Annotated in this window: 96 protein-coding genes and 1 pseudogene (1 of these 97 running past the window's edge); 51 read left to right on the top strand and 46 right to left on the bottom strand. The window is 69.7% G+C overall.

Going from position 1 to position 115343, the window contains the following annotated elements; translation table 11 throughout:
* The 3 genes in view from OG199_RS35465 to OG199_RS35455 are tightly spaced (each overlapping or abutting the next) and all read left to right on the top strand, a layout consistent with a single transcriptional unit that may run on beyond the window.
* Window positions 1–1807 carry the 3' portion of a hypothetical protein gene (locus OG199_RS35465; RefSeq protein WP_405832914.1) on the top strand. The gene continues 3689 nt to the left of window position 1, outside the view, so only the last 1807 of its 5496 coding nucleotides appear in the window; its start codon lies off the left edge, out of view; it ends in the stop codon at window positions 1805–1807.
* On the top strand, window positions 1771–8556 hold the full coding sequence (locus tag OG199_RS35460) for a DEAD/DEAH box helicase (protein ID WP_405832913.1): 6786 nt from the start codon (window positions 1771–1773) through the stop codon (window positions 8554–8556). The genes OG199_RS35465 and OG199_RS35460 overlap by 37 nt, the downstream gene beginning before the upstream one ends.
* Window positions 8553–10865 (top strand): UvrD-helicase domain-containing protein, encoded by a 2313-nt coding sequence (locus tag OG199_RS35455; protein ID WP_207314481.1) that lies wholly within the window; start codon window positions 8553–8555, stop codon window positions 10863–10865. Before OG199_RS35460 ends, OG199_RS35455 begins: the two co-directional genes overlap by 4 nt.
* 59 nt (window positions 10866–10924) lie before the next feature.
* Here the strand turns inward: OG199_RS35455 and OG199_RS35450 are convergent, their stop codons facing one another.
* Entirely contained in the window at window positions 10925–11980 is a 1056-nt protein-coding gene (locus OG199_RS35450; protein WP_207314482.1) for a hypothetical protein, read from the bottom strand.
* Between the two features lie 205 nt (window positions 11981–12185).
* Between OG199_RS35450 and OG199_RS35445 the strand changes: the two genes are divergently transcribed.
* From OG199_RS35445 to OG199_RS35425, 5 genes are all read left to right on the top strand, one after another.
* Window positions 12186–12890 carry a nucleotidyltransferase domain-containing protein gene (locus OG199_RS35445; protein ID WP_207314483.1) on the top strand — a complete coding sequence of 235 codons (705 nt, stop codon included), beginning with the start codon at window positions 12186–12188 and terminating at the stop codon, window positions 12888–12890.
* A 547-nt stretch (window positions 12891–13437) separates the two neighbouring features.
* Window positions 13438–14646, top strand: a complete 1209-nt coding sequence (locus OG199_RS35440; RefSeq protein WP_405827786.1) for an IS701 family transposase — start codon at window positions 13438–13440, stop codon at window positions 14644–14646.
* Window positions 14647–14974: 328 nt separating this feature from the next.
* Window positions 14975–18229, top strand: coding sequence for an N-6 DNA methylase (locus tag OG199_RS35435; protein ID WP_405832910.1), 3255 nt, complete (start codon window positions 14975–14977; stop codon window positions 18227–18229).
* A 785-nt stretch (window positions 18230–19014) separates the two neighbouring features.
* Window positions 19015–20121, top strand: a complete 1107-nt coding sequence (locus OG199_RS35430; protein ID WP_207314485.1) for a hypothetical protein — start codon at window positions 19015–19017, stop codon at window positions 20119–20121.
* Window positions 20122–20548: 427 nt separating this feature from the next.
* Window positions 20549–20767 (top strand): hypothetical protein, encoded by a 219-nt coding sequence (locus OG199_RS35425; RefSeq protein ID WP_207314486.1) that lies wholly within the window; start codon window positions 20549–20551, stop codon window positions 20765–20767.
* A 50-nt stretch (window positions 20768–20817) separates the two neighbouring features.
* Here the strand turns inward: OG199_RS35425 and OG199_RS35420 are convergent, their stop codons facing one another.
* On the bottom strand, window positions 20818–21042 hold the full coding sequence (locus tag OG199_RS35420; protein ID WP_207314487.1) for a hypothetical protein: 225 nt from the start codon (window positions 21040–21042) through the stop codon (window positions 20818–20820).
* Window positions 21043–21976: 934 nt separating this feature from the next.
* On the opposite strand from OG199_RS35420, the gene OG199_RS35415 reads away from it, so the two are divergent.
* The gene (locus OG199_RS35415; RefSeq protein ID WP_372446631.1) at window positions 21977–22303 is read left to right on the top strand and encodes a PASTA domain-containing protein; all 327 of its coding nucleotides are present in this window, start codon (window positions 21977–21979) and stop codon (window positions 22301–22303) included.
* Between the two features lie 69 nt (window positions 22304–22372).
* Window positions 22373–22624: pseudogene (locus OG199_RS35410) on the top strand (DNA polymerase III); the annotation flags it as partial.
* Window positions 22625–22759: 135 nt separating this feature from the next.
* Here the strand turns inward: OG199_RS35410 and OG199_RS35405 are convergent.
* Both OG199_RS35405 and OG199_RS35400 read right to left on the bottom strand, forming a co-directional pair.
* Window positions 22760–24574 (bottom strand): UvrD-helicase domain-containing protein, encoded by a 1815-nt coding sequence (locus tag OG199_RS35405; RefSeq protein WP_207314488.1) that lies wholly within the window; start codon window positions 24572–24574, stop codon window positions 22760–22762.
* Entirely contained in the window at window positions 24571–26733 is a 2163-nt protein-coding gene (locus tag OG199_RS35400) for an ATP-dependent nuclease (protein ID WP_405832907.1), read from the bottom strand. The genes OG199_RS35405 and OG199_RS35400 overlap by 4 nt, the downstream gene beginning before the upstream one ends.
* A 490-nt stretch (window positions 26734–27223) precedes the next feature.
* On the opposite strand from OG199_RS35400, the gene istA reads away from it, so the two are divergent.
* A complete protein-coding gene (gene istA / locus OG199_RS35395) occupies window positions 27224–28819 on the top strand; it encodes an IS21 family transposase (RefSeq protein WP_393101037.1) in 1596 nt (531 codons plus the stop codon).
* Complete coding sequence (gene istB / locus OG199_RS35390) at window positions 28819–29592, top strand: IS21-like element helper ATPase IstB (RefSeq protein WP_285530201.1); 774 nt, start codon at window positions 28819–28821, stop codon at window positions 29590–29592. Before istA ends, istB begins: the two co-directional genes overlap by 1 nt.
* Here the strand turns inward: istB and OG199_RS35385 are convergent.
* A complete protein-coding gene (locus tag OG199_RS35385; RefSeq protein WP_393101401.1) occupies window positions 29589–30101 on the bottom strand; it encodes an SUKH-4 family immunity protein in 513 nt (170 codons plus the stop codon). The genes istB and OG199_RS35385 overlap by 4 nt on opposite strands.
* A 266-nt stretch (window positions 30102–30367) precedes the next feature.
* Between OG199_RS35385 and OG199_RS35380 the strand changes: the two genes are divergently transcribed.
* Window positions 30368–30901 (top strand): hypothetical protein, encoded by a 534-nt coding sequence (locus tag OG199_RS35380; protein WP_405832905.1) that lies wholly within the window; start codon window positions 30368–30370, stop codon window positions 30899–30901.
* On the opposite strand, the gene OG199_RS35375 is transcribed toward OG199_RS35380, so the two are convergent.
* From OG199_RS35375 to OG199_RS35355, 5 genes are all read right to left on the bottom strand, one after another.
* Complete coding sequence (locus OG199_RS35375; protein ID WP_207314493.1) at window positions 30868–32262, bottom strand: phospholipase D-like domain-containing protein; 1395 nt, start codon at window positions 32260–32262, stop codon at window positions 30868–30870. The two genes, OG199_RS35380 and OG199_RS35375, sit on opposite strands and share 34 nt — an antisense overlap.
* The gene (locus tag OG199_RS35370; RefSeq protein WP_242643502.1) at window positions 32246–35683 is read right to left on the bottom strand and encodes a serine/threonine-protein kinase; all 3438 of its coding nucleotides are present in this window, start codon (window positions 35681–35683) and stop codon (window positions 32246–32248) included. Before OG199_RS35370 ends, OG199_RS35375 begins: the two co-directional genes overlap by 17 nt.
* 612 nt (window positions 35684–36295) lie before the next feature.
* Window positions 36296–36541, bottom strand: coding sequence for a hypothetical protein (locus tag OG199_RS35365; protein ID WP_401806219.1), 246 nt, complete (start codon window positions 36539–36541; stop codon window positions 36296–36298).
* A gap of 548 nt (window positions 36542–37089) precedes the next feature.
* On the bottom strand, window positions 37090–38301 hold the full coding sequence (locus tag OG199_RS35360) for a low temperature requirement protein A (protein WP_405832903.1): 1212 nt from the start codon (window positions 38299–38301) through the stop codon (window positions 37090–37092).
* A gap of 84 nt (window positions 38302–38385) precedes the next feature.
* Window positions 38386–38985 carry a helix-turn-helix domain-containing protein gene (locus tag OG199_RS35355; protein WP_356799227.1) on the bottom strand — a complete coding sequence of 200 codons (600 nt, stop codon included), beginning with the start codon at window positions 38983–38985 and terminating at the stop codon, window positions 38386–38388.
* Window positions 38986–39147: 162 nt separating this feature from the next.
* On the opposite strand from OG199_RS35355, the gene OG199_RS35350 reads away from it, so the two are divergent.
* The 3 genes from OG199_RS35350 to OG199_RS35340 all read left to right on the top strand — a co-directional run bounded on the left by OG199_RS35350 (window position 39148) and on the right by OG199_RS35340 (window position 42217).
* Window positions 39148–39966, top strand: a complete 819-nt coding sequence (locus tag OG199_RS35350; protein ID WP_356799229.1) for an SDR family NAD(P)-dependent oxidoreductase — start codon at window positions 39148–39150, stop codon at window positions 39964–39966.
* A 65-nt stretch (window positions 39967–40031) separates the two neighbouring features.
* Window positions 40032–40988 carry an SDR family NAD(P)-dependent oxidoreductase gene (locus OG199_RS35345; RefSeq protein WP_405832900.1) on the top strand — a complete coding sequence of 319 codons (957 nt, stop codon included), beginning with the start codon at window positions 40032–40034 and terminating at the stop codon, window positions 40986–40988.
* Window positions 40989–41440: 452 nt separating this feature from the next.
* Complete coding sequence (locus tag OG199_RS35340) at window positions 41441–42217, top strand: SDR family oxidoreductase (RefSeq protein WP_401806227.1); 777 nt, start codon at window positions 41441–41443, stop codon at window positions 42215–42217.
* 105 nt (window positions 42218–42322) lie between these two features.
* Here the strand turns inward: OG199_RS35340 and OG199_RS35335 are convergent, their stop codons facing one another.
* From OG199_RS35335 to OG199_RS35315, 5 genes are all read right to left on the bottom strand, one after another.
* Window positions 42323–43603 (bottom strand): MFS transporter, encoded by a 1281-nt coding sequence (locus OG199_RS35335; RefSeq protein ID WP_405832897.1) that lies wholly within the window; start codon window positions 43601–43603, stop codon window positions 42323–42325.
* Between the two features lie 441 nt (window positions 43604–44044).
* Window positions 44045–44680 (bottom strand): GPR1/FUN34/YaaH family transporter, encoded by a 636-nt coding sequence (locus tag OG199_RS35330; RefSeq protein WP_401806231.1) that lies wholly within the window; start codon window positions 44678–44680, stop codon window positions 44045–44047.
* Between the two features lie 112 nt (window positions 44681–44792).
* A complete protein-coding gene (locus tag OG199_RS35325; RefSeq protein WP_405832893.1) occupies window positions 44793–44918 on the bottom strand; it encodes a hypothetical protein in 126 nt (41 codons plus the stop codon).
* A complete protein-coding gene (locus tag OG199_RS35320) occupies window positions 44915–45319 on the bottom strand; it encodes an actin-binding ADF family protein (protein ID WP_405832892.1) in 405 nt (134 codons plus the stop codon). Before OG199_RS35320 ends, OG199_RS35325 begins: the two co-directional genes overlap by 4 nt.
* A 253-nt stretch (window positions 45320–45572) precedes the next feature.
* Window positions 45573–46946, bottom strand: coding sequence for an FAD-dependent oxidoreductase (locus tag OG199_RS35315; RefSeq protein ID WP_405832890.1), 1374 nt, complete (start codon window positions 46944–46946; stop codon window positions 45573–45575).
* Between the two features lie 275 nt (window positions 46947–47221).
* Here OG199_RS35315 and OG199_RS35310 point away from each other — a divergent pair, with 275 nt between their 5' ends.
* Complete coding sequence (locus OG199_RS35310) at window positions 47222–47587, top strand: ArsR/SmtB family transcription factor (RefSeq protein WP_405832888.1); 366 nt, start codon at window positions 47222–47224, stop codon at window positions 47585–47587.
* Between the two features lie 173 nt (window positions 47588–47760).
* Here OG199_RS35310 and OG199_RS35305 read toward each other — a convergent pair whose 3' ends face one another.
* Complete coding sequence (locus tag OG199_RS35305; protein WP_405832886.1) at window positions 47761–48381, bottom strand: TetR/AcrR family transcriptional regulator; 621 nt, start codon at window positions 48379–48381, stop codon at window positions 47761–47763.
* A 445-nt stretch (window positions 48382–48826) separates the two neighbouring features.
* Here OG199_RS35305 and OG199_RS35300 point away from each other — a divergent pair, with 445 nt between their 5' ends.
* Together OG199_RS35300 and OG199_RS35295 are read left to right on the top strand one after the other, a co-directional pair.
* A complete protein-coding gene (locus tag OG199_RS35300) occupies window positions 48827–49591 on the top strand; it encodes an SDR family NAD(P)-dependent oxidoreductase (protein ID WP_401806244.1) in 765 nt (254 codons plus the stop codon).
* Window positions 49592–49853: 262 nt separating this feature from the next.
* The gene (locus tag OG199_RS35295) at window positions 49854–50675 is read left to right on the top strand and encodes a sugar nucleotide-binding protein (protein ID WP_356799250.1); all 822 of its coding nucleotides are present in this window, start codon (window positions 49854–49856) and stop codon (window positions 50673–50675) included.
* A gap of 83 nt (window positions 50676–50758) precedes the next feature.
* Here OG199_RS35295 and OG199_RS35290 read toward each other — a convergent pair whose 3' ends face one another.
* The 3 genes from OG199_RS35290 to OG199_RS35280 form a co-directional block, all read right to left on the bottom strand.
* A complete protein-coding gene (locus OG199_RS35290) occupies window positions 50759–50992 on the bottom strand; it encodes a hypothetical protein (RefSeq protein ID WP_356799252.1) in 234 nt (77 codons plus the stop codon).
* 144 nt (window positions 50993–51136) lie between these two features.
* Window positions 51137–52090, bottom strand: coding sequence for a PDR/VanB family oxidoreductase (locus OG199_RS35285; RefSeq protein ID WP_401806246.1), 954 nt, complete (start codon window positions 52088–52090; stop codon window positions 51137–51139).
* Window positions 52087–53328, bottom strand: a complete 1242-nt coding sequence (locus OG199_RS35280; protein WP_405834768.1) for a Rieske 2Fe-2S domain-containing protein — start codon at window positions 53326–53328, stop codon at window positions 52087–52089. The genes OG199_RS35285 and OG199_RS35280 overlap by 4 nt, the downstream gene beginning before the upstream one ends.
* 291 nt (window positions 53329–53619) lie before the next feature.
* Here OG199_RS35280 and OG199_RS35275 point away from each other — a divergent pair, with 291 nt between their 5' ends.
* Window positions 53620–55185 (top strand): carboxylesterase/lipase family protein, encoded by a 1566-nt coding sequence (locus tag OG199_RS35275; RefSeq protein ID WP_405832883.1) that lies wholly within the window; start codon window positions 53620–53622, stop codon window positions 55183–55185.
* A 24-nt stretch (window positions 55186–55209) separates the two neighbouring features.
* Here the strand turns inward: OG199_RS35275 and OG199_RS35270 are convergent, their stop codons facing one another.
* The 4 genes from OG199_RS35270 to OG199_RS35255 all read right to left on the bottom strand — a co-directional run bounded on the left by OG199_RS35270 (window position 55210) and on the right by OG199_RS35255 (window position 58904).
* Window positions 55210–55926 carry an IclR family transcriptional regulator gene (locus OG199_RS35270; RefSeq protein WP_405832882.1) on the bottom strand — a complete coding sequence of 239 codons (717 nt, stop codon included), beginning with the start codon at window positions 55924–55926 and terminating at the stop codon, window positions 55210–55212.
* 58 nt (window positions 55927–55984) lie between these two features.
* Window positions 55985–56878 (bottom strand): sugar phosphate isomerase/epimerase family protein, encoded by an 894-nt coding sequence (locus OG199_RS35265; protein WP_405832880.1) that lies wholly within the window; start codon window positions 56876–56878, stop codon window positions 55985–55987.
* 158 nt (window positions 56879–57036) lie between these two features.
* Window positions 57037–57576, bottom strand: a complete 540-nt coding sequence (locus OG199_RS35260) for a MarR family winged helix-turn-helix transcriptional regulator (RefSeq protein ID WP_405832879.1) — start codon at window positions 57574–57576, stop codon at window positions 57037–57039.
* Between the two features lie 320 nt (window positions 57577–57896).
* On the bottom strand, window positions 57897–58904 hold the full coding sequence (locus OG199_RS35255; protein ID WP_405832877.1) for a zinc-binding alcohol dehydrogenase family protein: 1008 nt from the start codon (window positions 58902–58904) through the stop codon (window positions 57897–57899).
* 420 nt (window positions 58905–59324) lie between these two features.
* Here OG199_RS35255 and OG199_RS35250 point away from each other — a divergent pair, with 420 nt between their 5' ends.
* The 4 genes from OG199_RS35250 (at window position 59325) to OG199_RS35235 (ending at window position 64119) form a co-directional block, all read left to right on the top strand.
* Window positions 59325–59852 carry a MarR family winged helix-turn-helix transcriptional regulator gene (locus OG199_RS35250; RefSeq protein WP_405832875.1) on the top strand — a complete coding sequence of 176 codons (528 nt, stop codon included), beginning with the start codon at window positions 59325–59327 and terminating at the stop codon, window positions 59850–59852.
* Between the two features lie 585 nt (window positions 59853–60437).
* Window positions 60438–60863, top strand: a complete 426-nt coding sequence (locus tag OG199_RS35245; protein WP_405834766.1) for a spore-associated protein A — start codon at window positions 60438–60440, stop codon at window positions 60861–60863.
* A gap of 297 nt (window positions 60864–61160) precedes the next feature.
* Complete coding sequence (locus OG199_RS35240; RefSeq protein WP_356799272.1) at window positions 61161–61829, top strand: FMN-binding negative transcriptional regulator; 669 nt, start codon at window positions 61161–61163, stop codon at window positions 61827–61829.
* A 517-nt stretch (window positions 61830–62346) separates the two neighbouring features.
* Window positions 62347–64119 (top strand): protein kinase domain-containing protein, encoded by a 1773-nt coding sequence (locus OG199_RS35235; protein WP_405832872.1) that lies wholly within the window; start codon window positions 62347–62349, stop codon window positions 64117–64119.
* A gap of 20 nt (window positions 64120–64139) precedes the next feature.
* On the opposite strand, the gene OG199_RS35230 is transcribed toward OG199_RS35235, so the two are convergent.
* The gene (locus OG199_RS35230) at window positions 64140–64424 is read right to left on the bottom strand and encodes a hypothetical protein (protein WP_356799276.1); all 285 of its coding nucleotides are present in this window, start codon (window positions 64422–64424) and stop codon (window positions 64140–64142) included.
* Window positions 64425–65224: 800 nt separating this feature from the next.
* Between OG199_RS35230 and OG199_RS35225 the strand changes: the two genes are divergently transcribed.
* The 8 genes from OG199_RS35225 (at window position 65225) to OG199_RS35190 (ending at window position 75824) form a co-directional block, all read left to right on the top strand.
* Window positions 65225–65413 (top strand): bleomycin resistance protein, encoded by a 189-nt coding sequence (locus OG199_RS35225; RefSeq protein WP_356799279.1) that lies wholly within the window; start codon window positions 65225–65227, stop codon window positions 65411–65413.
* Between the two features lie 239 nt (window positions 65414–65652).
* The gene (locus OG199_RS35220; RefSeq protein ID WP_405832870.1) at window positions 65653–67962 is read left to right on the top strand and encodes a SpoIIE family protein phosphatase; all 2310 of its coding nucleotides are present in this window, start codon (window positions 65653–65655) and stop codon (window positions 67960–67962) included.
* A gap of 125 nt (window positions 67963–68087) precedes the next feature.
* Window positions 68088–69443, top strand: a complete 1356-nt coding sequence (locus tag OG199_RS35215; protein ID WP_356799283.1) for a mycothione reductase — start codon at window positions 68088–68090, stop codon at window positions 69441–69443.
* 130 nt (window positions 69444–69573) lie between these two features.
* Window positions 69574–70578, top strand: a complete 1005-nt coding sequence (locus tag OG199_RS35210) for a D-cysteine desulfhydrase family protein (protein WP_405832868.1) — start codon at window positions 69574–69576, stop codon at window positions 70576–70578.
* A 515-nt stretch (window positions 70579–71093) separates the two neighbouring features.
* Window positions 71094–72113: an alcohol dehydrogenase catalytic domain-containing protein gene (locus tag OG199_RS35205; RefSeq protein ID WP_401806270.1), complete on the top strand. Its 1020-nt coding sequence runs from the start codon at window positions 71094–71096 to the stop codon at window positions 72111–72113.
* A gap of 325 nt (window positions 72114–72438) precedes the next feature.
* Window positions 72439–73497, top strand: coding sequence for an alpha/beta fold hydrolase (locus OG199_RS35200; RefSeq protein WP_405832866.1), 1059 nt, complete (start codon window positions 72439–72441; stop codon window positions 73495–73497).
* Between the two features lie 368 nt (window positions 73498–73865).
* The gene (locus OG199_RS35195) at window positions 73866–74309 is read left to right on the top strand and encodes a VOC family protein (RefSeq protein WP_401806273.1); all 444 of its coding nucleotides are present in this window, start codon (window positions 73866–73868) and stop codon (window positions 74307–74309) included.
* A 315-nt stretch (window positions 74310–74624) separates the two neighbouring features.
* Window positions 74625–75824: an acyltransferase family protein gene (locus tag OG199_RS35190; protein WP_405832864.1), complete on the top strand. Its 1200-nt coding sequence runs from the start codon at window positions 74625–74627 to the stop codon at window positions 75822–75824.
* A gap of 31 nt (window positions 75825–75855) precedes the next feature.
* Here OG199_RS35190 and OG199_RS35185 read toward each other — a convergent pair whose 3' ends face one another.
* The 3 genes from OG199_RS35185 to OG199_RS35175 all read right to left on the bottom strand — a co-directional run bounded on the left by OG199_RS35185 (window position 75856) and on the right by OG199_RS35175 (window position 78385).
* Window positions 75856–77100, bottom strand: coding sequence for a YbfB/YjiJ family MFS transporter (locus tag OG199_RS35185; protein ID WP_405832862.1), 1245 nt, complete (start codon window positions 77098–77100; stop codon window positions 75856–75858).
* 51 nt (window positions 77101–77151) lie between these two features.
* Window positions 77152–77454 (bottom strand): muconolactone Delta-isomerase family protein, encoded by a 303-nt coding sequence (locus OG199_RS35180; RefSeq protein ID WP_356799293.1) that lies wholly within the window; start codon window positions 77452–77454, stop codon window positions 77152–77154.
* 85 nt (window positions 77455–77539) lie between these two features.
* The gene (locus OG199_RS35175) at window positions 77540–78385 is read right to left on the bottom strand and encodes an MBL fold metallo-hydrolase (RefSeq protein WP_356799295.1); all 846 of its coding nucleotides are present in this window, start codon (window positions 78383–78385) and stop codon (window positions 77540–77542) included.
* 255 nt (window positions 78386–78640) lie between these two features.
* On the opposite strand from OG199_RS35175, the gene OG199_RS35170 reads away from it, so the two are divergent.
* Complete coding sequence (locus tag OG199_RS35170; RefSeq protein WP_405832860.1) at window positions 78641–79672, top strand: NAD(P)H-dependent flavin oxidoreductase; 1032 nt, start codon at window positions 78641–78643, stop codon at window positions 79670–79672.
* A gap of 132 nt (window positions 79673–79804) precedes the next feature.
* Window positions 79805–80443 (top strand): disulfide bond formation protein DsbA, encoded by a 639-nt coding sequence (locus OG199_RS35165; protein WP_356799299.1) that lies wholly within the window; start codon window positions 79805–79807, stop codon window positions 80441–80443.
* Between the two features lie 149 nt (window positions 80444–80592).
* Here OG199_RS35165 and OG199_RS35160 read toward each other — a convergent pair whose 3' ends face one another.
* Window positions 80593–81165, bottom strand: coding sequence for a TetR family transcriptional regulator C-terminal domain-containing protein (locus OG199_RS35160; RefSeq protein WP_356799300.1), 573 nt, complete (start codon window positions 81163–81165; stop codon window positions 80593–80595).
* Between the two features lie 391 nt (window positions 81166–81556).
* Between OG199_RS35160 and OG199_RS35155 the strand changes: the two genes are divergently transcribed.
* On the top strand, window positions 81557–82489 hold the full coding sequence (locus tag OG199_RS35155) for a Bax inhibitor-1/YccA family protein (protein ID WP_405832858.1): 933 nt from the start codon (window positions 81557–81559) through the stop codon (window positions 82487–82489).
* A 257-nt stretch (window positions 82490–82746) separates the two neighbouring features.
* The gene (locus OG199_RS35150; protein ID WP_405832856.1) at window positions 82747–83310 is read left to right on the top strand and encodes a hypothetical protein; all 564 of its coding nucleotides are present in this window, start codon (window positions 82747–82749) and stop codon (window positions 83308–83310) included.
* 185 nt (window positions 83311–83495) lie between these two features.
* Here OG199_RS35150 and OG199_RS35145 read toward each other — a convergent pair whose 3' ends face one another.
* Window positions 83496–83870, bottom strand: coding sequence for an HGxxPAAW family protein (locus OG199_RS35145; protein ID WP_405832854.1), 375 nt, complete (start codon window positions 83868–83870; stop codon window positions 83496–83498).
* A 104-nt stretch (window positions 83871–83974) separates the two neighbouring features.
* Between OG199_RS35145 and OG199_RS35140 the strand changes: the two genes are divergently transcribed.
* Window positions 83975–84481, top strand: coding sequence for a MarR family winged helix-turn-helix transcriptional regulator (locus OG199_RS35140; RefSeq protein WP_405832852.1), 507 nt, complete (start codon window positions 83975–83977; stop codon window positions 84479–84481).
* A 192-nt stretch (window positions 84482–84673) separates the two neighbouring features.
* On the opposite strand, the gene OG199_RS35135 is transcribed toward OG199_RS35140, so the two are convergent.
* The 6 genes from OG199_RS35135 to OG199_RS35110 all read right to left on the bottom strand — a co-directional run bounded on the left by OG199_RS35135 (window position 84674) and on the right by OG199_RS35110 (window position 89226).
* Window positions 84674–85372 carry an alpha/beta hydrolase gene (locus OG199_RS35135; RefSeq protein ID WP_405832850.1) on the bottom strand — a complete coding sequence of 233 codons (699 nt, stop codon included), beginning with the start codon at window positions 85370–85372 and terminating at the stop codon, window positions 84674–84676.
* Between the two features lie 307 nt (window positions 85373–85679).
* Entirely contained in the window at window positions 85680–86729 is a 1050-nt protein-coding gene (locus OG199_RS35130; RefSeq protein ID WP_405832849.1) for a hypothetical protein, read from the bottom strand.
* Window positions 86730–86889: 160 nt separating this feature from the next.
* On the bottom strand, window positions 86890–87330 hold the full coding sequence (locus tag OG199_RS35125; protein ID WP_266697145.1) for an OsmC family protein: 441 nt from the start codon (window positions 87328–87330) through the stop codon (window positions 86890–86892).
* A gap of 107 nt (window positions 87331–87437) precedes the next feature.
* Window positions 87438–87875, bottom strand: coding sequence for a hypothetical protein (locus tag OG199_RS35120; RefSeq protein WP_356799314.1), 438 nt, complete (start codon window positions 87873–87875; stop codon window positions 87438–87440).
* A gap of 79 nt (window positions 87876–87954) precedes the next feature.
* A complete protein-coding gene (locus tag OG199_RS35115; RefSeq protein ID WP_356799316.1) occupies window positions 87955–88392 on the bottom strand; it encodes an SHOCT domain-containing protein in 438 nt (145 codons plus the stop codon).
* Between the two features lie 171 nt (window positions 88393–88563).
* Window positions 88564–89226, bottom strand: a complete 663-nt coding sequence (locus OG199_RS35110) for an HdeD family acid-resistance protein (RefSeq protein ID WP_405832847.1) — start codon at window positions 89224–89226, stop codon at window positions 88564–88566.
* A 199-nt stretch (window positions 89227–89425) separates the two neighbouring features.
* On the opposite strand from OG199_RS35110, the gene OG199_RS35105 reads away from it, so the two are divergent.
* Window positions 89426–90115, top strand: coding sequence for a potassium channel family protein (locus OG199_RS35105; RefSeq protein WP_405832845.1), 690 nt, complete (start codon window positions 89426–89428; stop codon window positions 90113–90115).
* A 117-nt stretch (window positions 90116–90232) separates the two neighbouring features.
* Here the strand turns inward: OG199_RS35105 and OG199_RS35100 are convergent, their stop codons facing one another.
* Window positions 90233–90430, bottom strand: coding sequence for a hypothetical protein (locus OG199_RS35100; RefSeq protein WP_356799322.1), 198 nt, complete (start codon window positions 90428–90430; stop codon window positions 90233–90235).
* Window positions 90431–90602: 172 nt separating this feature from the next.
* The gene (locus OG199_RS35095; protein WP_405832843.1) at window positions 90603–93326 is read right to left on the bottom strand and encodes a LuxR C-terminal-related transcriptional regulator; all 2724 of its coding nucleotides are present in this window, start codon (window positions 93324–93326) and stop codon (window positions 90603–90605) included.
* Between the two features lie 407 nt (window positions 93327–93733).
* On the opposite strand from OG199_RS35095, the gene OG199_RS35090 reads away from it, so the two are divergent.
* A complete protein-coding gene (locus tag OG199_RS35090; protein WP_266697152.1) occupies window positions 93734–94087 on the top strand; it encodes a DUF779 domain-containing protein in 354 nt (117 codons plus the stop codon).
* 163 nt (window positions 94088–94250) lie between these two features.
* On the opposite strand, the gene OG199_RS35085 is transcribed toward OG199_RS35090, so the two are convergent.
* From OG199_RS35085 to OG199_RS35060, 6 genes are all read right to left on the bottom strand, one after another.
* A complete protein-coding gene (locus OG199_RS35085; RefSeq protein WP_148008049.1) occupies window positions 94251–94445 on the bottom strand; it encodes a hypothetical protein in 195 nt (64 codons plus the stop codon).
* A gap of 103 nt (window positions 94446–94548) precedes the next feature.
* The gene (locus OG199_RS35080; protein ID WP_356799327.1) at window positions 94549–95436 is read right to left on the bottom strand and encodes a phosphatidylinositol-specific phospholipase C/glycerophosphodiester phosphodiesterase family protein; all 888 of its coding nucleotides are present in this window, start codon (window positions 95434–95436) and stop codon (window positions 94549–94551) included.
* 175 nt (window positions 95437–95611) lie between these two features.
* Entirely contained in the window at window positions 95612–96715 is a 1104-nt protein-coding gene (locus tag OG199_RS35075; RefSeq protein WP_405832840.1) for an acyl-CoA dehydrogenase family protein, read from the bottom strand.
* Window positions 96712–97920, bottom strand: a complete 1209-nt coding sequence (locus tag OG199_RS35070; RefSeq protein ID WP_356799331.1) for an acyl-CoA dehydrogenase family protein — start codon at window positions 97918–97920, stop codon at window positions 96712–96714. Before OG199_RS35070 ends, OG199_RS35075 begins: the two co-directional genes overlap by 4 nt.
* Entirely contained in the window at window positions 97917–98894 is a 978-nt protein-coding gene (locus OG199_RS35065) for an NADPH:quinone oxidoreductase family protein (RefSeq protein WP_405832838.1), read from the bottom strand. The genes OG199_RS35070 and OG199_RS35065 overlap by 4 nt, the downstream gene beginning before the upstream one ends.
* 109 nt (window positions 98895–99003) lie before the next feature.
* Window positions 99004–99576: a helix-turn-helix domain-containing protein gene (locus tag OG199_RS35060; RefSeq protein ID WP_405832835.1), complete on the bottom strand. Its 573-nt coding sequence runs from the start codon at window positions 99574–99576 to the stop codon at window positions 99004–99006.
* A 77-nt stretch (window positions 99577–99653) separates the two neighbouring features.
* On the opposite strand from OG199_RS35060, the gene OG199_RS35055 reads away from it, so the two are divergent.
* The 5 genes from OG199_RS35055 (at window position 99654) to OG199_RS35035 (ending at window position 104366) form a co-directional block, all read left to right on the top strand.
* Window positions 99654–100589 carry an NAD(P)/FAD-dependent oxidoreductase gene (locus OG199_RS35055; RefSeq protein ID WP_405832834.1) on the top strand — a complete coding sequence of 312 codons (936 nt, stop codon included), beginning with the start codon at window positions 99654–99656 and terminating at the stop codon, window positions 100587–100589.
* A 43-nt stretch (window positions 100590–100632) separates the two neighbouring features.
* Window positions 100633–102171 (top strand): ATP-dependent DNA ligase, encoded by a 1539-nt coding sequence (locus OG199_RS35050; protein ID WP_405832832.1) that lies wholly within the window; start codon window positions 100633–100635, stop codon window positions 102169–102171.
* Window positions 102168–102632, top strand: a complete 465-nt coding sequence (locus OG199_RS35045) for an NUDIX domain-containing protein (RefSeq protein WP_405832830.1) — start codon at window positions 102168–102170, stop codon at window positions 102630–102632. The genes OG199_RS35050 and OG199_RS35045 overlap by 4 nt, the downstream gene beginning before the upstream one ends.
* A 74-nt stretch (window positions 102633–102706) precedes the next feature.
* A complete protein-coding gene (locus tag OG199_RS35040; protein ID WP_405832829.1) occupies window positions 102707–104101 on the top strand; it encodes an NADP-dependent succinic semialdehyde dehydrogenase in 1395 nt (464 codons plus the stop codon).
* A gap of 25 nt (window positions 104102–104126) precedes the next feature.
* Window positions 104127–104366, top strand: coding sequence for a DUF6213 family protein (locus tag OG199_RS35035; RefSeq protein ID WP_356806629.1), 240 nt, complete (start codon window positions 104127–104129; stop codon window positions 104364–104366).
* Between the two features lie 989 nt (window positions 104367–105355).
* Here the strand turns inward: OG199_RS35035 and OG199_RS35030 are convergent.
* The gene (locus OG199_RS35030; protein WP_405832827.1) at window positions 105356–106030 is read right to left on the bottom strand and encodes a transcriptional regulator; all 675 of its coding nucleotides are present in this window, start codon (window positions 106028–106030) and stop codon (window positions 105356–105358) included.
* A gap of 114 nt (window positions 106031–106144) precedes the next feature.
* Here OG199_RS35030 and OG199_RS35025 point away from each other — a divergent pair, with 114 nt between their 5' ends.
* Genes OG199_RS35025 through OG199_RS35015 form a run of 3 tightly spaced genes read left to right on the top strand, consistent with a single transcriptional unit; the run spans window position 106145 to window position 109045 of the window.
* On the top strand, window positions 106145–107296 hold the full coding sequence (locus tag OG199_RS35025; RefSeq protein ID WP_356806625.1) for a type III polyketide synthase: 1152 nt from the start codon (window positions 106145–106147) through the stop codon (window positions 107294–107296).
* On the top strand, window positions 107293–108516 hold the full coding sequence (locus OG199_RS35020) for a cytochrome P450 (protein ID WP_356806622.1): 1224 nt from the start codon (window positions 107293–107295) through the stop codon (window positions 108514–108516). The genes OG199_RS35025 and OG199_RS35020 overlap by 4 nt, the downstream gene beginning before the upstream one ends.
* 7 nt (window positions 108517–108523) lie before the next feature.
* The gene (locus OG199_RS35015; protein ID WP_266697163.1) at window positions 108524–109045 is read left to right on the top strand and encodes a cupin domain-containing protein; all 522 of its coding nucleotides are present in this window, start codon (window positions 108524–108526) and stop codon (window positions 109043–109045) included.
* Window positions 109046–109061: 16 nt separating this feature from the next.
* On the opposite strand, the gene OG199_RS35010 is transcribed toward OG199_RS35015, so the two are convergent.
* Window positions 109062–110291, bottom strand: coding sequence for an acyl-CoA dehydrogenase family protein (locus OG199_RS35010; protein WP_266697164.1), 1230 nt, complete (start codon window positions 110289–110291; stop codon window positions 109062–109064).
* Window positions 110292–110460: 169 nt separating this feature from the next.
* On the opposite strand from OG199_RS35010, the gene OG199_RS35005 reads away from it, so the two are divergent.
* Window positions 110461–111105 (top strand): TetR family transcriptional regulator, encoded by a 645-nt coding sequence (locus OG199_RS35005; RefSeq protein WP_266697165.1) that lies wholly within the window; start codon window positions 110461–110463, stop codon window positions 111103–111105.
* Window positions 111106–111271: 166 nt separating this feature from the next.
* Here the strand turns inward: OG199_RS35005 and def are convergent, their stop codons facing one another.
* Window positions 111272–111811, bottom strand: coding sequence for a peptide deformylase (gene def, locus OG199_RS35000; RefSeq protein WP_401806317.1), 540 nt, complete (start codon window positions 111809–111811; stop codon window positions 111272–111274).
* A gap of 154 nt (window positions 111812–111965) precedes the next feature.
* Between def and OG199_RS34995 the strand changes: the two genes are divergently transcribed.
* The 3 genes from OG199_RS34995 (at window position 111966) to OG199_RS34985 (ending at window position 115271) form a co-directional block, all read left to right on the top strand.
* A complete protein-coding gene (locus OG199_RS34995) occupies window positions 111966–113204 on the top strand; it encodes a MurT ligase domain-containing protein (protein WP_266697167.1) in 1239 nt (412 codons plus the stop codon).
* Window positions 113205–113223: 19 nt separating this feature from the next.
* Window positions 113224–113952 carry a type 1 glutamine amidotransferase gene (locus OG199_RS34990; RefSeq protein WP_148008030.1) on the top strand — a complete coding sequence of 243 codons (729 nt, stop codon included), beginning with the start codon at window positions 113224–113226 and terminating at the stop codon, window positions 113950–113952.
* A 293-nt stretch (window positions 113953–114245) separates the two neighbouring features.
* Complete coding sequence (locus OG199_RS34985) at window positions 114246–115271, top strand: 6-phosphofructokinase (protein WP_405832823.1); 1026 nt, start codon at window positions 114246–114248, stop codon at window positions 115269–115271.
* Window positions 115272–115343: the final 72 nt, after the last annotated feature.

The raw sequence follows: 115343 nt of genomic DNA, 5'->3' as shown, positions 1-115343 counted from the left end.
ATTCATGCTTCAGGTCTGGTCTCATCAGTCTCCGTCAGGTATGGCTGGGCTCGTGCATCCCGATACCCACTTCACCGGCGACAAGGAAGGGGCACTTCGCGAGGCCGCATACCACCGCTTGTGCGTCCACGGAGACTTCGTGAATGCCGGACAGCGCTTCTTCCCTCCGCCCGTCGGACATGCAGCACACTTTGGCGTGCATATTTACGGCAGCCCTTCGGAAATCAATTTTGACCACATGTCATGGTTGGTGTCAGCGGACGCTCTCCGCGATTCAGCCGCACATGATGGCTCCGGGGAAGTTCCGGGCGTGAGATGGCAAAATGGCGAATTCGATGAACGCCCTCACCGGTCACGCGTCATTCACGTGAACCGAGATCTCCTCGCCGAATGGCAGCGCCTACTGGATGAATCACACCTTCCAGTTGAACAATCCCGCCTTCTGTTCCCTGTCAGCACAGCCGAGGCGTCTGCCATCACAGCTCTTTCTCAATACCCATTGCGGCTTGGTAGGTTCAACCCGCCGATCACGCGCGGGCTAATGGAAAGTGACGCAAAGGCTGCTGGGTTGATCGATTACAACCGCCCGAGCAGCCCCACCGGTCATCCCTACCAGCCCGAGAGGTGGCGTAATGTCATCTTGAAGGGAACTCAACTGGGTATCGCCACGCCAGTATTCAAGTGCCATGACGCTAATAGTAACGACCCTTACGGTCGGGACTTGACTACCCTTGCGTCAGACTTCGTCCCGGACACTGCCTATGTGCGTGCCCCCGGGATGGCGCAGTCGTATCTCGCCAAGCAAGATCGTTGGGTAGACGGCCGAGCCCTGGAGCGACTACGTTCTGACGGTAGGGCGGTATCCAAGGCGCGTTCGCAAATTGCATTGACCGACAACGTTCCAGAAAGCGATGTCGATCCCGCCAAGATTGATGCCCTACTCGAAGAACGAGCGCGTCGCCGATACGTGGTCTTCCCTCGGCTTGCCTGGCGTCGCCAGATCGCCCCGGACACTGAGCGTGCACTTTATGCCGCATTGGTGCCGCCAGGTGTAGCGCACGTTCACTTGGTACACAGCCTGGCCATGCCGAATCTTCGGCTAACCGCATTGGTAGCCGGTTTCTGGGCCTCGCTCCCGCTCGACTACTTCCTCCGCGCTACTGGTCGTGGCGACTTGCAAGTGAAGGGTGCTAAAGCGATGCCCTCACCCGCCGGCGATCACCCCCTCGCTTCCTCGCTACTCCTGCGAACATTGCGGTTGAATTTCCTTACCAGTGCTTACTCGGGGCTGTGGTCAGAACTGTACGACCCAACTTGGACCACACGTGAGTCATGGGCGTGCGACTGGACTGGCCTACCGGCGTTGCACGAGGTGTCGCCAGTCTGGCGTCCGGAAACACCGCTACGCACCGAGCGGGCACGACGTTCCGCTCTGGTGGAAATTGATGCTCTAGTCGCAGTGTGGCTCGGAATGGAAGCCGACGCTCTTGTCGCGGCATACAAGGGCCGCTTCCCTGTACTGCAGAAGTACGAGGCAGTGACTTGGTTTGATGCCGAGGGATCGAAGATCGCAGGCAACGCACGCACCTTCGGTCAGCGCCAGACCAAGGAAAGCTGGGGCCAATTTGAGGCGTATCAAGCCGACCCGAAAAACTTGCCCGTGCCTGAGGGCTATGTCGCTCCCTTCTCCAAGGCGGATCGCGAAACGGAGATGCGAGAGGCGCACGCCGTCTTTCAGAAACGACTAGATGCCGCAGTCGCTCGCGGCGAGTGGGACCTGGAGAAGCAGGAGGTGCCGAAGCCGTGAGGCCGACGCTGGAGGCACGGGGGCTCAAGGAGAGCCTGTTGCAGTATCTGTCGACGACGTACGCGTTGACGGATGAGGGTGCACGTGAGGCGCTGCATCGGTTCCTGGGTGATGAGACGTCGGGGATGTTCCGGGGCCCGTATCTGCGGATCCGAACACCGTTCACAGTGGCCGGCGAGGAGTGGCGGCAGCATCTGGAGTGGCAGCGCGAGGGGTACACCCCATACGCACACCAGGCCGTAGCCTTCGAGCGGCTGACGTCCGCGAACGGGCATGTGCCGCAGCCGACTCTGGTGACGACGGGGACGGGCTCGGGTAAGACGGAGGCGTTCCTGTACCCGGTGCTGGATCACTGTCTCCGCGAGCGGGAGGCGGGGAAGACCGGCATCAAGGCGGTGTTCCTGTACCCGATGAACGCGCTGGCGACTGATCAGGCGCAGCGCATCAACGAGCTGCTCTCGGAGAACGATGCGCTGAACAAGTTGTCGGCCGGGCTGTACATCGGTGACAAGGCGGCCATGAAGTACGACAACGTTCGTACGCGCCGCTCAGACATGCAGCTCTCGCCGCCGGACATCTTGATCACGAACTACAAGATGATGGATCTGCTGCTGCAGCGTGCGGATGACGCGCCGCTGTGGCGTGGGTCGGACATCAGGTACGTGGTGGTGGATGAGTTCCACACCTACGACGGTGCGCAGGGCACCGACGTGGCAATGCTGCTGCGGCGGCTCGCGGCTGCCGTGGGGGCGTCCGAGGAGGGGCGTCCGCTGGGTTCGATCTGTCCGGTGGCGACGTCGGCGACGCTCGCGTCTGGGACGGATGCAGACGGAGTGGCCCAGCTGCTCGAGGTAGCGACGCAGGTCTTCGGTACAGAGTTCACGGCGGAGTCCATCGTCGGGGAGAACCGGCTGTCGGTGGAGGAGTTCATCCCACTGGCGGACGTACGGATGCAGGGGCTACCGACGCCGGACGAGCTGCTGGCCCTGCCCGATCCCGCGACGAGCGATGAGGCGATGCTGGACCTCATCGAGTCGGTGACCGGGGTCCGCAACGACCACCCCCTCGTATTGGGCGAGAACCTGAAGCGGCACCTGTTCACCCGGGCGGTGATGCAGGCTCTGGACGGTGAGGTGAAGACCGGCGCCGAAGTGCTGGACATCATGTGGCGTGCAGGCGCGGCCGGTTGGGCGGAGGCGGTGGCCCGCCAGCCGGAGAAGGCCGCCGAGGCGCTCGCCCGATTCGTGGCCCTGTTGTCGTACGCACGTGACCCGAAGTCGCCGGCGGGAGAGCCGCCGCGACCGTTCGTGCATGTCGAGGTGCACCAGTGGGCCCGGTCGGTCTCGCGGCTCCTGCGCGGCGTACTGCCATGGCCCAAGGCGGAGTTCCGCTGGGATGTGGCCGGTGCGGCCGATGCCAGTGCGGGAAGCGGAAACCGTTCGGCACCGGTGACCACGGCCACATCGGGGCAGAGCGCGAACCTGTTTCTGCCAGCGGTCTACTGCCGGGACTGCGGGCGGTCAGGCTGGGCGGTGTTCTCACCGGAGAGCGACGACCACGAGGTCCAGTTCGACACATACAAGATCCGTCGTGCCTCCTTGGGTCAGGACAAGGCCCGGGTACGGAACCTGGTCTCGGCGACCGAGCGCGAAGCGCGCGAGGGTTCTGGGGCTGCGGTGCTGCCGGCCAGCGGTCGGGGCGGCAAGGGGACCACCGCCCTGCAGAGTGCGGGCGGTCTGCTTATGGTGCTGGACGGGGCGCGCAAGCGGCTGCGGCTGCCCGATCCGCTCAACGATTACGACAAGGAGTCCAAGGAGCCGCGGCTGACGGCCCGCGATTCGGCGTTCGTCCTGGTCAACTTCGGGGATACGGCGAATACCGCGGCCAAGGAGGACTGGTGCCCGGCGTGCGGTGAGCGCAACGCGATCCGCTATCTGGGTACTGGAGCGGCTGCGATGACTGCGGCGTCGATCACCCAGTTGTTCACGGGCGGGGAGCTCGACAAAGATCGGCACGAAGACAAGACGCTGATGTTCAACGACTCGGTGCAGGATGCCGCGCACCGGGCCGGGTTCGTCGCGAACCGTTCGTACACCTTCTCGTTGCGCGCCCTGCTTGCGAAGCACCTGCGCAGCGACGTGCCCACCGCGCTGAACGATCTGATCGCGAACGTGGTCGAGGCCACGACCGACAAGGAAACCCTGGCCGCGGTGGTGCCGCCGGATCTGCATGGTTTCAGGGGCGTGGACCGGTTGCTGTCCGGGCAGGGTCGCGGCGGGGATCTGCCGACCTGGCGGCTGATCGGTCAGCGCCTGGCCTTCGAAGCGCTGATGGAGTTCGGGTTCCGCTCCCGCAACGGGCGCACCCTGGAGCTGACCCGGACCGCAGCCGCGCAGGTACGCATCTCGGATCCGGACGGTGTGGTGGCGCTGGTCAAGCGGATCCACGAGGAGTTCGAGCGCGCCGATCTGCCGCTTCAGCCGCAGGACGACGCACGCTATCTGGCGTTCGTGCGGGTGTTCTTGGAGCGCCTTCGCACACGGGGTGCCATCGCGCACCAGTGGCTGGACAAGTACGTCGATGAGGCGGGCACCAGCCGGTACTTCATCTGGGGCAAGCGCGCACCCGGCATGCGCGCTTTCCCCAAGCGGGTCGCGGCTCCGGTGTTCTTGCTCAGCTCGCCCAAGAACGGCAGCGAATTCGACTTCGCGACGGGCCGGCTGTCCTGGTACGAGCGGTGGGCCGGGCGCTGCCTGGGGCTTTCGCGTGAGGCGGCGCCGGAGTTCTGGAGCCGCCTGCTGCCGGAGCTCGCCGCGATCGGACTGCTGTCGTCCCGTACGCCGAACGACACCTCAGTACGGGTCTACGGGCTCAAGCCGGGCAACGTCGAAGCGCTGCTCCTGGACGACGAACAGGTCCGGCACGCGTATGTGCGCTGCCCGGTGTGCTTCTGGGAACAGACGGTCCACCCCTCCCTTCTTGATCAGTGGCACGACCAGCCCTGCCCCTCCTACCGCTGCCGCAGAGGCCGTCTGGTGGCCGGGGACCGGCCCGAGCGGCTTGGTGTGCACCACCGCGACCGTGACTACACCCTCGACTACTACCGGCACCTGTACCGCAAGGCCGGGACGTACCAGGTGGTCACCGCCGAGCACACCGGCATGCTCACGCGCCCGCAGCGCGAGAAGGTGGAGGAGGCGTTCAAGCGCCGCACGGGCTTCAAGGACCCCAATGTCCTCTCCTGCACGCCGACGCTGGAGATGGGCATCGACATCGGTGACCTGTCCGCGGTGGTGCTGGCAGCGCTGCCGCGCCGGCCGGCCAGTTACGCCCAGCAGGTCGGGCGGGCCGGACGCCGGACGGGCAATGCGTTCTTGCTGACGATTCCCGATCGTCGACGGCGCGACCTGTATTTCCTGGAGCGCCCCAAGGATCTGATCGCCGGCACGATCGTGCCCCCGGGATGCCATCTTTCAGCGGTGGAGATCCTGCGCCGCCAGTACCTGGCGCACCTGCTGGACCTCGCTGCTGCCGGCCGCCTCGTCCGCGCTGACGGCATCGTGCTACGCGCCCTGCCGACCAAGGCACCCGCCCTGTTCGGTCCATCCGGCTACCTGATCGATTTGGTGGAAGTGGCCATCGCCCAGGGGGAAGAACTCGCCAAGGGCTTCCTGGAGATGTTCCCCACCGGCGTCAACGACCGGGCCAAGGACGACCTGCGCAAGTACGCGATGCACGAGCTGCGCGGCGCGGTAGAAGAGGCCGAGCGGGAGTGGCGCCGCGGCGATCAGGCGCTGCGCGCCCGGCTGGCTCAGATCGACGAGGCCCACGACGAGCTGCACGACTCCGACCCGGACCAGGCGCGGCAGAAAGCCGAACTGGACGCCGAGCGGCGCGGAGTGGGCCGACGCCTGCTCAATCTGGGCGATACAGCCGCCCAGAGCGCACTGTGCGACCTGGGGCTACTGCCGAACTACGCACTGATCGACTCGGTCACCACGCTGTCCGCGACGCTGTACGGCGAGGACGGCATCGACCCGAAGACGGGGAAGGCGAAGTTCACCTCCACCACCGACTCCTACGACCGGCCGCGCCGCTACGCGCTCTCGGAGCTGGCCCCGGGCAACTCCTTCTACGTCAACGGCTACCGGCACGAGATCACCGGCCTGGAGATCTCCACCGGCGGCCGGCAGGAATGGCGCACCTGGCGGGTGTGCCCGGGCTGCGGATTTGTGCGTACCGAGGACGCTACCGAGGACCGCTCGCCGTGCCCGCGCTGCAAGAGCGCCCATATCGCCGACGACGGTTCCTGCCTTTTTCAGATCGTGGAGCCCGCGACCGTGACCTCGCGGGACAAGCGCGAGGACGCCCGCATCCGCGACGACAAGGACGACCGCGACCGCCGCAACTACTCCGTCGTAGACGCGGTGGACATCCCGGTAGGCGACATCGAGCCCGGCTCGTGGCGTCACACGAAGCAAACGTTCGGCGTCGACTACTGCCGCAGTGCCATGATCCGCCGGATCAATGTAGGGCCGGTCCGTTACGACGCCCCGGCCCGCGACGACTTCGCCGGGCATCTGGTGCGGCTCAACCCGTTCCATGTGTGCACCGCCTGTGGGGCGGCCAGCGCGGACGGCAAGCCGGTCTTCGACCACGACACCGACGCTCTCGACTCCGCAGCCGCCCGCAGCCCGCAGCTCAAGCACCACCGCCCTTGGTGTCCACTGCGCCGCGGCAAGCGAGACGGGGCCACCCAGGAGCCGGTGCTGCTGGCCCATACGTTGAAGACCGAGGCTCTGCGGGTGCTGATCCCGGCCGCAACAGCGGACGTGGACGCCAAGGTTCACTCCTTCCGTGCCGCGCTGCGGCTCGGTGTGGACCTGCACTTCGGCGGCGACCCGCAGCACCTGGACACCACCGTGGCTTCTATGCCGGATGCCGAGAGCGGAGAGCGCCGTTGGTTCCTGGTGCTCTTCGATTCCCTGCCCGGCGGCACCGGCTATCTGGACCGGCTCACCGATCGCGTCGCCTTCCGCGAAACCCTCGCGGCGGCGTACGAGATGCTGAAGGAGTGTCCGTGCGCCGAGGAACAGCGCCGGGCCTGCCACCGGTGTCTGCACCGTTATACGCCCGAGCGCTTCCAGGACATCGTCTCGCGCCAGTCAGCGCTGAACATGCTGGAGTCGCTGCTGTTCACGGCAGAGGGTGCGGACGGTTGGGATATCGCTGACGTTGATCACACCGGGCTGGTCGGTCTGGACGCCCAAGTCGAATCGGACCTGGAGGCGCGCTTCCTGGCCACCCTGCGCGACTGGGTGAAGGTCACCGACGACGCCGCCCTGGACGAGGACGGCCACGCCAGCGGACATCTGCGCTTCACCGCCGGTTCCGACGTCACCCATTGGCGACTGACAGCCCAGCAGCAACTCCAGGGCACCCGGACTGATTTCACCTTCACCCGGGTCGACGGTCCGGCCCAGAGCGTCAAGGTCTATCTCGAAGGATTCCGTTTCCACGCCAGCCGTGAACACAACCGCATCGCCCACGACGCGGCTCAGCGCACCAAGCTGCGTGCCGAGGGAGAGATCGTCTTCCAGGTGACCTGGGCGGACATCGACCTGTTCGAGAAGCGCCCCACGCGGACCAAACCCGTCTGGCCGCCCTATCGAGGCACGGCCCAAGAACAGGCCAAGGCCGCCTACGAGCAGTACGGCGGACAGCGCGCCCACTTCGCGAACGCCGTCTTCGCCAACCCGATCGACACGTTGATCGCCTACCTGCGTGATCCTGACGCCGACCGCTGGGCCCGCCGCTCCCGCGCACTGGTCACCGGCCTGTTGAGTACCGCGGGAACCACTCCCGTCGCCGCGACCGGGCGCCGCAGCGAGCTGGTGGCGGCGCTGCGCAGTGAGCTGGCCACCTTCAGCAGCAGTGCGCGCCACGACAAGCCGGTTGTACCGGATGCCGCCGGGATCGGGCCCGTTCACGTGTTCCGGACCCAGGACGAGAACGGACTACCGATCCTCGTCACCCTGGATGCTGCCGACCCCGAAGCCCCACGGTGGAGCGCACTCACCATCCTGGATGACACCGATTCCGTCCTGGAGAGTGATGAGCACAAGCTGCGCTGGCGGTCGTGGTTGTACTGGAGCAACCTCACCCAGTTCCTGTCCCTGGCCGGAGGCGACGGCGTCCAGCTCGCCGCCAGCCGCGCCGCCGCTTTTGAAGTCGAAGTGCTCGCGGTATGCGGAGGGCTCGGCGAACTCGACTCCCTCATGGGCGCCCCTGTACCGGCGCCCGCCAAACCCGAGGCGCCCGTGCCAGCAGAAAGCGTCAAACCGGTCGATCCGAACCCGGGCCATGACTCGGCCGCCGAAGCTGTCATCGTCCAGATGCTTCGGGACGCCGTCTGGGACGAGGACATCCTGGAAATACTGCGCGAGGAACCCGACGAGGCACCTGACCTCCTACGTCTTGCCGAAACCCTCGCCGACCGAGGCAAGCAGGCTCCCGTCTTCGGCTTCGAACTCGGTGCAAGCCGCTGGCAAGCCGAATTCGCCTGGCAGTCCCCCGGACTCAAGATCGCCGTCATGACCGCCCACCAGGGCGAGGACGACGCCGAGGCCCAGCGCCGCGACGCCGCCTACACCGACGACGGCTGGCAGGTCCACACAGCCGGCGAATGGCTGACCCATCTGGACGAGTTGCTCGACCAGCTCCCCGACACGGAAGGCACCACCCGATGACCGCCCGGCTCAGCCTGTACCGCAAGGCCGAACAGGAGCTGTACAAGCTCGACCGCTCGGTCAAGGCCCAGTTCTACGACTTCTGCCACATCTTCCGGACCAACCCCGACCAGCCGGGGCTAAAGAAGCAGAAGCTCAAGGGCGACTCCCGTATCTGGTCCGCCCGGGTCAACCAGTCCTACCGCGCTCTGCTCACCCCCACCGGGGTCGACGCGGACGGTACGGAAAACTGGCTGGTCATCGCCGTACGCCACCGCAGAGACGTCTACGAAGAACTCCAAGTCGCCGTCAACCGGGTCACCGGCGAGATCGAGTTCGTCGACCTCGCCGTCGTCGGCGACAGTGCACTGCGCCGCGCCGGTATCACCCTCACCCCCTCGGAGCCCGAATCTCCGGCCGAGGCACCCGAGCCCGCCCCGGAACCGGTTCGGCACGTCGCCGGACCCGAGGCCGCGCCTGCGCTGCTCGCCGCCTACGACGCCGGACAGCTGCGCGACCTCGGTGTCGCCGACCAACTCATCGACCTTGCCCTTGCTGTCACCGAGAGCACCGAGCTCGACCAACTCCTCAAGGGCGCCCCGCTGCTGTCCAAGGACGTTCTGTACGGCCTTGCGGCCGGGATGGACATCGACGAGGTCCGTAAGGAGATCACCAAGCCGGTCGAGCTCGGCCAGCAGCCCGACCTTGACGACTTCGCCGCCGCTGTGACCCGCACCAAGGTCACCGCTGTCGACGACGACGTCCAGGCTGTCATCGACGAGGGCGACTTCCGCGCTTGGAAGGTCTTCCTGCACCGCACCCAGGAACGCATCGTCCAGCGCCAGTACAAGGGCCCCGCACGCGTGTCCGGCGGTCCCGGCACCGGCAAGACCATCGTTGCGCTCCACCGGGTCAAGCACCTCGCCGAGCAGCTGCCCCCGGGTCACAACAAGCCGATCCTGCTGACCACGTTCACCAAGAACCTCACCACTGATCTCCGCCTGCGACTGGCCTCCCTCGTCGAACCGGAACTCCTCGCCCGCGTCGAGATCGCCCACATCGACCAGCTCGCCGCCCGCGTCCTGGGCGAGAACACCGCCCCCGGCCGCGGCAAGCAGCGCGTCTACGACCACGTGGCGCTGAACGAGATGCGACAGCTTCTGGCAGAACTCGACGACCGCCGCTGGGAGCCGGAGTTCTTGTTGGAGGAGTGGGAGCAGGTCGTCCTCGGCCAGTCCGTCCCCACCCGATCTGCCTATTTCCAAGCCCGTCGGGCAGGCCGAGGGCGGGCACTGACCCGCCCCGAGCGCAACCACATCTGGAAGCTCATCGAGCAGTTCACCGCCCGCCTCGACAAGCTCGGCGTGGAAACCTGGGGTCAAGCCTCCGAGCGTGCCGCCCGCTTCGAGATCGAACGCGCCGCGAAGATCAAGTCCCGTCGCGCGTACAAGGAAGAGATCGGCGGCAAGGACCTTATCCATCGCGATAACAGCTCCGGCATGCGCTACCTGGGCTACCGCTACCAGCACATCGTGGTCGACGAGGCCCAGGACCTTCGCCCCGCGCACTGGAAGATGCTGCGCGCCATGGCCGACCCTGACCTCGCCAACGACATGTTCATCGCAGGCGATACCCACCAGCGCATCTACGACCACCAGGTCACCCTCGGCGCCCTCGGCATCAACATCCGCGGTCGCTCCTCCCGCCTGACCCTGAGCTACCGCACCACCAAGGAAATCCTCGTCCAGGCCATGCGCGTCGTCGACGACAAGAAGGCCACCTACGACGACCTCGACGACGGCACCGACAACCTCGCCGGTTACCGCTCCGTCCTCCACGGCCCCGCACCTACGTTCGTCCCGTACCGCACCTGGGACGACGAACTCGCCGGCCTCGCCACCACCCTGACCACGTGGCGCGACGAACTGTCCACAAACGAGAACGGTGCCCCCAGCGACCCCAGTGGCCGCATCGCCGTCTGCGTCGCCGACCGCGACATGGTCAGCCAGGCCATGTACTACCTGGTCACCAAGGCCGGCATCACCTGCGCCGAGCTCACCAAGGACGGCCCCAAGGGCGATGGGGAAGTCCATGTCGGCACCATGCACCGCTTCAAGGGACTTGAGTACCAGCGCCTCGCCATCGTCGGCGCCAGTGACGGCATCATTCCCCAGACCAGCAGAATCGAGCGCTACCGCACCGAAGACCCGCCGCGATACGAGCGCGAGCAACGTAAGGCCCGCTCGCTGCTCTTCGTCGCCACCACCCGCGCCCGTGACGCCCTGAGCATCAGCTGGCACAGCAAGCCCAGCCCATACCTGCCGGTCTGAAGTCGTCTCCGGACCCTGGCCAACGCACCAACGCTGGGGTCCGGAACGTCACACCGGAATCAGAAGCGCGACAAGGAACTCGCCTCGTAGCGCAGTTGGTAGGTACGCAGACCCTCGCCGTTCATCCGGTAGATGGTGATCACGGACAGAAACTGCTCCTTGATCTCCATGGTGCGCCGCCGCTCCTTCCCGTCAATGTCGCTGATCCACTGTTCGATGTGCTTCGGGAGCTTGAACGCCAACTCGTAGGAGCCGGGCGCCTCTACCGGAGCCAGTGTCCACTCCGCCACCGTCCCGCTGCCGCGCCTCTTGATGCGCACCGCATGGTCCGGTCGGGCGTCCGCGTACTGCAGGAACCGACTGTGGTCATCCGCAGCCAGCGGAAGGATGAAGGGCGCGGAGGGAAATCCGAGCAGCAGCTCCGTCTCACTGCGCTGGCGGAGAGCCGCAACCAGCTGGTCGAGCGCGGCGCGGGCGGCGTCCTTGAACTTCCCCTCAGCAATGTCAGCCGAGGGCAGGAAGTGCACCGGGGATGTCTCCAACGCTGTCCGCAGCTGTCGTCGCATCCACGTCACGGGGAACCCTGGGGGCTTGGGCAGGTACTTCTCCTGTGCCTGGAACAGGCTCCACGCGGTGCTGCCGATGGCGCCGAGCAGCCAGGTGAACGAGGCGCCGGAGAGATCCACCAATGAGATCTGGTGAGCCAGCGCATATCTCTGCGCATCCGCCGTGAAGCCGCCCGCGGAGAACAACGCGTACGAATACTGATAGCGCTGTCGGGGGCGTGTGCCCGCATGCGTCATGAAGTTCTCGTTGACGTCGTGGACCACACCATGGGCGTTGCGGACAATCTCCAGCCCACAGGGCTTCTGGTAGAACTTGGCCTCCAGAAACATCCGCACCGGCATGGAGAACGCGGGTGTGAAAGCGAACTCGCCGAGCACGTCTACCTGATGCAGGGCACCACGGCCGCGTACACGAAGCGCCCCCTCTTGATCAACCAGTTCCTCGGGGTCCTGGTCCTCGTGAACCAACAGCCGATACCCACTGAACCGCAGCAGCCAAGCTAGCGATTCCTCCAGCAAGTACCCCCGCAAGACGGCGTCCGTGGCCACCGCTCCCCCTCCCACCGATGCGACACCATGACCCTGCCTGTGATCATCTCATCCAGAGACCGAAGCGGGCAGGAAAGCAGCCCTCCACACCCTGAGGGCAGTTCTGGCGGCGACCCGTGCGCACATCGGGCATGGCGCACACCGCTCACCCGAGCGATTGAACAAACCACATGCGTGACGCGCCCTGGATACCGATAGTGGCTGCATGGATCCGGTTGTCGTCGCCCGCGCCGTAGTAGAGGAACGTCATCCTGTCGCTCGCGCGGCTTTTCTGGGGGGCAGCGTGCTGACGGAGCGCCGCACGGCCTTGTCCGACCTGGACATCGTGGTGCTGTTGCATGGTCCGCCGGCTCCATACAGAGAGAGCCTTCAGTACGGCGACTGGCCCGTGGAGCTCTTCGTGCACACCGAAGAATCCTGGCACGCATTCGTGGACCGGGAAATTCGCAAGCGCCGGTCCCCGCTCCTGTGGATGTGTGCGGATGGCGAACTGCTCTTCGACGTGGATGGGCTCGGCGTGAGTGTGGCTGCCGAAGCCAGGAAGCTGGCCCTCGCAGGTCCGCCAGCGGCAACAGTGGAAGAGATCGAGGACTTCCGATATTCGATCACGGATCTCCTGGACGATCTTGCTGGGTGCACCGATGAAGGTGAGCGGCTGTTCATCGCCTCAGAGCTGGCGAGACGGGCAGGCGAACTGGCGCTGGCGCTCGGCGGGGCGTGGGGTGGCGGCGGGAAGTGGCTGGCACGTCGCCTCGACGACGCAGCGCCCGGCCTCAATGTGCGCCTGCACCATTCTGTTCGTGGGGCGTTGAACGGGCAGACCGAAGCCCTTGTTGGCGTCGTTGACGACGTCCTGGCGCGGGCTGGCGGGCGACTGTGGGCCGGGTATCGGCGCAGTGGGACACCGTGACCGATGGGACGGGCTGCGATGACGCCGATCGACACCGTAAGCGGCTCATCGGCTCCACCGTGGAGCGATGGCTGAAGGTCTGGAGGGTCGTGCTCCGTTCCAGGTGTTGGTGCTGCCGTACCGGCGGACTGAGGGAGGACTGTTCTACGCCGTGTTCCGTCGCTTGGACTGCGCCTACTGGCAGGGTCTGGCTGGTGGTGAGGTGAGAGAAGCGCCGCCCCAGGCCGCCAGGCAACCGAAGAGGCTGGCCTGGCTGGCGACTTAGAGTTCATCGAACTGGATGCCCAGTCGGCGATTCCAGTGGTGAGTGTCACTGGCGAGTTCACGTGGGGCCGGAGGTCTTGGTGATTCTTGAGCATGCATTCGGTGTCCGAGCCGACACATCGGCGTTGGTGCTGTCCAGCGAGCACACCGAGTACAGCTAGTAGGGCTTGGTCATGTGCGGTCCGTGACGGCGTGTCTTCTTGATCGGTCGTGTCGTTGATCGGGTGTGCTGAGTGGGGAGCTGGCTGCGGTCCGGTGTGATCTGGAGGACTTCGCGGCGGAGATGTTCGAGCCGTTCGCGCGGGCGGATCAGCGACGGTGGGGCGGGGTCTATCTACGGGGGCTGCTGCTGGACGGCGGGCGCAAGTCGGTGGAGCCGATGGCTGCCCGCTTGGGCGAGGACGGTAACCGGCAGGCCCTGGCCCACTTCGTCACCTCCAGCCCGTGGGATGCGGCGCATGTGCGGGCCCGGTTGGCCTGGCGTATGCAGCCGGTCATCAAGCCCACCGCGCTGGTCATCGATGACACCGGGTTCCTCAAGGACGGGGATGCGTCGGCGTGCGTGACCCGGCAGTACACCGGCACCGCGGGCAAGGTCACCAACTGCCAGGCCGGGGTCTCGCTGCACCTTGCTTCCAACGGAGCCTCGGTGGCGGTGAACTGGCGTCTGTTCCTGCCCGGGAGCTGGGATCCCGCCTCGCCGAAGGCCGATCCGGCCAAGGTGGCCCGCCGTGACAAGTGCGCCATCCCCGCCCAGATCGGCCATGTCGAGAAGTGGCAGCTGGCCCTCGACATGATCGACGAGACGCGGTCCTGGGGCATCGAGGTGCCCCAGGTCATCGCCGACGGCGGCTATGGCGACACCGCCGCCTTCCGGCTCGGCCTGGAAGAACGCGGTCTCGACTACGTGGTGGGCATCTCGACCACGACCACCGCGCAACCCGAGGACGCACAGCCCTGCACCCCGGCCCACACAGGCCGGGGCAGACCGCCGGTTCCTGCCTACCCCGAGCCTGCCCAGAGGGTGAAGAGCCTGGTCATCGCGGCCGGTAAATCATCCGCACGGCCGGTGCAGTGGAGGGAGGGATCACGGCCGGGCAGTGGCCGCAGTGGGCACAAGCGCATGTACTCGCGCTTCGTGGCCCTGCGGATCCGGCCCGCCGGGCGTGAGATCCGCAAGGCCACGGCCGGCACCGGGCTTCCGGTCCGCTGGCTGCTGGCCGAATGGCCCGCCGACCAGGACGAGCCCGTGCAGTTCTGGCTCTCCAACCTGCCCGAGACCACCCCGTTGCCCGTCCTCGTGCGCACCGCGAAGCTCCGCTGGCGCATCGAGAACGACTACCGCGAGATGAAACAGGCCCTGGGCCTGGCCCACTTCGAAGGCCGGACCTGGCCAGGCTGGCACCACCACGTCACCCTCGTCTCGGTCGCCCACGCCTTCTGCACCCTGCAACGACTGAACCGATCCCCAAAAGAGACGGCGCCGGCCTGACCCTCTACCGAGTCGTCCGCGAGCTGCAGATACTCCTCGTGATCTGGACCGGCGCCTGCCCCACCTGTCACCGTGACATGCCAGACCCCGCACCAACATGACCAAGCACTACTAGTGCTCTGACCGGAAATGATCGCTGAAAGAGAACGACGGCTGACGTCCGGTCGGCTGATCGACGGTTGACGAGGGACGACCGACGACGGTGGCGACGCCCAGGTCCCCAGGTACCGTCACCGGCATGTCGGCGTCCCATGTTCCTCGTGGGCCGGCCCGGCCACCGCCATGGGATGATCAGTCCCATGGAGGGCACCGGCCTGCGGAGGACAGCATGAGTGACGGCACCGGGCATCTGTCCAAGCTCGTCTGGTCGGTGGCCGACCTGCTGCGCGGCGACTTCAAGTCTTCCGAGTACGGGCGGGTGATCCTGCCGTTCACGGTGCTGCGCCGGCTGGACTGCCTGCTGGCCCCGAGCCGACAGGCGGTGCTCGACGAGGCCGAGCGGACCGACGGCGAGCAGGAGCGGGAGCAGCGCCTGACGGCCGCCTCGGGTTGGCCCTTCTACAACTCCAGCCGGTTCTCCATGGAGAGCGTGCTCAGCGATCCGGAGAACGCCGACCGGTTACTCCTGGCCCATGTCGACGGGTACTCCCGGAACGTCAGGGAACTGCTGGACGGCTTCGAGTTCGAGCGGACCGTCACCCGCCTGCACCAGGCCCGACTCCTCTACCGCGTCGTCGCGCAGTTCGTCTCGATCGACCTGGGGCAGATGATCACCGACGACCACATGGAGAGCCTCTTCGAGGAGCTCGTCCGGCGGTTCGCGGAGAGCGGCAACGAGTCGAGCGGGGAGCACTACACCCCCCGGGACGTCGCCCACCTGATGGCCGGCTTCCTCGTATCCGCCGACTCGGACCTCCTGACGTCGCCGCATGCCGTCCGCACCATCCTGGATCCGGCCTGCGGGACGGCCGGCCTGCTGACCGAGGCTGCCTCGTACATCGCGTTGATGAACCCCCAGGCGAACGTCACGCTGTACGGCCAGGAGATCAACCGGGAGTCATGGGCGATCTCCCGTGCCACCATGATGACCAGTGGCCGCCGGGCCTCGACGATCGCCTTCGGGAACGTCTTCGCCGAGGATGGGCACCAGGGAACCGCCTTCGACTACCTCCTCGCCAATCCGCCGTTCGGCGTCAACTGGAAGAAGAGCGAGTACGCGGTCCGGTCGGAGCACGAGCAGCTCGGTTTCGCGGGCCGCTTCGGGGCCGGTCTTCCCCGGATTAACGACGGCTCACTGCTCTTCCTGCAGCACATGCTGGCGAAGATGAAGCCGGTGAGCGCCTCGGGCGAGGGCGGCAGCCGAATAGCGGTCATCTTCAACGGCTCCCCGATGTACTTCGGGGGTGCGGGGTCCGGCGAATCGGACATCCGGCGGTGGATCGTGGAGAACGACTGGCTCGAGGCCGTGGTCGCGCTGCCCGACCTCCTCTTCCCCAATACCGGCATCAGCACCTACCTGTGGGTCCTCAGCAACCGCAAGCTGGTACAGCGCAGGGGTCAGGTGCTGCTGCTGAACGCTCAGGACCAGTGGCAGCGGATGCGTCGCTCCATCGGCTCTAAGCGCAAATACATCACGTCGGACCAGATCGCCGAGATCACCGGGCTCTACCTGGACACCTTGTCCGCCGACCCCGCCCAGCAGCCGGACGACCGGGTCCGCGTGGTCTCCACCCACGAACTGATGTACCAGCGCGTCACGATCGATCAACCGCTGCGACTCCGGTACGAGCTATCCGAGGAGGTCCTGACTCGGCTCGCCGAATCGCGCGTGATCCAGAAGACCCGTGATCCCGCTGCCCTGGTGGCCGCCCTGCGTCCTCTGGTCGGCTCGACGTGGACGAGGGGCCAGGAGGCCGTCACGGCGCTGCGCCGGGCGGTCGCCTCGGCCGGCGTGAGCTGGCCGCGCGGGAAGGTTTTCGAGGCGGCGGTCCGCAAGGCCGTCGGTGTGCGCGATGGCGACGGAGAGCCGCAGCGGATCGGCGAGGCGCACGAGCCGGATCCCGAGCTGCGCGAGTTCGTCCACCTGCCGCTGCAGGTGGATCCGAGCGACCACCTCCGACGTGAAGTGCACCCGACCGCTCCGGACGCCTGGATCGACGACAGCAGGACGCGGGTGGGTTGCGAGATCCCATCAGCGCTCTTCTACCGACCGGAACTCGACGGCCAATTCGAACTGCTGCGCAGCATTGTTCGGTTGGAGACCACCCGGGTTCACCCGCCGCAGCGCGGCGAGGAGCAGGAGGACGGCGCAGACCGGCCCAAGCACCTGCGCGCCCAGGACCTCCACGAGGCGGACTCGGCCGTTGAGCTCCCCGACGCGCCGGAGGATGGGGGGGCGCTGACGCTGTGCTCGGGCGGCATGCTCGTCGGACGGCCGGGGAACTGGCGCCTGCTGCCGCAGGGCTTCGGCGAGGCGGCGACCTCGCTCTTCGTACTGCAGCCGCTCCGCGGCAGTGGCCAGGCGCTCTGCGAGTGGTTGAACTCTCGCAAGGACAAAGGTCAGTACCCCAGCGCTCGCGATCTGCTGGACACGCACGTCCCCGTCGACCTGGTGACCGACAGCGAGGTGGAGAGCCTCCTGGAGACCGTGCAGGAGGGACGGCGCGCACTGCGGACCACGATGTCGGGAATCCTGCCCAACGTCTTCGGCAGCGGCGAACGGGACGTCCAGGGGGTTCGCAACGAGATTAGGTTCGCCGCCCACGAGGCCGGCCTGATCGGCGAACTCGTGCGCCCGCTGGACGACCCGATCTCGCGCGCCGAGTGGAGCTTTCCGCACCACGCCGCCGCGCTGTCCCGTCGGTACCGGGTCAGCACGCACCCAGCGGAGCGGAAGGACGGACTGCTCAAGCTGGGCGAGGGCCTGGCCAGGGTGCTGGGCGTGCTGGCGCTCACCGAGCTGGCCGCGTCGAACGGCTTCTCCCGGAACCTGCGCAAGCAGTTCCGGACCGGCGCCACCTTCGGCACCTGGCTCTGGATCCTCGATCGGCTGGAGGCCGAGGGAATCGAGCCCCGCATCCAACAGCTCGCCACCGTGCGCGACCGGGGAAACGCACGCGCCCTACTGGGCCACATCAAGGACTTCAGGAACACCTCGCACCACGCGCACGGCGTCCGCGCCAGCCACCAACTGGCGGAAGACGTCGAGCGGCTGGAACCGCACATCGTGCGGGCGATCAGTGCGGTCAGCTGGCTCTCTGGGACGCACTGGGACTGGGTGGAGCGGTGCGAGTACCTCGACGAGGGCTCGTACCGGATAGTTGGGCTCCGGCTGAGGGGCAGCCATCCGAGCTGGGAGCCGTTCGAGCGGTCGAGTACCCAGCCGCTTCGTCCCGACCGCATCTACGTGGACAGTGCCCCGTACGGGGCTCCGGTCGACCTCTGGCCGTTCGCTGTCGTCAGCCTGTGCGAGGAGTGTCGGACCCGGGAGCTCTTCCTGCTCAATGAGGCCCGGGACGACCAACTGACGCTCCGCAGCCTGGAGGAGCATTCGCTGGAGATGACGTACGGTCCGCCCGAGTAGCAGCGGAGCGAGGCCGAGCGACCTGGCGCGGCTGCGCCAGGTGCGGGACCGGATCGACCGGGAGTACGCGGAGCCGCTTAAACACCTCAAGGATCACAGGAGACGGCGTGTTTCACGTATCGGGGAAGGTCAGCACACCCACACATGCGGCAGGAGAGCCGTAAAGCGAAGGGCAGACATCCACTTCAGTCTTTGGGCATGACCTTGGGCGATGAGCCTGGCCGCTGCTCATGCGCCAAGCACACAACCGCTGGTGTCGGCGTCCCGCACCTGCACTGATTAGGCAGTTTAGGTAGCCCGATCGACCTGACACCCCATCAGGAACACAGATCGCGGATGTAGTCGCGAAGCGTGCGGGTGTCGTTCTCGTCGTCCTAGTCAGAGGAGTCGGAGAAGCTCATGTCCAAGGACGAGCGTAAGGGCAACAGCCCGGACCCGGAACCCCACCCGACGCCGGATGGCGGATCGTCGAGGACTCGGTGGACCAAGCACGCCCGGCGGCCCCGCAACGAGGCCGGCCTGCATCTGCTCCGAGGGGCCGCAACCGCGGTTGGCGGCGCCGTCGTCGCGTACGGCGGCCTATGGATCCAGTCGCGCTGACCGCAGAAAGTGGGAAACGGAGCGTGGCCGACGGTAGCCGGGCGGCTTGTCCCGCCCGGCATCGCGCGAGCAACACCAGCCGCCTTGGTGAGGCGACAGCCCTGGCAACCCTCCAGGAGGCACACACCGGGACCGGGTGCGTGAGAAGATCCTCCGCCAAGGTTCACTTGCCCTGAAGGATTCCCATGGATGAGCAATTTCTCGACGCTGCGTCGAGTCATGAACTCGAGGAGATACCGCAGTCAGTGGATCAGCGCTTGGTCGAACATAACGGGTCCTACTACCAGGTGCGCCAAGCGGAGCTCGCAGGAGATGTGCACTTCCCACCCGTCAGGAATGGTCTGGACTACTTGGTCAGCGTGGCAGAGCACCTAGAGGGTGGAAGGGAACCAAGTGCAAGAGCCATGAAGTACGCCGTGCTGCACCTGGCTGCGGGCGCCGAAGTGCTTCTGAAGGCGCGTCTGCAGATGGTGCACTGGTCTCTGGTGTTCGCCAACCCCGGGGACGCTACGCGAGAAGCGCTCGAGAACGGAACGCTGAACAGTTGCTCTCCGGAAGAGACGCGTAAGCGCCTGACCAATATGGCGGGTATCAAGTTCAGCCAGAGTGAAAAGGATGCCCTCTCCAACCTGGCGAAACGCCGCAACGCTCTGCAGCACTATGGCTTGGTCGGTGAGAACGCCAAAGCTGGCAAGGTGGAGAGCACCACTGCCCAAGTGCTGAACTTCCTCATCAGTTTCGTCGGTGAGCACATTTTGGAGCACATCACGGATGAGGAGGAACGACGCCACGCGGAGATAGACATGGACCGGATCCGCGGAGGGGTCCGTACGATCCAGGGCTATGTAGCAGAGCGCATGAAGGACCTCGCTCCGGTGCTGGGCCCCGTCAGAGCGCGTACCCTCCAGTGCCCGCAGTGCCGTCAGTTCGCCCTCACTCCGACAATGATCAAAGGCGTGCCCGAGTGGTGCCAGTCGGACGCCAGCCTCTCCCCCTTGTACTGCCACCTCTGCGTGGAGGGCTATGGCGCTCTGGGCCTGGCGCTGGGCTACGCCGTCCACGTTCTCGACCGTGCCGCTCCTGATGCCTCGTACGACGGCGACGCCCCGAACCGGTGTCCCGTCTGCGCGATGAGCAGCCTGGTACGAGGGGCCCGAACCGCTGCCGCTCCAGAGACGCCTATCGACTTCTGCTTCCATTGCGCAGACGTGGTCGATGGGCTGCAAGAGTGCCAGCGCTGTGGCTTCATTTACACCACTGAGCAGGGTCATAGGTGCCGACTCGGTAACTGAATGCCTCGCGCATGAGGACGTCGTCCGCCGGGACGAGCAGCGGGGCCAGGCAGGGCAATCCTGTTCGGGCCCCGCTGTCGTCGGGCCAGCCGATAGTGGCTTTCGACCCGCTACACGGTTTCCGACAGAGCAAGGCCCGGACCAGACGTCCGGGCCTTCGTCCTGTCACTGTCCCGCCCGCCATGTCGAACTCACGCCGAAGGCCGTACCGATGACCCCACCCACCAGGCGGCAGGGGCACCGAACATACCGACCACCGCTACGCTGGACACGACACCAACGCCACCCTTGGGCCAGGCTGAAGCCTCACAGGGACGCTCTCACGCAGAGCCGCAGCAGGACCGCCGACCGCGCGGCGCATTCCCCCGCGGACGACACCACGCAGGTGTCCGCTGTCCTCGATCCCTCTGCTCAAGGGAGCAGCACCATGACCCGGGACAACGATCCCGCGCGCGTCCAGCCGCCCAACCTCGCACCCGTCCCGCAGCAGCCCGCTATCGGTGCCGGCCTGCCCGCCGCGATAGCCCAGGGCGCCGCCCAAGGGGCCGCCCGGGCCATCACGGCCCGGCTAGTGGACAAGTTCCTCACCAACCCGCCCGACTGGCTCAGAACCCTGTGGCACGCGCTACCGAGACCCTGGGAGTAGCCACCGCGGCCGGGCAGGACCACCTGCCCGGCCGTTGGGCCGCTCGGACATCAGAAGGCGCTGATCTCGTGGGCGGGTCCGCCGCGCCACTCCACCCACCGCGGGTCGTCCAGGATGGCATCGGAATCGGCGAAGCCGGTGCCCTCGAGGAACACGACCAGGTCGTGGTCGCTGTAGGCGGTCCCGAGGATCTCGTCCCGCCCGCTGCTGTGCACGGTGACTCCCCGGCCGCCCGTACGGGAGGGCCGGTGCACTGCGATCGGTGCCCTGGTCACGCCTCCCAGCGTGCCCCGGCCCGGTTCGGTGAGCGAGTCGGCCCGTAGCCCTGAGCACCGTACGCCAGGAAGGGCACGCGGGTATGTATAGCACCCGGAAGTACGCGTCGGGGACACCGCAAGCGCCTTCAGAACCTCGCCCCCGACTACCTCCGGGAAGACCCCGACGCCTGAGCGCCGCACCGAGATCGTCACCTGCCCGACCCGGGTTGGGGGACGACGTCGGTGCACTTCCTCACGGGATACCCGGTGCCGCACAGTAGTTCCATCCCTGTCCATCCGCGAGCCCCCCACGGAACCGGCCGATGGAACGGGCCGATCTCCTTCCACGACGACGGCACCGTCATGGCCCTCAGCGTCCTCCCCATCCGCAGAAGGCAACCTCACTGAACGCACCGCAGCGTCGCCACCGCCCGCCCCGAGCAGAAGGGACATAGACGCCCCGACCCGACAGGCCACATCGTTCGCCCCCCCAGAGAGACCCGCCGCGACACGCCCGTACCCCCGTCGGCACCTGCCGACGGGGGTACGCATCTCTCACATCGCTCTCACCAACACCGCGGACGCTCCTGGATCACAGCGGCGTGACCTGCACTTACGTGCCTTCCCTAGACCACCCTGGACCGCACAAGACACGATCTACAACCTGTGCCATGTCGTACCACAGGACTCGCACGCCAACACCACAGATCACGGACCAAGATCCGGACCAGGTGCGGACCAACTCGGCGAAGCCGCCAAGACGGCCAGCGACGACAAGCCGACTGCCGACGCGCCCAAGAAGGCGACCGTCCCCGACTTCGTCGGCATGGGCCTGCAGTCAGTCGAGGACAAAGCGCAGGGAGCCGGTCTCCATGGGCTCACATCCCACGACGCACTTGGCCGGGAACGTATACAGGCGTTCGACCGGAACTGGAACGTACGCAGTCAGACCATGGAGGCTGGCGCCTTCAAGCCGACCGACACCGACCTCGACTTCGGGGCGTTGAAGCTCAGGGAGGACTGCCCGGCGAAGAACGAGAAGCCGCCGACCGCTGAAGGCGGCAAGGTGCCGAACTTCGCCGGCGAGTCGGTCAAGGCCGCCCGCTCCGCCCTGGACTCCGGTGTCTCCCTCACGGTGAAGGATGCCCTGCCGGACGACCGCTGGGTACTGGTCGAATCGAATTGGAAGGTGTGCACGCAGGAGCCGGCCGCGGGCACATCGCTCAACGGGCAGCCGGTCACTCTCAAGGCGGTCAAGTTCGAGGAGTCCTGTCCCTGACCGTCAGTCGGGCTGCAGTAGGGCACACGACGCCACGTAAGTCACCGAGTTGATTGGGCAACCCACGCGATGAGTCTCGTCTCTGCTGGCTTGGATATACCCACCGCAAGTGACTACGCCTGCGACTGGGCGCTGATCGATGTAGAAACCTGAGTACTCGTACCCCGACGGGACCGAATGCTGTCCGTCGCTGTGGTGACGATCAGCCCGGAAGGCGAACAGTCCGGAGAGTTCTCGACCCTGCTCAACCCTGGATGCGACCCGGGGCCGGTCGAGGTACACGGGCTCATGGCTGAGCGACTGCGGGGCGCTCCGACCTTCGCCCACCTCCTCCGTGATCTTTGGCGGCCGGGAGCTGCCCGAGGTCGTCATGAGGCGATCGCATCCGGGCGACCAGCAACCCAGGGCATCCCTTGTCGGGGTTGGCCCGGGGATCCGTCCGGCCTGCCTCGTCCCTCATTCGCCACCCACCACCGTATCCCCGTCGAACCGCAGCGACATGATCCGCGACTCGCCGACCCACTCCCGGAGGGTGTCCAGTGCAGCGGGCTCAAGTTTCGTGGTGAAGAGGATGGCCAGATGCTCTCTGGCCCGTGAGCATGCCACGTAGAAGAGGTTGCGTGCCCTGATAAACGCCTCCAGTTCCTTGTCCATCAGTTCGTCGCGCCGGGAGAAGTTAGCCAGCATCTCGGGGATCTGGAAGCGGGAGTGTCCCTTGCTGACCACGGCGAGGACCCGGTTGAACTCCAGTCCTTTGACGCCGTGTTGTGTGGCGAAGGGCGTGCCGCCGCCGAGGTGCTCGTTCAACGCCAGCAACTCCGCGTACGGCACCTGGCGCAGTTGTTGGTACTCCTTCGACCACGCCGCCGCCCGGGCTTCGGCCTTGTCGTCACTCACAGCCTGCGGGTCGGTGCCGGATGGTGACACGGCCTTCCGGTGACGCTCGCGCACCTTCCCCAGGCCGTCGAAGAGCTGCTGCTCAAGACAGAGGTCGAGGACGTCGCCGACCGTGCCCGTCTTGCGGGCCTCCCCCAGTTTCGTCAGGAACGCCATCCATTCCTGCTTGTCGGCCGACGAGTTGATGGGTGGGCGGCCACGGGGGTCGAGTGCGTCGAACATCGCGCCGTAGCGCTTGTTCCGGTGGTGGAGCAGGGCCGGTTCCAGCGTGTCCATGAAGAAGGCCATGGCGTGGTCCTCCTTCCTCACGTAGGAATCGTTGCGCCGAAAGGCCCCGTGGAGCTTCTGATATCCCAGTTCGCCGGCGATCGTCTCGTGCGTGAGCATGAGGATCTTCGTGCTGGGCTCCTCCGCCCGCGCCTGGGCATCGTGACCGGATGCCCCGATGCTCCATAACCGGTCGCGGACGTCGTCCAGTACCCATTTCCGGGCCGCGTGGGCCGCCTCCCAGCCGAGCTGACCCTTCCGGTGGTGGGTGAGCCTCGTCCCGGCCCATTCGTTCGTGTAATAGACGGCGACGGTGCCCTCGCCAACTCCTGACGCCGTCGTCTGCGTCAGTTCGGGACGCATCGTGTTCAGGAGGTTCACGACGGCGCGCTGCGAGCGCCGATTGCGCCGTCTGAAGACCGGTGTCGGGCGGGCGTCCTCGAGTGCCCCGCACGCGTTGTCGTAGATCTGCTGCCAATGGTCCCCGAAGAAGCCGCAGAGGGGGCCGCGCGAGGTGGCCTCATCGCCCGGCGTGCCCAGCATGGCCTCCGCCAGACCGGCGGGGGTGTCCTGGTACTCGTCCACGAAGACGATCGGGAACCGGTCGGCAGCCAGGGCCCGGAACTTGGGAAGGGCGAAAAACGCCCTCGCGAGGACGGGCAAATCGTTGTGACCCAGCTGCACGCGACGGCTGTCGTGGTCCACTTTCTGGAAGCCGGTGCTGTAGTCGACGGTGTAGCCGTCCAGTGAGGTGTGGCCCTCCATCTTCGACAGCATGAGGTCCAGCTCGACGATGTGGCGCAACAGGTGCTTGGGGAAAGGGGAGAGCAGCTGCCACAGGAAACCATGGATGGTTTCGGCGAACACGTACGGGCTGCGGTCGGTACGGCTGATGATCTCGTCGCGGGCCACATTGGTGTAGGTGACGCAGGCGATGCGCTGGTGGGGCCGCGGGAGGTAGCGGGGGCGGTCAGCCAGGATGCTCTGGAGCACCTCGATCAGTGAGCTGGTCTTGCCCGCACCGGCACCGGCCTCCACCTTGAAGTGACGGCCCGCCTGGAGAGCCGTCAGGATCGTGTGCGTGACGTCTTCCGCCTCGGTCGTCACTGGACGTCCGCCTTCGTCGCCGTCCCGTCCTGTGCCATGAGCCACTCGAGGCCGCGCCTGATGTACTTCGGGACCTGCCAGTCGTGGTCTCCGAGGACGTGGTCGAGAGCGAAGTCGACCTTGCTGCACCTGGTCTCCACGCTGCTACGGGCCTGTTGTTCCAGTTCCTCGGCGGGAGCGGCACCCGTGGGGATACCGAACAGGGCCCGGTTGGCCAACGCGAAGGCGTCCTCGAAAGTGCGGCCGCACGGACCGCCGGGCTCCTCCGGCACCTGGTAGGCGAGGCACATGCTGCCGCCGACGATCGGCGGGTCCGTCTCGGCCCGCTGCAGCAGCTCGGCCACCGTGATGTCGGCCATCTCGGGGGACCACGCCCTGATGGACTGGTTGGACGTGCGTCCGGATTCGGACACCAGGCATTTGCGGATCTTGGGCTCCCTGTCGTCGACGGGATCAAGATCCGTGATGATCAGGGCTGGGATCCCGAGAACCTTCAGCAGCGGATAGAACCTGTGGGCATGCGCCCCGCCGACCTCCATCAAGGTCACGTACTGGTGCTGGGGCGTCTCTCCGGGCCTCCTCGCCGCCAGCTTCTCCTCCGCAGCCGGGACGAAGATACGCTCGCTGGCGCCCTCGACGAGGATGGCCTTGTCCGCGAAGTAGAGGTCGGCCCGGGTGAGGGTCAGGTACTTGCGGAGGAACCTCTCGTCGCCGGTCACCTGGGACAGGTCCTTGATGACAGTGCGGGCCGGCCCCGGCTCGCTTCCGCTCTCCACGGTGTCCTCCTCCTTCCGGAAGTACCGGATGTCGGAGAAGTGTCCTCGGTTGGCCACGTGTGCCGAGTGGGTGGTCACCACGAACTGAGCGTTCCACCGGGGGCTGCTGTCGATTGCGGTGCTGCTCTCCTCGACCGCTCCCTTTTGCCCGGGCATCGTCGCTCTCATCTGCGCGTCGATCCGGGGGAACAGATTGACGGAGTACGTGAGTCGCTGGATGAAAGCCTCCTGCATCTGCGGATGCAGATGGGCCTCCGGTTCCTCCAGGAAGACGAGATGGATCCCCGACTCCGGAGAGGTCGCCGTGTGGTCGCGGTAGCAGGTGAAGAGCCTGAGCAGAATCATCACCAAGTTCCGCGTACCGAGGCCGTTGTACGACTCCGGGAACCGCACACCGGCCACTCCCGGATAGTGAATGCGCGCGAAGTTCCTGAGCAGCCTCTTGGAGTCCAGCCGGGCGGCCGTGACGAACTCCTGGTTTGCCAGACCCGGATAGCCGAATGCCTTCAATGTCGGCGCCACCCGTTCGCGGACCTTCTGGAGGCTACTGTCGAGACTGCCGGAGGTGTCCACGAGTGTCCTGTCGATGTTCGCGGCGAGCTCCTCCAGCCACGTCGCGTTCTGGCTCTTCTCCGCCGCGGTCAGCAGTTGCTCGAAGACCGCTCCAATTGGTGCGGCATGCCCGTCGCTCTCGTCGTCCAGCCCTCGCTGCGCCTCGACGAAGTCCACCCTCACCAGGGTGCGCACGTCCGCGAGGTCGACCGGTCGGACGTTCGCCTCATCGGTCGGGTCGACCGCCATCACCGACATCTCGAAGTGCTTCGGGATGCCTCTGCCCAGCTGCTCAAGCGTGGCCGTGGCATCCGGCCCCACCGGCACGCCGCCGAAGAACTCCTTCAGGGCACCATCCCCCAACGCGAAGGCGAACCTGATCACCACCTCGGAGCAGTCGGGGTCGAGATCCACCACGAAGGGGGCCAGGGGTCCGTACTGGCCGCAGTCCTTGTCGTAGGAGATGTGGAGGGTGAGGGTGACTGCCGGAACCGTGTCGCGCGCCTGCTCCGCCTCACCCGAGGCGAAGAGGCGATGGGCGGCGAGGAACTCCTCGTAGCAGTCGGCGGAGAAGTCTTCGATGCGCAGCGCGGCCTTCTTCCTCGCCACGAAGAATTCGAACAGTTTCGCCAGCGAGGTCTTTCCCGTGTTGTTGCGGCCGACGCACAGTGTCACCTTGTCCGTGAAGGAAAGCTCGGTTCTGCGGAGCAGCCGGAAGTTACGGATGACCGCCTTGGTGAGCCGGGGCGGCACCGGGACTACGGTCCCGTGTGGTTCGGCGGAGCCGTCTCGCGGGCCTGGGATGGCACGCGGATCACTGGGCTGGGTCATCGCGGCTCCTTGCTGCGCTCGTACACACCCTGGGACGTCCGGCGGGAACACACAGCAAAGGGAGCCACAAGCCCCATGAGATGCCGTCGCCCCCTCAGGATCTGGGGCCGCATCTTGTCACCATAATTCTCTAAATGCACAGCGGTCGCATTTGATTCAGTTTCGGTCGCCCATCGATCTGAATCAACTCCCAAATGTTCGAGATACGGCGCCCATGCGGCCACCACCTCATAGGCCGACGGACCGTGTGAGGGATGGCCACGTACGAGGCGCACAGCGTGACCGGTGCTCAGTGTGAGCGTTCACGTTTTTCCCCATCTCGGGTGGTTTGAGCTTCATGTAATTCCTCATCCCGACTTCTCCTAATTGGCCATGGGTACGACGGAGTTCAGGAACGAGGGACCTGGTCACCGCGGAGGCGTGTGGGCGGCCCTGGGCCTGTGGTTCGGAAGGCCGATGGTCAGCCCGGATGGCAAGGAGAACGTTCGTCGTGGTCGACATCACCGAGATCTATGTCCACTGGTACGCGGGCCGCTCGAAGAGCGAGCTGGCAGCGTCGCTGGGGGTGGACCGCAAGACGATCAGGAAGTACCTGGAGCCGGCGGAGGCGTCCGGGATCACGCCGGGCGGGCCGCCGATGCGGGAGGCCGACTGGGCCAAGCTGATCAAGAGCTGGTTCCCCGAACTCGTCGACCGGCGGCTGAGGCAGATCACCTGGCCGGACATCGACCAGCACCGTGACTACATCAAGAACCTGCTGGGGACGGTGACGGTCTCCACGATCCACCAGCGCCTCCGGGATGAGCACAAGCTGGACGTGTCGATCTCGTCGTTCCGCCGGTGGGTGCACGCCACGCTCCCCGACGAGACGGCAAGGTCCCAGGTCACGGTCTTGCGCGATGACGTCGAGCCGGGCTCGGAGGCTCAGATCGACTACGGCCACCTGGGTCAGTGGACGAATCCGAAGACCGGTAAGCGACACCGGATCTGGGCCTTCGTGATGGTGCTGCCCTGCTCGCGGCACATGTTCGTCCGCCCGGTCCTCTATCTCCACCAACACGCCTGGACCGAAGCCCACGTCGCCGCCTTCCGCTACTTCGGAGGCGTCCCGCGCCGGCTGGTGCCGGACAACCTGCGGACCGGCGTCGACAAGCCCGATCTCTACGATCCGAAGATCAACAAGGCGTATGCCGAGCTCGCCACCCACTACGGCGCCTTGGTGGATCCGGCCCGCGCCGCCAAGCCCAAGGACAAGCCGCGGGTCGAACGCCCGATGCCCTACATCCGGGACTCGTTCTGGCGGGGGCGGGAGTTCACCTCGATCGACCACATGCAGGCCGAAGCCGTGACCTGGAGCCAGAAGGTGGCCGGCCGGCGGCAGTGCCGGCCGTTGCAGGGAGCCGCCCCGATGGCGGTGTTCGAGGCCGTCGAAGCCGAGACCCTGCTGCCGCTGCCGCCCACTCCGTTCGTGTTGGCCCGCTGGTCGACGGCGCTGGTCGGCCCGGACATCCACATCAAGGTCGGCCGCACCCTCTACTCGGTGCCCTGGAAACTGATCGGCCGCCGGGTTGACGTCCGCTCGACCGCCACGATGGTGCAGGTCTTCCTCGACGGCGACCTGGTCAAGACCCACGTGGCACTTGAGCAGGGAAAACGCACCGACAGGACCGACTACCCGCCGGAGAAGATCGCCTTCCAGATGCGCACGCCGATCTGGTGCCGGACCCAGGCATCCGAGGTCGGGGACGCCTGCCGGACCGTGGTCGACCAGCTGCTGGAGGTCAACGCGCTCTACCGGCTCCGCGCCGCCCAGGGAATCCTCGGCTTGAAGAAGAAGTACGGCGACGCGAGGCTGGAGGCCGCCTGCGCGAGGGCCATCACGGTCGGAGATCCGTCCTACCGGACCATCAAGGGCATCCTGATCGCCGGCACCGAGACCGATCCGGAGCCCGAATCGAGCGGGGACGCGGGAGCCGCGGCCTTCCTCCACGGGCCCAAGCGGCTGTTCGCCTCCGTCGCCCCGTCCGAGACGGCGGATGAACTCCACGACGACCAGGTCCACGGCGAAGCTGAGGGAAGCATCTGATGAGCGTGATGGACTCTGCCCTGCGTGAGTCGCTGAAGTCGCTGCGGCTCTCGGGGATGCTGGAAACCCTCGATGCCCGCCTGGCCCAGGCCCACGGCGGCGAACTCGGGCACCTCGACTTCCTGCAGGTCCTCTGCCAGGACGAGATCACCCGCCGCGAGACCGTCGCCTTCCAACGGCGCCTGACCCGGGCGAAGTTCGAGCAGCAGGTCACCCTGGAGGAGTTCGACTTCACCGCCTCCTCGAAGCTGCCGGCCGCCCAGATCCGCGACCTCGGAGCCCTGCGCTGGCTCCATTCGGGCGAGTCGGTCATCCTCTTCGGGCCGGTCGGGGTCGGAAAGACACACGTCGCCCAGGCCCTCGGCCACCTCGCCGTCCGCCAGGGCGCCCACGTCCGCTTCGCCAAGACCAGCCGGATCCTCGCGGACCTCGCCGGCGGCCACGCGGACCGCACCTGGGACAAGCGGATCCGTGAACTGGTACGGCCCGACGTGCTCATCCTCGACGACTTCGCCATGCGCCAGCTCGGAGCGGCCCAGGCCGACGACCTCTACGAACTGGTCAGCGAACGGCAGGGCCGGTCCCTGATCATCACCAGCAACAGGGCGCCCAGCGACTGGTATCCCCTCTTCCCGAACCCGGTAGTCGCCGAGTCGCTCCTGGACCGACTGATCAACACCAGCCACCAGGTCATCATGAACGGCCCCAGCTACCGCCCGAACAAGCGCCCCAAGAACCCCACCGACAAGCCCGACAAGCCCCCGGTCCGCTAGGACGTGGCCGACGTCTCCTCGGGGCCAAGCGCCCCGAGCTCGACTTCCTCAAAGACGCGTGACCACCAGGAGTCTTCGTCCTCGAACACATCCGGGTCACTCTGACGGGCCTGCCCGATCACGTCTTCAACGAAATCCTCGTAGTCGTCTTCGGCTTCGTTCCTGCCCGAGAAGACGAAACCCTCCCATACATCCAGGATGCGTTGCAGACCCACTACCGAGGAGTTGACCAACCCGTACTGATGGTCCACGTCACCTTCATAGCCGCGGACCATCCAGACTTCACCGCTGTCGATCAGCAGCCAGTAGGTATTGACGCCGTCCTCGAACGCGCCTAGGAACACGGCCCGGCCTTGGGGAAGATCCCGTACCGACAGCTCTCGACCGGAGTCCCTCACGAACATGCGATTGCAGTCGGCTGGCAGCCCGCGCCCGCTCAGGGCACGCGCCACTTCCTCGCCCACACCCAGGCTTGCGAGAGCAATCGAGTCATACGGAAACCACCCCATGCTCGCCAACCTGCAGCCTCCATCCGGCGCGTCTACCCAGCCCGATCCTCTCAGACCGGTAGATCGTCCACCGGGCAGGGCCTGGGGAATTGCGTGAACTTACCCCTGGGGAATAACGCGAACGTTCACACGCCTCCGCCTACAATCTCACCTTCGCCCCCGGCCGGAGCCGGGCGGACTTCTTCGGAGAGTGGACCGTCGGCGGTTATGTCGTCGCGGAAGCCAAGGGCCGCTCAGGCCCGCTGACGAAGGAGCTGCGCGAAGCGATGGAGGAACAGAAGAGGACAGTCAGGACCATCAAGGGCGAAGTGCCGAAGATCGCATACGCGAGCGCGGTGCACTTCTGCTCCCCCCATAGCCCCATGCGTCTGACGGCGATCGACCCGGACATAGCCCACCCTCGCGCCGTAGACCTTCCCGTCGACCCGGACCTACATGTGCTGGCCTACTACACGCCGTTCCTGGACGCCTTCGCCCATCAGGAACCACTCATTCTGGGCGACTACGTCGTGGCTGGCTTCGCGGCGCTCGGCGTGACGCTCGGGGTCTTGGCGCCGGTGCTGCAGCGTGTGGAACGGGCGGCTCGGCGCAACGAAATCGCGGGCCTTCACGACGACATCCTGGGCCTGCTCGCCCGCCACCGGCCTCGCCAGGAGCGCACGCTCTACATCGACGGCACTCTTTTCGCGGCAGACTGGACGGTTCCTGAGGACCGGCGCCGCCCGGGCCGTCGGGACAGCGAGGTGCAGGACTCCACGGTGCTGGCCTATCGGCGGTTGTCGCCAATGAGTTCGAGGTAGCGGGCATAGTAGACGTCAGATTTCTCCCGATTTCGGATCAGGGTGCCCTCCTCCACCCGGTAGGTGCGGTCCGGATCACCCTTGAAGGAGAGCCAGTTGAAGGAGGTGGTCACCCAGGCATCGTCGAAGAGGAGGATCTTGGCATGGTTGCTCTTGAGGCGCGCCACGTGCAGCTTCTCGGGGTATCGCGCAGCGAGGTTGTTCAGCCTTCTGATGGCATTCGGGTCGGTCCTATTCTCGCTGTCGTCATAGCCGTAGGCGATGTCGACCTTCACGCCACGCTGCAGTCGGCGTTCCAGTTTGCCGACGAACGCCGTGGTGACGATCGCGCCGGTGATCCACGGTGAGATGATCAGGATGCGTTTCCGGGCGCTGGTGAGGGCTTCGTCGAGGAGCTCCGGGTGCTCGAAGACACCGATTGCTCGAATCTCCTCTGCCTGCGACTCTAGGGCCTTCGGCTCTGCAGGGAGGGGTGCCGGGGAGTTGAGCTGGACGGCGGCCTGCTCTGCGCGTTTCTGAGTGACCTCCTGCAGGGGGATCCGGGCCTCTTCGAGGTCGGGTTCCAGCAGGGGGCGCTCAGGCTCGGGCTCTACGTTGATACCGAGGCCCTTGGCGCCGCCGAAGCCGATCAGTTCGATCTCATGGCGGTCGCTCAGTTCGCCATCGATGACGACACCGAGCTCGATGTCAGCGCGTTCAGCGTCCGCATAAACGAGGAGCTTGACCGGCAGGACATGACGGGTTCGGGTCTGGACGATGCTTTTGACCTGCAGGACTTCGCGGGTGGTGGTGCCGTTCTCCTGAAGTAGGGAGGTGATCTCCTCGGCGGTCACCTCGCCGTCCTCGACGGGACCGGAACGCGCGGCAGGCAGCATGATCATTCCGGCTTCGGTGGCCACGTCCCGGGCGATGGTGCTGCGGCGGCTGTAAGGGGAGGCCCGCCACAACATCTGGTCGAAGACGAGGGACTGGCTGACCCGGACCGGGACGATGGCAGCCGCCTTCGTCGCGGTGAAGCGGCCCTTCTCGGTCAAGCGCAGCCGCGGAACGGGCGCTGTGCCGGGCACGGGAGCAGTCCATCGCAGGTCGTCGGAGCCGAAAAGGACCGCCACGGTCTGGTTCACCATGGCGACGTCCAGGCCGAGGAGCCCCGCGATGGATTCCGGTGTTCTCTCCCCTTGCTCGACGAGCCGCAGGACGTACTCCTCCAGCAGGGGGATGTCCTTGCTGTCCTGGGCGAGGACCTCGGTGGTGATGCGGGCGACGGGCAGGGCCGCGTCGACGATGCCGACGAGGTCGAAGCCGGTGCGGGCATTTCCGAAGCGGACGGCCAGCAGGCTGTCCTCACTGAACGTTGACATCGCGGATCTCGCAGTCTTCCGGGTGGCTGCTCATATAGTCGAGGACGTTGCGCAGGGCGCCGGGTTTGCTGCGGCAGAAGCCGGCGTCCCCGACGATGATCAGCCCGAACCGGGCGCGGGAGAGAGCGACGTTGATGCGCCGCCAGTAGGGCTGCCCCAGGAACCCGAACCGGCCGTCGGAGTTGCTGCGGGTCACGCAGAAGACCGCGAGGTCGCACTCGCGACCCTGCACGGCATCCACAGAGAGCACCTCGGGCGTGAAGTGCCTCAGCTTCTTCTTGGCTAGCTGCTTCTTGAGTGTTTCGACCTGACGGCCGTAGGGCGCGATGACCAGAACCTCCAATGGCTTGCCGCCGGGCGGCTGGACCACCCCCTTCCCGATCGCATGGTCGATGACCTCCAGACGTTTCTCTGCGATCTGCGCTTCAAGCCGGTTGGAGACGCTGGTCTCGGTGCCTGATCGCTCCGTCTCACGCCGCCCCGGATGAAAGCTGGTGTCCATCCAGAGCACAGGCCGGTTGATGCCCCTGTACCCCGGTAGCTCGTGCGGATTGGGAGAGAGCAGTCCGTTGTCGTAGAAGCAGCTGCTGATCATGTTGCCGATGGCAGGAGTCATCCGGTACTGCTCGCGCAGCAGGTGCTTGACCGGCAGCTGCGTATTGTCCGCCAGGTGCTGGAACAGCGTCGTCTGCACGATCTCCGGGGTCAGCTGGTGGTCTTCCATGGCCTTGCCATTGCGCAGCAGGTCCTCGTCGATCGGCGGGAGCTGCTTGGTGTCCCCCACCAGCACCCACCGCTTCGCCCGGGCCAGCGGGACCAGCGCCTCGGTCGCGGTCGCCTTCGACGCCTCGTCGAAGATGCACAGGTCGAAGTCCAGGGAACGTGCTGCCGGATGCCCCAAGAAGCCCAGGGCCGTGCCACCCACCACATTCCGGGTCCGCAAGAAACTGGCGATCAGGTGCGGGTCGCTGCCGATCCGCTTGAGCCATTCGCCCTGCAAGCGCAGCAGCCGCATGAGGTTCTGTCCGGGACCATCTGCCGGAAACAGAGCCTCGACGGCGTCCCGGCACTCCCGCGCGGTCATGGTCTCGCGCAGGGTGAGGTCACCGTCCAGGGCACTCTGGATCTCGACGACCAGGGCCGCACGCTGTTCGAGGAGTGTCTCCCGGCGGGCGCCGACGGTGACCGCTTCCTCTCCCAGTTCCCGCGCGGAGGTGGTGCGGTCGGGCAAAGGCTGAGCGGTCAGTTCCACGAGGCGGCCCTCAACGTGCGCGAGGTCGGTGGCGACGGCGGCCGCCTCCTCCAGCAGGAGTGCCGCCTTCAGGTGCCGTGCCTCCAGCTTCTGCCGGATCGCGACCGCTTCCAGGTGCCTCTCCGCCCGGGCCCGAACACTCTGCGTCCATCTCTTGACCTGCCGGTCCAACAGCAGCGCTTGCGCGGCGGGATCGATACGCGGATCGTCCGGGCGCCCCAAACGCACCAGGCCGTCGATACCCGCCTCCTCCAGACGGCGCAACGCGTTGTCGATGGCGATGTGGGTCTGGCTGACGATGAGAATTCGTGCGTCCGGCTTGCGGCTGAGGGTCTGCTCAACGATCTCCGCGATCACCGTGGTCTTACCAGTGCCAGGCGGCCCCTCGACCAGGACCAGGTCCTGCGTCCCCAGCGCGCGCACGACGACATCCCGTTTGCTCTGGTCAAGGTCGGCGCGGACCCAGGAGGTGACCTCGACCGGAGGCAGGACCGGCATCTCCTGCGGATTCTCGATGATCTTGCCCAGGTGAGGGTTACTGCTCTGCTCGGCGGCGACCGTGGACAGCGCGTCGCGCTGCCGGTTGATGGCGCTCTGGCTGGGGCCAAGGAAGGGCAGCAAGTAACCGCGGCGTGGCAGCGCCGTCTTGGCACGAGTCATCCGGAGCTGGACGGTGTCCTCGGTCCGACTGGTGACGACACCACGGTCGATGGGCCGACTGTAGGGGTATTCCACGACCGACCACTCGTCGCCGATCTCCATCACCGTTTCTGTGGCACCCAGACGGAAGGACCGCGTGTACGAGGTGCCCTCCGTCCTGTCGTAGGCGACGGGCTGCCGCCCGTTCGCCGCGATCTCCTCGCGGGCCTCCAGGACGTGCCGCCAGCCATCGAAGAGGTCCCCGAGGTTCTGCCGCCGGTCTTCGCGACCCTTCTCCTCGCGGGCCTCGACATGCGTGTTGAGGCCCGCCAGCAGCACGTTCAGCCCGCGGTTGGCCGGGTCCTCGCCCGGATCGTAGAAGGTCCAGCTCAGAATCGGATCAAGCTTGAGTGCAGACTCCCGGCGCTTCGCCAGCCATTCCTCCGGCCGCTCTTCTGCGGACACGATGACGCACCGGTCGGAGTTGTTGTCGTCGCCGGCCATGCGCAGGAACAGCTTCCGGCCGAAGACCCGCACCGTCCCGGTGTCGACCTCTTTCGTGGCCGGGTTCCAGCCGTAGTCGACATGCACCGTGCCCGAGATGTCGGACATCACCTCCGACTTGGCGCGCGCCATGACCTGGTCGAGGCTCAGTCCCTCGCCCTCCGGCACGGTGACGAGCTTCTCCGCGGCGTTCTTGGTCATCTTCAGCCACACCGAGTTGCGCTGCCGCGCGTCACGGTTGCCGCACCGTCGCTCCACCTCCAGCAGTTGGTGCTCCAGCACGATGGCGTTGGCCGGCCTCTTCTGCGGTTCGAGGTCGATGCAGGACTTCAGAATCGCGCGGACATCGGTGTCCATCTCTAGCTCGTCCAGCGCGGACAGCAGTCCGGGGTAGTCGCGGGCCTTGCTGTTGGACAAGATCTGGATGGCCAGGACGGCGTACGCGTAGACATCCCTGACCCAGCCGACGCTGCTCTTCTCCAATGGCTTGTACAGGCTGGAACCGTAGTCAGCGACCGTGTGATCCGTCACGGACGCCCCCGCCGTCTCCACGACCTTAGCGATCCCGAAGTCGGCGAGCTTGACCGTGCCGTCACTGGTCAAGAGGACGTTTCCAGGCTTAATGTCTCGGTGCTCCACCCGCTGCTCGTGAGCGTAGGCGAGAGCAGATGCCAACGGCCGCCCGATCCGAGCGAAGTAGGCCGGCCAGTCCAGCGGACGGCCCCCGCTCATCTCGTCCTTCAGGCTCCTGTCGACCCACTCCAGGACGATGAAGTACTGCTCCAGCTCTTCGTCCCAGCCCGAATCCAGCATCCGCACGATGTTCGGATGGGTCAGCGCCCGCAACGAGGCGGTCTCACGGTCGAGGAAAATCCGCGTGCTCTCCTCGTCGTCGCGCCGCTTGAGCAGCTTCACCGCCGCGTAGGCGCCCTCCGGGCTCAAGACATCCACTGCCTTGCGCACCTCGGACATACCGCCCTGGCGCTTTTCCGCCTGCGGCAGCAGATGAAACCGCCCGTTGATCATGCCGGTCACACGCGGCTCCTCACCCATCAACTGCCGTGCATTTTCGCGTCCTTGACTATCCTTTCAATAGATCATCGCCTCCGGGTCGACTTCGTCCACAAAGCGGCAAGGAAACGCCCCATCGGGTACGAGCCGACACCCCCCATCCGCCACCGCGTGCGGCACTACACGGCCCCGCCGCCGGCCCTGGCTGACATCCAAGAGCACGCGCGAACAGTGTCCACAGGTTCTCCACGGAGCAGGGACATGTAGGCCGTGCACAGCCGGCGGACCAACTGGCCTCTGCCCAGGGCCACCAAGGCCAATATGCGGACCAGGCCCGGACCAACTCGGTTGCGCATTTGAGCGTTCGACCCATTGCCGCAGGTCAGAGGTGGATAGGCCCGTGTACCACCAAGAGACGAAGAACCTCCTGGTGTCGTACTCGCCGAAGAAGCTGGGCTTCTTCTAGACGCACGAAGAAGGCGCCTGACCTGGGTTTTCACCCGTCAGGCGCCTTTCACTCGGCGCGCTCTCGAGCGAGCCCGGCCTGCGCGCCAACTCCCGGTTCCTCCCGCTGCGGTACCCCTCCTGACCGGCGACTCCGGACCGGTCACGGACCAAACCCCCGGTTCAGCCCTCGGGTGCGTCACCTCGGCTGACGGGCCGCCACTCGTTCATGGACTGGGGACGGCGAAGCCGCGGGTTGCCGGCAGCGGACGGATCTCGGATCGCACGGGTGACCGTGGAGCGGTCTACCCGATGGAGCTCCGCCAGGGCCGCGTGCGGGAGTTGGAAGCGCAGCGCCACCCGGGTGACGACGACGCGGTCGACGAACACCAGGCGCGGCTGGAGTCCGGTGAAGATACGTTTGGACAAAGCCGTGCGTCCCAGGTATTGCGTCACGACAACACCCGAGCCGCACGGCCTACTTCATGCCTCGGCAGTGCCTCGATCGTCATCACGCACCACGTCGTAAGGTACGGCCTATGTCTGACAGATCGATGTCTACGGGCCGCATATGGGCAGTCCTGCTCGGGGTCGACGCTGTGGTTGCTGCGTCGGCCATCGTGGTGTGGAGGCAGAGCGGAACACCGTGGACCGAAACCTTGGTCAGTTCGGGTGTGGTTGCTCTTGCGGCCCTGATAGCCGGCCCATGGACGATAAGGCGGACCAGGGCAAGGGTCGAGGAAGCAATGCGGCAGCAGCGTTGATCCGGTTCGGTCGCCTCTGAGAGTGCGGTACGTGACGTCATGCCCGCTTCGGTCCTGGGGTTGGGTAACGGGCCCTGGTGAACTCCGGCTTCTCCGCCAGGCCGGGCGTCACCGACCGGTCCCGGCGGTGAGGTATCTCGTCGCCGAGACCCTGCTTTTGGAGCCGCTGGTTGTTCTTCGGGTCGGTGTTGGGGCGGAGTCGGCCGCCCTCGGTCACAGTTCGACCGGCTCGTCCCGCGCCAACCGGCGGGCCACGGCCAGGAGCCAGGGGACGCCGAGGAGGAAGACGAGAACGAGCCCGAGAACCAGCGGTGCGGGACGTACGGCCCCCAGGCCCAAGGCCATCAGTGCGGCGATGGCGCAGGTCCCGGCCAGCGGCCGGTAGAGAGCGCGTTCCTCGCGCCACACACGCAGGGAGGTCGCCAGCACCATGGTTGTAGCAAGGACCGTGGCCGCGCCCCCGCAGAGCGTCCAGGCGACGGCGGCGGGCGTGCGACTGTCGTGGGCGTGCTCGACGAGGACCACGCTCGCGGCGCCCATGGCCGCCATGGTGGCCGCGAGCGGCAGCTGGACCAGGAGCCACTGCACGGTGCTCGCACGGGTGGGACGCGGCAGACGGTGTCCGGCGAAGTCGAAGTAGGTCCACCAGGAACCGAAGCTGACGACGACGGCGACGAGTCCGACGGCGATGGTGAGCGAGTTGGTCGGCTCGTGGGACAGGCCCTCGACGACGCCGACCGCGGTCTCGCCGAGCACGATGATGACGAACAGGCCGAACCGTTCGGCGAGCGGGTCGGTCACGCTCAGCGCGACCACCCGCACCGGGGTGGCCCAGCCCATCATGAACACGAAACCCGCCAGGTAGACGAGGACCAGCAGGCCCCAGGCCGTCGTGCGGTCATCCCCCGGCAGGACGGCGCTCGCGGCGAGGACAACCGCGCACACAGCCGTCCCGCCCACGTACAGCCCGCTGGAACGCCGGAACTCGGGGCTGTCACCGCGTGAGGCGAACAACCACAGCAGCGCGAGGACCGCGAACATCACGCCCGCGTTCACGGCGAACGCTGCACCGTGCTCGCCGCCCGCCTCCGGGATGAACGCGCCCAGTGGCACGAGCACGAGGATCTGCAGCAGGAACATGACCCGGCTGCGCGCGTCGTCGTGGCCGTGCAGTTCGTGGTGGAGGCTGCCGTTGAACCAGGCGATCCACACCAGCGCGAACACCACGGTGAACTCGAACAGGCCGTGCCAGGTGAGGTGTTCGGCGAAGTGGTGGGCCGCCTGGCCGACCAGGACGACCACGACCAGGTCGTAGAAGAGTTCGAGTGGTCCGACGGACCGCTCCGGCGGCTGCTCGCCATGGGGCCGAGGAGGCTGCCACAGGTGGCGCCGCAGCCCGGCCCACTGCTCGTGTCGCGAGCTCATGTGCGCACCTCAGATCGCAGGCGGAGGAAGGTCCCGGGTACGGTACAGGCGTCCGCCGCCGGGTCACCGGACGGCTGTCGGCCGTCAGCCCTCGGCCGTGCCGGGGCCCGTCTGGCGCAGGCAGCGCTCCAGGCGCCGCAGGAAACCGTCGAAGGACTCGTCCGCGGGCCAGGTCTCGTACGCCGTGAGCGTGGCGGCCACCGCGATGTTCAGCTGCAGGGTCGCAGTGAACTCGTCGGACCCTGCCGACCCCGCCGATCCGTCAGGCCCGGTGGTGCGAGACGCCACCCAGCTCCTGAGGTCGGAGAAGAACTGCTCGCCGAAGTTCTGCGCCGACTGGGCGAAGGCGGGCGACTGCGCCTTGAGGCGGCGCAGCAGCGGCATGCCGTCGCGCAGGCTCTCGCAGAACCCCGTGAGGATCGCGGTCAGGGAGTCCCAGAGTGGCTCGTCGGCGGGGCGGTCGCGCATCAACTCCTGCCATGAGAGCCGCTCCTCGGGGTCCTGGTCGAGGAGTACGGCCTCCTTGCCGGCGAAGTAGTTGAAGAAGGTGGCCCGCGAGACGTTCGCCGCGGCCGCGATCTGCTCGACAGTCGTGGCCTCGTAACCCTGCTCCTCCACGAGCCGCAGCGCGGCCGCCCGGATGGCGCGCCAGGTCGCCAGCTTCTTGCGCTCCCGCAGGCTCATGCGCTCTCCCCTTGCACGGTCTCTTCCATGAGGGCATCCTACGGCCCGATTCCTGGATGAGTACATTTTTGGACGCGTCTAAGTTTTGGGCTACGGTGGAGTCCGAGCCGGGAGGCACACCCCCGGCGGCCCCCCATCCCCACCCCCTCCGAAGGAGAAGTCATGAGCAAGGTCTGGTTCATCACCGGTACGTCCCGCGGTCTCGGTCGCGGGTTCGCCGAGTCCGCGCTCGAGCGCGGGGACAAGGTCGCCGCGACCGCCCGGAACACGGCCGCACTGGACGACCTGGTCACCAAGTACGGCGAGGCCGCGGTCCTGCCCCTGGCACTCGATGTCACCGACAAGGCCGCCGTCAGCGCCGCGGTGGCCACCGCGCACGAGAAGTTCGGCCGCCTCGACGTCGTCGTCAACAACGCCGGCTACGGCATGTTCGGCATGATCGAGGAGATCACCGAGCAGCAGCTGCGCGACCAGATGGAGACCAACCTGTTCGGCGCCTTCTGGGTCACCCAGGCCGTCCTGCCGATCCTGCGCGCCCAGGGCAGCGGCCACATCGTGCAGATCTCCTCCGTCGGCGGCGTCGCCGCGTTCCCCTCCCTCGGCGCGTACCACGCCTCCAAGTGGGCCCTCGAAGGCTTCAGCGAAGCCCTCGCCCAGGAGGTCAGCGGCGCCGGGATCAAGGTCACCGTCGTCGAGCCCGGCGGCTTCAGCACCGACTGGGCCGGCTCCTCCGCCGGCCAGGCCGAGCCCAACCCCGCCTACGACCAGGTCCGCACGGCCATCACGGCCCGCCTGGGCGACGCCCGGTACGCCGACCCCGCCGATGCCGCCATCGCCCTGCTGCAGATCGTCGACGCCGAGAACCCGCCGCTGCGCGTGCTCTTCGGCACCGAACCCATCGAGATCATCGAACCCCTCTACGCCCAGCGCCTGCAGACCTGGGCCGACTGGCAGCACGTCTCCCGGACCGCGCAGGGCTGACCGGCCCGATCCGCCGGATCGCTCCACGCGTTCCCGTCACACGTCACACGTCAGGAGTCTTTCTCATGTCCGCATTCAAGAAGTCCCCCGCCTTCGGAGCCACCTCGACCGCCGCCGAGGTGCTCGACGGAGTCGATCTACGGGGCCGCCGAGCCGTGGTCACCGGTGCCGGTTCCGGTGTCGGCGTGGAGACGGTCCGCGCCCTCGCCGCGGCGGGCGCCGACGTCACCCTGGCCGTACGCGACACCGATGCGGGCGCCGCCGTGGCGTCCCGCCTGCGGGACGAGCTCCCGTCCTCCGCCGGGACGCTGTCGGTGGGCCGGATCGAGCTGTCCGACCTGGCGTCGGTCGCGGCGTTCACCGCGGCCTGGAACGGCCCGCTGCACATCCTGGTCAACAACGCCGGCGTCATGTCCCCGCCGCGGATCACCCGTACCCCAGAGGGCCGGGAGTGGCAGTTCGGCGTCAACCACCTGGGCCACTTCGCGCTGGCCACCGGCCTCCGCCCCGCGCTCGCCGCCGCCGACGGCGCTCGCGTGGTCGCGGTCAGCTCCATCGGCCACCTCTTCTCCCCGGTCGTCTTCGACGACCTGGATTACCGCTACCGCCCCTACGACCCCTGGACGTCCTACGGCCAGTCCAAGACCGCCACCGCGCTGTTCGCCGTCGGCGCCGCCGAACGCTGGGCCGACGACGGAATCACCGCCAACGCCGTGATGCCCGGCAACGTCGCCGCCACCGGCCTGGCCCGCAACACCGACATGGACGCCGTGGCCGGGATGCTCGCCACCGGCGAACTCGTCCTGCCCCCGGGCAAGACCGTCGAGCAGGGCGCCGCCACCACCGTCCTGATGGCCGCCTCGCCCACCGTGGCCGCCGTCACCGGCCGCTACTACGAGGACTGCGCCGAGGCCCAGCCCGTCATTGAACGCGCCGGCGCCGTCGCCGGGGTCGCCCCCTACGCCCTCGACCGCGACAACGCGGCACGCCTGTGGACCGCATCGGAGGCGTTCCTCCGCTAGTCCGGCGCACGGGAGGACAGGACACCGCCCGGGAGGCGGTCTGATCTTGTGCCCGCGGCCAGGATCCGGGCCCTTCCGGACCAAGGCTCCTGAACGGGTGCTCTACCTGTCAGGCGCCCTCCCCGGCGCACATCTGGGCCAGGGTGGAGTGCTCTCTGCTCCGGTCCATCCCCCGGTGTCGGCGGAACCCGCACGGGGCGCTCGGCGCCGGGCGGCCCGGCAAGTACCTGTCGGCTCGGTCCCCACCGACTCGGTCCCCACCGACTCGGTACCTGCCGACTCGGTACCTGCCGACTCGGTATCTGCCCGACCCGCTCAGAGCTCCCCGCTCAGAACTCCCCGCTCAGCGCCTGCTCGCAACGGTTGCGCGGGGGGTGCGGCGTGGTGTGATGGATGTGGGGCCGCTGAAGATCGGTTCTCCCTGTTCCCCCCCCCCACGGAAGAGGCACATCATGTCTACGGAAACGTCTGCCAAGCCATTGAGTGGCCGGGTCGCCGTGGTCACCGGTGCGTCGAGCGGCATCGGCGAGGCGTCGGCCGAGCACCTGGCGGAGCTGGGTGCCGCGGTGGCGGTGCTGGCACGGCGTGCGGACCGGCTGGATGACGTGGTCGCCCGGATCCAGAAGGCCGGCGGCACCGCGGTGGCGATCACCGCGGACGTCACGGACGAGGCGGCGGTGCGGACCGCTGCCGACCGGGTGGCGGCCGAGCTGGGCGGCGCGGACCTGCTGTTCAACAACGCGGGCGTGATGCTGCCCGCCCCGGTCGAGGAGCTGGCCACCGACCAGTGGAAGCACCAGATCGACCTCAACGTCACCGGCCTGATGAACGCCATCGGCGCGTTCACCCCGCAGCTGGTCGCGGCAGCCGGCGAACGCGGTGTGGCCGACCTGATCAACACCTCGTCGATCGCGGCGCAGAACATCTTCCCGAACTTCGCCGTCTACTCCGCCACCAAGGCGTACGTCACCCATCTCTCGCGTCACCTGCGGGTCGAGCTGGGCCCGAAGAACGTGCGTGTGTCGGCGATCGAGCCGGGCATCGTCGGCACCGAGCTGCAGAGCCACGTCACGGACGACGGAGCCCTGCAGTGGCTGGACGGTTCCAAGGAGACGATGGAATGGCTCACTCCGCAGGACATCGCGGAGACCATCGGTTTCATCGCCTGTCTGCCGCCGCGGGCGAACCTCCAGCAGGTCACGATCATGCCCACCCGTCAGCCCAGCTGACCTCGGCGTGACGGGGTCCGCCCGTTCCGTGGGCGGGTCCGAACGGGTTGCGCGCCGGTTCGGGACTCTGCGCCCCGGGCGCGGTACGGGGGGGCACCTCGGCGGTCAGCTCTCGACTCTCTCGGATCTCCCGGATCTCCCGGATCTCCCGGACGCTGCCGCCGGTCCCTTCGCCACGGCGCTTTTATTGCGGGTGCCGGTCGTCGCGAAGGGCGAGTAGCGCGGTACCCAACGCAGCAGAGCCGCGGCCGCGAGGATCCCCACGCCCCCCATCGTGGCGATGCCGGCCGCCAGACTGCCCAGAGAAGCCGCGGCCGACACGATCAGGGGACCGCCCGCGCTTCCGGAGTCGGCGCACAACCGCCAGACGCCGAGGAACTGGGAGCGGGTTCGGGGCGGCGCCACATCCGCCCCCAGAGTCATCAGGATCCCACTGCCGATGCCGTTGCCGAAGCCCATGAGCATCGCCACCACGGTCAGCGAGACCAGGCCGTGGGTGAGCGGCAGACAGGCCATGGTCAGCCCCAGGACGAGCATCGAGGGCACGGCGATCCACAGTCGTCCGGCTCGGTCCATGACCTTGCCCGACGGATAGAAGGTCAGGGTGTCGACCAGTCCGGCTATCCCGAAGACGACGCTGGTGGACGACGGGCTCTGGCCCAGATGTTCGGCCCAGAGCGGCAGGACGGCCTGCCGGGTGGCGCGGACGGATCCCACCAGCACGACGGCGACGCCGAGGGTCAGGAAGACCTTGCGCTGAGCGCGTACGACCGTGCGCACCGAGACCGGCGCCGAGCCGGAAGGACGCCACGGCGTCGGTTCTGCGACGTCCGGCACGATCAGCAGGACCACGGCGGTCACGGCCGTGCACAACAGGGCCAGCCAGTACACATTGCGGACCGGGCCGACCGCCAGCACGGCCGCACCGATGAACGGGCCGATGAACGCGCCCACGCGCACCATGCCGCCGAGCGTGGAGAGCGCCCTCGCCCTCAGCTCGACGGGGATGACCTCGGTGAGGTAGGCCTGCCGGGCAAGGTTGAACACCGCGTTGGTCGCTCCGGTGGCCGTCGCCGCGAGCCCCAGTTGCCAGGCGCTCCTGGACAGGGCGCCCCCGGTCAGCGTCACCGCGGCGATCCCGGCGGCGATCAGCATGGCCTTGCGGTCGCCGACCCTCGCCGCCAGAGCTCCGGCCGGGACATCGCCGAGGATCTGTCCCACACCGAGCAGTGCCAGCACGAGGCTGGCGGTGCCCACCGAGGCGCCGAGAGCCCGGGCGCTGAGCGCGAGTACCGGCGCGAGTGCGCCCACGCCGATCTCGAAGATGAGCGTCGGCAGGAAGACGGCCGGTATGAGGCTTCGCAGCGAGACGGGAGAGGAACTCATCGCCTTCTGCCCCTGCCGAGGACCGCGGTGGCTGTCGACGAGGCCGCTCTGTCCGCGGCGGCAGGTACGGCGGTCCGAGGCGGGGCGGTGGTCAGGGTCGGTGCAGATGACATGGAAAACGTACTACCAGGTCGTGCGCTGTGGAGCAGGCGGGGTGGCTGCCGCTCCACCGCGGACCTGGGACGGTTCCGGGCCCGCAACTCCGCGTTCGGCGGGAGGATTTGCCGCCGGGCCCGCGGCTGTGGACGGACAGTTGCATCGCATCGTGATCAAACTCACGAGTGGCTCTGAGAAGCCCCTGTTGCCGCGGTCTGCGGTACCGACACCCCGACGGTGCACTTCCGTTCGCCTTGGAGCGTGACTGTCTGCTTCACCGGTTCGGAAGTGCCGCCGGCAACCCGATGGACGAGCGTCGGCACCCGACCGACAGGGCTCTCCGCATCACAGCTGTTCGCGTACGCCGGGTTCGCCGAGAAGTCCGGGTGGGGCGGCGCTGAGCTTGCCGTTCATCGCGCCCACTGCTTCGCCCCGCCGCAAGAGCGGAAGGACGGCGCGGGGCCACGCGTTTTCGATCAGCAGGGCGAAGCCGAGGTAGGCGGCGGCCAGGGCGGCGGCACATGCCACGCACCCGGCCGCGCGTTGAAGGCCGGAGGATCCTGTCAGGTCGTGGAGCCCGTCCAGTACCGCTCGGGCGGAACACAGGACGAGGACTGCGGCGATCAGGGGCTTGGCGCGTGAGGAGACGACCGCCACGCCCGCGACGACCACCCCGAACGAGAGGGAGAACAGTCCGAGCACGGTGGGAGTGGATCCGGGGCGGCTGACGATGTCGAGGAGGCCGAATGCCAGCCAGCTCGTGGTGAACAGGCCGAGCGTGGTGGCCCCTACGGTGTCGCGGCCCAGGAAGGCCATGACGGTGGCGATGAGCTGGAGCGGGAAGGCGTAGCTGGCCAACAGGACGCCGACCAGTAGCTGTTCGTCCTCCACCCAGCCGAGACTGTCGGCAGCCAGGACGATCATGCCCAGGGCGAAGGCCAGGTATCCCAAGGGAAGGCTGGTGGCGATCGGCCTCAGCATCACGCGGGTCCGGGGAGCGCTTGTTCCGTGGGAGAGCTGGTCCGGTGAGGCGTGATCGGATTCAGTTGGCGGCGCGGTCAATGTCTCCTCCGGGCAGGGGTGTTGCGGGTGGTCAGGAGTGTGTTGCGCGGCGTCCTCGACGGTCGATGGCGGTGATGCCGATCTCGTCGAGGGCGACGTCGGTCGGCGACAGCGACGAGTTCTCCCGCGCGACGAGGTGGGAGGAGGGGTGCGTCACGAGGCCCGGGATACGAGTGCCCGGTACTCCACGTCGGACAGGTCTGTGGCCGGTACGTGGACCTGGACGCCCTCGAGCAGGTTCCGGAGTGAGCTGTAGCCCGAGGAGTGCGCGGTCTTCTCCTCGGCCGTCGTCCGTGCCGGGCACCAGGAGATCAGCACGGTCTTCTCCTGTCGGGCCCCGTCCGACGATGCGAAGAGCAGATCGTGGACAGCGTAACGGGGCTCGTCCGCCGGGAGTGCCTTCAGCAGTTCGTCGTGGGTCAGGTTCCCCTTGGCGTCGAAGATGACGGTCGTCAGGTCGTCGCTGAGCCGGTAGATAACTGTGTTGATGTCCCGCCTGCCCTTCAACTCCTGGAAGGCGCTGATACAGCTTTCGTCCACTGGGATATGTCCGCTCACGACGAGTCCTTCTGATCATGGGGAGAACCGGCCGAGCGGCTCAACGAACCGGCTCCCCGGGAGGTTCTGGGCCGCTTGCCCTGAGCACCCGTTCTGCCGGATGTGCCAGGGCGCCGAATTCGACCGCACGCGCCGTCGATCCGGCAGCCGTGGTCGGACCGACGGAGCACCGTGCGGACCTCTTCGCTCACCTGCTGACCGCTGTGGACGCCCGATGGAGTAGGGGCTCGGCCAGGGGTACCGGATTACGTGCTCAGCAGCGCTCCCCGGTCGAGGGCTCCTCGGCGGCGGCGGGGTTGCCGACGCCGATCCGTACGAACTGCGGCGCCGGAGCGCAGCAGCCTCCGCCGTCGTTCTGTGCGGCTGCCGGGCCGTCGGGCAGTCCGGCGCCGCCGCACACTCCGGTCTCCGGGAGGGTGAGTTCGACGCGGTCGGCGGATTCGAGGTCGCCGGCGATGGCGGCGGTGACGGAGCGGACCTGCTCGTAGCCGGTCATGGCGAGGAAGGTGGGGGCACGGCCGTAGGACTTCATGCCGACCAGGTAGATGTCCTTTTCGGGGTGGGACAGTTCGCGGTGGCCGTGCGGGGGGACGGTGCCGCAGGAGTGCTGGTTGGGGTCGATGAGCGGGGCCAGTGCGAGGGGTGCCTGGAGACGTTCGTCCAGGCCGAGGCGGATCTCGGTGAGAAAGGTCAGGTCGGGGCGGAGGCCGGTCAGCACGACAACCTCGTCGACCGGGTCGAGACGCCGGCCGTCCTCACCGACCAGGATCAGGCGGCCGTCGGTGTGGCGCTCGATGGCTTCGGTACGGAAGCCGGTGGCCGCATCCGCGTACCCGTTGTCCACGGCGGCCTTCGCGGCGAGCCCCAGGGCGCCGCGGGCGGGGAGTTCGTCGGCTTCGCCTCCGCCGAACGTCGAGCCGCTGATGCCGCGGCGCAGGATCCACACGGCATGCGTACCGGGCTCGTCCTCGGCGAGGGCGGCGAGGGCGGCCAGCACGGTGAAGGCGGAGGCGCCGGAGCCGACGACGGCGGTGCGCCTGCCGGCGTAACGGGCCCGCACGGCCGGGTCCTTGAGGTCGGGCACACGGTGGGTGATGCGGTCGGCTGCCGCCCGTTCCCCGAGCGCGGGCAGGCCGCCGGCTCCGGCCGGGCCGGGTGTGGTCCAGGTGCCGGAGGCGTCGATGACGGCGCGGGCGAGGACGCGCCGCTCCGCGCCGTCGGCGGTGGTGAGGTGCAGGACGAAGGGCTGCTTGTCCCGGTCGGCGTCGACGATGCGGTCGCGTCCGGTGCGCGTGACGCCGGTGACCTTGGCGTCGTAGCGCACGCGGTCGCCCAGGACATCGGCCAGCGGCTGGAGGTAGAGCGCGGCCCAGTCGGCGCCTGAGGGGTAGGTGTCCGGGTCGGGCCTGGTCCAGCCGGTCGGCGCGAGAAGCCTTTCCGCGGCCGGGTCGGTGACCTCGCCCCAGGTGGAGAAGAGCCGGACATGGCCCCACTCGCGTACCGCGGCCGCCGCGGCCGGCCCGGCTTCCAGGACCAGGGGCTCGATGCCGCGCTCGACGAGGTGGGCCGCGGCGGCGAGTCCGGCCGGTCCGGCTCCGATGACAACGACGGGAAGCAGGTCACTCATGGCGGAAGGTCTCCTCGGAAACGGGGTGTTGGCAGGTGGTGCGGATGTCGGCAGGTGGTGCGGGAGCATCGGTCAGCGGGCCTGCCGGTAGGCGTGAGGCTTGCCGGGCCGCTGTCGGACGGTGGTACGCAGGTGCCGTCGCGGACGTGGCCGCGGCCGTCCTGGCGGCAGGTTGCGGGGCACGGCATGCCCGACAGATCTCTCGTTCGACGTATATCGATGACTGTCGATATGCGGAGCTTGCCACTCGTATCGATGAGTGTCAACATAGACACATGTCGAATTCCCAGGTGACGGAGCTCCCGGTGCTGCCGGCCGAGCCGGCCGTCCCGCGCTGCCCGCCGATCACGTCGGCGGAGCTGTCCCAGGCCGACGCGGAGATGATGGCCGCCATGTTCAAGGCGCTCTCGGACCCGGTGCGGCTGCGCCTGTTCTCCAAAGTCGCCTCGCACGAGGGCGGCGAGGCGTGCGTGTGCGACATCCAGGACGTCGGTGTCTCGCAGCCGACCGTCTCCCACCATCTGAAGAAGCTGCGCGAGGCCGGGCTGCTGACCTCGGAGCGGCGCGGCACCTGGGTCTACTACCAGGTCGCTCCGTCCGCGGTGGCGGCCATGTCCGCCCTGCTCGACCTGCGCACCTGACCGCCGCGCCTCGGGGGCGTGCGGCGGCCTGATTCACGCCGACCGGGCAGAGGTTACGGTCCCGCGGACGCGGCACACCACTGCCGCCAGGAAGGTCAACGCCGCGGCGCGGAACGGGATCGGACGCCGCGATCTCAGCGAGACCGGGCAGGGTTGTCGGTGACGCGGTTTCGCTAGCCGTTGCGATCCGTCGCGTCGCCTCGCGAGAGCGGAAGCAGGCCCTGAAGGACGAGGCTGGAGAGCGCGTCGGCCATGCCGTTCCTGTCCTGTTCCGCCATGGGCGATGCGGCGGGGTTCAGCCGGTCGGCGATCGGGTCCTGCGCCAGGGCCAGCGCGGGACCCGTGACGGCGAAGTACCAGATGTGCGTCGGCGCATCTGGAATACGGCCGGCCGCGATGAGGCTGCTGATGGTCGGCTCGATGCTGTCCCAGAACGGCTTGATGAACCGCTGGTGGAGATAGTCCAAGCGGCTCGAGTCGCGAGTTGACTCGTCCGACATCAATCGGTTCATCGCCGACGCCTTGGCGGAAAGCCGGTAGAGCTGAACGATCACGTTTCTCAGACGTTCACCATCGTCACGACCCACCGCCATCCGATGGTCGAGCTCGGACTGGACGTCCAGTAGCGCGAAATCCACCACGGCGCGCCAGAACTTCTCCTTCGAACCGTAGCGATCATTGATGAAGTTGTGGCTGACTTCGAGCCGCCGGGCCAGCTCCCGCATGGTGGTCGCGGCGTATCCCAGTTCGGCGAAGGCATCGAGACCGCGCCGAAGGATCTCGCTCTCCTCCAATTGCACGGGAGCGTACTTCCCACGCGGCGGTGATTCCATTGCCTTTTGCGTTCCGCCGGTCACTCAGGCGTCACCCCGTTCGCCACCAGTAGATCCGATCTTGACCGTTCACGCTCATCGCCGCTGTCGAGGACATCCCCTCGGATCCGACGGGCCGCCGAGCGAGTCGACGGCCGCACCCGCCGTGCGGGAGTCAAGTCTTTCATGCCGATTGCGGGCTCGAACACAGCCGCTTGACGCTTGTCAGGCCGAGACGCATGCTTGACACGTCAAGCATATTCGGTTTCATCAGCCACCGACCCACCGGTCAGGAGTGCTCTACGACTCCCAAGAAAGCCCGCGAAGGAGGTCCGGCCCGGGCAGGGCCAGGCCGCCGGACGGATACCGGCACACGGCTGCTCCGCATAGACCCAAAGCGCACATGGCACGGACCAGGAGAAATTCCATGGGAACTCTGGACGAGAAGGTAGTACTCATCACCGGCACCGGAGGAGGTATGGGTCGCGTCGCGTCACTGATTTTCGCGCGCGAAGGCGCCAAGATCGTCGGGTGTGACATCCAGACCGATGCCAACGAGGAGACGGTCGAACTCGTACGACGCGCGGGCGGTGAGATGACAGGCATCGCGCCGGTGGACCTCACCGACCCGGACCAGGTGCGGCAACTGGCCGAAGAGGCCGTCGGCGCCTACGGCGGGCTCGATGTGGTGTACAACAACGCGGCCATGCAGCGCTTCGGTCCCATGCCGGACTTTTCCATCGAGGACTGGCGGGCGACGGAGGCCGGCGAACTTGACATTCCCTTCTTCGTGTCGAAGTTCACGTGGCGGCATTTGGTCCAGCGCGGTGGCGGCGTCATCATCAACGTCGCGTCGGAGGCCGGCCTGATCGCAGGCTCGACTCCCCCGATGGTCGCGCATACCGCAGCCAACGCAGGTGTCATCGGAATGACGCGACAACTCGCCCTGGAAGGCGCCCCCCACGGAATCCGTGCGGTGGCGATCAGTCCCGGCCCGGTCCTGACCCCGGCCAGCGACCGCGACCTCGGCGACAACCAGGCGGCCCGGGATGCGATCATCAGCAAGACTCTCCTCAAGCGCTTCGCTCAGCCCGAAGAGGTCGTCGAGTTGGCCGCGTTCCTCGCTTCCGATCGGGCGGCATACATCACCGGCGCCAACTACGCGGTCGACGGCGGAGCCAGCGCCTGGTAATGCCACACACGAAGAAGTCACCGGTCGCTGCATGTGGCGCTCACCAGGACGGCGCAACACATCACGCCATGGAACTTGATCGGGGATGCGGAGGGTGGCGAGGAGGGGTGTGAGGCGGTGCCGGAAGAGCTGCGCGATCTCGTTTCCGGCACCGCCGGGACTGCTCATGTGCACAACGGGTTCTGGGAGACCTTTGTGCGACACGTGGCGGTCGGGGACCGGGAATTCGGAGCGGCGCGGGGATCCTCTACCGTCTCGCGTCATGACGGTTCTGATCATCGGCGGTAGCGGGTTCCTGGGCACTGAACTGGTCCGCCAGTCGGCAGCGGCCGGACACGCGACGGCCGCGACCTTCGCGACCAGGCCCGGTAGCACTCGGGAAGTCACCTGGCACGCCCTCGACCTGCGGGACCCCGAGCGCATCGAAGCAGTCGTGACCGCGGTCGGCCCCCGCCTCGTCGTCAACGCGACAAGCGGCGGATCCGACTGGGCGGTTACGGCCGAGGGCCCCGTCCGCCTGGCGATGGCCGCGGCGAAGTACGGCTGCCGCTTGGTCCATGTTTCCAGCGATGCGGTGTTCTCCGGCACTCGCGTCCACTACGACGAATCCTGCCTACCAGACCCCGTCACCCCCTACGGCGCGGCCAAGGCCGCGGCGGAGACAGGGATTCGGTTCGTGCACCCGGATGCCGTTGTCGCCCGCACCTCGCTGATCATCGGCGACCGGCAGTCCGTTCACGTACGCGCGGTGCACGACCTCGCGAGCGGTGCCCGAAGCGGTGTCCTGTTCACCGACGACATCCGGTGTCCCGTCCATGTCGTCGATCTGGCCGCGGCCCTGCTGGAAATCGCGGCCTGCGACGCCGCCGGCGTTCACCATCTGGCAGGAGCCGACGCCGTGAGCCGTCACGAACTCGGAACCCTTGTCGCAAGGCGCGACGGGCTCGACGCCTCCCGGCTGCCCGCAGGCCTACGGGCCACCAGCGCGCTTCCCGGGGCACTCGACGTCCGCCTCGACAGCCGCGCCACCCAGCGCAAGCTGCACACCACGTTGCGCGGCGCCCGCCAGTTCCTCGCACTGTGAGGTCGAGCGCCTCCGCAAAGCCGCACCCCTCCCACAGGGCGGAGGCGCGGCTGGTTCCCGTCGCGGAAGAGCGGCGCCCGCCCTCATGGCCGGAGCAGGAAATGGTCGGCGGTCAGTCGGGGGTCCTCTGTCACCGCCGTGCCCAGCACCAGCAGGGGAACGCCGTCGGACAACTCACGATGCCGCAGGCGCACGAGGCTGTTGTACACGCCGCTGCTGACCCGGAGTTCGCTGGGAAAGAGGCCGACTTCCTCGAGCGCGAGCAGCTTGGCGCTGGCGTGGTCGAGTACCGAGCAGATCCACCCGTCCGTGTTCATCCGGCCTCCTCGGTCGTCGGCGTCGAGTACGCGGATCCTCTCGAGGAGGCCGTGGCCGGTGCCGAACGCGCCGCGTGCCGCCCGGGCTTCCCGTGTGGACGGAGCTGGCCCCATTCTTTGGACCACGCCGTTTCGACGCCGTGGTCAGAGGTCGAGGACAAGACGAGTGCCTTTCGTGCCGGAACAACAGATCATCATGGTGTCTCCGGCGGTCCGTTCCTCCGGTGACAGAACCGTGTCGCGGTGGTCGGGTTCGCCCGAGAGCACGGGGGTGCGGCAGGAGCCGCAGATCCCCTCCATGCAGGAGAAGTCGACGGTGACACCGGCGTCGAGCACCGCGTCGAGTATCGTCTCGCCAGGTCCGATTCCCAGGGCCTTCCCGGATCGCGCGAGTTCGACGGTGAAGCCCCCGTCGACGGCGGGCGGCAGGTCTCCACGGAACCGTTCCAGATGCACGCGTTCCGGACCGATTCCGTGGGTCGCCTCCTCGAAGTCGGCCAGCATCGAAGCCGGTCCGCAGCAGTAGAGGTGGGTTTCGCCGGAGGTGTCGGCCACCAGGGAGGCGATCTTGAGCGCGCGTGGCCCGTCCTCGTCCGTGAAGTACCCCCGCAAGCTGCCCGCCCCCGAGTCGGCGAGAGCGGACAACTCCGTGAGGAACGCGGCCGCGTGGCGTGAACGTGCCGCGTAGTGGACCTCCCAGGACGCCCCGAGCTCCGTGAGCCGGCGTGCCATGCTCAGGAGGGGTGTGATGCCGATACCGCCGGCGATCAGGACGCTGTGCGGGGCGGATTCGGTGAGCCGGAAATCGCCGACCGGTTCGCTGATCGCGAGGCGGGAGCCGGTGTGGACGGACTCGTGGACAGCACGTGACCCTCCTCGGCTCTCCGGGTCCAGTGCCACCGCGATCCGATAGGACGACGGTTCCCGTTCGGGGGCGCCGACCAGTGAGTAGCTGCGCGTCAGTCCAGGGCCCAGCGTCACGTCGATGTGGTCGCCGGCGCCGAACCCCGGCAGTGGGAGGCCGTCGACGGGGCCGAGTTCGAGCAGGCGCACCGATTCGGCCGCCTGGATCGTGTTCCGGACGATGGCCTCGATCATGGATGTGCCTTCTCCGTCATGGCGGTTGCGCCCGCAGGCGAGTTGCCCGGCACCAGGTCCTGCCAGCGGTCGTCCTGGGCGATCACGGTGTCCGGCAGCGACCGTACGTCGGCGAGATCGAGGCCGTGGGCGATCGGAGTCCCGCCCTCCTCGTGGCGGCGGACCGATTCGAGCAGGCGGGCGCGCAGGTGGATCACCGCCCGATCGGCGGCCACCATGTGTTCCCTGCTGCGGTCGAGGATCGGGCCCATGCTCATCGCGAGGACGGCGTCCTCCTGCTCGATGCCGTCGAAACCGGTCCAGTCGGTCTTCATCCGGGATCGGTCCTGCCCGAGCCTGTTCGCCCAGTCGGCGCGGAAGTCGCAGTCCTCGTCGTTCCAGAACGGTTCCTTGAGTCCCATGATGCGGATGATCTCCGCTCGGTCGATGGGCTTCGGGCCGTGCGCGATGATGTACGTGCTGGTGACCGTGTCGCTCTGCGGGACTTCGAACACGAAGAACTGAAAGGCCGGCGCGGGGATGATCCGGGTGACCGGCAGGATCGCCGGGGTGACGCGGATGCTGTGGGTCGGGCCGCCGTCCGCGGCGGGCGGCCCCTGCCTCTTGGCGACGTAGTGAAAACCGAACGCGGTGTCTTCGATGTCCAGCGTGGGTGCGTTGTCCCCGCTGGCCAGGGCGCCCGGGTTGAAGTCCTCGTCCTCGCGAGCGGTGAACTCGTCGTCCATCCATGTCGGGTTGGCCTGGTTGCTGTGCAGGATGCCGACGTGTGAGCTGTCGACCCCACCCTCGAAGAGCTGGAGGTAGTTGACGGGCGTGTTCAGCCGGATCACGGCCCGATGCTCGTGCGGCCCGTCCATGAACGCGAAGTGCGGGAACTCCGGCTGCCGGCCCTTGGGGCCGACGTAGGCCCACACCAGTCCGCCGGCCTCTCGCACCGGAAACGCCGGGGCCTTCATGCGCTCCCGGAAGCGCGCGTTGCAGTGGTTCGGGGTGTCCAGGATCGTGCCGTCCGCACCGAATTTCCAGCCGTGGTAGAGGCAGCGGATACCGCCCTTCTCCACCCTGCCCAGTGCGAGCGACACGCCACGGTGCATGCACAGCTCCTCGAGCACGCCGACCTGGCCGTCCGAGTCGCGGAACACCACGAACGACTCGCCCAGCAGGCTCATTCGCAGAGGATCACCGTCGGCTTCCGGTATCTGGGCGGAGGTACAGATCGGAAGCCAGAACCGGCGCATCATCCGCCCCATCGGCGCCTGTTGCCCCACGCGAGTCAGGATCTCGTTTTCCTCGGTAGTCAGCATGCTCGGGCCCTCTCGTCGTTGATCGTCCCGGCTGTGCCGCGCGCACAGCAGCTACTTCCACAGAAGTAAACTTCCATGGAAGCTACAATTGGCGTCCGGCAGGTGTCAACGGCCGGACCGAGCAGGCCTCGTTTCTCGCCAGGCGGAAACCCTTGCTTGCCGAGCCCGGGGGCGGGGACGTTGACTGACGGGCCAAGCGCCGGAAGACCTGAGGGAGGAGGAACGGTGGCTGGTGAGGACGTCGAGTTCACACTCGCGCACGACGCGCGGCACGACGCGCGGCGCCGACACTCGGTGGTCGCCCCACAGGAATCGATCGGGCTCCTCGTCGATCCGCTCGACCGGTCGGGGCGACACGGCCCGGCCGTCGCGTCGGAGGCGGCGCCCGGCGGCCCTTTCCTTTCCCGGCCCTCAGAGTCGGTCGAGATCGACGTGCGGGCCGGGCGTCTGCGAGGACGTCGCGCAGGAGGCGTCGACGAGTTCCTAGGAGTCCCCTACGCGGCGGCGCCCGTCGGGCCGCGGCGGTTTCGCCCACCGGAGCCTGCCCCCGCCTGGGACGGCGTCCGCGACGCCACCCGGTTCGGTGCGGCTGCCCTGCAACCCGGGAGCGCCCGCGCCCGCGTGCTCCAGGGGGATCCCGGAGTCACCGGAGAGGACTGCCTGAGCCTCAATGTGTGGACGCCGGCGGACGCGCCGGCGGATCTTCCGGTACTGGTCTGGGTGCACGGCGGGGCGTTCACGAACGGAGCGGGTTCCGTGCCCGCGTTGGACGGCCGGTTGCTCGCCGGAGCGGCGTCGGCCGTGGTCGTCACCGTCAACTACCGGTTGGGAGCCCTGGGGTTCGCCTGCCACGACGCGCTGGGCGCCGGCTCGGCCAACCTCGGTCTGCGCGATCTCGTGGCCGCGCTGGAGTGGGTGCACGAGAACGCCGCCGTGTTCGGCGGTGACCCGGGCCGCGTCACGCTGGCCGGTGAATCCGCGGGTTCGATGTGCGTCGCCCTGTTGTCCTTGTCGCCCGAGTACCGGCATCTCTTCGCCCAGGTGGTGCTGCACAGCGGCGTTCCCGCCCTGCAGTCACCGGAGGCTTCGGAGCGAGCGGTCGAGGCGTTGGCGACCCGACTCGGCGTGAGAGTCGCCGATCTGGGATCCGTGTCGGGCGCGCGCATCCTCTCCGCGACCCGGGACATCGCCGCGGATCATCGTTTCTGGCCGACCGCGACCGGGTGGCTGGCAGGTCCGCTCGCCGATCTGCAGTCCGCCGCCCCTGCGCGCCCGACGCTGATCTCGACCACGGCCGACGAAGGAACCTTCTTCTTCATCGACGACGAGTGGCCCGAGGATGTCAGCCGCGACAAGGCGGTCTCCGTGCTCACCGGCATGCTGGGACCGGACGCCGCGCAACGGTACGCGCAGGCGGCCCGGCCCGCGAACCCGCTGAGTACCGCGGCCGCGGCGCTCACCGAGCACCTGTACACCCGGCCGGCCGACCGGTGGGCGGGCCGTGCGGCAGCGGCCGGTTCGACGGTGTTCCGCGCCGAGTACGCGCACCGCAGCCCAGCCTGGGACGGCCGGCTCGGCGCGACGCATACCGTCGACATCCCTTTGCTGTTCGGTACTTTCGCCGCGCCGGAATTCGCCGTGCTCTACGAGCCCGACGCCCAGGCTCCGGAACTGTCGCACACGTTGCAGCGAGCGTGGTCCCGCTTCCTCCACACCGGCTCCCCGGCGACTCCCGCACGCACGTGGCGCCCCTGGCTCCCCGGTGACTCCTACCTGAAGCGGTTCCAGTGAGAAGTGGACGGCCGGGCGTACGTGTCACACCCGTGGCCGCGAGGCCGTCACGGCAGCTGACATGGCGGCGGCGACCGCGCGCAGTGGGGACAGCATCCGCGTGAGGTCCCGACGAGGTGCGGGCGTCAGCACCGTCAGTGCCATGGGCGCGCGGTGCGGCCCGGTACGGACCCCGACCGAAATGGACGCCTGACCGACAGCGGCTTCCTCGTGCGCGGTCGCGTACCCGTCCCGGCGGGCACGTTCGACCTGTGTCGTCAGCAGGTGCGGTGCCACGAGGGTGTGGGGGGTCAGGCGCGGCAGTGGTTCGCTCAGCACGGCACCCAGCCGATCCCGTGCCGTGGTCGCCAGGAGCACCTTTCCCGCGCTCGTGGCCGTCACGGGAAGTTCCTCACCGCGATCGGCGAGGGTGAGGCCGGCGCCGGGCGCGGCAATGGTGTCGAGGCATACCAGGCGCTCGCCGCTGAGCGCGGTCAGGGCCACCGCCGAGCCGGTGCGGCGCGCCAAGGCGTGCAGGTGCACCGCCGTCGTTCCGCGCAGCTCCCGCTCCCAGGGTGCGGCGACGCCGAGGCGCCAGAGGCGCTCCCCCAACTCGTAACGATTGCCTGCGGTGCGGACCAGCACGCCGCAGCGAAGCAGCTCGCTCAGCAAGCGGTGCGCCGTGGAGACCGGGAGACCTGCGCCGCGTGCGATCTCGCTCAACGTCAGGGGGCGCGGGGCCGCCCCGACGGTGTCGAGCAAGCTGAAGATGCGTCGTGGCAGCGAACGTGCGTGCATGTCCCCGGTCACGGTCGTCGCGTCACCGGCCTTCCCGGTTCGCCAGGATCTCTCGCGCCGCCGCATGCGCCAGTTCGAAGGCGTCCTTCCCCTGGCGAAGAAAGTGTTCCGGCGGGACGGCCCAGTAGGAGTCCGGGAGCACCGTGCCGTAGGTTCCGTCGTCGGAGAAGATCTCGAGTTCCCACCATCCGCGGTATCCCGCTTCCATGAGGGTGGCCATGATCTCCGGTGCGACTCCTCGCCCCTTTCCCGGAAGCTCACGGTCGAACGCGCAGCGCTCCGGGTCGCGGATGTCGCACACCTGGACGCTGTTGATCCGGGAGGCGTACCGGCGCAGGTCCTCGTGCAGCCCGGGATCGGACCAGCTGTGGAAGACGCTGAACATGATGCCCACGTTGTCCCGGCCCACGGCGTCGACGACCTCGACCATTTCCGGTAGCGACGGCACCGCCGAGCCCCGCCGCCGAGCCAGCAGTTCCAGTCCTATGCGGACGCCGCTGTTCGCTGCGGCGTCGGCGATGGCGGGCAGGACCTCGAGGACGGCGTCCAGCGGACCCGCCGGTTTGTCGGGGTCTCCGGACGCGCCGGGAGCGATCGTGATCACCGCCGGTTCGAACGCGGCGAGCCGCTCGACGCTCGCGCAGATGAGATCGCGTCGGTCAAGGATGTTCCGGGGTGCTCCGGGAGGGTCGATCTGGGAGGGAAGAATGCAGTTCACGGAGGGCACGCAGAAGGTCGCGGCCAGTCCGGCCTCTCGCATCCGCAGGGCGACCTCCGTGTCCGAGACGCCGGTCAGTTTGCGCTCCCACAGGCCGAGGCCCCGCGTGCCGGTCACGGCAGCGTTCTCAATGTCTTCCCAGACGCTCGAATGCGGCAACGAGGTCGCGTTGACCGCGTAGGGAACGGGGGTTGGCATCAGGGACCTCCTGGGTTCACAGCTGTTCGAGAGTGCTCCCCCTGTTCACCGGCACGACCTGCCCGGTGGCGAAACCGGTACGCGTTGTCGCCCGGCCCCCCGTATCCACGGACCAGCCCCGTTCGCGTCGTAGGGATCCACGCCGGGGCTGACGCCGGTTACGCGCGCTCCGCGGTTTCGGCCGCGTCCATCGTCCGCTGCAAGTGACCGAGCACCTCGATCGCACGGCCCGCCTCGGCGGCGCTCAGGTTCTCCAGGCCGCAAAAGGACGTCGAGATCCGCAGCATCGCGTTCTCCGCGATCGTCCGCCCTGCGGGCTTCAGGCTGATCAGCACCCCGCGCAGGATGTCGGGATCCGATACGCGTTCCACCAGCTCGAGTTCAGCGAGGCGGTCGACCTGTTTGCTGACCGCTCCCGAGGTGATCATCAGTCGCTTGAACAGCGCCGTCGGGCTCATCGCGTAGTCCGGCCCGGACCTGCGAAGCGCCAGCAGTACGCGCAGATCACCCGGCCCGATGCCGCTGCTTCTGGCCACCGCGGTGAAGGCGCGCTCGACCTGCTGAGACAGGCGCAGGATTCCACCGCTCACCAGGAAAGGCGTGAGATCCAGACCGGGCAGTTCCCGCGCCCAGGCATCGGCGATCTCGCTCGGTTCCGCCGCCTCGGCCGGGGAATGCCTGTCCGCCTGCAACGCCACGAGAACCACTCTCCATCGACCGGACTCCGCGAGGTTCGACCTTCCCCGGAAGTAGACTTCCATGGAAGTTAACGTGCGGGGTCTTCGCGTGTCAACCGGGCGCCCGTCCCGGTCGGCCGCCCGCCCCGGCCGGCGCGAACACCACCCCTGGCCGAGCCGGCCACCCCGGGCCGGGCGGCCGGCTCACCCTGGCTGCGGAGCGACCTCGGCGAGAACCAGCCGCCGGGTACGCACAGCACGGAGGAGCGAGGGCCGGCCCGCCCCGCCGGAGCCGGCCGCCACGGAGGAGCCGGCCGCCGCAGAGGAGCCGGCCCGACGGATCAAGGCTTGAGGATGAGCTTGCCCGTGGTCCGGCCGGTCTCCAGAAGACGGTGCGCCTCGGCCGCCTCGGCGAGGGACAGTGACTGAGTGGCCGGCGGGCGCACCTCACCCGAGGCGACCCATCCCACCAGGCGACGCAGCGCCTCGCCCGCCTCCGGCAGCCGGTGCTCGAACCAGACGCCCAGGTTGAAGCCGATCAGGGACTGACTGGGCGCCGGGTCGTACAACAGCGGAGTCAGTGCGGCCGGGTCCAGCCCCTCGACGGTTCCCCCGACCGAGCCGAGGACGACCAGACGTCCGAACGGGGCCAGGGCGCGCAGCGTCTGGGCCAGGCGGGCCGGGCCCGACATCTCCAGCGCGCCGTCCACCCCGACACCGCCCGTCAGTTCCCGCACCTCTTCCGGCCAGTCGTCCCGGGTGTAGTCGAGGGCGTGGTCGGCCCCGAGGTCGAGTGCGATCCGACGCTTGGCCTGGGTACTGGCGCCCGCGATGACCGTGTCGGCACCCAGGAGCTTCGCGATCTGCACGGCGTACTGGCCGACACCCCCCGCCGCGGCGGGGATGAACACGCTCTGCCCTTTTCGAAGCCCGATGAGTTCGGTGAGGACGACGGTCGCCGCCAGTCCCGAGACGACGATGCCGGCCGCGGCGTCGGAGTCGAGCCCTTCAGGGATCGGGATCACACTGGGGGCGTAGGCCAGCGCCAGCTCCGCGTATCCGCCGGAGCCGTCGGCACCGACGCTGCCGAACACCTTGGTACCGACCGCCGGGCCGTCCACGCCGGGCCCGAGGGCGACGACGGTGCCCGCCACCTCGGCACCCGGCACGAAGGGCGACGGGGTGGCCACCGGGTAGACGTCACCGCGGCGGCGCATGACGTCGGAGAAATTGACCGCGGCGGACTCCACACGGATCAGCACCTGGCCGGGTCCCGGCTGCGGGTCAGGGAGCTCCACCAGCCGCAGCACCTCGGGGCCGCCCTGTTCGGTCATCTGGATCGCCTTCATCGCCGTACCTCACGTCAGTCTCGGATGATCTTGAACGGGACAGGATCGCGCGACCGTGGTCACGCCGACTCGATCTGGACGGCGACGGCGGCCGGCAGAGCGATGACTTCACTTCGCGTCCCTCCCACCGCACGGGTCGACATCAGGCCGAGTCATTAACTGTTCGAGACAGCATAATGTTCGCCGTCATGGATCTATTCCGGAGACCTGGAAGGAAGTGCAGGAAATCTACGACGGATCCGCGGACATCGAGCCCTCGGAGGTAACTATGTGTCCCGGACAGTAGATGACTGGACACGAGGCCGCAGGTCAGGACACGGCTTCTCTCGGCACCTGCGACAGAACGTGGATGTGGACGCCGCGGGGCGCTGCCGTCGACCGTCGCGGACGGTCCGAAGCCGCGTCACAGTAGGATGATCCATGACTTCACGACGGCCCGGACGGGAAGGCGTCCCCTCCGCCACCGCTGCCGGCAGCGGCCCCATCAGCAACGCTCTGATCCGGGTGACACGGCTGCACGTCATGCGGGCAAGGCAGTTGTTCCGGGCCGTCGGACTGCACCCCGGCCACGAACTGCTGCTGATGCACCTGTGGGATTCGGGACCCCAGCGGCAGGCGGACCTCGCCGTGGTCTTCGACACGGACTCGGCCGCCATGACCCGCACCGTGCAACGCCTCGAGCGCGCCGGATTCGTCCGCCGCCGGCCCGACCCGGACGACGGGCGGGCCACACTGGTGGAGACCACCGCTGCCGGCAATGGGCTGCGACGCTCGGTGGAACGGTTGTGGGCGCAACTGGAGTCGATCACGACCGCCGGGATGACGCCCGCGCGGCAGGAGACTCTGCTGCGAGGACTCGAAGAGCTCGAGCACAACCTGGTCGCCGGTCACGGCTCCCCCGAGCACGAGCCCGTCCGTTCCCAGGACGATGGCGCGGGTGTCGACTGACCATCACAGCACCGCGCGGCACCTGAGCCCGCTCACCACTGCGCAGGACGCGCGGAAGCCGCAGCAGCCGCCGGCGTCCGGCCACGGTCGGGAGGACGTCGTCGGGGCCGACTCCGACCACGCCCGTGAGAGAGGGCCCTGGTCGGACTCCCCCTAGGCAACGTTCGTCCTAGGCAACGTTCGTCAAGGCACCGGCCGCGGGCGGGCGTCACCCGCTTCGACGGGGATCATCCGGTCCGCGCCGCACCGGAGAAGAACCGACGGCTGCGGAGCCCAGGCCGTCGCGCCGACTGCCGGGGAGCATCGTTCGACGCGGGCGGTACGTGCCGTGAAGCGGGCGGTACGTGCCGTGCGGCGAGGGGGCCGACTGCCGCGCAGGCGCCGACGCAAGGCCCACCGCGCGGAGTTCACCGAACTGGTGCCAGTCCATGACGTGTGGCACGGAGTCGTTGCCGTGACGGCCACAACGGCTGGGGTCGTCGGCTGGTCGTACTCGGCGTACGGAAAAGCATCGAGAGCGCGGTGCGAACCGGGCCGCCGATGCCCACTTGGCGAATGACACGAACGGGGAACGAAATGGCACGGATGATGCGTGTGGTGCAGGGTGCGGCAGCGGCGGCCGTGAGCGTCGTCGCCCTCACGGCTCTGGCACCGGCGGCGTCGGCAGCACCCGCCACTGCGACCGCGACCGCCGCCTACAACGGGGCCTGCGGCACCGGCTACAAGACCGTCAACTCCACGCCGGTCGGCGACATCGGCACGGCCTACCTCACCTACAACTCCGCCACCGGCAAGAACTGCGCGGTCGCCGTCCGGAACGTCGCGGGTGACCCGGTCCCCATGGACCTCTTCATCCGGCGCAGCGGCGGCGAGATCTACGACGACCAGGACGGCGGCGCCTTCCGCTCCTACGTCGGCCCGGTCTACGTCGACGCCGCCGGGTCCTGCGTGGACTGGTGGGGAGCGATGGACGGGGCGCACTTCGGAAAGTACGGCACCAACTGCGGCTAGAGCCGCCGCCGCACCCACCCGTCCCGATCCCGCCGCGGACGCGCGCGCCGTCCGCGTCCGCGGCGGGACCCGTCCGGCGGACCAGTCGGCGGCACGCCCGTCCCCGGCCCCGGCGCTCGCCGTCAGCGACCGCCTTCCGGCAGGCGGCCCTGCCCCCACCTGCGTCCCTTTCGCGAGAGGCGACCCTTTGCTACGTTTACGCTAATTCAATTGACATATTGCACTAGTGCAATTATGGCGCATTATCGACCCCCAGAGACAGGACGGCCCGCCCGCCCCGTCCACGAAAGGCTGACCGTGTACGTTCCGCGACATTTCGCCCCCACCGATGAGGACGTCCGGCAGTTGCTGCACCACCACGGCGCCGCCGACCTGATCACTGTGACCGAGGACGGCCTCCAGGCCACCCTGCTGCCCTTCGTCTACGACCCCGAGGCCGGCGCGCACGGCTCCCTGATCGGGCACATGGCCCGCAACAACGAACAGTGGAAGCTGCCCCCGACCGGCCGGGCCATGGTCATCGTGCGCGGTCCCGACGCCTACGTCACACCCACCTGGTATCCGTCCAAGGCCGAGCACCACCGCCAGGTTCCGACCTGGAACTACATCACCGCGCACGTCCACGGGGACCTCGTCGTCCACGACGACCCCGCGTGGGTCGAGGACCAGGTACGCCGGCTGACCGACAAACACGAGGCCGCCGCCGTCACCCCGTGGTCCGTCGACGACGCTCCGGCCCCCTACATCCAGGGCCAACTGCGGGCGATCGTCGGCGTCGAACTCTCCATCACCCGTGTCGAAGCCAAGTTCAAACTCAGCCAGAACCGCTCCCAGACCGACATCAGCGGTGTCGTCCAGGGGCTCCGGACCCGCGGCCAGGGCCTGGACGACGCCGTTGCCGATGCCGTCCAGGCCCACCGTCCCGGCCGTCCGGGCGACGTCGGCGAGGCCCCCGTACAGCCGTGACGTCCCGTCCCCCGCGGGCCCGCGGCCGTCTCCGGTGGGCCCGGTCCCGGTCGACCGCGGGCCGGGAACACGGGAACGGCGCCGTGCTGCGGCAGGGCGCACCCGGACCGCGCGGACCCACAGGTCCCGTGTTCCGCGTGCCGTCGGGTGCCACCGGCGCCGTCTCCTGATCGACGGCCGTGGCCTCCGTCGCGTCCTTTCCCCCCGGGGTCCGGGTCCCGTCCGCGCTGCCCGTCTCGTTCCATCCGGTAACTGCCTTGCCGCAAAAGCGAGTTGGGGACCATTGCCGCGTCCCGGCACCTTTGGTGAAGGGCTGACCGCAGAGCCGGGGCGGCACCACCGCGTCGGGTGAGGCGCGGGTGTCGGCTCCCTCTACTATGTCGGTGTCCGGTCCAGACGTGGAGTCGACGGACTGGTACTCGCACCCACCCCACTGGGCAACGGAGTTGGAGCCCGGCCGAGCCGACCTCACGGCGGATCCGGTGATCGTGGGTCCCACTTCAGGAGGACAGGTCCCGTGCATTCGCTCGATGGCTCCGATCCGTCACACATAGGTCGCTACCGGCTGGTCGGCAGACTCGGTGAGGGCGGCATGGGGAGGGTGTATCTCGCACGTTCGCCGGGCGGCCGTCCGGTCGCCGTCAAGGTGATCAACGACCACCTCCGACACGACGAACACGCCCTCAGCCGGTTTCGGCGCGAGGTGGAGACCCTGGGCACGGTCCGCAGCGCGTACACGGCGTCACTCATCGACGCGGAGCTGGACACACCTCCGTACTGGCTGGCCACCGAGTACGTGCCAGGGCCCACGCTCCACGCCGCGGTCATGACCCATGGACCGCTCCCCGCCGACCTGGCCCGGATCATGCTGGCCGCCCTGGCCGAGGGGCTGGACGCCATCCACGTCCGCGGCGTGTGGCATCGGGACCTCAAGCCGCACAACGTCATCCTCTCCGCCACCGGCCCTCAGCTGATCGACTTCGGCATCGCCCGGAACAGCGGTCCGTCCGACCTGACCCAGGTCGGCAGCGCGATGGGCAGTCCCGGGTACATCGCACCCGAGACGATCACGGGCAGCGAGACCGGTCCGGGAGCGGACGTGTTCGCCCTGGGCGCCACTCTGGCGTTCGCCGTCACCGGCCGACCGCCCTACGGGGACGGGTCGTTCGCAGCGGTGTCCTACCGTTCGGTGCACGGGGAGATCGACCTGCGGGGCGTGGAGTCCGGCGTCGCCCAGCTCATCTCGGCCTGCGTGCACAGTGATCCGGCCCAGCGCCCCGGCCTGCAGCGGATCGTGGAGCTCTGCCAGGCCGAGACCGATCTGGTCCAGCATCCCGCCTACCAGCTGGCACTCGCCGTGGGCCCCGCGACGGACCGGGAACGTGCGGCGACCGTCACCGGCCGGGGAAGCGGCATGGGAAGCGGCATGGGAGGCGGCATGGGAGGCGGTATGTCAGCCGACCTCTTGGGCGCGACGGCGCCGCTCTCCCCACCGACCACGGCCCCTGCGGTCGGCACCCGCGAAGCCGACGCGGCCACCCTCCTCGCGCCGGAATCGGGCCCCGGCCCAGTCGCGCGCCCGCGTGCGGCGGACACACATGACGCCTACCCGGGCAGCACCCACCCGGGAACCGGGCCGACTCCGCGGTCGGCCGGCGAAGGGCGCCGAAACGGCCGGTCCAAAGGGGCGGCCGCCATAGGCGCGGGTGCGCTGGTCGCTGTCGCCGCCTCCGCACTGCTCCTGTTCCACTCCTTCGACGACAAGGGCTCCGGGCCCACGCGTGCCGCGCCGTCCGCCAGTGCCGACCGTGCCGCCGACCGGTCGGCCGAGCCCTCCGAGGCCGGGGCGAAGGCGTCTCCCGCAGCCGCGGGCGCGGGCGCAACCGCCGGCTCGGACGCGGGCACAGGCACAGGTACAGGCACAGGCGACGACGGTTCCGCGGAGGGGGGCAACCCGCCCGATGCCCTGGTGCTGAAGCCTCCCTTCACGTTCGAGGTCGGGAAGCTCGTGCGGACCGTGCGCTCGAAACTGATCATGCAGACGGACGGCAACCTGGTGCTCTACGACGAGTCCGGAAAGGCACGTTGGGCGAGCCGGACCCAGGGCCCGGGCAACACGGCCGTGTTCCAGCAGGACGGCAACCTGGTGGTCTACAGCGCCCAGGCCAAGCCGTTGTGGGCCAGCAACTCCCAAGGCGCCAACGGTGCGACGCTCAAGGTGCTGGAGGACGGGAACATGGTCATCGCGATCGACGACCGGATCGCCTGGCAGACCGGCACCGCCCACTGAGGTGCTGTGCGGCTACGCGGTCAGAGCGTGTCGATCCGCCAGGCGATCATGCCTGTCGAGCCCGGTTTTCCCCGGACATCGAGACGGAGCGAGCCTCGGGCCGTGAACCGCTCGAAGACCACGGAACCGTCGCAGCGGACCGGCTTCTTCGAACCCGCGCCGGCCGGGGTGAACTCGATCTCGGCGTCCCCCTTCCCCGCGCACACCACGGTCAACTCGTAGGCGGCGCCCTCCGCCACATCGGGACGGGTGTGCACTCCGTCGGACACCCGCTCCGTCCCGGACTCGACCATCGGGGCGTCCACCGTCGCGACCGCGTCGAGTGCGGCCCGGACCTGGGCCGTGCGCCTCTTCTCGGCCTGTGCGTCAGCACTCCGGTGAGCGGCAGGTGCCGAGGCCCCGCGCTCAGGTGCGGAATCGTGATCCGGTGCGCAGCCCGTGAGGCAGAGGGCCGTCACCAACAGGGCACAGCCGGGGAACCATCGGGGCCGGCGCCTCATGGGGAGGCCTCCGAGCACGTCCACTTCCACCCGGTCTCCCTGGTGGAAGGCGTCGCCCCATCGCCGTCGACCGAGGTCATGCCGATGCCCACAGTCGTTCCCCCTTGTCATGAGCGCCTGGCCCGGTGGGTCCGGCCCCGCGATCACCCTTCGGGACCCTACGAGCTCGTCATGCGTGCCTCAAGCGAAAGATCCCGTTTCTGAGCGTTACTTGAGCAACGCGAACGGTAGCCGCACGCGCGCGGTCGAGGCCGCGGCCGGAGTTCGTGACGGCGCCGCACGGGGCGCGGGCGCGGCGTCTTCGGTGACGGTGGGACTCGCCTCGCCGGACCTTGTCCAGTAAGCGACAATTGTCACGTTGGTCGGTCCGTCCGACGTCGGCCGTGCCCCGCGTCCACCGAGGTCCGGGGCGCCGACGTGAGTGCGTGGTGCACGACGCTCGTGTCCGGCGCCCCGGAACGGGTGGTCGGCCAGATCCGGAACGTCGCGTATACGCCACATACGCGTCGTTCAGCGACCCGGACGGCATGAGGTGGCTGTCGCAGGAGGCCCAGGTACGCCTTCCCGGACGGTGACGGGATCCCGTACGACGGAGGAGGTTCGTCATGGACGTCACCGCGTTGGCAGCACTCCTCCAGGAGACGGCGGAGCACCACGGCTTCTACGAGGCGACCGCCCCGGAGCACGACTGGTGGGACTGGTACGCCGCGTACCTGACCGCCCGTGAGCACGGCCGGGCTCCCGACGAGGCGGCGTCCGACGCCGCGCTCCACATGGACGCGCTGCGGCGGTAGACCGGCCATGACGCGGCAGTTCCTCCTTCTCGCCCCGACCGGGACGGTGTTCCCCGGCCGAAGGCACGGTGCCGCTTTTCCGGCGCGCTGTTCCCTCCTGGCCTCCGGCCCCGGTCCCGGCCGCCTTCCCGATGCGGCTCGCCGCCGCCGGCTTCGCCGATCCGGACGCCCAAGTCACCGGTGGCAGACGCCCGTTCGTCCGAACGGGCGGGAACCGATGGAGACGGAGGTGCTGTCGAATGTCCAGCGGTGACGTGCTCGTGCTCATCGACGAGGAGGGCCGGATCGTCGAGTGGCGACGCCAGGCCGAGCAGCTGTTCGGGTGGTCCGCCGAGGAGGCCGTCGGCCAGGCGGTGACCGCGCTCGTGCGCGAGGCCACCGCCGAAGGGGGAGGGCGGCGGGAGGGGTTCGCGGCCGGCGCCCCGGTCCTGGTCAAGCCGGTACTGCGGGGCGCTTCCGTGATGTGGCAGGTCCTCGCGGCGCAGGACGGGGTGTCGGGGCAGGACGTGACGATCCTGGAGGCCATGTTCGCCCATTCCCCGGCGCGACTGCACGTCCTCGACCATCAGCTGCGGGTGGCCCGCGTGCCCGGCGCCACCCAGGGTCTGCCCGGAACGCCGGAGGAGGACCTGGCCGGCCAGCATTTCGCCCGTGCCTACGGCCTCGAGGACCCCGAGAAAGAGGCCGCGGTGGCGCAGCAGGTCCTGGACGGGGGCGAGCCGGTGGTCAGCCGGCTCGTACGCGCCGTCGTCGACGCGCCGGGCGGGCTCGGACGACGTATCTACTCCGTCTCCTACGTCCGTCTGGAGAGCTCCCACGGCGATGTGCTCGGACTGGTGGCATCCGCGCTCGACGTCACCGAGCGGGAGAACGCGCATCACCGCCTGGCCCTGCTGGAGTCGGTGCGCACCCATGTGGGTCAGGGGCTGAACGTGGGCGCCGTGTGCGAGGAGCTGGTGGAGGCGGTCGTGCCCCGGTTCGCGGGCATCACCGTGGTCGACGTGATCGAGGACGTCGTCCACGGAGAGGAGCCCCCGCAGGTGCCCGTCGGCGAGGACGTCGTCCTGCGCCGAGCCGCCTTCCGCGGGCCGGTCTCGGCCTACCCGGTCGGAGACGTGCGTCCCCTGCCGAGAGACACCCCGTTCTCGCACGTGCTGTCCGACCTTCGGCCGCGCCTCGTCTCCCTTGGCAAGGACGCCGTCTGGCTCGCCGCCGACCCGGCCCGTGCCGACGCCATCGAGCGATCCGGCGCCCACTCCCTGATCGTGGCCCCGCTGGCGTTGCACGGCCAGGCTCTGGGCCTGGTCAGCTTCTACCGCCACCGGCAGGAGGACCCCTTCACGGAGGAGGACCTCGCGGTGGCCTCCTCCGTGTGCGCGCACGCCGCGCTCTGCGTCGAGACCGCCCGTCGGTACATGCGTGAGTGGATCATCGCCGCCACGGTCCAGCGCCGGCTCCTCCCCCAGCATTCGGGCACACCGAACACCCTGGAGATCTCCCGGTTGTTCCTTCCCGACCCGGACGGCGGCGGGGCCTGGTCCGACACGATCGCGCTGCCCGGCGCACGGACCGCGCTGATCGTCGGTGACGTGGCGAAGCAGGGCATCGGTGCGGCCGTCACGGTGGGAATCCTGCGCACGGCCGTCCACACCCTCGCCGCCCTGGACCTGGAGCCCGACGAGCTGCTGGCTCGGCTGAGCGACACCGCGGGCCGTCTCGCCAGGGCCTGCGCCACGCTGCCGCCCGGGGATCCCCTGTGCCGCGAGTCGCTCACCGCCGGCTGCGCCGTCGCGATCTACGACCCGGTCGAGCTCACCTGCACCCTCGCCCGCGCCGGCCTCCCGCGGCCCGTCGCCGTCCTCCCCGACGGCACCTCCACGGAACTGCCCGTCCCGGCGGGCCCCCTCCTCGCCGAAATGAGCAGCGCCCCCTTCCCCGCGACCACCGTCGACCTCCCCGAGGGCAGCACTCTGGCGATGGCCACGGCCACGGCCGGGGTGAGGGTCCTGGCGCCCTCCGGTCCACTGCGCCCACTGCTCGACTCCGCCGGTGAAAGGCCGCTGCGGGAACTCTGCGGTGACCTCACGGACGCACTCGTGGACGACCGGCCCTCCGGCGACACACTGATACTGCTCGCTCGTACGCATGCGCTGCCCGCGGACCGGGTACTGACGGTCCCCCTGCCGGCCGACGCCGAGGCCGCGCCCATCGCCCGTCGAGCGGCGCGCCGCCAGTTGGAGGTCTGGGCGACGGACGAGGAGACGGCCTTCACCACCGAACTCATCGTCAGCGAGCTGGTCGGCAACGCGATCCGTCACGGTGCCCCGCCCCTGCGCCTACGGCTGATCCTCGACCGGATGCTGACCTGCGAGGTCAGCGACGGCGCAACCAGCGCCCCGCACGTCAAACACGCCCGCGCGGTCGACGAGTCGGGCCGTGGGCTGTTCATCGTCGCCAGCCTCGCCGAGCAGTGGGGCGCCCGGCACCACAAGCACGGCAAGACCGTCTGGGCGGAGCTGCCCCTGCAGGACCCGGGGTCCCCCGGATGACCCGGATCGCCCGGACCACGTCGCCGTGCCCGCGCGACAGGGAGGCGGGGCGGCGCGGACCACTTCCTCACCGCCGGGCCGTGCGCCGCCGGGCTGGACGGTTCGTCGACGGAAGGTGAACGGACGTGCGCCATTACGATCTTGTGGTTCTGGGAGCCGGCAGCGGCAACATGCTGCCCGGCGGAGAGCTCGCTCATCTCCGCACCGCTGTCGTCGAACCCGGCCGCTTCGGCGGCACGTGCCTGAACCGAGGCTGCATTCCGAGCAAGATGTTCGTCGTCGCCGCCGACGCGGTCGAGGACGCGCGGGCGGCGGCCCGTCTCGGTGTCGACGCGACGGTCGAGCACGTCGACTGGAAGGCCATCCGCGACCGGGTGTTCCACCGCATCGATCCGATGCACGAGAGCGCGCTGAACTACCGCAGGGACAACGGCGTCGACGTGTACACCGAGGAGGGGCGGTTCGTCGCGCCGAAGGTGGTGCGGGTGGGGGCCGAGCGCATCACCGCCGACACGTTCGTCGTCGCGGTCGGGTCACGACCCGTGGTGCCGGACATCCCCGGCCTCGACACCGTCGCCTACCACACCTCGGACACCATCATGCGGATCGACGAGGTGCCCGCGTCCATGGTCGTCATCGGTGGCGGTTTCATCGCGGCCGAGTTCGGCCATGTCTTCGGCGCGTTCGGCTCCGACATCACGATCGTGCAGCGGGGGCCGCGCCTGCTGATGGCGGAGGACGAACAGGTGTCGGCACGCTACACCGACCTGGCGTCGCGGCGCCGTCGGGTACTCCTCGACGCCACCGTCACCTCCGTCGAGGGGCGTGAAGACGGCGTCGCGGTCTCCGTGTCCTGCCCGGACGGCGACCATGTCGTCCGGGCCGCGGCGCTGTTGGTGTGCGTCGGTCGCCGGCCCAACACCGACCGGCTGGACGCCACCGCCGGCGGTCTGGACCTCGACGGACACGGCCACATCGTGACCGACGGCGCGTACCGCACGTCGGTGCCGGGGGTCTGGGCCCTGGGCGACACGGCGAACCACTACCAGCTCAAGCACATGGCGAACGCCGAGGTCCGGCTCGTGCGGCACAACCTGCTCCATCCCGAGGACATCCGCACCCTGCCCCACAAGGTCGCGCCGCACGCGGTCTTCACCAGCCCGCAGATCGCGAGCATCGGGCTGACCGAGCAGGAGGCCCGGCGTCGCGGCATCGACCACCTCGTGAGTGTCCGCGACTACGGGGACGCCGCGTACGGATGGGCGTTGGAGGACACCACCAGCTTCGTGAAGATCCTGGCCGATCCCGTCACCCGGACGATCCTCGGCGCGCACATCATCGGCCCACAGGCGGCGACACTCATCCAGCAGTTGATCCAGGCCATGGAACTGGGACTGACGGTGGACCGGATCTCCCGCGACGTGCTGTTCATCCACCCGGCACTGACCGAAGTGGTCGAACAGGCCCTGCTGGCCCTGTAGTGCCCGCCCGGGGGTGGGCAGGCGACGGTAGGCGGGAGTGCCCGACGTACGGTGACTGCGTGCTCCGCCGCAACCGTCCCTCCTCCCCTCCGCCCTCGGCGGTGCGCGTACTACTTGAGCTGGAGATTTCATGAGTGACAAGATCGCCCTGTCGACATGGCCCACCCCGCTGGAGCGGGTGCCGCGTCTGTCGGCGGAGCTGGGCCTGGGCGAGGACGACCTCTGGATCAAGCGGGACGACCTCATCGGGCTCGGAGGCGGCGGCAACAAGGTCCGCAAGCTGGAGTGGACCGTCGGCGCCGCCCTCGCGGCCGGGGCGGACACCCTGGTCACCACCGGCGCCGCGCAGAGCAACCACGCCCGTCTCACCGCGGCCGCCGGCGCCCGCCTCGGGCTCGACGTCGTGCTCGTCTTCCCCGGCACCCGCGACAGCGCCGTGAACGGCTCCGGCAACCTCGTTCTCGACAGCCTCTTCGGAGCCAGGGTGTTCTGGGCCGGCGACAGCGACCCGAGCACGATGGCCGGCGTCACCGACGAGGTCTGCCGTCAGCTGCGCCACGACGGGGCGCGTCCCTTCCCCATCCCCTTCGGCGGCTCAAGTCCCCTCGGGGCACGGGGATATGTGGACGGCGGCGAGGAGCTGCTCGCCCAACTGCCCGACGTGGAAAACGTCGTGGTCGCCCTCGGGTCCGGCGGCACCATGGCGGGGCTGATCGGCGCCCTCGGGGAGCGACGTGTCCTCGGCGTTCACTGCGGGGCGGTGGCGGAGCCGGCCGTCACCGTCGCCGACCTCGCGGGCGCGCTGACCGGCCGCGACATCGCCCCTGAGTCCCTGCGGATCCGTACCGACCAGGTGGGCCCGGGGTACGGGATGCTGCACGAACCGGTCCTGGAGGCGATGCGAACCGCCGCGCTCACCGAGGGTGTCGTCCTGGACCCGGTCTACAGCGGGCGCGCCATGGCCGGGCTGATCGCCGCGGTCCGGGACGGCGACATCCGCCCGGGGCAACGCACCGCCTTGCTGCACACCGGTGGACTGCCGGGCCTGTTCGGGCATGCGGAGACCGTGCACCGCGCCGTCGACGGCCTGCGCGCCTACGAGCCGGAGCGGACGTCACCCCGTACGGAGGCCTGAACCGCGGTACGCCGGGGGCCTCTTCGACCACGTCTCCGATCCGCTGATCGATGACCTCGTCGAAGGGCCGGCCGGCGCCCGCCCGCCGGTGGCCCTCCCACGGGCCCGACGCACAGGATCGCTCCACGCCCCTTCGCCTCCTGGACGACCCAGGGGCGGTCAGCCCGCACAGGGAAATCACCGGTTCGAGCGGTGATGAATCTCTCACGCTCGATCATCACCCGCCCCTGCGGTGAAGCGGCCCGACGTGGGTGCGAGCCCGGCACACACCGGGACTCTCCGACCCCCGCTCCCCCACCCCACCCTTCGAAGCCCATGTGCAAGATGGAGGTACGCGTCGACGTCTGAAGGGAGGTACGCGTTGACGTCTAAGACGACCGGTCATATTGTCGTGGCAGCGCCTCCGCGGATCGCCCGCGGCCCCGGCTCCGCCGCCCGCAACCGCGAGGCCAGGCGGGCCGAAGGCAGTCCCCACGCGGGACTCGGACGGGGCGCCGCACACCCCCAGGAGAAACGTGTCCACGTACCAGGCATACGAAGTCACCGGATCACGGCAGTTCGCACGGACCACCCGTGAACTCGTCCCGCCCCGCCCGGGCCACGTACGGATCACGGTGGAGAGCTGCGGGGTGTGCCACTCCGACGTGCTCGCCGTCGAAGGGCTCAGGGCCGATCCGTCGCAGCCCGTCGTCCCGGGTCACGAGGTCGTCGGGACCATCGACGCCGTGGGCGAGGGAGTGCGGGCGTGGCAGGTCGGCGAGCGGGTGGGCGTCGGGTTCCTGGCCGGTCACTGCGGTGAGTGCGACCCGTGCCGGCGCGGCGACTTCGTCAACTGCGCCGACCAGGAGCAGACGGGGACGACCGTCGACGGCGGCTACGCTGAGGTGCTGTACGCCAGGTCCAACGCGCTGGCCCGGATTCCGGAGGGCATCTCGTCGGCCGAGGCGGCCCCGCTGCTGTGCGCGGGCCTGACGAGCCTCAGCGCCCTGCGACAGCTGGACAACCGGCCCGGTTCGCTCGTGGCCGTGCAGGGCATCGGGGGTCTCGGACATCTCGCGGTGCAGTACGCGGCCAGGCTCGGCCACCGGGTCGTGGCGATCGCCCGCGGGCCCGAGAAGGCGTCGCTGGCGGCCTCACTCGGCGCGGACGACTACATCGACAGCGCCGCCGAGCACCCCGGAGAGGCGCTGGCACGACTGGGCGGCGCCGACGGCATCGTCGCGACGGCGGCCAGCGGCAGTTCGATGACACCCCTGGTCACCGGGCTCGCCCCGCGCGGCCGCATGATCGTGGTGGGGGTCGGCACCGACCCGATAACGGTCTCCACGCCGGACCTCGTGCTCAGCACGCGGACCATCACCGGCAGCCTGACCGGAACCCCGATCGAGAACGAGGACAACCTGGCCTTCAGCGTGCGGCACGGGGTCCTTCCGCTGATCGAGCGGATGCCGCTGGCCGAGGCGCCGAAGGCCTACGAACGCATGATGTCCGGCGAGGCGCGCTTCCGTGTCGTGCTCGACGCCGTACGGGCCTGACCTCACCCCCATCCCGGACGGTCACACCCGGACCCTCCGACCGCAGCGGGAGCCCGGCGGGAAGAGGCGGTCGGGGGGCGCCGACAGGTCGCACGCCCCCCAACCGCCGGAAACCGGACCCCACTTCATGCCCTCGGCGACGACCGCCGCACCACCTGGGGACAGGATTCGCAGCACGCGTCACCTGTTTGACAGGTGACGCGGAGCCGTGCGAGGGTCAGTGCCGCGCGGCGACATGGCAGGGACCCGCGCCCCACGACAGGGGCGGGCGGAGGCCTGCGCGAGCGCGCGTTCCTACCGGATCAGCGGTCAAGAAGGGGGCCTGATGTTCAACAGGCGGAGCTTCGGCAAGATCATGGGTGTGAGTGCGGCCAGTACGTCACTGGCCGCGGTGCCCACCGTCTCGAGGGCGGCCACGCCGACGGCATCGGGCCGCGAGAGCGCGGCGACCACGTCGACGGCCGGGTGGGGGCACACGTCCTTCGGGCCGCTGAAGCAGATCCACGCCGGCGAGCTGAACGTCGGCTACGCGGAGGCCGGCCCCGCCCACGGCCCCGCGGTCGTCCTGCTGCACGGCTGGCCCCACGACATCCACAGCTTCGTCGATGTAGCGCCCTTGTTGGCGGCGCGGGGCTACCGGGTGATCGTGCCGTACCTGCGCGGCCACGGCACCACCCGCTTCCTTTCGGACAGGACGTTCCGCAACGCCCAGCAGTCGGTGGTCGCGCTCGACATCATCGCGCTGATGGACGCGCTCAAGATCGAGAAGGCGATCCTGGCCGGTTTCGACTGGGGATCACGGACGGCCGACATCATCGCCGCGCTCCGGCCCGAGCGGTGCAGGGCCCTGGTCTCCGTGACCGGGTACCTGATCACCAACCGCGAGCGCAACGAGGCGCCGCTGCCGCCGCAGGCCGAGTGGGCGTGGTGGTACCAGTTCTACTTCGCCACGGAGCGGGGTCGGCTCGGCCTCGAGGCGAACGCCCGCGATCTGGCCAGGCTCGTCTGGAGGTTCAACTCCCCCACGTGGGACTTCGACGAGGCGACCTTCGACCGTACGGCGGCGGCCTTCGACAACCCCGACCATGCCGCCATCGTGATCCACAACTACCGCTGGCGGCTCGGCCTGGCCGACGGCGACCCGCGCTACGACCGCATCGAGAACCGACTGGCCGCCGGCCCCGTCATCGGCGTGCCCACGGTCACCCTCGACGGGGAACGGGACCCCTTCACCCCGGCCGGGGACGGCTCGTCCTATCGCGACAAGTTCTCGGGCCCGTACGCCCACCGGACCCTGAAGGACATCGGCCACAACGTGCCGCAGGAAGCACCCGAGGCGTTCGCCGAAGCGGTCGTCGAAGCGGACCGGCTCGCCCGCCGGTAGCCCGGCCTCCCCGCCTGGCGCGGGCAGGCCCCCAGCGCCTCGCACGGTCCGGGCCCCCGCCGCGTCCGGCCCGGGCCGGACCGACCGCCCGGGGCCGTCCGCACCGCGGGCCCGCGCCCCGCACGGGTTGCGAGCGTCCACCCCCGGCCCAACGGTGGACGTGGAGAGAACGGAAGCGCTCAGGACGTGAGCGGCGGCATGGGCGCCGACACGAGCAGTGGCCACCGAAACGGACCGACACCGGTCGACGTCGCTCGTTGTCGACCGACGCCGGCCGGTCGGCACGGGTGATCGACAACGCGTGATCGACAACGCGTGATCGACAACGCGCGACAGCAATGGACCCCTACGGACAGGAGCAAGCCGCCATGGACATGAAACTCGAGGTTGTGGTGGTGCCGGTCTCCGACGCCGACCGTGCCAAGGCCTTCTACGAGAAGCTCGGATGGCGGCTCGACGCCGACTTCAGCGACGGGGCGGACTTCCGGGTGGTGCAGTTCACCCCGCCCGGCTCACCCTGTTCGATCATCTTCGGCACCCGGATCAGCGCGGCCCCGCCCGGCTCGTCGGAGGGCCTGCACCTCGTCGTCGCCGACATCGAGGCGGCCCGCGCCGAGCTCGCCGACCGGGGCGTCGAGGTGAGCGAGGTGTTCCACGACGCGGGCGGAGTGTTCCACCGCGCCGGAACCGAGGGCCGTGTCTCGGGCCCGGACCCGGAACGCCGGAGCTACTCCTCGTTCCTGTCCTTCAGTGATCCGGACGGCAACGGGTGGGTGCTGCAGGAGATCACGACGAGGCTTCCGGGCCGGTGACCGAAGCCCCGGCGGCCCCGGGCCGGACCGCCGGGGCCCAGGGCGGTTACGGAGCCGGGGCCGTACCCCCGTGTGACAAGGAGCCCTCTTGCTTCTCCCCTGAACCTTCCGGCCGAGCGCGACGTACCAGTCACTGCGGGTGGCTCCGGGCTACCCGAAAACACGACGTGAACGCCGAGTCGGTAGGTGGGCGCCCGCCTCGGAACGTCGTGCACGGATCGCCGTGGCGGTGACCACGTACGCGAGCAGGGAACCCGAGGAGAGGGCCGAACGATTACCTCAGGATCGAGTCAACCAGTCCGTAGTGATCTTGACTTGCCCTCCCCCGAGGAGAAAAGAGAGGAGCCGGACGCGGCGTCCGGCCTCACCCATGTGCCGGGGCTCGACGGGCTCCGGGGCTTGGCCGCACTGTACGTTCTCCTTTTCCACTGCTGGCTCCTGACCTTTCCAGGGTTTCCGGACAACTCGGGCCCCTCCTGGCTCGGCTGGTTGATGTACGGGCGCCTTGCCGTCGTCCTCTTTCTCGTGCTGTCCGGTTTCTCTCTGGCCATCTCGGCGGCGCGCAAGAGCTGGCAGTTGGGAAGCCTTGCCGGTTTCCTGCGTCGGCGCGCCTGGCGCATCCTGCCTCCCTATTGGGCGGCGCTGGTGTTCAGTTTGGTGGTTGCCTGGTCGGTGGTGCCGGCATCGCATTTCGGACCACCGAGCGGCAAATCGATTCTGGTGTACGGCCTCGTGGCTCAGGACGTGTACACGGCCCCGACACCGAACGGAGCGTTCTGGTCGATCGGCGTGGAGGCGGAGCTCTATCTCGCCTTTCCGGTTCTCCTGCTGATCCGGAGGCGACTGGGGGCGCTGGTCCTGGTCACGGGCGTGACTCTCATGGTCGTCGCGCGCGGCTTGTTGGCGAGCGACGCACTGCCGGTGGAAGGCGTGAACGGGCTGACGCCGAATCTCGCTCCCGTGTTCGTCGCCGGTCTGGTCGGCGCGGGAGTAGTTGTCGCGCCGGAGAAGGTCCGGCGTCTTCCATGGCATTGGCTGGCCGCCCTGGCCGCTCTACCGGTCCTGTGCCTTGTCGTCATCAAGGGGTCGATCTGGACGGTGGACCACTATTTCTGGATGGACCTCGCGGTGGTCCCCGCCATGACGCTGCTCCTCGTAGCCGTCTCCACGGGGAAGCCGGATTTCCTCACAAAGCTCCTGAGTACGCGCGCCGTGCGCGGCCTCGGCAACTTTTCATACAGTTTGTACCTCATTCATCTGCCGATCATCATGATCGTCGTTCGCAAGGTCGCCCCTCATTACGTATCACCGGGGCTGCCCACGTTCGGGTTCACACTCGTGGTGGGACTGCCCGCCTCGGTGCTGGGAGCGTGGCTTTTCTCGGAGGTCTTCGAGATGCCCTTCAAGCGGAACCGTTCCTGGAAGTTCATGCTTGAGGAAGGACGTTCACGCTGGAACGGAACACGTCCGACGCTCAGTCGACCGATTCACCATGGACAGCCTGAGAAGAACTGAAACGCGACGGGCGCACCGGGCGCACCCGAACCTACGAAGCCGGGCGGGTGCGGGGCCCGTCGGTCGTGTCGTCGGGTATGTGGTGGGGGAATCCGATCCGGAGGACGACCGCGGTGAGGGCGGCGGCGAGGACGACCGCCGAGGCCAGGATGAGGGCCTGGTGGTAGCCGTGGTGGAGCAGCGGTGTGACAGCGAGGGGCCCGACGATCTGGCCGACGGAGTATCCCGCGGTCAGCAGGGCCACCGAGCGGGGGAACCGCAGATGGGCCCCGGTGGCCAGCGCGATGGTGCTGATCCCGAGGAACGTCACGCCGAACAGGAACGCGGAGATCAGAGCTGCCGCCACTCCGCCGACCAGAGCGGGCAGCGCGATGCCGGCGGCCTGGATCACGAGCGCGGCGAAGAGCAGGTCGGGGCGGGACCAGCGGCGCCCCAGCCAGGCCCACAGCGCGGAGGACGGCACGGCCGCGAGGCCGACCAGCACCCAGGCGCCGCTGCCGATCCACCCCGGGGACGCCTGATCGATGGCGGCGACCAGGAAGGTGCCGGCCACGATGTATCCGACGCCCTCCAGGGTGTAGCCGGCGAACAGCGCGTTGAACCAGCGGTGCGTACGCACGGGCCGCGGCGGAGTCACGACCCCGGGGTCCGTGGCCTCGGTGTGCGGCAGTTCGACGCGCAGGTTCCACGACAGCGCGGTGAAGACCACGGCGAGCCCGGCGGAGCCCCACCACGCGGCCTGCCAGTCGGCGACCGAGCGCAGGGCCAGAACCAGCAGACCGGACAGGGCGATCCCCGCCCCGACTCCGCCGAAGGCCCAACCGGGCAGGTGCGCGGGGTGGTCGCGCAGGTGACTGAGCAGAGAGCTGACGGCGATGACGAAGATCAGGGCGCTCGCCGCACCGGCGGTCAGTCTCAGCGCGATCCACACGGCGGTGCTGTGCGTGAAGGGCATCGCCGCCAGCGTGCCGGTCAGCACGGTCAGGGAGCCACGCAGGATCTTGGGTGAACGGACCAGTGCGGGACGCAGGATGCCGACGAGGGCGCCCACCAGGTAGCCGACGTAGTTGGCGGTGGCGAGGTGTGCGCCGCCCCCGGCGGACAGACCCGCCTGAGCGTGCATCAGGGGAAGGATCGGTGTGTAGACGAAGCGTCCGACGCCCATGCCGACCGCCAGGGCCGTGGCCGCCTGAGCGACGTGGAGCCAGGGCGAACCGGGCGGGCCGTCCGATCGGTCCGATCGGTCCGGGGAGCGTCGCAGGATGGTTGCGCTCATGAAGAAGTCCTTGTGGGGTGCGTACGCGGTCCTTGTGAGGTGACGCGTGGGTCACGCGGAGGCGTCGGGGCCGCCCGGGTCATTGGGGTGGGACACGAGGGGGGTGACCCTGGCCGTCATCCAGGCGCGCAGCGGCAGGGTGCCGATCACCTTCTCGTGGAGTTCGTACTCGTCCGCGGCGAGCCAGACACCGATGCTGCGCGGTTCGCCGACCGGACGCCACAGCCGCAACAGGTGCCCGGTGGCCGCCAGTTCAGCGGCGCGTACCGCTTCCGCGGCGCGACGTCGGTCGACCTCGGCGGGGTCGGTGCCCTCGGGGACGGTGGTGGTCAGTTCGACCAGGAACTCTCGCATGGTGTCTTCTCCGTCGGATGGGATCGGGTCGGATGGGATCGGGTCGGGGCGGGGCGGGTGCACGGTGGTGGTCGGCCCGCGCCGGTCAGAGGGTGGTCGGCGTGCCGGGGACCAGCAGGAGCAGTCGGTCCCGAAGACCGTGATGGGCGACCGCCTCGCGCTGGGCGCCGGGGGCCGTCGCGCAGTGCTCCCAGGCTTCGGGGTGGACCGGAACGACCGTGCGCGCACCGAGGATCTCGGCGGCTCGGGCTGTGCGAAGGGCGATGGGCATCGGAAGGCGGTCCGGCAGGACGGGGCAGGCACCCCCCAGCACGGCCAGCTCGACGGGCCCGAAGCGGTCGGCGACTTCGCTCGCGATGTCCAGCGAGGGGGCGGCGTCACCACTGACGTAGATCGTGGGGACGTCCGGGCCGGTCAGTACGAAGCCGATGACAGGTCCGAGGGCGGCGCCGATGCCCTGCTCCTCCTCGTCTCCCTCCCCCTCGTGTCCTTCGCGGCCACCGCTCCGGGACGCGGTCGCGGTGACCTTGAGGCATCCGCCGTCCGGCCGGGCCAGGGTCAGGTGGTACCAGGGCCGCAGGCCGACAGCGGTGCCGCCGAGGCGGTCCGCGGCCCCGGTCGTGGTGAACGTCACCGGGACCGTCGCGAGCAGACGCTCACCGGCGACGCCGAGGCTGTCGGCGTACCGGCCGTGCGACAGGAGTACGGCGTGAAGCGGGCCCATCGCCTCGACGTCCGCCACGGAACAGTGCGGTCCGGCCACCGTGCGCGGGCCGTCGGCGGCCCGACCGGGCGGCTCGAAGGCGGGGTCGGTGAGCAGTCGCAGTCCCCCGATCTCGATGAGCGCCGTCGGTCCGCCGAGCAGCCGCACCGTGACCGGCTGCCGGGCGTCGGCCGTGGCCGCACCGGTGGCGTGCTGTCGGGTGTCCATGTCCTCATCGTGTGGCCGCCGCCGGGGCGGGCGCCACGACCGGCTTCCTCCCCGGTGGAAGGCGCGGCCTTCCACCGACGGTGCGGGCGAGGCTTCACCGCGACCGTGAGGACGTACCCGCAGTCGGCACGGCCACCGGCGCTCCGGGTGCTGCGAGGCCCCACCTACCAGGAGGGAGGAAGCCGGTCGTGGCGTCGACCCCGTTGACGGCCGCACCGTGGAGACGTGGCGGCATCAGGAAGGGGACACAGCACCATGAACAGCCTGCTCGCGGCTCTCGGCGTCACGTCGCCGGTGCTGGCCGCGCCCATGGCGGGCGGTGCCACGACCACCGCACTGGTCGTGGCCGCGGCCCGCAGCGGTGGTCTCGGCTTCGTCCCGGCCGGTTACGCCACCGCCCGGACGCTGGCCGAGCGGGTCGCCGCGGCGCGTGCCGAGCAAATCCCGTTCGGCGTCAATGTGTTCGCGCCCCATCCGCTGCCGGTGGACCGCGCCGACTTCGCCCGCTACGCCGCGCTCGTCCAGGCGACGGCCGACCGCCACCAGGTCGACCTGCGCGGGCACGTCCCGGTCGAGGACGACGACGCGTTCGCCGAGAAGATCAGCCTGCTCGCCGAGGACCCCGTGCCGGTGGTCAGCTTCACGTTCGGGATCCCCGGACGGGCCGTGGTGGCGAGGCTGCGCACCGCGGGAAGCCTGGTGGCCCAGACGGTCACGGGTGTGGACGAGGCCCGCGCCGGGGCCGAAGCGGGCGTCGACGTCCTCGTGGTGCAGGCCGCCGCGGCGGGCGGGCACTCCGGCACGCTGACACCGCGGCAGCCGCCGTCCGACGTACCGGTCGACGATCTGATCGCCATGATCCGCCGGGCTGTCGACCTGCCGTTGATCGCCGCGGGCGGGCTCGCCACACCCGCCGACGTCGCGCACGTCATGGCGGCCGGCGCACAGGCGGCCATGGTCGGCACCGTGCTCCTGCGCACCGGGGAAAGCGGGGCCTCCCCCGTCCACCAGGCCGCTCTCGCCGACCCCGAGGGCCGGGGCACGGTGCTGACCCGGGCCTTCACCGGCCGCCCCGCCCGTGCGCTGCGCAACCGCTTCACCGATCTGTACGACGACCACGCCCCGTACGGGTATCCGGCGCTGCATCACCTGACCGCTCGGCTCCGCAGGCAGGCGGCCGAAGCGGGGGACGCCGACGTCCTGCACCTGTGGGCCGGCACCGGCCACCGCCAGGCACGCCGCGAAGGCGCCGGGCAGACCTTGGCGCGCCTGGCCTCGGCTCTGTGACGCAGTCGCTCAACATGTCGTCGTCCGCTCAGGAGTTGCCCCGCCGTTCTCCCCGCAGCCCATCCCCCTGAATTCCGACCGCCGACCGGACCCCCGGCCGGCCCGCCCCCACCACCACGTTTGGAACCTCTCGTGAACGACTCCCTCCCCCGCACTCCCGTCGACTTCTGGTTCGACCCGGTGTGCCCGTGGACCTGGCTGACCTCCCGCTGGCTGCTGGAGGTCGGCAAGGCCCGGCCCCTCACCATCAGCTGGCACGTCATGAGCCTGGCCGTCCTCAACGAGGGCCGCCTCGACGAACTGCCCGAGCCCCACCGCGTCCTGATGGGCCAGGCATGGGCACCGGTACGGGTCCTGATCGCCGCCTCCCGGGCCCACGGCCCCGCCGTACTGGAGCCCCTCTACACCGCGCTCGGCACTCGCTTCCATCTGCGGGAGGAACCGAGGACACGTCCGACCATCGAGGCCGCGCTGCGCGACGCCGGGCTGCCCGCGAGTCTCGCCGACGCGGGTGAAACCGACGCCTGGGACGCCGAGCTGCGCGCCTCCCACCGCGAGGGCATCAGCCTGGTCGGCTCCGACGTGGGCAGCCCCGTCATCGCGGTCCCCGGACCCGGTACCGGCAAGGTCGCGTTCTTCGGTCCCGTCGTCACCCCGGCTCCTCGGGGCGAGGAGGCCGCCCGGCTGTGGGACGCCACACTCACCGTCGCCTCCACACCCGGCTTCTACGAGATCAAGCGGACCAGGACGGTCGGCCCGCTGTTCGATTAAGCAGCCGGGCCGGAGAGCCGGCCGTGACCGGACCGTCCGGTGGAGCAGCGGAGGTAGCCCGGCGCGCGCGGGCCGACGGGACGGCCGGGCAACCCGTGCCCGAGCAACCGGTGCCCGAGCGGTTCACGCACGTCCAGGGCGCGCGTACGTCAGCGCAGGGCCGCTTCGAAGGCCATGAGGAAGAACGTGTCGAAAGCGGCGGCGGACTTGGTGGCGCGGGCCTCGATCAGGGTTCCCTCCCAGGCGTTGACGAGGAAGCGCGCCGTGACATCCGGGTCGAGGTCCGCCCGTACGGCACCGTCGCGGCGGGCCTCCGCCAGGGCCGCCGCGATCGCGCTGTTCCACGTCCGCAGGCTGTCCGCGACGGCCGTGCGGATCTCCTCGCTGTGGTCGATCACGTCCGTGGCGAAGTTGCCGAACATGCAGCCTCGCGTGAAGTCACGGTCGACGACCTCGTCGCGCAGGAACTCGAAGTGCCGGCGAACCCTCTCCAGCGGGGGCGACGTGGTGTCGGCGAGCATGTCCATTCGACGCTCGGCCCCGTAGAGCCGCAGGGCCTCGATGGCACACTCCTCCTTGCTGGAGAAGTGGTTGTAGAACGACCCCTTCGGCGCTCCGGCGGCGTCGGCGATCTCCTTGATGCCGGTGCCGTGGAAACCGCGCGTGTGGAACGTCTCCAGCGCGGACGCCAGCAGGTCTTCACGCTTGGACGGCTTGGGCACGGCGCGACACCTCCTCTGGCCTGTGGGCTCTCCAGGGACGCCCGGACAGTCAATATGACCGGACAGTTTATCTGGACAGTACACCTCGGGCGAGGATCCGCTCCACGCTGCCGCGACGGCCGTGCCCGTCAGAAGACCTGCGCGAAACACCCGACCGAAATCACGACCACGGCCGCGATCGCCGCCACGCCCTTGAGAATCCTCGATGCCTTCATGAGTTCCCCCTTTCCCTTCCCTCGTCCCGGCCGCCCCGGGTGTGCACCCCGCCCGACCATCACCGGTTCGTCTGGTGATGATGCTTGCCGTTCGCTGCGTCACCTGTCAAGGTGGTGACGAATCACGGTTCAACGAACCACGGTGAGGCCGCGCGACGCGGCCGTGGAGGAGTGACATGAAGAGCAGCAATCCGGTCTTCTCCCGACGGGGGTTCGCACGCGCCGACGGTCGCACCGGGCGAGGCGTCCGGCAGCCGCGGACGCTCGGCACACCGGTCGGCTCGCCGGTCGGAGCCTCGGTCGGCGCCGAGTCGTACGGGCCGCACACGGTGAACCCGTACGCCGATGACGGTTCTCGGAGTCCGCGCCTGTCGAAGGACGCTCCGCCCCGAGGCCGTTCCCACGCCGGGACGGCCGACGGCGCCATGACGATCGACGACGTGGTCGCGCGCTCGGCCCTGACGCTCGGTACGGTCGCACTCACCGCGGTGCTCTCGTGGGTCCTGCTGCCCCTCCACGACGCGGGCGTCGGCCGGTCGTACGGCACAGCCGCGGGCGCCGGCCTGCTCGCGTTCGCCCTCTCGCTCGTCCAGTCCTTCAGGCGCGAGCCGTCACCCGCCCTGATCCTGGCGTACGCGGCGTTCGAGGGCGTGTTCCTCGGCGTGATCTCCCATGCGACCTCGACGTACATCGCGCCTGGCGCGGTCGTCCAGGCGGTCCTCGGCACCCTGACGGTCTTCGCCGGTGTACTGATCGCCTACAGAGTGCGCTGGATCGGCGTCACGCGCCGCTTCCACGGCTTCGTCATGGCCTCGGCCCTGGGCTTCCTGCTCCTGATGGTGGTCGACCTGACGGCGTCCGTGATCGGCGGCGGTGACGGGCTCGGCTTCGACAGCGGCGTTCTCGGCGTCCTCTTCGGGGCCGTCGGCATCGTCCTCGGCGCCTGCTTCCTGGCGCTGGACTTCAGGCAGGTCGAGGACGGCGTCACGTACGGCGCGCCCCGGAAGGAGGCGTGGCTCGCGGCGTTCGGCCTCACGGTGACACTGGTGTGGATCTACCTGGAGGCACTCCGCGTGCTGTCGATCTTGACGCAGCAGGGCGAGGACTGACTCCGCCCTGGCCCCTGCCGCCCCGCCCGCCCCGAAACCTTCCGCTGCCGACGCCCGACGACCGAGCGCCCCGACGACTCGGGTCCCCGGCGAGGGACGGCCACCTGATCGTGCGGGAGCCCCGCACACGCGACCGGAACGCCCACAAGCGTGCGGCGCCCGAGCGACCGGTGGCCCTGGCACGGCTGCGACCAAGCGTGACAGGGTCAGCGGAGATCGTGGACCGACGTCCGACGTCCGAGGGTGAAGGGGAGTCCGTGGAGACCCAGATGTGGAACGCGCTGGCCGACTCGATGAAGGGGGCCTACGCGTCGGGACTGGCCGAAGGCGCCGTGCCGCGGCCCGTCATCATGCCCCTGGTACGCGGCCGGCTGGTCGGGCTGATCTGGGTCCGCCCGCTCAAGTCCGGTGACGACGCGCTCACCGGCATCGCGCAGCTGTCGAACATCGCCGCGGCGGCCGGCGCGGACGAGGTCGTCCTCGCCTGGGAGACCCAGGATGTCGCCACCGTGTGCGAGCTGCCCCTCAGCGGCCCGGCCCCGTGCCTGAACATGGTCCACGCGACGCGGGACGGCCATGTACTGCACCAGTTCCCGTACGAAGAACGGGTCCTGGCCCGCGACGCCGAGGGTGTGGCGTCCATCGATCCCGACTGGCGGGCAGCCCCCGCGCCACAGCCCGGCGGCGAGCTCGCTCCCCCCATCCAGGCCGCGGTCGACTTCTCGTTCGTCCCGATGGACATGGACCACCCCAACCCGTTCGGCGTCACCGCCGTCCTCATGGAGGAGGACGGCTACAAGGTGCGCCTGACCGAGGCGTGATCCGCAGCTCGCCGGCCCGCACCTCACCGGCCCGCACCTCGCCGGCCCCGCGGATCAGGGCCGGGTACGCGCCGCCACCGTCGCGGTGACCGCCCCGGAGCCGGGGCATGCCGGGGCGACCCGGACGCCGGTCACCGGGCGAGCGGGACCGTCCGACACCGGGTGACCCGGACCGTCGGTCACGGTCACGACGGTTGGCCCACGGGGGTGGGCTCGGCCGGAGCGGGTGAGACCGGGATGACGCCCGACGCGGGGGCCGCACCGCGGCCGGCCAGGCGGCACCCGAGGCAGTCCGGGTGGCCGCGGCGGGCGGAGGTGTCACGGACACGCCAGTGCTGTCGCGCCACGGGGCGCGGTCCGGTGGCCTTTCCCCAGCCCGCCAGATGGAGAAGCCAGGTGGCGAGGGCGGCCAGGACGACGGCGGCACCGCCCAGCCAGAGTCCGGTGGACCATCCGGCGGCGAGCGCCACCGCCATCACCGTGCAACCGGTGACGGCTATGGTGGTCCCGGCCCAGCCGGCGACCGTGTGGCCCAGATCGTGGTCTCCGTGCATGCCCACTTCTACTCCTCGGGAAGGCGGGTCGGGTGAACAGCTCGGCGGACACCCGGCGCGAACTATCTTAGCTTGCGAGATAAGTAACTTAGACACTAAGGGGATGTGTGGTGAAGGGCAAGAAGCGCCCGGCGGCGACGGCCGACCAGGCGCTCTACGCGATGGACCGGATGATCGCGACCGCGCAGTTCGGCCAGCAGGACATCGCACGGCGGCTCGGCCTCAACGTCACCGACCTCACCTGCCTGGGCTTCATCATCGAGGCCTCGACCGCGGGCCGGACGCCGGCTGCGGGCGACCTGGCCGAGCAGGCCCGCCTGACCACCGGAGCGATGACCGGCGTCCTCAACCGGCTGGAGAAGGCCGGTTACATCCGCCGCCAGGCCGACCCCCAGGACCGGCGCCGGGTCCATGTGGTCATGGAGGAATCCGCCCAGGCGCGCATCCTCCAGGTCTACGGCCCCTTCTACGAGCGTCTCGGTGCCCTGTTCGCCGACTACACGCCGGACGAGATCGCCGTACTGGCGGACTGGCTCACCCGCGCCAAGGCCCTGCTCGGCGACTCCTTGGACGAGATCGGCCAGGAACCGTCCTCCTTGCCGCCCGCCGGCCACTGAGCGCCGGACCGCACGGGGGACCACCCGCCACGGGAGCCGCCTGGCGGCACCGTCACCGAGCCGGACGCCCACGGCCCGGTGGGCTCGCGCGATCGACTGCGGCACCGACCCCCGTCGAGCACCACCGCGCGACGGCCACCCGCCACGACCACCTCGCCGTCCGCCGCGAAGCGACGGTCCTCGTCGAAGCGGTCAACGAGTGGTTGCGGCCCCTTCGTCCCGTCCGCGTGAGGTGTCGGCGGCGAGCAGTTCCCGCAGCAGTTCGACGACGAGATCGGGCTGCCCTACGAACGGGGAGTGGCCTGTCCGCCACTCGCGCACGTCGGTGCAGCGCGAGGCCATCCTCCGTTGCAGGTCAGGGTCGATGGCCCGGTCCTGTGCGCAGACGACGTAGGTGGAGGGGGTGCGCTTCCAGCTGTGGCGCTCCGGAACTCCTCGGCCGCAGCCAGGGGCTTGGGCACGCAGGAGGCCGACCGCCCGGGTGGCGAGAGGGTCGGGACAGTCGCCATAGAGGGTGGCGGCAGCACGTCCGGGGTGGAGGCTGGTCGAGCCTTCGGGTCCAGGGGTGATCGCGTCCTGGAGTTGAGGGGACGCCCCGCCCAGACCGGCCGCGCTCTCGCCGACGTCCGGCACGAAGGCCGCCAGGTAGACCAGGTGCCCCGCTCCGCGGACCCCGGTGATCACCGACCCGCCGTAGGAGTGACCGAGCACGATCGCAGGCTCCGGCAGTGCGTCGACGGCGGACTGGACCGCGGCCGTGTCAGCGGGCAACGAGCCCCGGTGGAGCCCGGGAACGACTACCTCGACTTCCGCGGTCCGCAAGCGCTCCGCCACGACGGCGAAGTGCTCGGGACGGTGATACAGGCCGTGAACGAGCACCACAGCGGCCAATTCGCCCCTCCTCAGGTCAAAGCCAGGCCGGAGTCAGGCCCGAGTCAGGCCAGTGATCCTAGAAGCCGTTGTCGTCGTTCCGTCGTGTCTGCGGGGATGAACACGTAGGTCGCCGATGGCTTCGGTCGTGGGTTTGCCGGAAGTGTGCGAGACGGTCGCGCGGGTTCGGGTCGGAGAGCTCCGCGAGATGGAGAAGGCGGAGTGGGTGCCCGCCGAGTCGCGGGAGGCCGAGGCGATGCTGGAGCGACGGCCATCCCGCGCGGGGAGTTGATCGCGCCGCCCGTTCGATCCCCAAGGTCCTTGATCGCTACGGCGACGGTCTACGGGGAGTCCGACCGGCGAGGGCCGCGCTGACGGCCCTGAGGGTCGGCCGGTACTTCACGGTGCCGGCCAGACGGCTGAGCTCGGCGTAGGCATCCTCGTCGCCGAGCTGGGTCAGGGCGTGCACGGCGGCGCCGGCCGTCCTGGGTGATCGCCAGCCGATGCCGGGGAGGCGTATCAGAGCGGCTTCCACCAGTTGCCCCAAGGCGGCCGCGGACTGCGGATGAGCCGGGGTGAGGGCCAGGAGCGCCGCGAGACCCTGCAGCGCACGCGCGTTGAACGGGTCGAGCTCGAATTCGGCGGTACCGGTGCGGTGGTGGGAGTTCACCGGCGTGGTTCGGGGCTCACCCGCCGGGGCGAGCCAGGAAGTCATCGCCCCGCGGGCACGATCAGGTCCCACGTTCGCCAACAGTCCGTGTCCGAGGCGTTGCCACTTGCCGGTGGGGCGGGATCCAGTGGCGGTCAGTGCATGGGCGACCAACGCATGCCACGCGGGTGCGGCCCCGGTCAGATCCGTGATCACTCGCTCGGCCCACGGTTCGCCGGGGTTCAGCACAGGCTCCAGGATCGTCGACGCGAGGGGACGCAATCCACCGGGCGTCTCGGAGGTCAACGCGGTCCTGCGGACGGTGGCGACCACCGGATCGGGCAGTGTTCGCCCCGCCGCCTGTTCCACCTCGACCAGGCAGGTCAGTCGCCAGCCCTCCCACAGCGTCATCTCTCCGGCCGCCTCGGCCATCAGAGGCTCGCGCCACGCGGCCAGTTGCTCGGCCGACAGTCCGTGTGCCAGCAGGACGATCAGCGACGCGAGACCCCGGCACCGACCCGGGTCGTGCACGGCCGTCTCCTCCAGCCCATCGGTCATCCGTCGCAGCAGCAGGACCCGGGTGGAGGTGGGCATCGCGCGCAGCGGACCGATCAGTTGGCCGCCCTCGAAATCCCGGTCGCCGTCGATGTCGGCGCACAGGTGATGGAGGCTCCGATCCAGGCCGGTCACATCACCGGCGTCCGCGAGCTGCTGGACCCTCGCGGTCAACGCCGCCTCTTCGTTCTCCCCCAACACCGGCTGCCCCTCCGCAGAACGCACCTCGTCTCGACTGCCCACGAAAATAGACGAGGCCACTGACAACACGGCCTGGGCGCGGCACGGACCGTCGTCGCCGTGATCGACCATCCGTGCGCTCGGCACGACGTGGTCAGACGTCCGCGACCGTCGCGGTGACCGGGGTGCCGATCTCGACCGTGCGACTGACCGTGCAGAGCCGCTCGTGGGAGGACGTGACCGCCCTGGGGAGAATCGCTCGGGCGCGGTCGCCCGGCCCGCCGTCGGGGAAGCGGACGGTGAAGGTGACGGCGAGGTCGGTCATCCGGTTGCCGAGCCCGTCACTGATCTTGTCGCCCGTCACGGTGACGGTGAACTCGGTGGGCTCCGCGTGGCGGGCGGTGGCGACGTCGACGTCGGCCGCGGTGCACCCCCCGATCGCGGCGAGCAGCAACTCGACCGGGGTGAAGCCGGTGCCGCCCTCGGGGTCGGAACTGGTGCCGAAGCTGATCGTCCCGCCGCGCACGTTCGTCGCGGTGAAGTGGCCGGTACGGGTCCGCTCGATGCTGACGGAACGCAGGCTGTTGTCGGTCATGCCGTCGACATTAGTGTCGGCGTCGCCGATTCCCGCCATCGCACGCGGCCTTGACGGATTCGTCGGCCGCTGCGGGACAAGCTGGTCACCGACATCGGCTCCGTCCTTCAGCCGTCCCGCGGTAGGTCGTAGGACGTCTCGGGCCGTGCCACGCACAGCGCCCAGATGATCAGCGCGGAGAAGGCCATCATCACGACCGACCAGACCGGGTAGTACGGCAGGGACAGGAAGTTGGCGACGATGATGAGGCCCGCGATGACCACGCCGAGGACACGGGCCCAGAACGCCGCCTGGAACAGTCCGAGACTGACGACCACGGCGACCGCCCCCAGGACGAGGTGGATCCAGCCCCAGCCGGTGAGGTCGAACCGGAAGACGTAGCTCGGGGTCGAGACGAAGACGTCGTCGTCGGCGATCGCCATGACGCCCCGGAAGAGGTCGAGCAGTCCGGCGATCATGAGCATCACGCCCGCGAAGACCGTCAGGCCACCGGCCCATTGCTGCCTCGTCGAGCGGGTGTGTCCGTGCCCGTGTGTCGTGGCCATCGTGCTCCCTCGTCTCCTGTCGCCGGGGCGTCCGGTGTCGTTCGATGGATGCGGCGCCTGCGTCGGTGTCCCGTCCGCCTCATCGGTCCGACGGGCCGTGACCGCTCAGGACCAGCTCCTTCGCCCTGCGGAACTCCTCGTCCGTGATGTCCCCGCGGGCGCGGATCTCGGACAGCCTGGCGAGTTCGTCGACGCTGCCGGACCGGGGTGCGCCGGCCGCCGTCTCCCGGATGTAGGAGTCGAAGGCCTCCTGCTGCGCGCGTGCCTGCTTCATCTCCCGCTTGCCCATGTTCCGGCCGCGGGCGACGACGTAGACGAGGACGCCCAGGAAGGGCAGCACGATGACGAACACCAGCCAGCCCGCCTTGGCCCAGCCGCCCAGGGTGTCGTCGCGGAAGATGTCCACGATGACGCGGAAGAGCAGGATGAACCACATGACCCACAGGAAGAACCAGAGCATCGTCCAGAAGATGCTCAGCAGCGGATAGTCGTACGCGAGGTACATCGGCTCGCTCATGTCTCTCTCTCCCGGGGCCGTGCCCGGCAGTCGTTGCCGTCCCCAGCATGCGCGCGGCCCGGACCGGGCGGCCTCACCCGAGGCGGGTGAGCGGGGGCGCCGCGGGCGCGGCCACCGTCGGGCACCGGACCGGGGACCGGTGACGTACGGACCGGTGCGCGACGCCCGTGCTCACAACGGCGCTGCGATGCCGCCCTGGTGCGCGGCGACCGCCCTGCGCAGTGCGGCCCTCCAGGCGAACGCGACGCCGAGTTCGACCAGACCGAGCAGCACGAGCCACAGGCCCAGCAGCCGGGTCAGCGCACGGGCCGACTCGGTGGGCAGCGCCAGCACCACGACGCCCGCGACGACGCCGAGCGCGGCGGCGGTGAGGACGACGCCGCGGTGCGGCAGATCGCGGGTGGCGAGGGCCGTGTAGGCGGTCAGCATGCCGGACACCAGCCAGACGACCCCGACGATCAGGGAGAGCGCGGCGATGGTCTGCATCGGGTTCCGCAGACAGAGCACGCCGGCCAGGACGAACAGCAGGGCGAGCAGCAGCCCGGGGAGCCGTTCGCCCTGCTCGCGCCGGGAGAAGGCCGCGACGAACCGGAAGGCGCCGATCACGAGCAGATACAGACCGAGGAGAACCGCCAGGACGTGCAGGCTCTCGTTCGGCCAGACCAGCACCAGTACGCCCGGCACCAGTGTCGCGACCGCCGAACCCAGGATCCAGGCCCACGAGCCGCCCAGTGCCGCCAGCAGCTCCGCGGGGTCGCCCGCCGGAGTGGGGGCCGGTCCGTCGGGCCGGTGTTCCGGTCCGGTGGGCGGCGCCGAACCACGCGGTACGGTCATGGCTCCTCCTCGCACGATCGAGCAGGTCACCGCCGCACCGCCGGCAGGCAGGCGCGGGAACCTCACCCGCCAGCGTGCCCCGCGCAGGCGTCCGCCGGATCACCCGCGGCGGGTGATCCCTTCCGGCCGCCGGGGCGATGAGGTGGGGGCTGACGGGCCGCCCGACCGGCTCCCGGCGAACCGAACGAAGAGACACGCGATGAGCGATCCAGCGGCTGCCCGGGGCGACCGCACCCGGCCGCGGAAGGGCCCGTACCGGCGTGGCCCGTACCGGCGGGGCCGACCGAGGTCCCACACCCGGTGGACGACGATCGTCGTGGTGGGCCGGGCCTTTCTGATCGCGGCCGGACTCGTCACCGCCTACTACGTGCTGCCCCTGGACAGGTACAGCGCCCGCGGCACCTCGGTGCTGCTGTTGGCCGGCCTGCTGGCGGTGGTCCTGGTCTTCGTGTGGGAGGTGCGGACCATCGTCCGCTCGCCCCACCCCCGCCTGAAGGCCGTCGAGGCCCTGGCCGCCACGTTGGTGTTGTTTCTGGTGCTTTTCGCGAGCGCCTACTACCTGCTGGACCGCTCCGCCCCGGGTTCGTTCACCGAGCCGCTGTCCAGGACGGACGCCCTGTACTTCACGCTGACCACGTTCAGCACCGTCGGTTTCGGCGACATCGCCGCCCGCTCCGAGACGGGGCGGGTGATGACGATGCTCCAGATGTCCGGAGGGCTGGTCCTGGTGGGTTTCGCCGCGCGCGTGCTGGCGAGCGCGGTCCAGGCGGGGCTGCAGCGCAGGGGGCCCGTCGAGCCGGAGACCGGGGCGGACGGCGGGGATGCCGGGGACCCCAGGGACTCCGAGGCGCAGCCGGGGCCGGAGACGGAGACGGACCCGGGAACGTAGGCGATTCACCGAGCGGGCGGCCGGACACGAGCGCCCATGCGGCGGCCAGGGTCGGGGCACCGGGCACCGGGCACCGGGCACCGGGCCGGCACGGAGGGTCACAGCCGCCGACCGCGTTCACTCCGGCAGCTGGCGCATCTCCACGACGCGCAGTCCCAGCGACTGGCAGCGCGCCAGCAGACCGTACAGATGGGCCTCGTCGAGGACGGGCCCGAACAGGACGGTCTGACCGGACATCACCACGTGCTCCATGTCCGGGAAGGCCTGGGCCAGCGTTTCCGACATGTGTCCGTCGACACGGATCTCGTAGCGCATCAGTTGCTCTCCCGCGGGCGGCCCGGGGCGGACGGACGACGCCCTACCGGTGATCCTCCGCCCCGGCGCGCCGCGCGCCCTCACCCTCGGCAGGTGACCCGGCGCCCCGCCCACCGTCCACCGGTGTCATCGCATCGACCTCGCACCCGCGTCGCACCGCCCTCGCCGCGGGTCACAGCAGTCGCAGCTCGCGCGCGCGGCGCACCGCTTCGTTGCGCCGGTTCACCGCGAGCTTCCGGTAGACGCTCTTGAGGTGGGTCTTCACCGTGTTCACGGACACGTAGAGGTCGGCCGCGATCTCCTCCGTGGACATCATCTCGGCCAGCCGCCGGAGAACGTCGAGTTCGCGTCCGCTCAGCTCCTCCACGACGAGCGCCGGAGGCAGGGACGGAAGCCGGGACGGTTCGCCGCCGCGGGTCGGTCCGTCCTGGAGCCAGCCCGCGGCCAGTGCCTGGAGCGGCGCCTCGGCCAGCGGTCGCCCGATCCAGGGGCCGGCGTCGAGAAAGGGACGCCGCAGCCGCTCGCGGCGGGCCTCGGCGAGCGCCTGGGCGACGAGCCCGCGGACGGTGACGAGGTCCCCCGCTTCTTCGGCGGCCTGCGCCCGTACCAGCGTGGCCCGCACGGTCAGTGCGGGACCTGCCCGGCCCGGCCGTCCCTCCAGGTCGAGACGGTCGAGCATGCCGATCGCCTCGCCGCGGTGGCCCGCCGCGAGCCGGACGCGCGCGGCCAGCACCGCACAGGCCGTCTGGTCGTCCGGTACCCGGCGCAGCGCCTCGGCGGCACTCTCCGTACGGCCCGCGGCCAGGTGGACGGCGGCGGCGACCAGCGCCGCGTGTCCCTCCGCCCAGGGGGAGACCACGGCGGCGGGGACCGCCGCGGACGCTGTCGCGAGCGCGGCCCCCGCCCTGCCGCGGGCCAGCAGCAGACCGGCGGCCGCGATGGACCGGCCCGCCGCCGTCACCGGGTCCCGCGGTGTGCGCACGGCGTCCGCCGTCTCGTCGAGGAGGGCCTGGGCGCGGTCCAACTCGTCGCGGTCGACGGCCACGGCCGCCAGTACCAGCTGTCCGAGGCCGGAGCCGGACGAGCGGTGCGGACCGGCGCGCTCCGTACCGTTCGTCGCCGCCAGGGCCTTGCTCTCCGCCCGGCCGAGCCATCCGTCCAGGTAGTCCATGAGGGCCAGGTGCGCCAGGGACTCCTGCTGGGGCAGCCCGGCCGAGGCCCCGCCGGGCGAGCCGGCCACCGTGGACAGGGCGGCGCGCGCGTCCTCGAGGCGTCCTGCCCACAGGAGCGCCGAACCCAGATGCGTCAGGAGCAGGGCGGAGAGCTCGGGATGCCGCTCCAGGAGGTGGGCGGGGACCGTCTGCCACAACTCCTCGGCGGCCGCGGCCGCGGTCTCCGCGTCCTCGGGGGAGCCGGCCAGCCGGGCCGCCAGCGTCTCCAGCAGGGCGCAGCTGAGCCGGGCCGGCCCGAGGGCGGACCCGTTCCGGGACGGACCCTCCCGCGCCAGGCCCTCCGGTGCCAGACCCTGCCGGGCGTGACGCAGGTGGACCAGGCCTCGGTCGAGGTCGTGGTGGGAGAGGTCGTGGGCCGCGCGGACGAGGTCCGTCGCGGGGCTCGCGGCCTCGGGCTCCATACGGGAGAACAGCTCGGTCAGGTCGTCGGTGCGCAGGCCGGTGAAGAGGTGTCCGATGGCCAGGTCGTCGACCAGGGCGCCGGCGGTGAACTCCCAGTCGCCCGCCGCGGCGCCGTGCGCGAGTGTCTCCGGGAGGGATCCGGACCGTCGCAGCCAGCGCGCGGCGCGCCGGTGGAGTTCGGGCTCGAGTCCGGGAGAGCGGACCCCGAGGTGGGCGCGGAGGATCTCGCCGAACAGCGGGTGGAGGCGGTACCAGGAATGTCCGAGGCTCTCGACGAACGCGTTCTCGCGGTGCAGTCCGGCCAGGATCGGTTCGGCGTCGGTCCGCTCCGTGAGCGCGTTCGCCAGTTCCGGGCAGAAGCGCTCCAGGACGCTGACGCGCAGCAGGAGGTCCTGGGTGTCGGCCGTGCGCCGCTTCAGCACTTCGGCCAGGAGGTAGTCGGCGACCGTGCTCTGCCCTGCCTCGAACTCCTTCAGGTACGTCTCCGGATCCGGGGTCTCGCGCGCGGCCAGGGCGCACAGGCGCAGGCCGGCCGCCCATCCCCGGGTGCGGTCCACGAGCGCGCGTACCCCTGCGGCGGGCAGGCGCAGACCGTGCGCGGCCAGGAGGGCGGACGCCTCCTCGGGGGTGAAGGCCAGCTCCGCGTCCCGGATCTCCGTCAGGCCCCCGGCCGCGCGGTAGCGGTGCAGCGGCAGCAGCGGTTCCGTTCGTGTGACGAGGATCAGGCGCAGGCCCGGCCCGGCGTGGTGGAGCACGAACTCCAGTTGCTCGGCGATCTCGGGCGCGGTCACCCGGTCGTACTCGTCGAGCACGAGGATCGCGGGCCGGTCGCGGCCGCTGAGTTCGGCGGCCAGGCGGGCCGGCAGTTCGTGGTCGACCCAGTTCGCGTCCGCGGGGCGGCGGAGATCGCGGGGCACCGGTACTCCGGAGGCGTCCAGGGCCTGGAGGAGGTACGCCCAGAACATCCCGGGGCCCTGTCCCGTCGTGTCGGTGGTGAGCCAGGTGACCGGCTGTCCCAGGCCGGCGGCCCAGTCGGCGACCAGCAGGGTCTTGCCGGCCCCGGCCGCTCCGTTGACCATCGTCAGTGGTGTCAGGAGAGCCTCGTCGAGGTGCTCGGTCAGCCGGTCCCGGCGCAGGAAGGTGGCGGGTCTGGTGGGCAGGGCGAACCGCGTGCGCAGAAAGGGATCCCCCAGGGGATCGGCATGCGCCGGGGCCGGACCCGTACCGTTCTCGTCGAGGGCAGCCACGGTGCTCACCACCACTTTCCGTCAGGTCATGGGCGGCGTTCCTTCCCTCACGATCCCAGCTTTCGGGCAGGTGCGCGGATCGGGCGTGGCCCGGCGGCCCCTTCGTGAGCCCCGCTCGAGGACCCTTCCTGAAGCCCATGGCGCCTTCGTGAGACCGGCCCGACGGCCTTTTCGCGGGGCCGAGCAGAGCCGAGCGTTCCGAGCGGGGCCGAGCGTCCCGAGCGGGGCCGACCGGTTCCGAGCGAGGCCGACCCGCCGGTCCCCTCACGGGGCCGCACGCCCCGTCCGTGATCCGTGATCCGTGCAACCCTCTCGCAACCTGCCGGATGGTCAGGTGAACGGTGGCCTGCCCCGCTCTCCGCATCACCGGGCCACCAGCTCCCGCCCCCACCCCGCTCGTCCCCGACCGACGGAGAACCCCGATGGACGTCGTCCCGCGCGTAGCACTCACTCCGGCGGCCGCCGACCTGGTGCGGCGGTTGCGGGCGGTCCACGGCCCGCTGATGTTCCACCAGTCCGGCGGCTGCTGCGACGGCAGTGCGCCCATGTGCTATCCGGCCGGTGAGTTCCGCACCGGCGGCTCCGACGTCCTGCTCGCGGAGCTGGAGGTGGAGGGGGTCGACGAACCGGTGACGTTCTGGATGTCGAAGAGCCAGTACGAGCTGTGGAGTCACACGCGGCTCACCGTCGACGTCGTCCCGGGCCGGGGCAGCGGCTTCTCGCTGGAAGCCCCCGAAGGAGTGCGCTTCCTGATTCGTTCCCGCGTCGTCGGCTGACGGTCACCGCCCCGGGTATCCCCACCCCTCCGATGAACTCCCCCTGAAAGCAGGGTCACGGCATGGAGCGCGCCGGCCGGTGCCGTCCCGGCGGGGGCGGCGTCGGCCGGCGGAGCTCGGGCCACCTGTCCGACCGCATCGGCGTCCTGTCACGAACCTGAGGTCAGGGATGCAGACTGCTCACGATGTCCGCCGTGGCCGTGAGCCCGTTCTGGATCGTCGGCGCCATGCTGCTGCCCGACAGGAAGAAGCCGAGCAGGACGCACACCACCGCGTGCGAGGGCTTCAGCGCGCCGTTGCGCAGGAACACCACCGCGAGGATCAGCAGCAGTACCACCACAGAGATGGAAATGGCCATCGTCAACCTCCTCCGCCACGTCGACACCGCGGCTTTCGGCGGCAAGTGTCGCGTAGCGGAGGGTTCGTCCGGGCGGCTGACGTGTCCTCCGAACGTGTGATGTCTAGGCCCGCTCGTGTGCCTGTTCGCGTGTCCGTTCGTGCGTGTCGAGGAACGTCTCGAGTCCGGCGAGGTCGTCGGTGTTGAAGTAGTCGACGTCGGCGGCCAGCAGCTCGCGCCACAGCGCGTCCCGGGCCGGGCCCGCGAGGTCGGGTGTGGCCCAGAACCGCACCTTCTGCCGGCGCGCGTGCGCGGCCGCGATGATCTCGCGCAGCTTCGCGCGCTCCGCCGCGGGGAACGGGCCGTCCCCGAGCCAGGTGAAGTTGAGTGTCCAGTTGTCGCTGATGAGCGGCACGAAGGACGCGGTCGCCGCGCTGCCGAGGTCGGTGAGCCGGCCGTCGTAGAAGGCGCGTCGCAGGCTCTGCGCCTCCATGGGGGTGCGGGCGGCCCGGTCGCCGGAGATGACGGCCGTGACGGGACCGGGGTGCACCCGGCCGTGCGCGTAGGTCGTGAACAGGTGCGGGTAGCGGCGCAGATGACGGTCGAGTTCGAGGTACGTCGAGGCGCCCTCGGTCTTGATGTCGATCAGGAGCTGCAACGGCCTGCGGTAACCCCGGTACACGGAGCCGTGGTTGGCCCTGACCCGGGAGACGAGCGGGTCGAGGTAGAGCGCTTCGAGGGTGCGGGTCGGGTCGAGATCGACGGGATCGTGGGCGACGAGGAGTTGGTTGCCGACGAGGTAGATGTCGGCCTCGACGCTCCCGAAGCGGTGGGCGAGGGCGTCGAACAGGGGGCGCGGGTGGTCGTAGTCGTTGTGGGCGTGGGCGCGCCACAGCGGGCGCCCGCCGTGTCCCCGCTCGTCGGCTCGCGCGTGCACGGCGGGCAGTGCGACGGCGCCCGCGAGGGCGGCGCCGAGGGTGGTGAGGGCTCTGCGACGGGTGGTGTGGGCCATGCTCTGCCTCCCTGGAAGTCCCGTACCGGATACCGGCGAGTATGAGGCGCGCGACAGCCAAGGAGCGGTGACGTGTGGGGAGTTGGCCGGACTGCCGTCATGGGTTCACTTCGTCGCGGCGGCGCACACCGTAAAGCCCGCCCCAGGTGGGACGGGCTTCACGTGGGCCGGGCGGTCAGGGTGCCTGGAGGTCGACCAGTCGTGCCAGCGCCGCGCGGTGCGCGCCCGCCGTGCCGTACGCGATCGAGTCCGCCTTCGCGCGCTTCAGGTACAGGTGGACCGGGTGCTCCCAGGTCATGCCGATGCCACCGTGCAGTTGGAGTGCCTCCTCGGCGGCGTGGACGGCGACCGGGGCGGCGTACGCCTGGGCGACGGCGACCGCCACGTCGGTGTCCGCGCTGCCTGCCGCGAGCGCGTCGGCGGCGTGGCGGGCGGCGGCACGTGTGTTGACGACCTCCAGCCACAGCTGCGCGAGCCGGTGCTTGAGCGCCTGGAAGCCGCCGACGGGCCGGTTGAACTGCTTGCGTTCCTTCAGGTGGCGGACCGCCTCCGTCAGGCACCAGTCGGCGAGGCCGAGTTGCTCGGAGGCGAGCAGTCCGGCGCCGGCCCGCAGGCCCCGTCGTACGGCGGGACCGGCGTCGCCCAGCCGGCGGCCCCGCACCCCGTCGAGGGCGACCGTGGCGAGCGGCCGGGTGAGGTCGAGCGAGATCTGCGGTGTGACCGTCACGGCGCTCCCGTCCACCGCGTACAGACCGCCGTCCGCCGCCGGGACCAGCAGCACGTCGGCCACCGTCGCGTCCGCGATCCCCGTCAACTCGCCGTACAGCAGGCCGTCTTCGTCACGTACGGTCCGGTGGGTACCGTCCGGTGCCGCGGACAGGGCGACGGCGAGCGCGCCGACGGTCCGCCCGGACGCCAGCTCCGTGAGCAGCGCGGCGGCGTCCTCCCCCGTGCAGGCCAGCAGCGCCTCCGTCGCCACGACAGCGCTGGTGAGATAGGGCACGGGAGCAACGGCCCGGCCCAACTCCTCCAGAACCACGGCGACTTCACGGTGGGTTGCGCCCTGCCCGCCCTGGGCCTCGGGCACCAGCAGACCCGCGAGCCCCATCCCGTCCGAGAGCGCCTTCCACAGCGCGGGGTCGTAGGGCGTGTCCGACTCCGTGCGGGCGATGACACGGGTGGCGTCGCAGTGGTCGGCGAGGAGGTCGCGCACGGCGGCGCGCAGGGCCTCCTCCTCTTCCGAGTACAGCAGATCGGGTTGTGTGCCCTGCGTTGTCATCGGGCGAGGTCCTTCCACGCGACGTCCTTGTCGGTGCGCGGCTCGGACGGCAGTCCCAGCACGCGTTCGGCGACGATGTTCAGCAGGACCTCGCTGGTCCCGCCCTCGATGCTGTTGCCCTTGGAGCGGAGGTAGCGGTAGCCCGCGTCACGGCCGGTGAAGTCGACCAGTTCGGGACGGCGCATCGTCCAGTCCTCGTACAACAGGCCTTCCTCGCCGAGGAGTTCGACCTCCAGACCGCTGATCTCCTGGTTGAGCCGGGCGAAGCCGAGCTTCAGGCCGGAGCCCTCGGGGCCGGGCTGGCCCGCGACGAGCTGCTGGCGCAGCCGCTCGCCGGTGAGCCGGCCCACCTCGGCCTCGACCCAGAGCTTCAGCAGCCGCTGGTGCAGGTCGTGGGTGCGCAGTTCGGGCCGCTCGCGCCAGGTCTTCGCGACCGGGCCGATCATGCCGCCCTCGCGCGGGATGCGCATGCCGCCGATGGACACGCGCTCGTTCATGAGCGTGGTCTGCGCGACCCGCCAGCCGTCGCCGACCTCACCGAGGCGGTGACTGTCGGGGATGCGGACGCCGGTGAGGAAGACCTCGTTGAACTCGGCCTCGCCGGTGATCTGGCGCAGCGGCCGTACCTCGACGCCCGGGTCGGTCATGTCGCAGACGAAGTAGGTGATGCCGCGGTGCTTGGGGACGTCCGGGTCGGTGCGGGCGATGAGGATGGCCCAGCGGGCCAGATGGGCGCTGGACGTCCAGACCTTCTGGCCGTTCACCACCCACTCGTCGCCCTCCCTGACCGCACGCGTTCCGAGCGCGGCCAGGTCCGATCCGGCGCCGGGCTCGCTGAAGAGCTGGCACCAGACCTCCTCACCGACCCACAGGGGCCGCAGGAAGCGCTCCTTCTGTTCCTCCGTGCCGAAACCGAGGATCGTCGGCGCGGCCATGCCGAGGCCGATACCGATGCGGCGGGGGTCGTTGTCGGGTGCGCCCGCGGCCTCCAGCTCGGTGTCCACGACGGCCTGGAGGGTGCGCGGGGCGCCGAGGCCGCCGAGGCCCTCGGGGTAGTGCACCCAGGCGAGTCCGGCGTCGAAGCGGGCCTCCAGGAAGGCGGTCCGTCCGGTCTCCAGGGGCGGGTGCGCGGCCAGCAACTCGCGTGTGCGGCGGCGCAGTTCGGTGGCGTCGGGCGCACCGCCCCGGTGTGCGGCGTCGGTCATGCCGAGGCTCCGTTCTCGAGTGAGGGCAGCACGGCCACCCGGCCCGTGGTGACGCCGTCGGCGACCCGCTGCACGGCCGCGGCGGCACCGGCCAGCGGCACGCGCTCGCTGACGAGCGGCTTGATCGAACCCCGCGCGGCGAGTTCGGTGAGCTGCTCGTGGCAGCGCTGGATCAGCTTGGGGTTCTTGGTGCCGTACAGGCCCCAGTGCAGCCCGAGGATCGAGTAGTTCTTCACGAGGGCGTGGTTCAGCGCCGGGCTGGGGATGGACCCGCTGGCGAAGCCGACGACGACGATCCGGCCCTCGAAGGCGACGACCTTGGTGGACTGGGTGTAGGCCTCGCCGCCGACGGGGTCGTAGATCACGTCGGCGCCCCGGCCGCCGGTGGCCTCCTTCACGGCGGCGATGACGTCCTGGCCGCGCCGGTCGATGACCACGTCGCAGCCCAGCTCCCGTGCGACGGCGACCTTGTCGGCTCCGCCGACGACACCGATGACGGTGGCGCCGGCCGCCTTGCCGAGCTGTACGGCGGCGCTGCCCACCCCGCCGGCGGCCGCGTGCACGAGCAGGGTCTCGCCCGCTTCCAGGCCGGCCCGCCGGTGCAGACCGAACCATCCCGTCTGGTACCCGATGTGCAGGGCGGCCGCCTCGGCGTCGTCCAGGGCGTCGGGGGCGGGCAGCAGGGCGGCGGCGTCCGCGACGGCGTACTCGGCGAATCCGCCGTACGGCAGTGCGGGGTTCGCGAGCACGCGGCGCCCGTCCTCGGTCTCGCCGCAGATCTCCACGCCGGGTGTGAACGGCAGCGGCGGCCTGACCTGGTAGTGCCCGCGGCACATCAGCGCGTCCGGGAAGTTGATGTTCGCCGCGCGCACCTTGAGCAGGACCTGTCCGTCACCGGGGACCGGCCGCTCCACGTCCTGGAGCCGCATCACCTCGCTCGGTTCGCCGAGCTGGTGCACTTGCCATGCCTGCATGCGGGGCCTCCACGGGACTGCTTCGTCTGACCGGGGTCGATCGCATACTAAGCGGTCGCTTGCCGATCAGGGAACAGTCGCGTCCGTCACGCGCGACAACGGGCCCATGTCACCCGCGGGTCGGCCGGGCCCGTACGTGCATCCGCTCCCCCTGCGGCCCGAACAGGCTCAGGAACTCCACCGGCCCCTCCCCCGTCGACCCGAACCAGTGCGGAACCCGCGTGTCGAACTCGGCGGCCTCTCCGGCCCCGAGCACCACGTCGTGCTCGGCCAGCACGAGCCGCAGCCGCCCCGAGAGCACGTACAGCCACTCGTAGCCCTCGTGGGTACGCGGGTCCGGGTCGAGCCTGCGCTGCGGTTCCAGCACCTTGTAGGCCTGCAGGCCGCCGGGCTGCCGCGTCAGGGGCCAGTGCGTGCGGCCGTTGCGGACGATCGGTTCGGCCCGGACGCGCGGGTCGCCGACCGGTGGCGCGCCGACCAGTTCGTCGAGCGGCACCTGGTGGGCTCCGGCGATCGGCAGCAGCAGCTCCAGACTGGGCCTGCGCAGCCCGGACTCCAGGCGGGAGAGGGTGCTGACGGAGATCCCGGTCGCCTCCGACAGCCCGGCCAGGGTGGCACCGCGCTCCTTCCTGATGCGGCGCAGCCGGGGTCCGACGTCGGCGAGAACTTCGTCCGTGGTCATACGGCTATTGCAGTTTCGGCAAAGCCGTTTGTCAATCCGCGGGCGGACGGGCGACGGTCTGCTCGGAGGTGGTCACCATGACCGACACGTATGAGGCCGTCGTGGTCGGAGGCGGCGCGGCCGGGCTGTCCGCGGCTCTGGTACTGGGACGGGCACGGCGCCGGACGCTCGTCGTCGACGCGGGCGAGCCGCGCAACGCGCCCGCCGCGCACCTGCAGGGCTATCTGACCCGGGACGGTGTGCCGCCCGCCGAGTTCCTCGCCCTGGGGCGCGAGGAGGTCGCGCGCTACGGGGTCGAACAGGTCCGGGACCGGGCCGTCGACGTCATCCGGCACGGCTCCGGCGAGTTCCTGGTGACGCTCGCGTCCGGGCGGACGGCGCACGCGCGGCGGCTGGTCCTCGCCACCGGGCTGGTCGACGAGCTGCCGGCGGTGCGGGGGGTCGCCGAACGCTTCGGGAAGGACGTGCTGCACTGCCCGTACTGCCACGGCTGGGAGGTCCGCGACCGGGCCTTCGGGGTGCTGGCCAGTACGCCGATGGGTGTCCACCAGGCGCTGATGGTCTCCCAGTGGTCGAAGGACGTCACCCTCTTCCTGCACGAGGTCGCCGAGGAGGAGCTGACGCCTGACGACCGGCGCCGCCTCGCCGCCGCCGGGGTCGCCGTGGTGCCGGGCGAGGTCGCCGCGCTCGTCGTCGAGGCGGACCGGCTCACCGGGATCCGGCTCGTGGACGGCTCGGTCCACGGCCGCTCGGTGCTGTTCGTGGCTCCGCGCGCCGTCCCCCGCAACGACCTCTTCGAGCGCCTGGGAGCCGAGCTGCGCGAGACCCCGTTCGGCACGTATCCCGTGGTCGACGAGACCGGGCTGACGACCGTGCCCGGTGTCTGGGCGGCGGGCAACGCGGTCGGTTTCGCCGAACAGGTGGTGAACGCCGCCGGCGCCGGTTACCGGGCGGCCGCCACCCTCAACGGCGAACTGCTCCTCGCCGACCTCGACGCGCCGGAAAGGCACTGAACGCCGGGGTGTGGACCGCCCGTCCGCGTTGCACCATGGCTGCATGCTGCTGAGCCGGCTCGCCCATGTGTCCCAGGAGGTCGCCGCCACCTCGGCGCGGTCCCGGAAGATCGCGCTGCTCGCCGAGCTGTTCCGGGACGCCGACGCGGACGACGTGCCGATCGTGATCCCCTATCTCGCGGGACGGCTCCCGCAGGGGCGGCTCGGTATCGGCTGGAAGCTGCTGAGCCGTCCGGTCCCGGCCGCCGCCGAGGCCACGCTCACCGTGCGGGACGTGGACGCCCGGCTGACGGAGATCGGCGCGGTCACGGGCACCGGCTCGCAGGCCGCGCGCGGACGTCTGATGGACGCGTTGCGGGCCGCGGCCACCGAGAGCGAGCAGCACTTCCTGTTCGGGCTGCTCACCGGCGAGGTACGGCAGGGCGCGCTGGACGCGGTCGCGGTCGAGGGGCTCGCCGGGGCGACCGGCGCGCCCGCCGCCGACGTACGCCGGGCGGTGATGCTGGCCGGGTCGCTGCAGACGGTGGCGCGGGCGCTGCTCGCCGACGGTCCCGGGGCGCTGGACGGGTTCCGGCTCATCGTCGGCCGTCCGGTGCTTCCGATGCTCGCGCACAGCGCCCCGTCCGTCTCCGATGCCGTCGACAAGCTGGGATCGTGTGCCGTCGAGGAGAAGCTCGACGGCATCCGCGTGCAGCTCCACCGCGACGGGGACGACGTACGGATCTACACCCGCACACTCGACGACATCACCGACCGGCTACCTGAACTCACCGCTGTCGCACTGGAGTTGAAGGACCTCCGGTTCATCCTGGACGGCGAGGTCATCGCGCTGGACGAGGACGGGCGACCGCGTTCCTTCCAGGAGACCGCGGGGCGGGTGGGCTCACGTGTGGACGTGGCCACGGCCGCGCGGAGCGTGCCCGTCTCGCCCGTCTTCTTCGACGCCCTCTCCGCGGACGGACAGGACCTGCTGGACCTGCCCTTCGCCGAGCGGCACGCGGAGCTCGCGCGGCTGGTGCCCGAGCCGATGCGGGTGCGGCGCGCGCTCGTCGAGGGCCCCGCGGACCTCGCCGCGGCGGAGGAGTTCCTCGCCGACACCCTGCGACGCGGCCACGAGGGAGTCGTCGTCAAGGCCCTGGACGCCCCCTACAGCGCGGGCCGCCGCGGCGCCTCCTGGCTCAAGGTCAAGCCCGTGCACACCCTCGACCTGGTGGTCCTGGCCGCCGAGTGGGGCCATGGGCGGCGCACCGGAAAGCTCTCCAACCTGCACCTCGGCGCGCGCGCCGAGGACGGGTCGTTCGTGATGCTCGGCAAGACCTTCAAGGGCATGACGGACGCGATGCTGGCCTGGCAGACCGGGCGGCTCCAGGAACTGGCCGTCGGGGACGACGGCCATGTCGTCACCGTACGCCCCGAACTCGTCGTCGAGATCGCGTACGACGGTCTCCAGAGGTCGACCCGGTACCCGGCCGGTGTCACCCTCCGCTTCGCGCGCGTGGTGCGCTATCGCGAGGACAAGACCCCCGCCGAGGCGGACACCGTCGGGACACTGCTCGCCGCACATCCGGAGGTGGCCCCGTGACGGGGAGACGCAGCGCGGGACTGCTGTTGTACCGACGCACCGCGGACGGCCTGGAGGTACTGCTCGGCCATATGGGCGGCCCGTTCTTCGCGCGGCGCGACGCCGGCGCGTGGACCGTGCCCAAGGGCGAGTACGAGCCCGACGAGACCGCCTGGGACGCCGCGCGCCGCGAGTTCCGGGAGGAGCTGGGGCTGCCCCCGCCCGACGGGGAGGCGATCCCGCTCGGCGAGGTCGTGCAGGCGGGCGGCAAGGTCGTCACGGCCTGGGCGATCGAGGCGGACCTCGACCCGGCGACCGTGGTCCCGGGCACCTTCGAGATGGAGTGGCCGCCGAGATCGGGGCGCCGCCAGGAGTTCCCCGAGCTGGACCGGGTGGAGTGGTACGGCCTGGACCGGGCGCGGGCGGTCGTCGTTCCGGCACAGGCGGCGTTTGTGGACCGGCTGGCGGAGCACCAGGACTGAGCAGCCCCCTTCGCGTTGCGCCGCGTCCCGGCGCGCGGGAGGGTCGAGGAACAGCCCGCTTCAGGAGGTCGGCCATGCCCATCGCGACGGTGAACCCGGCGAACGGCGAGACGCTCATGACGTACGACGCGCTCGGCGCCGAGGAGATCGAGCGCAGGCTCGAAAAGGCCGAGACCACGTTCCAGACCTATCGCACCACTTCCTTCGCCGAACGGGCCCGGCTGATGCACCGGGCCGCCGACCTCCTCGACGCGGACCAGGACACCATCGGCCGGGTGATGACCACGGAGATGGGCAAGCCGGTCAAGCAGGCCCGCGCGGAGGCCGCCAAGTGCGCGAAGTCGATGCGCTGGTACGCCGACCACGCGGCCGAACTGCTCGCCGACGAGCTGCCCGCCGACTCCGACGTGAAGGACTCCGGCGCCTCCCGCGTCCTGGTGCGCTACCGCCCGCTGGGCCCGGTACTGGCCGTCATGCCGTGGAACTTCCCGCTCTGGCAGGTGATCCGGTTCGCCGCGCCCGCGCTGATGGCGGGCAACGTCGGCCTGCTCAAGCACGCCTCCAACGTGCCGCAGACCGCCCTCTACTTGGAGGACCTGTTCCGCCGGGCGGGCTTCCCCGAGGGCTGCTTCCAGACGCTGCTGATCGGCTCGGGCGCCGTCGAGGACATCCTCCGCGACCCGCGGGTCAGGGCGGCGACGCTCACCGGGAGCGAGCCGGCCGGGCGCGCCGTGGCATCGGTGGCCGGTGACGAGATCAAGAAGACGGTCCTGGAACTCGGCGGCAGCGACCCGTACGTCGTGATGCCGTCCGCCGACGTCGACCTGGCCGCGCGGACCGCCGTGACCGCCCGGGTGCAGAACAACGGGCAGTCGTGCATCGCCGCCAAGCGGTTCATCGTCCACACGGACGTGTTCGACGCCTTCGCCGAGCGCTTCACGGCGGGCATGGCGGCCCTGAAGGTCGGCGACCCGCTGGACGAGGACACGGACATCGGTCCGCTCTCGAGCGAGCAGGGCCGTCGCGACCTGGAGGAACTCGTCGACGACGCGGTGGAGAACGGGGCGAGTGTCCTGTGCGGCGGCGAACGCCCCGAGGGGTTCGACGAGCACGGCTGGTACTACGCGCCGACCGTCCTCGCCGACATCACTCCCGAGATGCGCGTCCACCAGGAGGAGACCTTCGGTCCCGTCGCCACGCTGTACCGCGCCGCCGACCTGGACGAGGCGGTGGCTCTCGCCAACGACACGCCGTTCGGGCTGAGTTCGAACGTATGGACGCGTGACGAGAGCGAGATCGACCGGTTCGTACGGGATCTGGAGGCGGGTGCCGTGTACGTCAACGGGATGACGGCCTCGCACGCGGCGTTCCCGTTCGGCGGGGTCAAGCGGTCCGGCTACGGTCGTGAGCTGGCGGAGCACGGGATCCGCGAGTTCTGCAACATCACCACCGTATGGCACGGAGCGTGAGCGTTCCGCGGCTACGATCGCCTGTGTGAACCGCGAAGTTACCCTGCCTCTGATCGTCGACGACCGCGGCACGTTGCAGGTGGCGGCCGGCGACGTCAGCAAGCTGCTGCGCACGCTGGGCGGCCGGTGGCTGCATCTGGTGGAGGCCGGCGAGGGCGGGCTCGACGAGGACACGGTGGCGGCGCTGACCATCGAACTCGCCAAGCTCGCCGACCGGATCGATGTGGCGTGCATCGCCCACAGCAGCGGGAACGCCTCCGGCTAGGGTCGGGAGGGGTGGTGGGTGGCAGGGGTGTCTTCTTCGGGTGCGGGTCCGTCGTGGCTGGGTGCGCAGTTCCCCGCGCCCCTGAATGCCCTGCCTGACCCCACGTCCCGAAGAGCCGGGGCCCGACCCCGCGTCCCGAAAGAGCTGGGCTGCCCCCGTCACTGAAAGCCGGGGCCGGCTCCGCCCCCCGGAAGCCGCGACTCGACCCCGCACCCCAAAGGCCGGAGCCCCACCCCGCACCCCCAAAGTCCGGGCCCCACCCCTCGTCCCAAAAGCCGGGGCCCGACGCCGCCTCCCGAAATCCCGGCCTGACCCGCGCCCCGAAAACCCGAAGCCCGGCCCCGCACCCCCGGAAAACCCGGCCTGACCCCGCGTCCCCCAAAAGCCGGAGCCTGACCCCGCACCCCGGAAAACCCGGCCTGACCCCGCGTCCCGAAAACCCGAGGCCTGACCCCGCGTCCCCAAAACCCGGAACCTGACCCCGCATCCCCAAAAGCCGAAGCCTGACCCCGCATCCCCAAAAGCCGAAGCCGGACCCCGCACCCCTGAAAACCCAGCCCGACCCCGCGTCCCCAAAACCCGGGGCCCGCCCCACGTCCCTAAAAGCCAGGGCCCGTCGAGCAACGGCTCCCGCACCCGGCGACGCACGCGAGGGGCCGTGCCGGTGCGTCGCAGCCCGTCGCTTACGCCCGGATCGAGCAGCGGCTCCCCTGCCCGGCCCACGCCTGATCCAGCGGCGACGGGCTCGACGTACCGGCACGGCCCCGCCCCCACCACCGCCCGCAACCGCAACCGCAACCGTCCCGCCCCGCCCCGCCCCGCCCGCGTCGCGAAGGAGCGTTGGGCTGCCCCCCTGAAAGCCGGGGGCCCGCTTCGCGGCTCGACCACGGTCCCGGCGTGCGTGGTCGGGAGTCACCGGGATGCCTGGCGCACGGTGCGACCGTGATCCCGGCGGCGGGGGCAGGGGCGGTGTCGGCCCGGAGGGCGTGTCACGGGACGCGTTGGTCCTGCTCCCACAGGGCGTGCCAGAAGGCGGTCTCGTAGGTCTGGAGCAGTCGGCCGTGGCGGTGTGCCCGGTCCTCGTCGACCCGGTCGGCCGCCAGCCCCTCCTGCACGGCGGCCTGCGCCCGCCGCCGCAGCTCCGGCGCGGGCGCGGCGAAGTGGTCGAAGAAACCGCAGGCCTCCTCGTCGAAGCCGTAGTGGCGGCGCAGGGCCTCGGCGATCGTCGCGCAATAGCCACTCCGGGCGGCGAGGTTGGCGGTCAGGGCGAGGACCACGTCGGCGGGCGAAGCGTTCATGGCGAGCCAGGCCACGTAAGCCGGATAGCTCTGACAGCCCGCCAGCGGCTCGTACGCCGCCCCGAGCGCCTCGTCCGCCCCGCAGGCGTCGGCATAGGCGGCCAGCCGGTCCAGGGCGAGCGCCTCACCCTCCGCGAGCGCGGTGAAGAAGGCCGCGCCGTCGGGTCCGGTGTCCGGCCGTTCGGCCAGATGCAGGAACGCCCGGCGGTCCGCGGGAATCACATGGCCCTGTTCCACGGCCAGGGCGGCGAGGGTGGAGCGCTGCGCCGCACCCCGGGCGATCAGCGGCAGCAGCCGGTTGGCATGGGGGTCAGGGGCGAGTTTCCCGGCGGTGCCTTCCAGCAGTTCCCTGGCCGTGCGCGCCATGACGTACTCCTTCGATTCGCCTGTCCGGGGGGCCTTCCATAAGGATCCCATTCCGTCCCGAAATTCCCCGCAATGGAGTAGTTCGACGCGATATCCCCACGCTTCCGGGTGATCATGGGTGGACCACCCTTCGCATCGTGGGTGATCCATCCTTCCGCCGGGGGACGCGAGTTCCCCGGAAGGCGAAAGAAGGCGCGCTCAATGGCGACTTTGTGCAAACCCTCGGTCTCCGTCCCGGAACACGTGATCACGATGGAGGAGACGCTGGAGCTGGCGAGCTCCCGCCACCCGGACCACCCCCAACTGCCGCTGGCACTGCGACTGATCGAGAACACCGGCGTCAAGACCCGGCACATCGTGCAGCCCATCGAAGAGACGCTCAAGCATCCCGGCTTCGAGGACCGCAACAAGATCTACGAGAGTGAGGCGAAGGCCCGCGTCCCCGCGGTCGTGCAGCGCGCGCTGGACGACGCCGAGCTCCTCACCACCGACATCGACATGATCATCTACGTGTCGTGCACCGGGTTCATGATGCCCTCGCTCACGGCCTGGCTGATCAACACGATGGACTTCAGCAGCGACACCCGGCAGATGCCCATAGCGCAGCTGGGCTGTGCCGCCGGCGGCGCCGCGATCAACCGGGCGCACGACTTCTGCACCGCTTATCCGGAGGGCAACGCCCTCATCGTGGCCTGCGAGTTCTGCTCGCTCTGCTACCAGCCGACCGACCTCGGCGTCGGCTCCCTGCTGTCCAACGGACTGTTCGGCGACGGCATCGCCGCGGCCGTCGTCCGGGGCCGCGGCGGCACCGGGATCAAGCTCGAACGCAACGGCTCGTACCTGATCCCCAAGACCGAAGAGTGGATCATGTACGACGTCCGGGCCACCGGTTTCCACTTCCTGCTGGACAAGCGGGTGCCGGGAACGATGGAGCCGCTGGCTCCCGCCCTCCACTCGCTCGCCCGCCAGCACGGCTGGGACGCCTCCGACCTGGACTTCTACATCATCCACGCGGGCGGCCCGCGCATCCTCGACGACCTCAGCAAGTTCCTCGAGGTCCCGCCGGACGCCTTCCGGTTCAGCCGCGCCACGCTCACCGAGTACGGCAACATCGCCAGCGCCGTCGTCCTGGACGCCGCGCGCCGGCTGTTCGACGAGGGCGGCGCCGAGCACGCCTCGCGCGGACTGCTCGCGGGCTTCGGACCCGGCATCACCGCGGAGATGTCGCTGGGCCGCTGGCAGAACGGCGACGGGGAGCCGGCATGAGCGGCACGACCGAAGAGACGATCACCGAGGCGGTGCCGGCCGTCCGCGACTGGCCCGCCCTCGACCTGACCGGCGTGGAGTTCGACCCCGTGCTGGCCGAGCTGATGCGCGAGGGCCCGGTCACCCGGGTCAAGCTGCCCAACGGCGAGGGCTGGGCCTGGCTGGTGACCCGCCACGACGACGTGCGCATGGTCGCCAACGACCCCCGGTTCAGCCGTGAGGCCGTCATGGACCATCCGGTCACCCGGCTCGCCCCGCACTTCATCCCGGCCCGGGGAGCGGTGGGCTTCCTCGACCCGCCCGACCACACCCGGCTGCGCCGCTCGGTGGCCGCCGCCTTCACGGCGCGCGGGGTGGAGCGGGTCCGCGAGAAGTCCCGGCTGATGCTCGACGAGCTGGTCGACGAACTGCTCCAGGAGGGTCCGCCCACCGATCTCACCGAGACGGTCCTCGGCCCCTTCCCCATCGCGGTCATCTGCGAGCTGATGGGTGTGCCGGCCATGGACCGGCAGAACATGCACACCTGGACCCAGTTCATCCTGTCCTCCTCGCACGGCGCCGACGTCAGCGAGAAGGCCAAGAACGAGATGGGGTCCTACTTCGCGAAGCTCATCGGCGACCGCCGGGGCAGTACCGACGAGGACGTCACCTCGCTGCTCGGCGCGGCCGTGGGTCAGGACGAGGTCTCCCTGGAGGAGGCCGTCGGACTCGCCGTCCTCCTCCAGATCGGCGGCGAGGCGGTCACCAACAACTGCGGGCAGTTGTTCTTCCTCCTCCTGACCCGCCCGGACCTGGCCGAACGGCTGCGGGCCGAGCCGGACATCCGCCCCCAGGCCATCGACGAACTGTTGCGCTACATCCCGCACCGCAGCGCGGTGGGCCTCGCCCGCATCGCGACCGAGGACGTGGACATCAAGGGTGTACGGATCCGGGCGGGCGAGGCGGTCTACGTGTCGTACCTGGCGGCGAACCGCGACCCGGAGGTCTTCTCCGACCCGGAGACCATCGACTTCTCCCGCAGTCCCAACCCGCACGTGGCCTTCGGCTTCGGCCCGCACTACTGCCCGGGCGGAATGCTGGCGAGGCTGGAGTCGGAACTCCTCGTCGACGCGTTCATCGACCGGATGCCGGGCCTGCGGCTCGCCGTGGCTCCGGAACGGGTCCCGTTCAGAAAGGGAGCGTTGATCCGCGGCCCCGAGGCCCTGCCCGTCAGGTGGTGAACGGACGATGACCGTGCCCGAAGGGCTCCTCGTACCGCCGGGTCACGGCCGGGTCGTGCGCACGCCCGCCCAGCACGTGACGTTCAAGGTGACCGGCTCGCACTCCCGTATGGCGTCCACCTTCGAGGTGGTGGTGCCGCCCGGGTTCGACGTGGGCGCCCATGTGCACACGCGCAGCGAGGAGCTGTTCTACGTGCTCGAAGGCGAGCTGGACGTGCTCGCCTTCGAGCCCCGGATCCGCACCCCCGACAACTGGCAGAAGTGGGAGTCGAGTTCGGGTACCCGGGTGGTCCGGGCGACACCCGGCACGGTCATAGTCGTCCCGCCGGGCTGCCCGCACGCCTTCTCCAACCCCACCGAGACGCCGGCGAAGATGTTCTTCCAGGCGTCTCCGCCGCCGGACCACGAGCGCTACTTCGAGGAACTGCTGGAGATCCTGGGCAACGGGGGCCCACCGGATCACGCGGCGATCGAGGAACTGCGCTCGCGGTACGACATCGAGCAGCTCACCCCTCTGAAGCACCGGTGAGGCCGGTGCCCTGTCGCTACCGGATCGGCATCCCGGAGAGCGTCCGGGCGATCACCAGCCGCTGGATCTCGCTCGTGCCCTCGAAAATGGTGTAAATGGCGGCATCCCGGTGCATCCGCTCCACCGGGTACTCACGGGTGTAGCCGTTGCCGCCCAGGATCTGGATCGCCTGTCCGGTGACCTTCTTCGCCGTCTCGCTGGCGAACAGCTTGGACATCGATCCCTCGGCCGCCGTGAACGGCCTGCCGTTGACCGCCATCCACGAAGCGCGCCACACCAGCAGACGCGCCGCATCGATGGAGGTACGCATATCGGCGAGCTGGAACGCGACACCCTGGTTGTCGATGATCGGCCGCCCGAACTGCTCACGGGTCGTCGCATAGTCGAGGGCGACCTCGTACGCGGCGCGGGCGGTGCCGACCGCCATCGCGCCGACGGCCGGACGGGACGCCTCGAACGTGGCCATCGCGGCGTTCTTCACGCGCTCACCGCCACCCGCCCTGGCCCGCTCACGGGCGCGGGCGAGACGCTCGTCCAGCTTCTCCTTGCCGCCGAGCAGGCAGGAACCGGGGACACGGACGTCCTCCAGGACGACCTCCGCTGTGTGCGAGGCACGGATACCGTGCTTCTTGAACTTCTGGCCCTGCGAGAGGCCGGGTGTGTTCGGCGGCACGATGAAGGAGGCATGGCCCTTGGAACCGAGGTCCGCGTCGACGACCGCGACGACGACGTGGACGTTGGCGATGCCGCCGTTGGTCGCCCAGGTCTTGGTGCCGTTGAGGACCCATTCGTCCTTGGCCTCGTCGTACACGGCACGGGTGCGCATGGAGGCGACGTCGGAGCCGGCGTCGGGCTCGGAGGAGCAGAAGGCCGCGACCTTGACATCGTTGGCATCCCCGTACATCTGGGGGATCCAGGTACCGATCTGCTCCTCGGTGCCGTTGGCGAGGACGCCCACGGCGGCGAGGCCGGTGCCCACGATGGAGAGGGCTATGCCCGCGTCACCCCAGAACAGTTCCTCCATGGCCATCGGTATGCCGAGGCCGGTGGAGTCGAAGTACTGCTGGGCGTAGAAGTCCAGGGAATAGATGCCGACCTTCGCGGCTTCCTGGATGACCGGCCAGGGAGTCTCCTCGCGCTCGTCCCACTCGGCGGCCGCGGGGCGGATCACATCGGCGGCGAACCCGTGGAGCCAGTCGCGGACCTCCTTCTGTTCGTCGTTGAGCTCCATGGTGAACTCGGCCATGTCCCCTCCAGCGGTGCACTAAAATGTTACTTGCGGTAACTGGAGTCTGTTACTGACGAGTAGAGAAAGTCAACTCCCGAAGCCCGCTCGGCAGCCCGTTCGATGTGCATGGGCTGATGAGTGTTAGTTTGCGCAGGCGTCACCGAATCACCATGGGTGGGGAGAGATCATGGACACCACACAGCGGACCGATCAGCAGAGGTCCGCCGACCGCCGCCGGCGAGAGCTGCTGGAGGCCGCCGACAGAGTGGTGCTCCGCGACGGCCCCGGCGCCTCGATGAACGCCATCGCCGCCGAGGCGGGCATCACCAAGCCGATCCTGTACCGGCACTTCGGTGACAAGGGCGGTCTCTACGCGGCGCTCGCCAAGCGGCACACCGACGCCCTCCTCGGAGCGCTGCGGGCCGCGCTGGACGCGCCCGCCGAGCGCCGGGAACGGGTGGAGTCGACCCTCGACACGTATCTGGCGGCCATCGAGGCACGCCCCCAGGTCTACCGCTTCCTGATGCACCCCTCCGAGGGCGGACAGCCGGGCGACCCGGGCTTCGACGTCGGCAAGCACTCCGCACCGCTGCTGCGCCGCATGGGCGAGGAACTGGCCGAGGTCATCGAGGAACGGGTGGATCTCGGCCCGGGCAGTCAGCAGCTGGCGCGGGTGTGGGGCCACGGGATCGTCGGCATGATGCATGCCGCCGGGGACTGGTGGCTGGGCGAGCGGCCGTGCACGCGCGCCGAGTTGGTGCGGAGCCTCGCCGATCTGCTGTGGGGCCGGCTGGCCGCGGCGGGAGATCGTGTCGGCGGTCCCGGGTTCTGAGGTCGGCGGACCCGGGTTCTCAGGTCGGCTGCCCACTGTCGGCTGCCGGTCGGTTTCGATCGAGCGCGCCCCTACCGGGCATTCAGGTCGGCGACCGTCGGCGACCCTTCGGGGACGCGGGGAACCGCGCGACCGGCCACGGCAGTTCCGCGCCGGCCGGCCGAACTCAGCGCCCCCAGGACGCCCGCGCCGCCTGCCGCATCACCCGGTGCCGGCGCCATCCGCTCAGCCGGTCCACGTACAGGCCGCCCTCCAGGTGGTCGTACTCGTGCTGCAGGCACCTGGCGAACCAGCCCGTGCCATGCACACGCACCGGCTCCCCGTCCGCGGTGAAACCCTCGACGACGGCGTGGTCGTACCGTTCCGTGCCCGCCTCCAGGCCCGGCAGCGAGAGACAGCCCTCCGGACCACGCAGGACGACACCGTCCGCCTCGACGAGGCGTGGGTTCACCACATGTCCCAGATGACGGACCTCGTCGTCGTCCGGGCAGTCGTACACGAACACCCGCAGCGCCACACCGACCTGGTTGGCGGCGAGGCCGACGCCCCGCGCCGCGTACATCGTCGCGAACATGTCCTCGACGAGCCGGGCGAGTTCGGGACCGAAGTCGGTGACCTCCTCGCACGCCGCGTGCAGGACGGGGTCGCCGAGCAGGGTCACCGGGCGGACGTGCCCTCGGGAGCCGGGGATGGAGCCGTGTCGCATGGCGGCAAGGGTACGGTCCTTACTGGCGCGCGAACGTCGCGCGGGCACCGTCGTGGTGCCGCGATTCGGGCACGTGAGTGGATCTCGATAGGCTGAGGCCCACACGGTGCCGGGGGCAGAGGCGCGGCGCGTACGCAAGGAGGATCGAGAAACGATGTCAGGCAACTCGGACCCGCTGACGCCGCGGGCCAAGCTGGCCGTGACGGCGGGCAAGGCGGCGGCGGCCGTCTCGCGGGCCGCCGGACGCGGCAGCGGATCGGTGATCGGCGGCCGGGTGGCACTCAAGCTCGACCCCGACCTGCTGGCCAGGCTCGCCACGCACCTGGACGTGATCCTGGTGTCGGCGACCAACGGCAAGACCACGACCACCCGGCTGATCGCGGAGGCGCTGCGCGCCGCGGGCCCGGTCGTGTCCAACGCGCTCGGCGCCAACATGCCCGCGGGCATCACCTCGGCGCTGGCCGGCGGCTCGGACGCCAAGTTCGCGGTCATCGAGGTCGACGAGAAGTACCTCTCCGGTGTGGCGCGCGACACCGACCCGAAGTGCATCGCGCTGCTCAACCTCTCCCGCGACCAGCTCGACCGGGCCGCCGAGACCCGGATGATGGCCGAGCACTGGCGCGAGGGGCTGGCCGGTTCCAAGGCCGTCGTGGTCGCCAACGCCGACGACCCCCTGGTCGTGTGGGCCGCCTCCTCCTCGCCGAACGTCATGTGGGTGGCGGCCGGTCAGATGTGGAAGGACGACGCCTGGTCCTGCCCGTCCTGCGGCGGTGTGATGCAGCGCCCCGGCGACGACTGGTTCTGCGGCGACTGCGGGTTCCGCCGCCCGACGCCGACCTGGGCGCTCTCCGGCGACCACGTCCTCGACCCGCACGGCTCCGCCTGGCCGATCCACCTCCAGCTGCCCGGCCGCGCCAACAAGGCGAACGCCGCCTCGTCCGCCGCCGTCGCCGCCGTCTTCGGGGTGCCCCCGCAGGTCGCCCTGGAGCGCATGTACCAGGTGCAGGCGGTGGCCGGACGCTACGACGTGGTGCAGTTCATGCAGCGCGACCTGCGTCTGCTGCTCGCCAAGAACCCCGCGGGCTGGCTGGAGACGTTCTCCCTGATCGACCCGCCGCCCACCCCGGTCATCCTGTCCGTGAACGCGCGGGGCGCCGACGGCACCGACACGTCCTGGCTGTGGGACGTCGACTACACCCGGCTGACCGGGCACCCGATCTTCGTCCTCGGTGATCGAAAGCTCGACCTCGCGGTGCGCCTCGAGGTCGCGAACCAGTCCTTCCAGGTCTGCGAGACCCTCGACCAGGCCGTGCAGCTCGCGCCGCCCGGACGCATCGAGGTCATCGCGAACTACACCGCGTTCCAGGATTTGAGGCGTCGTGTCGGCAACTGAGCCACGGAGGACGAAGAGAATGAGTGACAACAGCCTGCGTCTGGTGTGGATCTACCCGGACCTACTGAGCACCTACGGTGACCAGGGCAACGCGCTCGTCGTGGAACGCCGGGCCCGCCAGCGCGGACTCGACGTCGCCCGCCTCGACGTGCGCAGCGACCAGCCGATCCCCACCTCCGGCGACATCTACCTGATCGGCGGCGGCGAGGACCGGCCGCAGCGGCTCGCCGCGGAGCGCCTGCGCCGCGACGGGGGCCTGCACCGCGCGGTCGGCAACGGCGCGATCGTGTTCTCGGTGTGTGCCGGCTACCAGATCCTCGGCCACGAGTTCATCAACGACCTCGGGCAGCGCGAGCCGGGCCTCGGCCTGCTCGACGTGGTCTCGACGCGTGGCGAGGGAGAGCGGTGCGTCGGTGACGTGCTCGGAGACATCGACCCGCGCCTGGGTCTGCCGCAGCTGACCGGTTTCGAGAACCACCAGGGTGTCACCCACCTCGGCCCCACCGCGCGCCCGTTCGCGCAGGTGCGGCTCGGCAAGGGCAACGGCACGGGCGACGGCACCGAGGGCGCGTACAACGACACGGTCTTCGGTACGTACATGCACGGTCCCGTGCTCGCCCGTAACCCGCAGATCGCCGACCTGCTGCTGAAGCTGGCACTCGACGTGAACGCGCTGCCGCCGATCGACGACCGCTGGTACGAGGCGCTTCGGGGCGAGCGCATCGCCGCCGCCCAGCAGCCGGCCTGAGCCGACACGCCACCACCGGGACGCGTCACCGCGCGACCGGTGCACCGGCGGACCGGCGGACCGGGCACGACGTCCACAGGGCGCGCTTGAGGCATACCTCAAGCGCGCCCAAGGTGTTTACGGCACGGTGTGCACAAGAGCCCGCCTGACCGCTTGTCCGCTCACTTGTGCGGCCGAGTCCACCAGGCGGACGCCTGCTACGGCACCACCCCGTCCCGCCGGTAGGGTGATCGGGATTCCAGCCGGACAACGTGGTCCGGTCCCCGGCCCACGTTGAGAAGGTATTTCGGGCTATGCGCATTGGTGTCCTCACGTCCGGCGGCGACTGCCCCGGCCTGAACGCCGTCATCCGGTCCGTCGTGCACCGCGCCGTCGTCGACCACGGCGACGAGGTCATCGGCTTCCGGGACGGCTGGAAGGGGCTTCTGGAGTGCGACTACCTGAAGCTCGACCTCGACGCGGTGAGCGGCATCCTGGCCCGCGGCGGCACGATGCTCGGCTCCTCCCGGGTCCAGCCCGCGCATCTGCGTGACGGCGTGGAGCGGGCCAAGGGGCATGTCGAGGAGCTCGGCCTCGACGCCATCATCCCGATCGGCGGCGAGGGCACCCTGAAGGCGGCCCGGCTGCTCTCGGACAGCGGTCTGCCGATCGTCGGCGTGCCGAAGACCATCGACAACGACATCGCCGTCACGGACGTGACCTTCGGCTTCGACACGGCCGTCGGCGTCGCGACCGAGGCCCTCGACCGGCTGAAGACCACCGCCGAGTCCCACCAGCGGGTGCTGATCGTGGAGGTCATGGGCCGCCACACCGGCTGGATCGCGCTGCACTCCGGCATGGCGGCCGGCGCGCACGCCATCGTCGTACCGGAGCGGCCCTTCGACATCGACGAGCTGGCGGCCAAGGTGGGCGAGCGCTTCGCGGCGGGCAAGCGGTTCGCGATCGTCGTGGCCGCCGAGGGCGCCAAGCCGCGCGCGGGCACGATGCCGTTCGACGAGGGCGTGAAGGACGTCTACGGGCACGAGCGGTTCGCCGGCATCGCCCGGCAGCTCTCGCTCGAACTGGAGGAGCGCCTCGGCAAGGAGGCCCGTCCGGTGATCCTCGGACACGTGCAGCGCGGCGGCACACCGACCGCGTACGACCGGGTGCTCGCGACGCGGTTCGGCTGGCACGCCGTGGAGGCGGCGCACCGGGGTGAGTTCGGCATGATGACCGCGCTGCGCGGGACCGACATCGTGATGGTGTCCCTCGCGGAGGCGGTGGAGACGCTGAAGACCGTGCCCGAGGAGCGGTACGCCGAAGCGGAGTGCGTGCTCTGAGCCCCTGAGGCGGCCGTCCGGCCGCGGGTTCGTGGTGCCTTGTCGGCCGCTTCCCCGCGCCCCCCACCGGGG

Origin of the sequence: Streptomyces sp. NBC_01176 (assembly GCF_045039825.1) — a bacterium.
Lineage (GTDB): Bacteria > Actinomycetota > Actinomycetes > Streptomycetales > Streptomycetaceae > Streptomyces.
This window is presented reverse-complemented; position numbering and strand designations above follow the sequence as displayed.

Excerpts from the sequence above, each read along its gene's own strand:
- OG199_RS35455 (WP_207314481.1), top strand. The coding sequence starts at position 8,553 with ATGACCGCCCGGCTCAGCCTGTACCGCAAGGCCGAACAGGAGCTGTAC.
- OG199_RS35445 (WP_207314483.1), top strand. The coding sequence starts at position 12,186 with ATGGATCCGGTTGTCGTCGCCCGCGCCGTAGTAGAGGAACGTCATCCT.
- OG199_RS35440 (WP_405827786.1), top strand. The coding sequence starts at position 13,438 with ATGTTCGAGCCGTTCGCGCGGGCGGATCAGCGACGGTGGGGCGGGGTC.
- OG199_RS35435 (WP_405832910.1), top strand. The coding sequence starts at position 14,975 with ATGAGTGACGGCACCGGGCATCTGTCCAAGCTCGTCTGGTCGGTGGCC.
- OG199_RS35430 (WP_207314485.1), top strand. The coding sequence starts at position 19,015 with ATGGATGAGCAATTTCTCGACGCTGCGTCGAGTCATGAACTCGAGGAG.
- OG199_RS35425 (WP_207314486.1), top strand. The coding sequence starts at position 20,549 with ATGACCCGGGACAACGATCCCGCGCGCGTCCAGCCGCCCAACCTCGCA.
- OG199_RS35415 (WP_372446631.1), top strand. The coding sequence starts at position 21,977 with ATGGAGGCTGGCGCCTTCAAGCCGACCGACACCGACCTCGACTTCGGG.
- OG199_RS35400 (WP_405832907.1), bottom strand. The coding sequence starts at position 26,733 with ATGACCCAGCCCAGTGATCCGCGTGCCATCCCAGGCCCGCGAGACGGC.
- istB (WP_285530201.1), top strand. The coding sequence starts at position 28,819 with ATGAGCGTGATGGACTCTGCCCTGCGTGAGTCGCTGAAGTCGCTGCGG.
- OG199_RS35385 (WP_393101401.1), bottom strand. The coding sequence starts at position 30,101 with ATGGGGTGGTTTCCGTATGACTCGATTGCTCTCGCAAGCCTGGGTGTG.
- OG199_RS35380 (WP_405832905.1), top strand. The coding sequence starts at position 30,368 with ATGGAGGAACAGAAGAGGACAGTCAGGACCATCAAGGGCGAAGTGCCG.
- OG199_RS35375 (WP_207314493.1), bottom strand. The coding sequence starts at position 32,262 with ATGTCAACGTTCAGTGAGGACAGCCTGCTGGCCGTCCGCTTCGGAAAT.
- OG199_RS35370 (WP_242643502.1), bottom strand. The coding sequence starts at position 35,683 with ATGATCAACGGGCGGTTTCATCTGCTGCCGCAGGCGGAAAAGCGCCAG.
- OG199_RS35360 (WP_405832903.1), bottom strand. The coding sequence starts at position 38,301 with ATGAGCTCGCGACACGAGCAGTGGGCCGGGCTGCGGCGCCACCTGTGG.
- OG199_RS35355 (WP_356799227.1), bottom strand. The coding sequence starts at position 38,985 with ATGAGCCTGCGGGAGCGCAAGAAGCTGGCGACCTGGCGCGCCATCCGG.
- OG199_RS35350 (WP_356799229.1), top strand. The coding sequence starts at position 39,148 with ATGAGCAAGGTCTGGTTCATCACCGGTACGTCCCGCGGTCTCGGTCGC.
- OG199_RS35345 (WP_405832900.1), top strand. The coding sequence starts at position 40,032 with ATGTCCGCATTCAAGAAGTCCCCCGCCTTCGGAGCCACCTCGACCGCC.
- OG199_RS35340 (WP_401806227.1), top strand. The coding sequence starts at position 41,441 with ATGTCTACGGAAACGTCTGCCAAGCCATTGAGTGGCCGGGTCGCCGTG.
- OG199_RS35335 (WP_405832897.1), bottom strand. The coding sequence starts at position 43,603 with ATGAGTTCCTCTCCCGTCTCGCTGCGAAGCCTCATACCGGCCGTCTTC.
- OG199_RS35330 (WP_401806231.1), bottom strand. The coding sequence starts at position 44,680 with ATGCTGAGGCCGATCGCCACCAGCCTTCCCTTGGGATACCTGGCCTTC.
- OG199_RS35315 (WP_405832890.1), bottom strand. The coding sequence starts at position 46,946 with ATGAGTGACCTGCTTCCCGTCGTTGTCATCGGAGCCGGACCGGCCGGA.
- OG199_RS35310 (WP_405832888.1), top strand. The coding sequence starts at position 47,222 with ATGTCGAATTCCCAGGTGACGGAGCTCCCGGTGCTGCCGGCCGAGCCG.
- OG199_RS35300 (WP_401806244.1), top strand. The coding sequence starts at position 48,827 with ATGGGAACTCTGGACGAGAAGGTAGTACTCATCACCGGCACCGGAGGA.
- OG199_RS35295 (WP_356799250.1), top strand. The coding sequence starts at position 49,854 with ATGACGGTTCTGATCATCGGCGGTAGCGGGTTCCTGGGCACTGAACTG.
- OG199_RS35290 (WP_356799252.1), bottom strand. The coding sequence starts at position 50,992 with ATGAACACGGACGGGTGGATCTGCTCGGTACTCGACCACGCCAGCGCC.
- OG199_RS35285 (WP_401806246.1), bottom strand. The coding sequence starts at position 52,090 with ATGATCGAGGCCATCGTCCGGAACACGATCCAGGCGGCCGAATCGGTG.
- OG199_RS35280 (WP_405834768.1), bottom strand. The coding sequence starts at position 53,328 with ATGCGCCGGTTCTGGCTTCCGATCTGTACCTCCGCCCAGATACCGGAA.
- OG199_RS35265 (WP_405832880.1), bottom strand. The coding sequence starts at position 56,878 with ATGCCAACCCCCGTTCCCTACGCGGTCAACGCGACCTCGTTGCCGCAT.
- OG199_RS35255 (WP_405832877.1), bottom strand. The coding sequence starts at position 58,904 with ATGAAGGCGATCCAGATGACCGAACAGGGCGGCCCCGAGGTGCTGCGG.
- OG199_RS35250 (WP_405832875.1), top strand. The coding sequence starts at position 59,325 with ATGACTTCACGACGGCCCGGACGGGAAGGCGTCCCCTCCGCCACCGCT.
- OG199_RS35245 (WP_405834766.1), top strand. The coding sequence starts at position 60,438 with ATGATGCGTGTGGTGCAGGGTGCGGCAGCGGCGGCCGTGAGCGTCGTC.
- OG199_RS35225 (WP_356799279.1), top strand. The coding sequence starts at position 65,225 with ATGGACGTCACCGCGTTGGCAGCACTCCTCCAGGAGACGGCGGAGCAC.
- OG199_RS35220 (WP_405832870.1), top strand. The coding sequence starts at position 65,653 with ATGTCCAGCGGTGACGTGCTCGTGCTCATCGACGAGGAGGGCCGGATC.
- OG199_RS35210 (WP_405832868.1), top strand. The coding sequence starts at position 69,574 with ATGAGTGACAAGATCGCCCTGTCGACATGGCCCACCCCGCTGGAGCGG.
- OG199_RS35200 (WP_405832866.1), top strand. The coding sequence starts at position 72,439 with ATGTTCAACAGGCGGAGCTTCGGCAAGATCATGGGTGTGAGTGCGGCC.
- OG199_RS35195 (WP_401806273.1), top strand. The coding sequence starts at position 73,866 with ATGGACATGAAACTCGAGGTTGTGGTGGTGCCGGTCTCCGACGCCGAC.
- OG199_RS35185 (WP_405832862.1), bottom strand. The coding sequence starts at position 77,100 with ATGAGCGCAACCATCCTGCGACGCTCCCCGGACCGATCGGACCGATCG.
- OG199_RS35180 (WP_356799293.1), bottom strand. The coding sequence starts at position 77,454 with ATGCGAGAGTTCCTGGTCGAACTGACCACCACCGTCCCCGAGGGCACC.
- OG199_RS35175 (WP_356799295.1), bottom strand. The coding sequence starts at position 78,385 with ATGGACACCCGACAGCACGCCACCGGTGCGGCCACGGCCGACGCCCGG.
- OG199_RS35170 (WP_405832860.1), top strand. The coding sequence starts at position 78,641 with ATGAACAGCCTGCTCGCGGCTCTCGGCGTCACGTCGCCGGTGCTGGCC.
- OG199_RS35155 (WP_405832858.1), top strand. The coding sequence starts at position 81,557 with ATGAAGAGCAGCAATCCGGTCTTCTCCCGACGGGGGTTCGCACGCGCC.
- OG199_RS35125 (WP_266697145.1), bottom strand. The coding sequence starts at position 87,330 with ATGACCGACAACAGCCTGCGTTCCGTCAGCATCGAGCGGACCCGTACC.
- OG199_RS35120 (WP_356799314.1), bottom strand. The coding sequence starts at position 87,875 with ATGGCCACGACACACGGGCACGGACACACCCGCTCGACGAGGCAGCAA.
- OG199_RS35115 (WP_356799316.1), bottom strand. The coding sequence starts at position 88,392 with ATGAGCGAGCCGATGTACCTCGCGTACGACTATCCGCTGCTGAGCATC.
- OG199_RS35110 (WP_405832847.1), bottom strand. The coding sequence starts at position 89,226 with ATGACCGTACCGCGTGGTTCGGCGCCGCCCACCGGACCGGAACACCGG.
- OG199_RS35105 (WP_405832845.1), top strand. The coding sequence starts at position 89,426 with ATGAGCGATCCAGCGGCTGCCCGGGGCGACCGCACCCGGCCGCGGAAG.
- OG199_RS35100 (WP_356799322.1), bottom strand. The coding sequence starts at position 90,430 with ATGCGCTACGAGATCCGTGTCGACGGACACATGTCGGAAACGCTGGCC.
- OG199_RS35090 (WP_266697152.1), top strand. The coding sequence starts at position 93,734 with ATGGACGTCGTCCCGCGCGTAGCACTCACTCCGGCGGCCGCCGACCTG.
- OG199_RS35085 (WP_148008049.1), bottom strand. The coding sequence starts at position 94,445 with ATGGCCATTTCCATCTCTGTGGTGGTACTGCTGCTGATCCTCGCGGTG.
- OG199_RS35080 (WP_356799327.1), bottom strand. The coding sequence starts at position 95,436 with ATGGCCCACACCACCCGTCGCAGAGCCCTCACCACCCTCGGCGCCGCC.
- OG199_RS35075 (WP_405832840.1), bottom strand. The coding sequence starts at position 96,715 with ATGACAACGCAGGGCACACAACCCGATCTGCTGTACTCGGAAGAGGAG.
- OG199_RS35070 (WP_356799331.1), bottom strand. The coding sequence starts at position 97,920 with ATGACCGACGCCGCACACCGGGGCGGTGCGCCCGACGCCACCGAACTG.
- OG199_RS35065 (WP_405832838.1), bottom strand. The coding sequence starts at position 98,894 with ATGCAGGCATGGCAAGTGCACCAGCTCGGCGAACCGAGCGAGGTGATG.
- OG199_RS35060 (WP_405832835.1), bottom strand. The coding sequence starts at position 99,576 with ATGACCACGGACGAAGTTCTCGCCGACGTCGGACCCCGGCTGCGCCGC.
- OG199_RS35055 (WP_405832834.1), top strand. The coding sequence starts at position 99,654 with ATGACCGACACGTATGAGGCCGTCGTGGTCGGAGGCGGCGCGGCCGGG.
- OG199_RS35050 (WP_405832832.1), top strand. The coding sequence starts at position 100,633 with ATGCTGCTGAGCCGGCTCGCCCATGTGTCCCAGGAGGTCGCCGCCACC.
- OG199_RS35040 (WP_405832829.1), top strand. The coding sequence starts at position 102,707 with ATGCCCATCGCGACGGTGAACCCGGCGAACGGCGAGACGCTCATGACG.
- OG199_RS35030 (WP_405832827.1), bottom strand. The coding sequence starts at position 106,030 with ATGGCGCGCACGGCCAGGGAACTGCTGGAAGGCACCGCCGGGAAACTC.
- OG199_RS35025 (WP_356806625.1), top strand. The coding sequence starts at position 106,145 with ATGGGTGGACCACCCTTCGCATCGTGGGTGATCCATCCTTCCGCCGGG.
- OG199_RS35020 (WP_356806622.1), top strand. The coding sequence starts at position 107,293 with ATGAGCGGCACGACCGAAGAGACGATCACCGAGGCGGTGCCGGCCGTC.
- OG199_RS35015 (WP_266697163.1), top strand. The coding sequence starts at position 108,524 with ATGACCGTGCCCGAAGGGCTCCTCGTACCGCCGGGTCACGGCCGGGTC.
- OG199_RS35010 (WP_266697164.1), bottom strand. The coding sequence starts at position 110,291 with ATGGCCGAGTTCACCATGGAGCTCAACGACGAACAGAAGGAGGTCCGC.
- OG199_RS35005 (WP_266697165.1), top strand. The coding sequence starts at position 110,461 with ATGGACACCACACAGCGGACCGATCAGCAGAGGTCCGCCGACCGCCGC.
- def (WP_401806317.1), bottom strand. The coding sequence starts at position 111,811 with ATGCGACACGGCTCCATCCCCGGCTCCCGAGGGCACGTCCGCCCGGTG.
- OG199_RS34995 (WP_266697167.1), top strand. The coding sequence starts at position 111,966 with ATGTCAGGCAACTCGGACCCGCTGACGCCGCGGGCCAAGCTGGCCGTG.
- OG199_RS34990 (WP_148008030.1), top strand. The coding sequence starts at position 113,224 with ATGAGTGACAACAGCCTGCGTCTGGTGTGGATCTACCCGGACCTACTG.
- OG199_RS34985 (WP_405832823.1), top strand. The coding sequence starts at position 114,246 with ATGCGCATTGGTGTCCTCACGTCCGGCGGCGACTGCCCCGGCCTGAAC.